Source organism: Rathayibacter sp. VKM Ac-2927 (genome assembly GCF_022815525.1).
GTDB lineage: Bacteria > Actinomycetota > Actinomycetes > Actinomycetales > Microbacteriaceae > Rathayibacter > Rathayibacter festucae.
The window spans coordinates 623,801-739,143 of the sequence record NZ_JALGRT010000002.1; the positions used below are offsets into that span (position 1 = coordinate 623,801).

Sequence of the window (115,343 nt, forward strand, 5' to 3'; positions counted from 1 at the left end):
GTCAACGTGCTCACCGGCGTGCGCCTCACCCGCGCGTACCTGCCCGCGATGACGGAGGCGGGCTGGGGCCGCGTCCTCTACATCGGCAGCGACTCCGCCGTCGTCACGCCGGCCGAGATGATCCACTACGGCGTCTCGAAGACCGCGCTGCTCGGCGTCTCCCGCGGCTTCGCGAAGGCCGCCGCCGGCACCGGCGTCACCGTCAACAGCGTGCTCGCCGGGCCGACCCACACCGGCGGCGTCGAGGACTTCGTCTACGAGCTCGTCGACCACTCCCTCCCCTGGGAGGAGGCGCAGCGCGAGTTCATGCGGCTGCACCGCCCGCAGTCGCTGCTCCAGCGCCTGATCGAGCCGGAGGAGATCGCCAACATGGTCGTCTACCTGGCGTCGCCGCTCGCCTCGGCGACCACGGGCGCCGCGGTGCGGGTGGACGGCGGGTACATCGACGCGATCGTGCCGTGAGCGGTCGCGGTGCAGGAGGCGCGGGCCGGGGCAGTCCATGGGTCCTGCCGGTACGCGACGGCGGGGCGGGGCCGTCGACGCGGGCGGCGCTCTGCCATCTCCACGGTGCTTGAATGAGTCGATGACCTCCCGCGCCGACCACCTCGCCGACTTCGCCGAGTTCCTCACCGCCTCGCCGTCCTCCTTCCACGCCGCGGCGGAGACCGCGCGGCGACTGGCGGCGGCGGGGTTCGAGTCCGTCGACGAGACCGCCGCGTGGCCCTCGGAGCCCGGGCGCTACTTCGCCCTCCGCGACGGGGCGGTCATCGCCTGGCACGTCCCGGCCGGGGCCACCGCGGTGACGCCGTTCCGCATCCTCGGCGCGCACACCGACTCCCCCGGCTTCAAGCTGAAGCCGCGACCGACGGTCGAGTCGAAGGGCTGGCTGCAGGCCGGCGTCGAGGTCTACGGCGGACCGCTGCTCAACTCCTGGCTCGACCGCGAGCTCGAGCTGGCCGGCCGGATCGTCACCCGCGACGGCGCCGAGGTGCTCGTGCGCACCGGTCCGTTCCTGCGGATCCCGCAGCTCGCGATCCACCTCGACCGCGAGGCGAACGACGGCCTGAAGCTCGACCGGCAGAAGCACACCGTCCCCGTCTACGGCCTGGGCGACGCGGACGGGAACGACCTGCTCGGGATCCTCGCCGCGAAGGCCGGGCTCGACGGCGCCGCCGACATCGCCGGCTACGACCTCATCACCGCGGACACCCAGCCGCCCGCGCGCTTCGGCCTCGACGACGCGCTCTTCGCGGCCGGGCGGATGGACGACCTCAGCTCGGTGCACGCGGGACTCGTCGCGCTGCTCGCGGCGAGCGGCACGGATGCGGACTCGGACTCGAACACGGAGCCGGGGCACATCAGCATGCTCGCCGCCTTCGACCACGAGGAGCTCGGCTCGGCCAGCCGCTCCGGAGCGAGCGGGCCCTTCCTCGAGGACGTGCTCACCCGCGTCGGCGCCGCGCTCGGCGCGGGTGTCGACGAGCGCGCCCGCGCGATGGCGCGGTCCTGGTGCCTCTCCGCCGACGCCGGCCACTCCGTGCACCCGAACTACCCGGAGAAGCACGACCCGGTGAACCAGCCGGTCGCCGGCAAGGGCCCGCTTCTCAAGATCAACGCCTCGCAGCGCTACGCGACCGACGCCCGCGGCGCGGCGCTCTGGGCCGGAGTGTGCGCACGGGCGGGGGTGGAGTTCCAGGAGTTCGTCTCGAACAACACGGTCCCCTGCGGCTCCACGATCGGGCCGCTCACCGCTACCCGGCTCGGGATCTCGACGGTCGACGTCGGGGTGCCGCTGCTGTCGATGCACTCCGCGCGCGAACTCGCCCACGTCGACGACCTCGTCGCCCTGACCCGCGCGATCGAGGCGTTCTTCACCGCCGCCGACTGACGCCGGCGGGCCTGCAGGCCGCCGTCTCGACGGGGGCGGATCTCGATACGCGCGCTGCGCGCGCTACTCGATCAGCATGAAAGGGGCGCGCTGCGCGCTCTGCTCGCTCAGCACGGAGGGGCGCTGCTCGACCTGCATGGCGGGGCACTGCGCGCACTGCCCGATCAGCACGGCGGGGCGCTGCGCGCACTGCCCGATCACAAGGTGCCTCTGCAGCACCATGCTGGTCGAGCAGCCCCGCAGGGGCGTCTCGAGACCCACCCTCTCCGGCAGTGCCGGTCCGGAGACGCGGTCCTCCGACGTGGGCGGAACGGCCCCTCCCGGATCGCAACCCCCTTGCCGCGCCACCCGAGCACGCGGTGCCCTGGGGCATGCGCGAAGTGAAGCTCGTCCGTCTCGTCAGCCGTCTCGAGAACGTGGCCGCCCTCGATCCGCTCGTCGACCGGGTCAAGAAGGTGGTCGACGCGGTCATCCGGCCGCAGCCCGTGCGGGACGTGCTGCACGGCGTCCCGATCGGGCACCCGGTGCATCCGCTGCTCGTGCTCGTGCCGACCGGCGCGTGGGTGTCGGCGGCGGTCCTCGATCTGCTGCCCGGCAACGAGCGCGCGGCGCGCACCCTCATCGGCCTGGGGATCGTCAGCGTGCTGCCCACCGCCGCCGCCGGCTACACCGACTGGTCCGAGCTGCACGAGCAGCAGAAGCGCGTCGGGCTCGTCCACGCGGCCGCCAACGTCGCCGGGACCGTCCTCTACACCGCGTCCTTCGTCCAGCGCGTGCGCGGGCGGCGCGCCAGCGGGAAGGTGCTCAGCGCGCTCGGCCTCGCCGTCGTCTCCGGCGGCGGCTACCTCGGCGGCCACCTCAGCTACCGCCAGGCGGCCGGTGCGAACCACACCGAGGACGTGCCGCACCGCTTCCCGACCGGCTGGCAGCCCCTGGGCCCGCTCGCCGAGCTGCCGCAGAACTCCCCCGTGAAGAAGACCGTCGCCGAGACCCCGCTGCTCGCCGTCCGCCACGGCGACCGCGTCGACGTCCTCTCGAACGTCTGCAGCCACCTCTCCGGCCCCCTCGACGAGGGCGAGCTCCGCGGCACCGGCGCCGACGCCTGCATCACCTGCCCCTGGCACGCGAGCGCCTTCTCGCTCGAGACCGGCGAGGTCGTCCGCGGCCCCGCCACCTCACCCCAGCCTCGTTTCGAGACGCGCGTCACCGACGGCCTGGTGGAGGTTCTGCTGCCGCACGCGGGGTGAGCGGGACCACCGCCGCGCGCCTCAGTCCACTCGCGGCCAGTCGCTCGTCAGCGACGCCTCGATCGCCCGGTGCCGGAACCCGTACAGCTTCCCTCGGTCGATGATCCCGCGGACGGTGTCGAGACGCTGCGCCGTCGTCCCCACCTCCGACGGCTTCGACAGACCGAGCGCGCGGGCGATCCGGGTCAGCGACCGATCGCGGGCCGGCAGAACCGCCATCGCTTCGAGGAAGGCGCGCTCTCGCGCGGGCAGCCGGCCGAGGATCCGCTCGACATGCGCGGCCGCCTCCCGCTGCACGCCTCGCCAGCCCGCAAGCACCTGCCGGCGCGTGATCGTGGCGTCGGTGCCCGCGTACCAAGCGCTCTCCCCGGCCAGCTGGAACAGGAACGGCTCACCCCGGCAGAGGTCGACGATCGCCGCGACGGCGTCGGCCTCCATCCGGATGCGGCCCGTCCCACCCGCGCCGTCCGCGACCTCCCAGCCGGGCAGCACGAAGTCCTGCAGCGCCGCGACGATGTCGTCGTCGTCGATGGCCGTCAGCACGGTCGTCTTGAAGCGGCGAGCGAAGATGGCGCCCTTCTGGCCGCCGGCGCGGTCCTCGAAGTCGGGCAAGCCGGTGAGGTAGACCGCGATGGGCAGGAAGCGGGTCACCTGTACGCCGCCCGGCAGCGCGACCGTCTCCTCGTGGGTGATGGCATCGCCGAGCGCGATCAGCAGCTGCGAGAGGCCGCTCTCGTCGGCGATGTTCTGCACCTCGTCGAGGTGCACGAGCACGACGACGTCCTGCGCGATCGCGGCCCGGCCCACCTCGACGAGCAGCTCGGTCAGCGCGGTGTGCGCCTCCGGGCCGTCCTGTCCGCGGAGGGTGAGCGAGAGCCCGGATGCAGCGACCGCCTGCACGCGCTCGAGGAGGGCCGCGATCCGCTTCTCCCGGGCGGTCGGCAGACCGGCGGCCTCGGCGAGAGCGAGCAGGGCGGCGGCCACGAGCTTCAGCGGGTCGGCGCCCGACGGGATGCGCAGCTGCGGAGTCACCCAGTCGCCGTCCGCTGCGGCGTCGCGGGCGATCCGCCGCACCAGGGCGGACTTGCCGAGTCCGGGCTCGCCGAGGATCGTGCGGCCGCGCTCAGGGAGGCCTCGCGCGAGGCGGGGACGGAGCACGTCACGCCAATCGCTCAGCTGCGTCGTCCGCCCCGCCCAGATCTCGGGCACCGCGTCGGAGCCGGGACTGAACGGGTTGTCGAGAGAGTTGCGCATGTTGATAATGTTATCAACTCGACCATCGGCGATAATGTTATCGCTGCGGTGATCGCCCGTTCACCCGCTCCGCCGCTCCTCCGCCAGCACCGCGAGCTGCTCGCGGCAGCGCGCCAGCAGCGCGTCCTTCTGCTGCTGCGGCTCCGGCGGGAACAGCTCGCCGGGGCGGGACCAGTCGGCCGTGGCCAGGATCGCGGCCTCCTCGTCGATCCACTCGGAGAAGGCCGTCGTCAGGCGGTCGGCCTCGGCGCGGCGCCCGAGCGCCAGGAGCGCGCGGATCGCGGAGACCGTCTGCTCGTCGTAGTGCGGCGCCGTCACGGCGTCGCCGGTCAGCCCGGCCGCCGCCTCCCAGTCGTCGGCGGCGCCCGCGTCGTCGCCGAGTCGCGCCCGCGCGGTACCGCGGCGGAGCAGCAGCCCGGCGGGGACGGCCGACGGCGGGCGCTCCTCGCCGAGGCAGGCGGGCGGCGCGAGGGCGGCGCAGAGGAAGGTCAGCGCATCGGCGGGCGACGACGCGTCGGCGAGCGCGATCATCGTCGCGTCCCAGACCTCGAGCACGCGCCCCTCGGGCACCCGGCTCCCCGGGCCCTCCCCCTGCCCGAGCACCCGGCCCAGCAGCAGGCCCTGAGCGCGACCCGCTCGGCCGTCCGCGACCAGCAGCGCCGCGTACTCGAGGGTCAGATCGTCGCGCTCGAGGACGAGCGCCTCGTTCTCCTCGAGGAGGGCGAGCCGCTCCTCGTGCCCGAGGAGCACCCGGAGCCGGTCGTACTCGACGAGGAGCCCTGCGTCGCCGGGGGCGAGGTGCCGAGCGCGCTCGAGGTAGGCGAGCCCCGCCTCGGCGTCGCCGTAGGCGGTGCAGGAGGCCGCCCCCAGCGCGCGCAGCGCGGCCACCCGCACCCACGCCCTCGGGTCGTGCGCGGCGGCGGACCACGTAGCAGCGAAGGCGTCCTCGACGCGGCCCACCGCGGAGTACCAGCCGCCGAGGAGGAAGCGGGCGGTGGTGTCCTCGGCGTCGGCCGCCTCCAGCGCCTCGACGTCCTCGAGGCGGACCGGGCGGCAGCCCTCGAGCGGCGCCTGCTGCGCGATCCGCCGGGCGGACCGTGCCTGGTCGGGCCGACCCTGCCGCTCGTGCAGCAGTGCGGCGTGATAGTGTACCAGCGGCACCACCCCGGTCCGCTCGCCGGGGGTGCGCCGCGCGGCATCGGCCGCGAGCGCGAGGGCGAGCAGTCGCAGTGCGTCGTCCGGCAGCCCCGCGTCGCGGTACTCCAGCGCGACGTCCAGTAGCGCGTCGGCGTCGGCGTCGAGCGGCCGGCCGGCGAGGTCGCGCGCCCAGTGGTCGAGCGGATCGCGCGCGAGCACGCTCTCGAGCAGCGCCCTCGACTGCTGCGCCCGCCGGCCGCGCCGGAGCACGACGGCGAGCAGGACCGCCGCCCGCGCGTGCTGCCCGTCGACCGCGCGCACCTCGCGCAGCACCGCCTCGGCCTCCTCGAGGCGGTCCGTCGCCAGGAGGAGCCGCCCGAGCGCGACACCGGACGGGACGCGCCAGGCCGGTGTCCTCCGCGCCGTGCTCAGAGCCTCGAGCGCCTCCTCCGGCCGTCCCTGCCGGGCGAGGAGCTCGCCCAGCCGGTGGTGCGCCTCGCCGTCGGCCGGCACCACGCCCCGTGAGGTCAGCCGCTCGATCGCGGAGCGGAGGTGGCCCTCCGCCTCGTCGAAGCGGCCCGCGGCGGCGAGCGACCGCGCCAGCGCGACGCGGCAGCGGGCGTCGCCGGGGTCCCGCCAGACCGCCTCCTCCCAGTAGTGCTCGGGCGCACCTCCGGAGCGCGGGCGCTCCTCGAGGTGCAGACCGAGGAGGAACAGCTCGTCGTTGGACGCGACGTCCTCCGGAGCGGGCGGAGGGGGCGGAGGCGCAGCGCCTCCCCTGGACGTTCCACTGGTACTGTCGGCGGAAATGGCAGCGTTGTCATCGAGCACGCCGCCCAGTCAAGATCAGATCCGGTGCCGAGATGGAGGACGGAACCCGTGGAACTTCTGGACGGAACGCTGATGAGGTGCGCACGGACGCCGACGATCCTCGGGGCGGGCTTCCCGGGCGAGACGATGCACGTCCTGCCGCGTCCCCGCGTCCGGGAGGCGCTGACGCAGCCGGGGACGTCGCACCTCCTGGTCACCGACTGCGGCCACTTCCCCGAGGCGCGCGGGCACGGACGAGTGCGCACCAGCCCGATCGCGGACGCCGTCGTCCTGGTCTGCACCCGGGGTTCCGGCTGGTGCACGACGGCGGCGGGCACCTTCGCCGTGACCGCGGGGCAGATCGTCCTGCTGCCGCCCGGCGAGCCGCACGGCTACGGGGCCGACGCCGCCGACCCGTGGACGCTGTGGTGGCTGCACCTCGCCGGCAGCGACCTGCCCGAGTTCCTGCAGGCCGCGCGCGCCACGGTCGACGCTCCGGTGCGCACCCTGTCCGACGTCTACGCCGCGGTCGCGCTGATCTCGGCGGCGATCACGCACCTGGGCTGCGACTCGACGACGAACAGCCTGCTCGCCGCATCGGGCGCCGCCTGGCACCTGCTGGCGATCCTCGCCTCGGACCGCCCGCCCGGCGACGCGCGCAGCACCGCCCTCGACCGGGCCGCGCAGTTCCTCCACGACCACCCCGCCGAGCGGATCGAGGTGGCGGAGCTCGCCTCGATGGCGTGCCTGAGCCCGTCGCACTTCGCGGCCCTCTTCCGGCGCCGCTTCGGGATGCCGGTGCTGCAGTACCGGACCGAGCTGCGGATGGCGCGGGCCCGCGAGCTGCTCGACATGACGGAGCGGCCGATCGCCGAGGTGGCCGCCGCCGCCGGCTACGAGGACTCCTTCTACTTCGCCCGGCAGTTCAAGCGGATCCACGGCCTGACTCCGCACGCGTACCGGACGCGGAACTGAGCGGAGCGGAACCGAGCGGCGCGGAACCGAGCGGCGCGGAACCGAGCGGCGCGGAGGACAGCGGCGCGGGCCCGGTCTCCCCGGTCTCCCCGGACGCCAGGACGAGGCCGTTCAGCCGCCGCTGCAGCTCGACGTTCGACCAGCCCGGGTGCTGCGGTGCGGAGTTGGAGCCGACGAGCGTTCCCCAGTAGCCGAGGTCGATGCAGCGCTGGACGGCGTAGCCGGCGAGGACCCGGCCGGCCGGCCCGTCCTCGAACTCCGCCTCCAGCGGCGTGTAGCCGATCCAGCCCTCGCCGACCACGGCGGGGATTCCGCGGCGGCGGGCCCAGGTCGCCACCGCGCGCAGCCGGACGTCGATCGCCTCCCGCATCGCGACCTCGTAGCGGCCGTAGTGCGAGTAGAGCCAGGAGTCCCACGCGACCGGATCGACCCGGTCGTAGGCGTAGAACATGCTCGGGCTGATGCCGGTCGCCGCGAGCCGCCACGGTTCGACGGTGTGCGCCAGGGCGTCGAACTCGGGCGCCCCCTCGCGCAGGAGCGATCTCAGCTCGGCGCTCGGGAACACCGGCGGCTCGGCCCGCACTCCCGCCCACTCCTCCAGCGCCGCGAGGACCCCGTAGACGTAGAAGTGCACGTGCGCGACCTGCGCGTTCTCCGGCACGGAGTCGAGGTCGAGGTACGGCGGGATCCCGTAGCAGACGGTCGACAGGACATCCGGATGATCCGCCTGCAGGATCTCCAGCGCGGCGGTCAGGTACGGCTTCTGCGCCCAGAAGGTGTCGAGCCCCTCCGCCGGCACCTCGCCGAGGCGGGAGAGGTCGACCTCGTTGTGCACCTCGACGTAGGCGATCCGGTCGGCCAGCCCCTCGACCTCGAGGAAGGCGATCAGCCGGGACTCGGCGCGGGCGAGAGCCTCGTGGCGCTCGGTCGGCGGGATCGCCGTCAGCAGGTCGTGCCAGGACGAGTCGCTGAGGAACGCGGGGCTCTGCTGGTACTCCCAGGAGGAGACGATGACGAACACGTCGTGCGCGGCGGCCTGGCGGAACAGCTCGACCAGGCGCGCCCGCAGGTCGACCACGGCGCCGCCGACGGCGTCATACCAGCGCGTGCCCCGGCCGACGTCACCGCCCATGTTCGAGAAGCGCAGCTGCGAGGTGTCGATCGAGTGGTCGCCGAACAGCAGGAGCGGAGCCGCGCAGATCCGGACCGTGTTGCAGCCGCGCTCCACCGCCTCGTCGAACGCGCGCCCGAGGTCGTGGAAGGGCTCGCCCGGCATCGTCCGCGTGTACCAGGAGAAGTCCCAGAGCGAGAGGGTCAGCCGCGGCGGCAGGTGTGCGGGCGGGCGGGGTGAGCGGGTCGCGCGGGACATGCCGGGTGCTCCTTCGGGCCGGAACGGTGCTCCCACGCTAGGCCTCGTGCCGCCCGATCCGCACGGGCGATCCTCCGGAGAAGACTGGAGGATTCGCTGATCACCCAGGAACGGCCACGGATGCCCTGTCTGCGCCACCTGGACGATGGGACGGTCGACCGACCGGTGCGGTGCGAACGCGCCGAGGGTCAGCCGCGCGGTGCCGCGACGGAGCCGCCCGGGCGCCACGGCCCGCCGATGCGCTCCTGCAGCAGCGGCGCGGCCGGATCGGCGAGACGGGCGAGCAGCGCTTCCACCCCGCGGCGGCCGAGGGCGTGGCCCGGCGCGACGAGCAGATCGAGCGCGGGGTCGGCGAGGTCCGCGACGTCGGGGTCGGAGGCGAGCAGCACGATCGAGAGGTCCTCCGGCACCCGCACGCCGCGGTGGCGCAGTTCGTGCGCGAAGCCGACCGCCGCGCCGCCGTTGATCACCAGGACCGCCGTGGCCGTCTCCGGGTCGAGCGAGCGGGCCAGCGCGCGCCCGCCGGCCGGCGTCTCCTCGCAGCGCAGCAGTCCGGCGGTCAGGCTGCGGGCCTCCGCCGCTCTCTCGAACGCCGCGCGCGTCCGGGCGTACGGGCCGAAGTCGGCGCCGCCCTCCGGCCCGAGCACGAGCGCGACCCGGCGGTGCCCCAGGGCGGTCAGGCGCTCGAGCGCCTCCTCGACCATGCCCTCGAAGTCGATGTCCACCCAGTCGAGCGCCGAGGGGTCGCGGGTGCGGCCGAGCAGGGCGAACGGGGTACCGGAGTCGCGCAGGACCGCCACCCGCTCGTCGTCCGACGTCACCTGCATCAGCACGACGCCGTCGAGCAGGCCGTCGGCGCGCAGATCGGCGAGCTTCTCCGCGCCGCCGACCGTGGGCCAGAGCACGATCGAGTAGCCGCTCTCGGCGGCCGCCTCGGCGGCGCCGGCGAGGAAGGTCGTCGCGGTGTTCAGCGGACGCGAGGGGACCAGCGGGTAGACGATCGCGATCATCATCGAGCGCCGGCGGGCCAGCGCGCGGGCCAGGGCGTGCGGGCGGTAGCCGAGCTCGCGCATCGCCTCCCGGACCCGCTCGGCCGTCTCCGGCGAGACCGGCTTGCTGGCGTTGACGACGAAGGAGACGGTCGCGATCGACACGCCCGCGCGGCGCGCGACGTCCTGCATGGTCGCCATCGCGCCTCCCTCCGCTCGACGCGCCCCGCCGCGGTTGACGCGGGGGCGCGGTGTCCCGCAGTCTAGGAGCACACCCCGGTAAAGCGCTTAACCGCTGCATCGGCGCACTCGACACCTCCAACGAAGAAGGACCCTCCGTGACCACACCCGCCGCTCCCCTCCGCGTCCTCGTCTGGGGCGAGAACCGCCACGAGCAGATCGAGGAGAAGGTCCGCGCGATCTACCCCGACGGCATGCACACGACGATCGCCGCCGGCATCACCGAGAACCTCGGCGAGCGCGCGACCGTCTCGACCACCACGCTCGACGAGCCCGAGCACGGCCTCACCGAGGAGGTCCTCGCCGGCACCGACGTGCTGGTCTGGTGGGGCCACATGGCGCACGACGCCGTCGCCGACGAGATCGTCGAGCGTGTGCAGCGCCACGTCCTCTCCGGCATGGGGCTCGTCGTCCTGCACTCCGGCCACTGGTCGAAGATCTTCGGGAAGCTGATGGGCACCACCTGCACGCTGCGCTGGCGCTCGGCCGAGGACCGCGAGATCGTCTGGACCGTCGACCCGACGCACCCCATCGCGCAGGGCGTGCCGCACCCCTTCACGATCCCGCAGCAGGAGATGTACGGCGAGTTCTTCGACGTCCCCGCGCCCGACGAGCTGGTCTTCCTCTCCACCTTCTCCGGCGGCGAGGTCTTCCGCTCCGGGATGACCTGGAAGCGCGGCCACGGGAGGATCTTCTTCTTCTCGCCCGGCGACCAGGACTTCCCCGTCTACCACCACGCCGACGTCCGTCGCGTGATCGCGAACGGCGTCGAGTGGGCGCACTCCGACCGCCCCGAGCGCCGCCTGCCCGTGCTGCAGCGCTACGAGTCCGGCGAGTTCTTCGCCGGCGAGGACTACCAGGGGGCGCTCGTCCGATGACCGTCCGTCTCGTCCAGGTCGGAGCGGGCGCCATGGGGCGCGCGTGGATCCGCACCGTCCGCGACCACCCCGACGCCGAGCTGGTCGGCCTCGTCGACCTCGACGTCGCGCTCGCCGAGCGGGCCGCCGAGGAGGAGGGGGTCGGGCCGATCGCGGTCGGCAGCTCCGTCGCCGAGGTCGCCGCGCGCTCCGGCGCCGATGCGGTCGTCAACGTCACCGTGCCGCGCGCGCACCTGCCGGTGAGCAGCGAGGCGCTCTTCGCCGGGCTGCCGGTGCTATCGGAGAAGCCGATCGCGCCGACGATCGCCGAGTCGCTGATCCTCGCCGCGACGAGCGAGGTCGCCGGGCAGCTGCTGATGACCAGCCAGTCGCGGCGCTACTACCCCGCGATCGCCGCGTTCCGCGAGCAGGTCGCCGGGCTCGGGGAGCTCGGAACGGCGTCGGTCCTCTTCGCGAAGGCGCCGCACTTCGGCGGCTTCCGCGAGGAGATGCCGCACGTGCTGCTGGTCGACATGGCGATCCACGCCTTCGACGCGGCGCGCTACGTCCTGGACCGCGACCCGGTCGCCGTCTACTGCGAGGAGTACAACCCGGGCTGGAGCTGGTACGCCGACGGTGCCGCGGCGAGCGCCGTCTTCGAGTTCGCTGGCGGCGTCCGCTTCAGCTACACCGGCAGCTGGTGCGCCGACGGGCTCGAGACGTCCTGGAACGGCGACTGGCGCGTCACCGGCGCGGGCGGCACCGCGCACTGGGACGGCGACGGCGCGCCCTCCTGGCAGGCACGGGAGTCGGAGGCGGTGCGGACCGCGACGCTCGAGCCCGGCCCGCAGGAGATCGCGGGCTCGCTCGCCGAGTTCGTGCGCGTGCTGGGCTCCGGCGCCGTGCCCTCCGGCGAGGTGCACGCGAACGTGCGGAGCCTCGCGATGGTCGAGGCGGCGGTGCGCTCCTCCGAGACGGGCGCGCGCGTCCGCATCGACGACGTCCTCGAGGAGGGCTACGCCGAGGCCCTCGGCCTCGCGCGCGACGAGCGCGTGCGCGCCGCCCTGGCGGGCTGGGGCTCGGCGGCGGCGGGCCTCGCGGCCCGCTGACGCGACGGAATCTCTGCATGCTGGTCGAGTAGCCCCGCAGGGGCGTATCGAGACCCACCGTCCTCAGCAGGGCGGGCCGGCAGACCCCACTTCTGACCCAGGTGGATCTCGATACGGCCGCTCCGCGGCCTCCTCGATCAGCATGCATCCGCCAACTGACCCGCGACGGGGCCAGAGCTCCGAGCAGGCCCCCGTACGCGTCCACTCGCAAGCGCCGACCCACGCGAGCGGACGCACATCGGGCCCTGCCCTCCGGCCGAACCCCGTTCCGAGTCCACCCGCTCGCTCTCGCCCATGCCGGTCGAGCAGCCGCGGCACGCGGCCCCTTTCATGCTGGTCGAGTAGCCGCGGCACGCGGCGTATCGAGACCCACCGGCCCCAGCAGGGCGGGTCTGCAGACCACTCTCCTGACGCAGGTGGATCTCGATACGGCCGCTCCGCGGCCTCCTCGATCAGCATGGGGGCGCCCGCGTCGGCAAGATCGGCACGCCCCCGCTTTCATGCTGGTCGAGTAGCCGCGGCACGCGGCGTATCGAGACCCCCATCCTCAGCAGGGCGGTTCGCAGACTTCTCCTCCCGACCCCGCCCCCGGGCGTTCGCCCGCCGGACACCTGGGCGCGCCGTCGCGTTCACCCGGGGCGGCCAGCGTGGGCGGGTTCCTTCGAAACCGCTCAGGAGATCCGTGCCCCGTCACTTCGCCCCCCGCCGCACCGCCGGCGCCGCGCTCACCCTCGTCCTCGCGAGCTGCACCGTCGGCGCCGCGCTGCCCGCCACCGCCGCCGGCGACTCCTTCTTCACGCGCATCGCCACGGTGCCCGCGTACCTCAACGCCGCCGACCCGGCGGTCGACTCCGCCGTCGCCGAGATCTCCAGCGCCTCGCCCGACGGCCGCCTCGTCTACTCCACCGACTCCGCCGGCCAGCGGATCAACGTCCTCGACATCAGCGACCCGGACGCGCCGAAGCCCCTCGGGGGCGTCGGCGTCGGCGGCGAGCCCACCTCGGTCTACGCGACAGGCGAGTACGTGCTCGCGGTCGTCGACACCTCCGACGGCGACTTCGCGAACCCCTCCGGCCACGTCAGCGTGCTGCACGTGAGCGACCTCGCCCCGGTCGCGACGATCGAGCTCGGCGGCCAGCCCGACTCCATCGACGTCACCACCGCCGGCGACCTCGCCGTCATCGCGGTCGAGAACCAGCGCGACGAGGAGTTCACGCCCGAGGGCGCCGAGGAGGGCGACCTCCCGCAGGCCCCCGCCGGCGAGCTCGTCGTGATGGACCTCACCGCCGACCCGTCCACCTGGGTCGCCGAGCACATCGCGCTCACCGGCCTCGCGGGCCTCGACACCCCGAGCGACCCGGAGCCCGAGTACGTCTCCATCAACCCGGCCGACACCGCCGTCGCCGTGACCCTGCAGGAGAACAACGCCGTCGCGATCCTCGACCTGGCCACCCGCACCGTCACCGCGTCCTACTCGGCCGGCACCGCCTCCGTCTCCGGGATCGACACCCTCGACGACGACCGCATCGCGCTGACCGACTCGATCACCGACGTCCCGCGCGAGCCCGACGCGATCGGCTGGGTCGGCGACGACCACGTCGCGATCGCGAACGAGGGCGACTGGAAGGGCGGCACCCGCGGCTGGTCGATCCTCGACGCGGCCTCCGGCGCCGTGGTCTGGGACGCCGGCAACTCCTTCGACCACCTCGCCGTCAGCCTCGGCCTCTACCCCGACAAGCGCTCCGACGCGAAGGGCTCCGAGCCGGAGGGCCTGCTCTCGGCGACCTTCGACGGCGTGCCGTACGTCTTCGTCGGCGCCGAGCGCGCCAACTTCGTCGCGGTCTACGACGTCTCCGACCCGACCGCGCCGCGTCTCGTGCAGGCGCTGCCGTCCACGCCCGGCCCGGAGGGGCTGCTCGCCCTGCCCGAGCGCGACCTGCTGGTCGTCTCGAGCGAGACCGACGACGCCGAGGCGGCGGTGCGCGCGAGCGTGCAGCTCTACGCGCTCGGCGCCTCCGCCCCCGCCTTCCCGACCATCGCGTCGGCCGACGTCGACGGCTCGCCGCTGCCGTGGGGCGCGCTCTCGGGCCTCTCGGGCGACCCGGCCTCCGCGGATCGTCTCTACGCCGTGAGCGACAGCGCGTACGCGCCGAGCACGATCCACTCGGTCGACACGTCGGTCGTCCCGGCGCTGATCGACTCGACGCTCACCGTGACGGAGGCGGGTGAGCCGGCCGCCCTCGACCTCGAGGGCATCGCCGCGCGCGAGGACGGCGGCTTCTGGGCGGTGACCGAGGGCGCGACCGGACCGGAGAACGCGCTGCTGCGCCTGGACGCCTCCGCCGCCGTGCTCGAGCGGATCGCGCTCCCCGCCGAGCTGGGCGACGCGCTCGGCTCGCAGGGCTTCGAGGGCGTCACGATCGAGGCGGGTGCGGACGGCGAGATCGTCTGGACCGCACTGCAGCGCGAGGCGTCGACCGACGCCGACGGGATGGTGCGAATCGGGCGCTACGACGTCGCGGCCGGCAGCTGGAGCTTCTTCGGCTACCCGCTGGAGACCCCGTCCGGTGCCGAGGGCGACTGGAACGGCCTCTCCGAGATCACGCTGACGCCCGCCGGGACCCTCGCGGTCATCGAGCGCGACAAGCGCAACGGACCGGACGCGGCGCTCAAGGCCGTGTACACCGTGCCGCTGCCGACGGGGCCGGGCGCCGCGATCGGCGAGGAGCTCCCCGTGCTGGAGAAGACGCTCGCCGTCGACGTCCTGCCCGCGCTCGAGGCCGGCAACGGCTGGACCCAGGAGAAGCTCGAGGGCCTGGGCATCACCGGCGCCGGCGAGGTCTTCGCAGTGACCGACAACGACGGCGTGGACGACGCCAACGGCGAGACGGTGCTCGCGTCGCTCGGCTCCGCGGCCGACGTGTTCGGAGCGGCGGTGACGCCGACCCCGGCGCCGACGACCGAGCCGACCGCGGTGCCGACGACCGAGCCGACCGGGGTGCCCACGGCTGAGCCGACTGCTGCGCCCACTGCGCAGCCCACGGCCGGACCCACGGCCGAGCCCACCATTGCGCCGACCGCGCAGCCTACGGTCGCGCCGACGCACCCCGCCGGTGCCGTGCCGCCGCGGACGGGCTCCGGCTCCGGCTCGCTCGCCTCGACCGGTGTCGAGACCGGCTGGCTCTCGGCCGCCGCGCTGTCCCTCCTCGCCGGCGGAGCCCTCGTGCTCGGCCTCGCCCGGAGGCGCCGCACCGCGCGCTGACCGGAGCAGATCTCGATACGGCCGCTGCGCGCGGCTCCCCCTGCTGGTCGAGTAGCCGCGGCACGCGGCGTATCGAGACCCGCCGTCACCAGCAGGGCAGGTCTGCAGACTCCACTCCTGGCGCTGGTGGATCTCGATACGCCCGCTCCGCGGGCTACTCGATCAGCATGACCGCCTGCGGGTCGAGCAGCCGCGGCAGTCGGCCCCCTCATGCTGGTCGAGTAGCCGCGGGACGCGGCGTATCGAGACCCGCCGTCACCAGCAGGGCGGGTCTGCAGACTCCCCTTCTGACGCGGGGTGATCTCGATCAGCAGGAGTGCGCCGGTCACCCGAGGACGAGCGTCAGGCGGTGCGCTCCCGGCCAGAGTGCGTCCTTCGGCAGGACGTCCGGTCCGCAGGCGCGAGAGCCGAGGCCGTGCTGGGCGGCGTCGACGAAGAGGTGCAGGGTGTCGGACGGCGGGAGTTCGTGCGGGTGCGCCGCGGCGCTCCGCTGCTGCGGGGTGTGGCGTGAGAGCTGGAAGCCCGGCCGGCGGCCCCGCGCGTCGGGGAGGGCCGTCACGCTGAGCGGCCCGAGCTCGAGCGAGCGCAGGTCGGAGCGGTGGCCCGACTCCTGGGGGCGGGCGTAGGCGACCTCGAGCGCATCGACGGCGGAGGAGAACCGGCCGACCCGGGCCGCCGCGCGCGAGTCGGGGTAGGACTCGGCGGGTCCGGTGCCGAACCACTCCACTGAGCCGTCGGCGAGCGAGCCGGGCAGGTCGAAGCGCAGCCCGACGCGGGGCCAGGTGCAGTCCCAGACTCCGAAGGGCTCGATGTCCGCCCGGAGCAGCAGCCCGGTGTCGACCAGGGTCCACTCCAGCCGGGTCTCCACGCCGATGCCGGTGCCGGCGGCCATGCTGCGCACCCGGCGGACGAGTCCGTGCTCGCCGAACTCGACCGAGAGGGTGCGGTGCCGGAGGCGATCCAGCCCGCGCTCCCGCCACCGATCGGCGGACGGCGGGACGTCCTCGTCTCCGCGGCCGTTCGTCAGCGCCGGGTCGGCGACCTCGTACGAGCCCTGGCCGTCGAGGCGGTCGTTCTCGGTCGGCGCGCGCCACAGCTCGAGGCGTGGGCCGGCCATCGGCAGGGCGGCCAGTGCGATCAGCGTTCCGTCCGCGGCGAAGCGCGCGCCGCCGAGAGCTGCCCCCTCCGCCGTCCTGCGGAGGCGGTCGGTCGTCGGTCGCGGGCGGGTGCTCGGGCGTCCCAAGGACGCCTGTGCGGTGGCGACGACGTGTCCCGCCGCCGACCAGGCGGTCGCCGCGCGGCGCGTCGTCCGCACGGTCAGCCATCGCTCGGCGCCGGTGAGCGGTGGCGTCGGTAGCAGCAGCGGGACGTGCGCGACTCCTCCGGCCGCGACGGGCGACACCTCGACCGCGCCGTGGGTGACGGGCCGGCCGTCGTCCTCGAGCGTCCACTCGAACTCCAGATCGGCCGTGTCGAGGGTGTGCCTTCGGTTGCGGATCTCGAGAGTCCGCAGACCGGGGTCGATCGCGAGCGCGACCTCGGCGGCGACCGCGGCGAACTCGGCGAGGGCAGGTGTCGGCGTCCCGTCGGAGAGGACGAGGCCGTCCATGATGAAGATCCCGTCGTGCAGCGCCTCGCCGAAGTCGCCGCCGTAGCCGAAGAACTCGGTGCCGTCGGCGGTCCGGGTGCGCAGGCCGTGGTCGCGCCACTCCCAGATGAAGCCGCCGTGATGGCGCGGATAGCGGTCGACGAGGGCCTCGTAGTCGGCCAGCGCCCCGGGCCCGTTGCCCATCGCGTGCCCGTACTCGCACAGGAGGAAGGGCTTCGACCGCTGCCGGGCCCCTGCCGCGGGGCCGATCTCGTGCACCGGCATGGTCTGCTCGCCGCAGACGGAGTGGATCTCCTCGAGCGTCGGATACATCCGCGAGTAGAGGTCCGTGTAAGCGCCCTCGTAGTCGCCCTCGTAGTGGACCGGCCGCGTGAGGTCGCGCTCGTGCACCCAGGCGGCCATCGCCGCGAGGTTGCGGCCCGTCCCCGCCTCGTTGCCGAGCGACCAGACGACGACGCTGGGGTGGTTCTTGTCCCGCTCGACGGTCCGCTGCACGCGATCCAGGAAGGCGTCGCGCCAGGCCGGGTCGTCGGACGGGTTGCCCGCCCAGGAGACCTCCCAGAAGCCGTGCGTCTCGAGATCGCACTCGAGGACGACCCAGAACCCCAGCTCGTCGGCGAGGTCGAGGAAGGACGGGTGCGGCGGCTGGTGCGCGGTCCGGATCGCGGTGATGCCGTGGCGCTTCATCAGCTCGAGGTCGGCGCGGGTCGCGGCGGCGTCGTGCACGCGCCCGCGGTCGGGGTGGGACTCGTGGCGGTTGACGCCGCGGAAGACGAGCGGGCGGCCGTTCGCGAGCAGGCGATCGCCCTCGATGCGGACGCTGCGGAAGCCCAGGCGCAGGGTGACGGTCTCCTCCGGGGAGGCGACGGTGGCGTCGTAGAGTCGGGGCGACTCCGCCGACCACGCCTCGACGCTCGGGACGGCGAGAGGAGCGACCTCGTCCGGGCCGTCCCAGACCTCGTGGATCCCGAGCTCCGGGACGCGGATCGTGATCGGGAAGGCGCCGGTCGGCACGACGGTCAGCTCGCCGCTGCCGCCGATCTCGTCGTAGGAGGCGGTGACGTCGACGTCGTCGAGGGCGAGGGCGGGACGGGCGAGCAGCGTCACCGAGCGGAAGATGCCGGCGAGCCACCACTGGTCCTGGTCCTCGAGGTAGCTGGCGGCCGAGAACTGGTGCACGCGCACGGCGAGGACGTTCTCGCCGGGGACGAGGTGCTCGGTGACGTCGAACTCGGTCGCGAGCCGGCTGCCGGTGAACCAGCCGATCTCCACGCCGTTCAGCCAGACAGTCGCCAGCGATTCGACGCCGTCGAAGCGCAGGAGCACCTGGGCGGCGCCGTCGAAGGCCGCCGGGAGCTCGAAGGACCGGCGGTGGTCGCCGGTCGGGTTCTCGTCGGGGACGTGCGGCGGATCGACCGGGAAGGGGTAGCGGATGTTGGTGTACACCGGCCGCCCGTGCCCCTCGAGCGCCCAGTGCGAGGGGACCCGGAGCGACCGCCAGCCGTCCGTGCTCGTCGAGGGATCGGCGAAGGGGGGCGGCGCCCAGACGCCGTCCCCGGGGTCGCCCGGCAGGAGCCGGAACGCCCAGTCGCCGTCGAGCGAGAGCGCCGGGGCGTCCGAGTGCAGCCAGGAGCGCGGGGCGAGGCGGGAGGAGGAGCCGGGGGCGGTGGTGCCGAGGTGGGGCATGGCGGTGCGGGGTCTCAGTTCTCGAGGGGGCGGCCGAGGGCGGCGTGGTCGGCGACGACGCTCACGCGAGGGTGGCGCTGCAGGGCGGAGGCGGGCAGTCGCGGATCGACCTCTCCCGTCAGGGCGGCCCGGAGGGCGCGGGCCTTCCCGGCCCCGCGGGCGAGGAGGAGGACGTGGCCGGTATCGAGGATCGTGCCGATCCCCTGGGTGACGGCGCGGCGCGGCACCCGGTCGGGGTCGCCGCCGAAGTAGCGCGCGTTGTCGCGGCGGGTCGAGTCGGCGAGCTCGACGACCCGGGTGCGGCCGTCCAGCGGCGCCCCGGGCTCGTTGAAGCCGAGGTGTCCATTGGAGCCGATGCCGGCGAGCTGCAGGCCCGCTCCCCCGAGCTCGACGAGGCGGCGCTCGTGCTCGCGCGCCGCGTCCTCGGCACCGAGCCGAGACGTCTCGGGGACGAGTACCCGGTCCGGGTCGATGCCCAGGGGCCCGGCGATCCGCTCGAGGACGTAGGAGCGGTAGCTGCGCGGATCGGTCTCGTCGAGCCCGACGTACTCGTCGAGGGCGACGAGGGTGAGGCCCTCGGTCCGCAGCCCGTCGGCCCTGGCTCGCGCGAGCTGCTCGTAGACGGGCTCGGGCGAGGATCCGGTGGCGACGCCGAGCACGCCGCGGGGGTTCTCGCGGGCGAACTCGGTGACGAGCGCGGCGGCGATCCGCCCGACGGACGCCGCGTCGCTCGCGTGCAGCAGGGTGCCTCCCGAGCGCGGGACGAGCGCCCGCTCGAGCAGCGCCGTCACTTCAGCGCCCCCTTCGCGATGTCGCCGATGAACTGCTTCGCGCCGAGGAGGAAGACGAACAGCAGCGGCACCACCGAGAGCAGCGCCCCGGCCATCACCATCCCGTAGTCCTGCCCGTGCGCGGTGTTGAGCTGGCTCATCGCGACCTGCAGGGTCAGGGTGTTGGGGTTGTTCAGCACGATCAGCGGCCAGAGGTAGTCGTTCCAGGCGGCGATGAAGGTGTAGACGCCGAGGAAGCCGAGCCCCGGCCGGATCAGCGGGAGGCAGACGGTGAGGTACTGCCGGAAGAAGCCCGCCCCGTCGATGACGGAGGCGTCGAGCAGCTCGTCGGGGACGCTCGAGAGGATGTACTGGCGCAGCCAGAAGATGCCGAACGCGTTGGCGGCCGCCGGCACGATCAGGGCCTGCAGCTGGCCGACCCAGCCGAGGTTGATCATCGTGATGAACTGCGGGATCACCGCGAGCTGCATCGGCAACATGAACGTGCCGAGCAGCACCCCGAAGAGCAGGCGGCGGAAGGGGAAGTCGAACTTCGCGAAGGTGAAGGCCGCGAGCGAGTCGAAGAACAGCACGAGCGCGGTCACCGAGATCGCGACCACGACGGTGTTCAGCAGCGAGCCGCCGAAGTCGATCGTCGTGAAGACCTTCTGGATGTTCGTGAGCAGTTGCGTCCCGGGGACGAGCACCGGCGGCGACTTGTAGATGTCGCTCGTCGAGTTGCTCGCCATCACGACCAGCCAGTAGAGGGGGAACAGCGAGACGACCGCTCCCGCCCCCAGCAGCACGTGCAGCACAACCCGCGACGGCGGGGTCGGCCGGCGTCGGCGGACGCCCGCCTCCTGGTCGCGAGCCCGGCGGGAGGGGGCGGCGTCCGCGCTGCGGACGCGACCGGGGTTCTCGGCGAGTGCGCTCATGAGCGGGATCCCTTCTCGCCGCGACCCGCGGCCCCGCGCCAGCTCAGCACGGTGATGATGACGACGAGGAGGAAGATCGCCCAGGCGATCGCCGCTCCGTAGCCGAAGCGGTTGTAGTTGAAGGCCTGCTGGTAGAAGTACAGGACCGTCGTGAGTCCGCCCTGGCCCGCTCCGCCGCTATTGGGGTTCGTGATGCTCGAGGACGAGGTCAGCACCTGGGCCTCGGTGAAGCTCTGCAGTCCGGTGATCGTCGAGACCACGACCACGAAGATGATCGTCGGCCGCAGCAGCGGCAGGGTGATCGAGAAGAAGCTCCGGATCGCTCCGGCGCCGTCGATCTTCGCGGCCTCGTAGACCTCGCTGCCGATCGACTGCATGCCGGCGAGGAAGATGATCGCGTTGTAGCCGGTCCACTGGTAGGTGATCAGGATCGCGACCGTGATCTGGATGCCGAACGGCGTCGACAGCCAGCCGACCGCCGGCAGCCCGATCCCCTGCAGCGCCGCGTTCGCGAGGCCGAAGCGGTCGCCGAAGATCGAGCCGAACAGCACCGCCATGGCGACGACCGAGGTGATGTTCGGGACGAAGTAGGCGATGCGGTACACCGTCGTGAACTTCACCGCGGAGTTGAGCATCGCCGCGACGAGGATGGCGAAGAAGAGCATCGGCACGGTCGAGAGCAGGAAGATCACGAGCGTGTTGCGGATCGACAGCCAGAAGGTGGCGTCCGAGAGCAGCCGGGTGAAGTTGTCGGCGCCGACCCACTCGGCGGTGCCGAGGCCGTTCCAGTCCTGGAACGACAGCAGCAGCGAGTACACCATCGGGTAGAGCCCGAAGGCGAGGAAGAGCAGGAAGAACGGCGAGATGGCGACGTAGTACGGCCACACCTTCTTCCCGCGGCGGCGGGGGCGCGCCGGCCGAACGGGCGCGCCCGCCGCCAGGCCTGCCTGGGTCACGCGGCGCTCTCCAGGGCGGACTTCGCCGCGGCGACGGCGTCGTTCCACGCGGCCTCGGGATCCTTGTCCTGCGACTCGATGTTGGTGAGCTCCGTGTAATAAGGAGCGGAGACCTGGTTGTCGAAGGGGCCGGTGTAGGTGGTGGGCATCGAGTCGGTGGCCTGGGCGAAGACGTCGACGGTGGTCTGGCCGCCGAAGAACTCGTCACCGCTGGTGAGGGCGGGCTGGTCGAACGCGGCGGTCGAGGAGGGGAAGGCCCCGGTCTCGGTGTACGAGATGGCCTGGTTCTCCGGGTCGAGGAGGAACTCGATCACCTCGAGGGCTCCGGCGGAGTCGGCGGTGCCGGCGGGGATGGTCAGGAACGAGCCGCCGATGTTCGCCGGGCCGCCGGGCATCGGGGCGACGCGCCACGATCCCGAGGTGCCTGCCGCGGCGCCCTTGATGTCGGCCTGGTACCAGGCCGCACCGAGCAGGGTCGGCAGCGATCCCTCCGTAATGGCGGCGGCCCAGTCGGGGCTGCCGTCCTGGAGGCCGGCCGAGAGCCCGCGCTGGTGCGCGTCGACGGCTCGGGCCCAGGCCTGCTTGACCGGCTCGCTCTCGCCGAGGAACGCGCCGTCCTCGTCGACGAACTTCGTCGGGCTCTGGAACATCGACTTGCTGAAGACGTCGCCGAGCGAGACCTCGATGAAGGCACCGTTCGCGGCCTTCAGCTTCTCGCCGAACGCGAAGTAGTCGTCCCAGGTGGCGGTCGCCGCCGCGACGTCGGCCGGCTCGGCGGGCAGGCCGGCCGCCGCGAGGATGTCGGACCGGTAGTACATCGCCGTCGGGCCGATGTCGATCGGCAGACCGAGCAGCTTGCCGTCGGGCGTCGTCGCCTCGGCGAGCTTCCAGTCCGGGAACTGCGCGAGCAGATCGGCCGAGACGAGGGGCTTCAGGTCCGTGAAGAGATCGGCCTGCTGGAGGAAGTAGGGCATGTCCTCGCCCTTGACGCCGGTGACGGCCGGCAGGCCCGAGCGTCCGGTGAAGGTGGTGACGAGCTTCTGCTTGAAGTCGCCGCCGATCACCGAGACGTCGATGCCGGCGTCGGGGAACTTCGTGGCGGCCGAGGCGGTCACGGTGTCGCTGAGTCCGCCGGGCCAGATCCAGATCGCGGTCCCGGCCGAGGCGGAGCCTCCGGTCGAGCAGCCGGCGAGGAAGGAGGGCATGGCGAGGGCGGCGGCAGAGACGAGTCCGACGCGAAGCATCGTGCGACGGGTGGGCTGGATCATTCTGGCTCTCAATCGTGGGGGGTCGGGAGGGCGGCGAGCGTGGGGGTGAAGGGGTGGGGCTTCCCCTGCGCGAGCGCGTCGCGCAGGAAGTCGTAGCGGCCAGGCGCCGCGGCGTCCTGGTGGACGGCGAGCCAGGGCAGGAGCTCGTCGAGCCGGGGTGCGGCGGAGGCTCCGCCGGGGCGGGAGACGGTGACGGCAGCGACCAGGCAGGCGAAGTCGACCCGCTCCGCGAGCGACCACGGGGCCGTCGTCGCGACGGCGAGGGCGGCGCCGAAGACGTCGCCCGCCCCGGTGGAGTCGACCGCGCGGATCCGCACGGTGGGGCGGACGACCTCCTCGCCGGTGCCGGAGTCGACGGCGATCACGCCCTCGGCGCCCATCGTCACCACGCTCAGCTCGACCCGCTCGGCCAGCGAGCACGCGGCCGCCCGTGCATCGTCGGCGCGGGTGTAGGCCATCGCCTCGAGGTCGTTGGGGAGGAAGGCGTAGCAGTCGGAGAGCTGGGCGAGGATCGCGGTGTCCCAGTCGCCGCTCTCGTCCCAGCCGACGTCGCCGAAGACGCGGGTGCCGGCAGCGGAGGCGGCGGAGAGCCAGCGCGAGCCGCCGGGCTCGAGGTGCGCCGTCGCGACCGCCGCGCGGGGCGGGCCGGCGGCGAGCAGCTCGTCGGCGGTCAGCGGAGCGGGCGTCCCGCCGGTCACCAGCGCGCGATCGCCCGCCCAGCCGAGCGACGCGGTCACGGGGACCGACCAGCCGGCGACCTCCACGGCGCCGCCGAGGTCGATGCCCTCCACGGCGAGCAGGTCGAGGCACAGGGCGCTCTGCCGGTCCGTTCCCACCGCGGCGACGACGCGGGTCGGGAATCCGAGCCGCGCTCCGACGATCGCGAAGTTCGCGATGCCGCCCGGGGTGAGGCCGAAGTCGGCGGTCCAGATCTCCCGGCCGGGAGTGGGGGCCTCGGGCAGCGCCGCGTAGACGAGGTCGAGGAACAGCTGGCCCACGGTCAGAAGACCGGTCTCAGGACGGCTGTCGATCATCCGGAATCCTCTCGATGGGGCGGATCCTGCGGCGCGGTGTGCGAGGCAGGCCGCGACAGTGCACGACGGTGTGAGGAGTTTCTAGCACGGCGTGATCGGTAAATGAAGACTTCTGCTTGGAAAAGATTTGCGATTGAGCGATTTTGAGCGCTAGGGTCGTGGCGATGAAGGACACCAGAGATCTCGCCATCCTCGACCACCTCCGCGCCGCTCGAGCCGCGTCGGTCGCCGAGCTCGCGGACGCCGCGAAGACGAGCATCGCCACGATGCGCCGCGACCTGCAGCGGCTCGACGAGGCGGGGCTGCTCCGCCGCACCCACGGCGGCGCCGTCGTGCTCGACGCCGACGCGCCGTTCGCTGACGTCGAACCCGTCAACCGCGACGCGAAAGAGCGCATCGCGGCGCACGTGGTGGCGGGAGTGGAGGACGGGCAGTCGCTCATCCTGGACATCGGCACGACCACGCTCCAGGTGGCGCGGATGCTGCACCACCGCAGGGTGACGATCATCACGCCGAGCCTGGCCGTCTACGAGACCCTGCGCGACGACCGCGAGGTGCACCTCATCCTGCTCCCGGGCGACTACGACCCGGTCTACCGCTCGGTCTCCGGCCATCTCACGACCGAGTGCCTGCGCTCGGTGCACGCCGACCACGCGCTCCTCGGAGTGAGCGGCATCGCCGACAACGGCGACCTGCGCGACACCACGATCGCCCAGGTCCCGATCAAGCGAGCGATGATGGACGCCTGCGACCGGGCGACGGTGCTGGCCGACTCCAGCAAGTTCCCCGGTCTGGGAATCGCGCGCATCGCGCCCGTCTCCTCCCTGACCGGCGTCATCACGGACGAGGTGCCGCCGGCGACGACCGCCGCCGCCCTCGCCGCCCAGGGTGTGGAGGTCACCGTCGCATGAAACTGGTCCTACTCGGTGGAGGCGGCTTCCGCGTCCCCCTCGTCTTCTCCGCCCTGGTGCGCGACCACGAACCCGGCCGGGTCACCTCGGTCGCGCTGGTCGACACCGACCGCTCGAAGCTCGAGGTCACGGCGCGGATCCTCGCCGAGCAGAGCGCGCCGCACGCGGACGCCCCGGTCGTGTCGATCCACACCGACCTCGAGGAGGCGCTGCCCGGCGCCGACTTCGTCTTCTCGGCGATCCGCGTCGGCGGGATGACCGGTCGCTGGAGCGACGAGCGCATCGGGCTCTCGCACGGCGTGATAGGCCAGGAGACGGTCGGCTACGGCGGCATCTCCTACGCGCTGCGCACGCTGCCGGTGGTGATGCGCCTGGCCGAGACGATCAAGCGGCTGGCCCCGGAGGCCTGGGTCATCAACTTCACCAACCCGGCGGGTGTGGTCACCGAGGCGATGTCGCGGGTGCTCGGCGACCGGGTCATAGGGATCTGCGACTCGCCGATCGGGCTCGCCCGGCGCGCGCTGGGCGCCCTCGGCGTGCAGTCGGCCGACGCCCGGATCGAGTACGCGGGGCTCAACCACCTCGGCTGGGTCCGCTCCCTGGTCGTCGACGGCGTCGACCGCCTCCCGGAGCTGCTCGAGCAGCCCGAGCGCCTCGAGTCGTTCGAGGAGGGCCGCCTCTTCGGGGCGGACTGGATCCGGACCCTCGGAGTGCTGCCCAACGAGTACCTGCACTACTACTCCTTCACCCGCGAGGTGCTGCACGCCGACCAGCTCGCCCCGCGCTCGCGCGGCGGCTACCTGGTGGAGCAGCAGGGGCGCTTCTACGCGGAGGCCGCGCACTCCGCGCACAGCCCGCTCGCGCTCTGGGAGGCCTGCCGCCACGACCGCGAGCAGACCTACATGGCCTCGAACCGGCAGTCGGTCGGCATGGGCGAGCGCGACGAGGACGACCTGGTGTCGGGCGGCTACGAGGACGTCGCCATCGCCCTGATGCGCGGCATCGCGCACGACCAGAGCGCCCGGCTGATCCTCAACGTGCCCAACCGCGGCGTGCTCGATCTGCTCGACGACGAGGCCGTCGTCGAGGTGCCGTGCATCGTCGACGCGACGGGCGCGCACCCCGTGCCCGGGTCGAGCATCCCCGACTTCGGCCGCGGGCTCGTGACGAGCGTCAAGTACGTCGAGCGGCAGACCATCGAGGCTGCGCTCAGCGGCTCGCGCGCGGCGGCCGTCCGGGCCCTCGCCCACCACCCGCTGATCGACTCCGTCGGCATCGCGCGGGCCCTGCTCGAGGACGCGACCGCGACTTTCGGCGAGCTCGCGTACCTGCGCTGAGCAGCCCCTCCCCCACACCCTCCCCGAAACGATCCCGAGGAATCCGTCGTGCACCAGAACCAGAAGCTCGTCGAGGAGCGCATCGCCCGCGTCCTGACCGAGCGCATCGTCCCCGCCGTCTACTCCGCGACGGCCCCCGTGTCGCTGCGCTCGTGGACCGTCCCCGACGAGCCCGTCCCCGCCGCCGAGGCTCTCGCCGCCGAGTACACGCCCTTCGCGCTCGAGCAGCCGTGGGGGCGCGCCTGGTCGACCTGGTGGTTCGAGGTCACCGGAGAGGTCCCCGGCGAGTGGGCGGGCCGGACCGTCGAGCTCGTGCTCGACCCCGGCTTCCAGGGCGACTGGCCCGGCAACCAGGCGGAGTGCCTGGTCTTCACGCCCGACGGCGTCCCCGTCAAAGGCATCCACCCGCGCAACATGTACGTGCGCATCGCCGAGGACGCAATGGGCGGCGAGCCCGTGCACTTCTTCGTCGAGGCGGCGGCGAACCCGGACATCCTGGTGAACGAGTTCGTCCCGACGGCCTTCGGCGACAAGAAGACCGCGCCGCAGACGCCGATCTACCGCTTCCGCACCGCGCAGCTCGCGGTCTTCGAGCCCGAGGTCTGGGCGCTGCGCTTCGACATCGAGGTGCTCTACCAGCTGGTGAAGGAGCTGGCCGAGACCGATCCGCGCCGGCACGAGGTCCTCCGCGCGCTCGAGCGCTCCCTCGACGTGCTGCGCCTGGACGACATCGTCGGCACCGCCGCGGCCGCGCGCGCCGAGCTCGCCGAGGTGCTCGCGAGCCCCGCGAACCCCTCCGCCCACGTGCTCAGCGGCATCGGCCACGCGCACATCGACAGCGCCTGGCTCTGGCCGATCCGCGAGACCAAGCGCAAGACCGGCCGCACCTTCTCGAACGTCCTCGAGCTCGCGAAGGACTACCCCGAGCTCCGCTTCGCCTGCTCCTCGGCCCAGCAGTACGCGTGGGTCAAGGAGCGCTACCCGAGCGTCTGGGAGGGGATCAAGGCGGCGATCGCCGACGGCACCTGGATCCCGGTCGGCTCGCAGTGGGTCGAGCCCGACGGCAACCTGCCCGGTGGCGAGGCGATGGTGCGCCAGATCACCCAGGGCATGCGCTTCTTCCACGACGAGCTCGACGTCGAGACGAAGGGCGTCTGGCTGCCGGACTCCTTCGGCTACACCGCCGCGTTCCCGCAGATCGCGCTCCTCGCCGGCCTCGAGTGGTTCCTCACGCAGAAGCTGTCCTGGAACCAGACCAACACCTTCCCGCACCACACCTTCTGGTGGGAGGGCATCGACGGCTCCCGGATCTTCACCCACTTCCCGCCGATCGACACCTACAACGCGACCCTCGAGGGCGAGGAGCTGCACCACGCGGTGCGCCAGTTCCGGGAGAAGGGCCGCGCGACCACCTCGCTCGTGCCGTTCGGCTACGGCGACGGCGGCGGCGGCCCCATCCGCGAGATGATGGAGCGCCAGCGCCGCGTCGAGTCGCTCGAGGGCTCGCCGAAGGTCGTGATCGAGCACCCCGACGAGTTCTTCGCCCGCGCGCAGGCCGAGTACCCCGACGCCCCCGTCTGGGTCGGCGAGCTCTACCTCGAGCTGCACCGCGGCACCTTCACCTCGCACGCCCGCGAGAAGCGCGGCAACCGCGTCGCCGAGCACCGCCTCCGCGAGGCCGAGCTGTGGTGGGCCGCCGCGGCCGTGCAGGCCGGGGCCGAGTACCCCTACGCGGCGCTCGACCGGCTGTGGCAGGCGACTCTCCTGCAGCAGTTCCACGACATCCTGCCCGGCTCCTCGATCGCCTGGGTGCACCAGGAGAACGAGGCGGAGTACGCCGCGAACGCCGCGGAGCTCGACGCCCTCATCACGGCGGCGGTCGCCCTCGTCGCCCCCGCCGGCGCGGTCCTGAACACGGCCGACCACGAGCGCACCGGGCTCGTCGAGTCCGCCGACGGCTCCGCTCGCGCCCTCGTCCGGGTGCCCGGCAGCGGCATCGCGCCGCTGGTCGCGGTGGAGCCCGTCCACCCCGTCGAGGGCTCGGTGACGCGCCTCTCGAACGGCCTCGTCGGCGTCGTGATCGACGAGCGCGGACTGCTCACCTCGATCCGCGACCTCGTCGCCGGCCGCGAGCTCGTCCCCGAGGGCCGCCCCGCCAACCTCCTCCAGCTGCACGAGGACCTCCCGAACGCGTGGGACGCCTGGGACATCGACGCGCACTACCGCCACAGCCGCACCGATCTCGTCGAGACCGAGTCGATCGAGCTCGTCGAGTCCGGGCCGCTCCGCGCCACGGTGCGCATCGTCCGCAGCTTCGGAGCCTCGCGCGTCGAGCAGTTCGTCTCGGTCGTCGCCGACGACCCGCGCGTGCACCTGCGCACCGAGGTCGACTGGGCCGAGGTCGAGAAGCTGCTCAAGGTGACCTTCCCGCTGGTCGTGCACGCGCAGCACCACAGCGCCGAGATCCAGTACGGGCACGTCCGCCGCCCCACACACACCAACACCTCCTGGGACGACGCGCGCTTCGAGGTCATGGCGCACCGCTGGGTCCACGTCGAGGAGCCCGGCTACGGCGTCGGCCTCACCAACGCCGGCAGCTACGGCCACGACATCACCCGCACCGTCGGCGTCACAGGCGAGGTCGAGACGGAGGTGCGCATCAGCCTGGTGCGCGCCGCCCGCTCTCCCGACCCGGAGCAGGACCTCGGCCACCACCGCTTCGACTACGCGCTGCACCCCGGTGCGAGCATCGAGGACGTCGTGGTCTCCGGCTACGAGCAGAACCTGCCGCTGCGCCTCGCGGCCGACGGCGAATCGACCGCGCAGGCCTGGTCGCTGCTCGCCCTCGACGGCGGGACCGCGCACATCGAGAGCGTCAAGCTCGCCGACGACCGCTCGGGCGACGTCGTCGTGCGCCTCTACGAGGCGGCGGGCAGCCGCTCGAGCACCACGCTGACCACGGCGTTCCGCTTCGCGGCCGTCACCGAGGTCGACCTGCTCGAGCGGCCGTTGCGCGACGACATGCCGCGCACCCGGTCCTTCGAGCAGGGCGACGCCTCCGTCACCCTGGGCCTCCGGCCGTTCCAGGTCGTGACGCTCCGCTTCGCCCGCTGATCGAGGACGGGAGCAGCGTCGTGATGCAGCGGCTCGCGCTCGACGCCGGCCAGAGCGGGGTGCGCGCGATGGTGGTGCGCGGCTCCGAGCGGCCGCGGATCGAGCTCGACCTCAGCCGTCACCGGGGAATCCGCACCGATCTCCCGGTGGCGGCGCAGCTCGCCGACGTCGTCCGCCGCGTCCATGCCGACGTCGGGGCGCTCGACGCGGTCGCCATCGGCGCGACAGGCTTCGCCGGCACGGAGGACCTCCGCGATCTGCACGCGCTGTCGCACCTGGGCGTCCGCTCGGTCTCGATCGCGCACGACTCGGTGACGTCCTACCTCGGGGCGCTCGGCGCCGAGCAGGGCGCGGTCGTCGCCGCCGGGACCGGAGTCGTCACCCTCGCGGTAGGCGAGAGCTCCGTCGCCCGAGTGGACGGCTGGGGCAACATCATGGGCGACGCCGGCAGCGGCTACTGGTTCGGGCGAGCGGCGCTGACGGCCGCGCTACGCGCCTACGACGGCCGAGGCCCGGCGACCGTCCTCCTCGACCGCGTCCGCGACGAGTTCGGCGACGTCGAGGACGCCTACCTCCAGCTCCAGGCCGATCCGGGACACATCCGGCGGACGGCCTCGTTCTCGCGCTGGGTGACCGACGCCGAAGCGGACGGCGACGCGGTGGCGGCGGAGATCTGCCGGTGCGGGGCCGCCGAGCTCGCCCTCGCGGTGGCCGCGGGCCTCGCTCGCGTGGGGGCCGACACGGACAGCGCGTCGGCGGTCTGCGCGATCGGAGGGCTGTTCCAGTCCGACGCGATCACCCGCGCCTTCGTCGGCGAGCTGCATCAGCGCCGTCCGTTCTTCCGGTCGACCGTCCCGCGCGGCGACGGGCTGACCGGCGCCGAGGAGCTGCTGGCCCTGCCCGCGGAGCACCCGCTGACCAGCCGGGTGACCACGCTCACTCTCGCCTGACGGCCGCCGCATGCAGCCCCCTCGCGCTGGTCGAACGGCCGCGGCGCAGCGTATCGAGCGGCGAAGCCGCTTCGCGTCTCAGTGATGAGGGAGAGGACGCGGCTGCGCCGCGTCATGGTGGTCGAGTAGCCCCGAAGGGGCGTATCGAGACCCGCCGTCGTCAGCAGGGCGGGTCTGCAGACTCGTTCTTCTGACGCCGCTGGATCTCGAAACGCCCGCTGCGCGGCCCCCATGCAGGTCGAGTAGCCGCGGCACACGGCGTATCGAGACCCACCGTCACCAGCAGGGCGGTCTGCGGACTCCCCTTCCGACCGAGGTGGGTCTCCTTGGAAGAGACGCCCGCAGCATGCTGGTCGAGTAGCCCCGCAGGGGCGTATCGAGACCCACCACCGCATGAACGTCGGTCTCTTCCCCGCCCCGCGGTGGCGCCGGAGGCGCCCCCTCCGCTCGATACGGCCGCTCCGCGGCCTACTCGATCAACAGGAGTCCTCCGATCGACTCGCGGTGGGCATCGAGCATCGGGCAGACCCCCGTACGCGTCCACTCGCCGTCCCCGACTCGCGCGAGTGGACGCGCAACGGGCGCTGCGCCTTCGCTGGGCCCCGTCCCGGGTCCACTCGAGGAGCGCTGCCGCTCGAGCAGCCGCGGCACGCGGCCTATCGAGCGGAAGCCGCTTCGCGTCCCGGTGATGAGGGAGAGGACGCGGTTGCGCCCCGTCCTGCCGGTCGAGTAGCCGCGGCACGCGGCGTATCGAGACCCACCGTCACCAGCGGCGCAGGCCTGCGGACTTCTCTTCGGGCGCGGGTGGATCTACGTGGAAGAGACGCCGCAAACATGCTGGTCGAGTAGCCGCGGCACGCGGCGTATCGAGCGGCGAAGCCGCTTCGCGTCTCGGTGGTGAGGGAAAGGACGCGCGGCGCCCCTTTTTCATGCTGGTCGAGTAGCCCCGCAGGGGCGTATCGAGACCCACCACCGCATGAACGTCGGTCTCTTCCCCGCCCCGCGGTGGCGCCGGAGGCGCCCCCTCCGCTCGATACGCCCGCTGCGCGGGCTACTCGATCAGCAAGGAGCAGGCGGCGCATCGAGCCCGAGGCCCTCCCCGCAGAACTGAGTACACTCGGTTCCTCAGCCCGGGAGGCCCGATGTCGACTGCACTGCCCTCGGCGGCGCCCGGGCGCCGCGAGCGGAACAAGCTCGCCAAGCTCGAGCGGATCACCGCGGCGGCGAGCGAGCTGTTCGCCGAGCACGGCGTCGACGACGTGACCACGCAGCAGATCGCCGAGCGCGCCGACATCGGCACCGGCACTCTCTTCCTCTACGCGAGGACGAAGAGCGAGCTGCTGCTGCTCGTGCAGAACGCTCACTACGCCGAGGCCCTCGAGCGCGGCCGGGCCGCCGCCGCGGACGCCGGGACGGTGCTCGACGCCGTGCTCGCGCTGGTCGCGCCGATCGTCGCCTGCAACCGCGCCCACGTCGGCAACGGCCGCGTCTACCTCCGCGAGATGGTCTTCGGCGACCCCGCGGAGCCGCACCACGCCGAAGCTCGCTCGATCGTCGGCCGGAGCGAGGAGGCGATCGCCGAGATCCTCGAGCGCGGCGGCGTGCCGAGCGCGAGCACCGTGGCCGGCGTCGTCTCCGCGGTCGTCTTCGTCACCCTCGCGGCCGGCGACGAGCCCGACGTCGCGGCGATCCTCCCCGCGATCCGCGCTCAGCTCGCAGCGATCCTGCCGACCTGACCGCAGCCCGACCTGACCGCAGCCCGACCTGACAGACAGCCCGACCCGACCGGCAGCCCGGCCCGACCGCCACCTCGGCCGCTGATCAGGGCCGCAGGAACTCCGCCGCGACGGGAGCGAACTCCTCCCAGTACTGGAAGATCCCGCCGTGCCCCGAGTCCGGGTAGAGGATCAGCTCGGACCCCGCGATGCGCCGGTGCAGATCATGGGACAGCACCGAGGGCACCATGCGGTCGTGGTCGCCGTTGGCGATCAGCGTGGGCTGGGTGATGACGGACAGGTCCGACGGCGCCGAGCGGCCGAAGCGCTGGATCGCCTTCAGCTGGGTCGTGAAGGCCTTGGTGCTGACCTTCTCGTCGCGGTCGGCGGTGCGCTCCTTCAGGCGTCCCACGAACTGCTTGGCGGCCTTCCTGCCGGCGGCGTCGCGCGGGAAGAAGAGGAACTCCTTGATGTCCGAGCGGGTGAGGACGGAGCGGACGAGGTCGAAGTACGTGACGCCCACCACCTTGTCCATGTCCTTCCCGCCGCGGGGACCGGTGCCCGTGAGCACCAGCCTGCGGACGAGCTCGGGGTGCTTCACGACGAGGTCCTGCGCGATCATCCCGCCCATCGAGAACGAGAAGACGTCGACCTTCTCGAGACCGAGGCCCCGGACGAAGAGGTACGCGTCGTCGGCGGCCTCCTCGATCGTGCCCGGCACGGTGCCTCCGGAGGCGCCGACGCCCTGCTGGTCGAACGCGATCACGTGCCGCCGCGCCGCGATCGCGTCGACGATGCGCGGGTCCCAGTTGTCGAGATTCGCGGCGAGGTGCCCGAAGAAGACGACGGGGACGCCCTCCTCCGGACCCAGCTCGCGGTAGGCGAAGGTCTTGCCCTGCGTGGTGACGCTCCTCGCGGGGGCGAGCGCGTACGAGGTGATGACGGGATCGGCGGTGCTCATGGTGTCTGCTCCTTCAGGGGCGCGTAGGCGGGAGGAGTGTCAGAGACCGAGGACGACGGTCTTGCCGCGGGCGCGGGAGGCTCCGAGGGAGGCGAGTGCGGCGGGCGTCTCGTGGAAGGGGAAGGTGGCACCGACGACCGGGCGGATCGCGCCGGCGTCGACGAGCTCGGCGATGCGGGTCAGCTGCTCGCCGCTCGACTCCATGAAGAGGAACTCGTAGTGGACACCCAGCGAGCGGGCGCGGCGGCGGACCCCGAGGCTGAGGGCGGCGATCGCGAGGCGGAGGACCGGGTTCAGCCCTCTCTTCTTCGCGAAGGCGGGGTCGGGCGGGCCGGAGATGCCCACGGCCCGGCCTCCCGGAGCCAGCACCCGCAGCGACTTCGCGAGGTTCTCGCCGCCGAGGCTGTCGAGCACGACGTCGTAGCCGGAGACCTCCTTCTCGAAGTCCCGGCTGCGGTAGTCGATCACCAGGTCCGCGCCGAGGTCGTGGAGGAAGCCGGACTGGGCCGCCGACGCGGTGGTCGCGACGAAGGCGCCGAGGAGCTTGGCCAGCTGGATCGCGACGGTGCCGACTCCACCGCAGCCGGCATGGATGAGGACCCTCGATCCGGGGCCGACCTTCCCCTTCACGACGAGCGCCTGCCAGGCGGTCAGCGCCACCAGCGGGAGCGAGGCCGCCTCGGTGAGGCCGATCGAGGACGGGGCGAGGGCCACGTCGGCCTCGTCGATCGCGATGCGCTCGGCGAAGGTCCCGATGCGGTGGTCGCGGGGGCGGGCGTAGACCGTGTCGCCGACGGCTAAGCCGCGGACCGCCGACCCGACGCGCAGGACGGTCCCGGCGACGTCGTGGCCGAGGACGAGCGGCGTCGTGTACGGGAGGATCGCCGTGAACTCGCCGAGGCGGATCTTCTCGTCCAGCTGATTCAGCCCCGCGGCCGCCACCTTCACCAGGACGTCGCGCGGACCGACGACCGGCTCGGGGACGTCGGCCTCGTGCAGAGGCTGCTTGTACCTGTCGATCACGAACGCGCGCACGGGGACTCCTGGAGACGATCGGCGGCCCGACCGGATGTGGCGAGCGCACTCATTAATGAGTGTACTCACTATTGACGAGGTCAACGCGAGCGGATCAGCCCTTCACGGCCGAGCCGGCGACCGACTGCACGAAGTAGCGCTGGAAGATCAGGAAGACGATCAGCACCGGCAGCACCAGCAGCGTGCCGAAGGCGAACGTCTGCCCCCAGTCGGGCGGGACCTGTGCCGAGAACACGCTCATCTCGAGGGGCAGCGGCCGGGCGGCCGGATCCGAGGTGACCAGCGAGGGCCAGAGGTACTGGCCCCAGGAGGAGAGGAAGGTCAGGATCGCGACGGTCGCGAAGACCGGGCGCGAGTTCGGGACGACGACGCGCACGAAGGTCCCCCAGGCGCCGAGGCCGTCGAGCCGGGCCGCCTCCTCCATGCTCTTGGGCACGTTGAGGAAGAACGTGTAGAAGAGGAACACCGAGAACGCGTTCGCGATGAACGGGATCATCTGCACGAGGAGCGTGTCGCGCTGTCCCTGGAGCAGGGACATCAGCGGGATGGCGACGGATTCGAACGGCACGATGACGAGCAGCACGATCAGCAGGAACACCTTGTCGCGGCCCACCCACTCCAGCCGGGCGAAGGCGTAGCCGGCCAGAGAGTTGACGACGAGCCCCGCCACGACGATCACGAGCGAGATCACGAACGAGTTGGCGAAGAACTGCCAGAAGTGGCCGGTCGCATCCAAGCTCAGCGCCGTGAAGACGCTGGCGTAGTTGTCGAAGGAGAGGTTCGTCGGCAGGAAGCCGGCGAAGCCGTCGAGCACCTCCGCCGACGGCTTGAGGCTGCCGATCAGGAGGTAGTAGATCGGCGCGAACATGAGTGCCGCGGCGGCGATCATCACGACGTAGTCGCGGACGGCGCGCGCCGTGCGGGCGGTACGGCGCCCCGATGCTGTGCTCAACTCTCGCTCCCTTGGCGGAGGACCCGACGCTGGATCAGGGTGATGACGACGATGATCAGGAAGAGGACCACCGAGATGGCGGACGCCCGCCCGAGGTTGCTCTCGCTGTAGATGGCCTGGGTCGCGTTGTAGAGCAGGGTCTGGGTGCCCTCCTCGTTGGCGCCGGCGGTGCGGATCAGGATGAAGACCTGGTCGTAGACGCGGAACGCCAGGATCGTCGTCAGCAGCGTGACGAAGATCAGCGTGTTGCGGATGCCCGGGACCGTGATGTGGACGAACTGCTGCCAGCCGTTCGCGCGGTCGAGCCGGGCCGCCTCGTAGCGCTCCTCCGGGATCTCCTGCAGCGCGGCGAGAAGGATCACCATCTGGAAGCCGACGCCCTGCCAGATCGAGAGCAGGATCACCGAGCCGAGGGCGGTCGCCGAGGAGCCGAGCCAGTCGTGCGCCGGGACGAGCCCGCCGGTGACGAAGGTGACGGAGGAGTTCAGCAGCCCGTCGCTGCTGCGATCGAGGATGAGCCGCCAGACGACCGCGACGAGGGCCATCGGGAAGACGACCGGCATGAAGAAGAAGGTGCGGAAGAAGCGCACGCCGGCGAGCTTGCGGTTAAGAAGCACGGCGAGCAGCAGCGCGAGGCCGGTCTGCACCGGGATCACGACGATCGCGAAGACGAGGTTGTTGACCAGCGAGCGCAGGAACGCTCCCGAGATCACCGGATCCGTGAAGAGCCGGATGTAGTTGGTGAGACCCCAGAACTTCGCGGGCCGGGACTGGTCGACCTGGACGTTGTAGAGCGAGAGCACGATCGCCGCGACGAACGGGACGGCGACGAAGGCGATCAGTCCGAGGACCGCCGGGGCGGCCATGAGGGCGCCGTCGCGGGTGTCCTTCCAGCGGAAGCGGGGTCGGGCGCGGGTGAGAGCGACGGGTAGCATCGGCGTCGATACGGGTGAGGCCACGGTCGGAGTCCTTCGGTTGTCGGCGTCGGTGCCGGACGGCAGGAGGGGGTGGGCGGGCGCCCGGCTGCGAGCGCCCGCCCGGATCGGCTACTTGTAGTCGTCGTTGTCCGCGAAGCTCTGATCGATCGCGGTGGCCGCGTCGGTCAAGGACTCCTTCGGGTCCGCGCCGCCCCAGACCGCGGCGAGGGCTCCGGAGAACTTCGCGGTGATCGTCGGGTAGCCGGCGGTGACGGGGCGGTAGACGGCGATGCAGTCGTCCGTGATCGCGTCCGCTGCGCAGGCGTTCGCCAGCTGCTGACCCCAGAGGGCCAGCCCGCCGCCGTCCTGGTAGAGGGCGTCGGCGGCGAAGGCGGTCTTCGTCGCGGGCGGGGCGCCGTTGGCGGTGGTCATCGCGCCGACGTTCTGGTCGTTCAGGAGGTAGTCCAGGAACGCTCCGGCCGCGTCGCCGTTCTTCGTGCCGGAGCCGATGCCCCAGGTCCAGGAGCCGGCGCCGGCCTTGGAGCCGTCGCCGAAGTCCGGCAGTGGCAGGGCGACGAGGTTCTCGCCGAGCGCCTCGGAGAAGGTCGGGTAGTTCCAGTGCCCGCCCCAGGCGACCGCGACCCGGCCGTCGACGAACGCGTTGCCGTCGGAGTTGGGGTCGGAGTAGTCCTTCCAGGACGCGAAGTCGGTCAGCGCCTGCACGCTGGCGTCCGAGTCCACGGCGCCGGTGGCCTTGCCGTCCTCGATCAGGTTGCCGCCCGCGGACTGGATGAGGGGCGCGAAGCCGTAGGTGCCCCACTCCCCCGACAGGCTGGCCTCGTTGAGGTCGATGGACTTGCCCGAAGGGTTCGCCGCGGCGAGTGTCTTCAGCGCGGCCGAGAACTCGTCGGCCGTCCAGGCCGTGTCGAACGAGGTCGGCACGCTGATCCCCGAGGCGTCGAGCAGGGTCTTGTTGCCGTACAGACCCATGGCGGAGTCGAACATCGCCAGCGCGTAGAGCTCGTCGTCCGAGGTGCCCTCGGCGATGGAGCCCGGGGTGGCGTTGTCGACGGTGGCCTGGTCGACGAAGTCGCTGATCGGGGTGATCTTGTCGTTGTAGACGAAGCTCGCGAGCGTCGGCCCGTCGATCTCGAGCACGTCGGGGAGCTGGTCCTTCGGCGTGCTGGTGATCGTGGTCGTGTAGGTGTCGCCGGAGATGATCCGCAGCTTCGCGGTCACCTCGTCCTGCGAGCTGTTGAAGCCGTCGACCGCGGCCTGCAGAGCCGCGTTCTCGCTGTCCTGGCCCTGGTGCGCCCAGACGTTGATCTCTCCCGTGCCGTCGCCGGCGGCGGCGTCCGTGCCGCCATCGCCTCCGGCCGAGCAGCCGGTCATCGTGGCGATCGCCGTGGCGACCGCGACGGCGACCAGGGGGCCGCGACGGATGGTGCGTGTGTTCCTCATGGTTCTCCTTGGTGCTGTGCGAGCGCATCCGTCCTCGGATGCGGGGTGCAGGCTGAGTGGTAGCGGCCGGGACGCGCCTGCGGGCCCCGGCGGGATCGGGGCCGCTAGCGAGCGGCGGCGGCGAGCTCGGCCGAGCCGAGGGCGATCGGGTCGACGATTCCGCCGAGGAAGACGCCGTTCTCGTCGGCGGTGCGGAAGGCGAGGAACTGCCAGCGACCCGCGCGATCGCGGATGACGCGGCCCGAGTAGAGCGAGTCCTTCGTCAGGGGTCGTGCGCCGGAGAGGTCGTAGCACCGGGTCGGATCGTTCACCTCGACCGCCCAGGTGCCCGCTCGCGGGTGGGCTCGGGCGTGCGCCGGGGTCATCGAGTCCTCCGTCGAGGAGAAGAGCAGCAGCCAGCGGCCGTCGACGAGCTCGACCTGCGGCACCTCCAGGTGCGCGAATCCGGCACCGGGGCGCGAGAGCGGCGGGCGCACCTCCCAGCTGACGAGGTCGGGCGAGACGGCGTGGCCGATCACTCCGCGGTCGTCGAGCGGCCCCTCCGTGGAGCGCGCCGTGACGAGCATGTGCCAGCCGTCGCCACTCGGGTCGCGGAAGACCCACGGGTCGCGCCAGGCCTCCTCCTTCCACTCGGAGGTGCCCCAGGTCTCGTACCAGCGCGGATCGGCGACGACGACCGGGCCGGGCTGCTTCTCCCAGCTGCGCAGGTCGGCGGACACGGCCACGCCGATGGTCTCGATGTTCGCGACGAGCGGCTCGGGGTGGAGGAAGCGCGAGCCGGTGTAGAACATCCGCCACAGCCCGTCGTCGCCGCGGACGACGCTTCCGGTCCAGGTGGCGGTCTCGTCGAACGCGCCGATGTCTCCCGGCGCGAACGGCGAGCCCCCGAGCACGGTCCAGGACGAGAGGTCCGAGGAGACGGCGTGGCCGATGCGGGCGGCCCGGTGACGGCGACTCTCCTCGCCGAGCGAGGTCGGTGCGTGCAGGAAGAAGGCGTGGAACTCGTCGCCGTCGTCGGCCAGCCAGAAGTCCCAGACCCACGAGCCCTCGAGGGTCACCATCGGAGCGCCTCCTCGGCGATGGTCGACCGCATGTGCATCCCTCTCCAGTGAACGAATAGCGGTGCTAAACCGCTTGACTGGTGAAGTTATGCGGTTTAGCGCGCCAAGTCAATCGCTTTAGCAGAATCGATCTACGATGGGACGACCAGGAACGGCGGAGGGGGCGCGATGGCGCGGCAGCGAGTGACGATGGCCGACGTCGCGCGGAAGGCCGGCGTCTCGACGACCGCCGTCTCCCTCGTGCTGAACGACCGGCAGGGCACGCGCCTGTCCGAGGACGCGGCGAAGCGGGTGCGGGCCGCGGCCGACGAGCTCGGCTACCGGCCGAACCTCACCGCCCGGGCGCTGAGCACGCGGAAGTCGCGGATCATTGGCTTCATCTCGGAGCAGGTCACCGTCGACCGGCTCGCGAGCGGGCTCATCCGCGGGGCGCTGCGCGAGGCGAAGCGGCAGAACCACGTGCTCTTCATCGCCGAGACCGAGGGCGAGGCGGACGCCCTCGACGAGGCCGTCGACGCCCTCACCGACCGTCAGGTCGACGGCATCATCTACGCCGCGACCCGGCCGCATGCCCTCCGCCTGCCGGCCCGCGTGGGCGGCACGCCGGTGGTGATGCTGAACGCCGTCGCCGACGACCCCGAGGGCTCCCCCGGCGGGCCGCGACCCGATGCCGTGCTGGCCGACGAGCGCGCGGGAGCGGTCGACGTCGTCGATCTGCTCCTCGACGCCGGCCACTCCGAGGGCGTCGTGATCGTCGGCCGCTCCGTCGACCAGCCCGACGACGAGTGGCTCAGCCTGGCCGTGCAGCGCCGGCTCGACGGGATCTGGGAGTCGCTCGGCGCACACGGGGTCCGCCCGATCGCCCAGCTGCCCTGCCGGCCGTGGTCGGTGAAGGCCGGCTACGAGGCGGTCCGCGACCTCCTCGCCGCAGGCGTCACGCCGCACGCCCTGATCTGCTTGAACGACCGGCTCTCCTTTGGCGCCTACCGCGCCCTGGGAGAGGCCGGCCTGCAGGTGGGGCGCGACGTCTCGGTCGTCTCGTTCGACGACGACGACATCGCGGTGTACCTGCACCCGATGCTCACCACCGCCGCCGCGCCCTTCGAGGAGATGGGCGCCCTCGCCGTCCGCCTCCTCCTCGACGACGACCGCGAGCCCGGCGAGCACCTCGTGCCGATGCCCACCCGCGTCCGCGACTCCGTGCACCTCACCCGCGCCCGCGCCGCCGAGTTGCAGCAGCAAAGCCCTGAGCCCGACTGGACGCGCTGACCGGCCCGTTTCATGCTGGTCGAGTAGCCGCGGCACGCGGCCCCCGCATGCTGGTCGAGTAGCCGCGGCACACGGCCCCCGCATGCTGGTCGAGTAGCCGCGGCACGCGGCGTATCGAGACCCGCCGTCGTCGACACGGCTGGCCTGCAGACTCCACTTCTGGTGCCGGTGGATCTCGATACGCCCGCTCCGCGGGCTACTCGATCAGCATGGAGGACCCGCCGCGCGGGCTGCTCACTCAGCAGAGAAGTGCGCACCAGCGCGGCCCCATGCTGGTCGAGTAGCCGCGGCACGCGGCGTATCGAGACCCGCCGTCGCCAGCAGGGCTGGCCTGCAGACCCCACTTCTGGTGCCGGTGGATCTCGATACGCCCGCTGCGCGGGCTACTCGATCAGCAAGGAGGACCCGCTGCGCGAGCAACTCGATCAGCAGGATGCGCGGCCCCGCTCGCCCAGGACCTCCGGCACGCGGAAACACCTCCGGCTCGTCGAATCCGTGGATTCCGACGAGCCGGAGGTCGTTCCGCGTGCCGGAGGTGCGGCCCGGGGGTCAGCTGCCGGAGGGGGCGTCCGACTCCTCGGGGGTGGCGGTGTCGCTCGGGGCGGAGGGGGTCGCGCCGGCGTCCGGAGCGTCACCGGCGGCAGGGCCGGTGCCGGGGCGTGCGGGACCGGCGGGCGCCTCACCGGCGGCCGGCGGCGCGGGCGGGGTCGGGGCGGAGCCGTCGGCCGGGGGCGTCGGGAGCTCGCAGTCGCCCGAGGGCGCGGCCGGCGGGGTCGGCGGGGTCACGGCGTCGCCGTCCGCGGGCGCGGTGGGCGGGGTCGGGAGCACTCCGTCGGCGGGCGGGGTCGCCGTCGCGCCGTCGGTGGGCGCGGCGGGAGGCGTGGGCGCCTCGCCGTCAGCGGGAGCCGCCGGCGGGGTCGGCATCGAGCCGTCGGCGGGAGCGGCCGGCGGCGTGAGCGCCTCGCCGTCGGCAGGGGCCGCGGGAGGCGTCGGGGTCTCGCCGTCAGCGGGGGCAGCGGGAGGCGTCGGCGCCTCGCCATCAGCGGGAGCCGCCGGCGGGGTCGGCATCAAGCCGTCCACGGGGGGCGTGGGCGCCTCGCCGTCAGCGGGAGCCGCGGGCGGGGTCGGCGCCTCGCCGTCGGCGGGCGCGGCCGGCGGGGTCGGCATCGACCCGTCCGCACCGGGCGCCGGGGGCTTCGGCAGTCCGGCGCCCGTGGGTCCGCAGGCGGCCGGGCCGGTCGAGGCCGGGCCGGTGAGGGTCGGCGCATCGCTGGAGTCCGGGGTCGGCGTCGCACTGGCCGTCGCGCTCGGCGTCGTCTCGATCGTGCTCGAGCTCGTCGAGCCGGAGGTGGGCGCGGAATCGGCGAAGGCGGCGGTCGATCCGATCGCGGCGAAGCCGAGGGCGCCGGCGGCGATGCAGAGGGCGATCGCACGGGTCCGGGGGCGGCGCGGGCCGAAGCCCTGGCCCTCAGTACCCGAGCCCTGGGTTCCGGGGGTGCGGCTGTCGGGGGTCTTGCTCATGGGAGTCTCCTCGGTCCGGCCCGGTGCCGTTCCCGTTCGGGAGCGGTTGCGGCCGGTTCCATTTCAGATTCCGAGCCGAATCTGAAGCGGTCCTTAAGAACAGAGGCTCCCCAGCCGAGTGGCGGTCGACGCCGATCCGCGCCCCCTACGGTCGGAGCATGCTCCCCTCCGCCCGCGTGCTCCTCGTCGAGGACGACGACGCCATCCGCTCCTCCGTCGAGGCCGCCCTGCGCGGCGAGCGCTACACCGTGCGCGCCCTGCCGACCGGCGAGGACCTCGCCCGCGAACTCGCCGACTTCGCGCCCGACCTGGTCGTGCTCGACTGGATGCTGCCCGGCCCGAGCGGCATCGTGCTCGCCGAGCGGATCCGGCGCACCAGCGATGCGGCCGTGATCATGCTGACCGCGCGTGACGCCGTCGACGACCGGCTCCGCGGCTTCGACGAGGGCGTCGACGACTACGTGGTCAAGCCGTTCGTCCTCGCCGAGCTGGTCGCCCGGGTCACCGCGGTGCTCCGCCGGCGCGGTCGCGTCCCCTCGATCATCGAGATCGGCGACCTGGTCGTCGACCCCGACGCCGGACGCGCCCGCCGCGGCGGCGAGCCCCTCGACCTCACCGCCACCGAGTTCCGGCTGCTCGCTTTCCTCGCGGGAAGCCGCGGCCGCACGCTGACCAAGACGCAGATCCTCACCCAGGTCTGGGGCTACGACCACGTCGACCCCAACCTCGTCGAGGTGCACCTCAGCTCGCTCCGCAAGAAGATGGAGGCGCACGGCGACCGCCTCATCCACACCGTCCGCGGGCTCGGCTACCGGGTGGAGGCATGAGCGTCCCGGCAGGCGCCCCCGCCGCAGGCACCGACGCCGCGCGCCCCGCCTCCGCCCCGCTGCGCACCGGCTCCCTGCGCCTGCGCACCGTGCTCGCCGTGCTCGCCCTGCTGGCGGTGCTGCTGCTGGCGCTGTCCGCGACGGTGCAGGTCGTGCTCGGCGAGCGCCTCCGCGACCAGATCGAGGAGCGCCTGGCCGACCGCGCCTCCGCGGCCGCCGCCCTCGTCGGCACGATCGCCGACGACGAGCTCGCCTCGCGGCTCTCCGCGCAGGGCGTCGCGGTGCGGATCCAGAGCCCCGACGGCGAGGAGGTGGTCGCCGGCCCGAGCCCCGAGCAGCTGCGCCAGGGACCGGGAGCGGCGGACCAGCTGGGCGAGCCGCCGAGCCCGCCCGGGAGCACCAGTGCCGCCGTGCCCACGCCCCGCGACGCCACCGTCACCGTCGCCTCGAGCAGCGTCTCCGGCGACGACGGCCTGATCACCCTGCAGTCCGTCCTCAGCGACGGCACGGTGCTGACCCTCAGTAGCGAGGCGGGCTCGGTCGGCTCGACCCTCGCGTCGCTGAACGGGATCCTGCTCGGCGCCTCGGCCGTGTTCCTCCTGCTCGCCGCCGGCGCCCTCGTCCTGGTGGTCCGCGCGACCCTGCGCCCGCTCGAGCGGATGACGACCGTCGCCCGCTCGATCGCTCACGGCGATCGCGGCCGGCGCCTGCGCCCCTCGCGGCCCGGCACCGAGCTCGGCCGCACGGCCACGGCGTTCGACGAGATGCTCGACGACCTCGAGCAGGCCGAGCAGTCGGCACTGGCCGCCGAGCGCCGGATGCGCGCCTTCGTCTCGGACGCCGCGCACGAGCTGCGCACCCCGGTCGCCGGCATCCAGGCCGCGGCCGACGCGCTGGTCCGCGCCGACGGCACCGAGGAGGAGCGCGAGCGGCTGTCGGTGCACGTGGTCCGCGAATCGCTGCGGGCCGGGCGGCTCATCCAGGACATGCTGCTGATGGCGCGGCTCGACGAGGGGCTCGCCCTCGACGCCCGGCCGCTGGACGCCGGCGCGGTGGCGGCCGCCGCGATCGAGCGGCAGCTGCTGCGCGACTCCGGCCCCGAGATCGTCCTGCACCGCGACCCCGCGGCGCCGCCCGTGCACGCCGACGCCGACCGGCTCGGCCAGATCGTCGGCAACCTGCTCGAGAACGCCGCCCGCTTCGCCCGCTCCCGGATCGACGTCACGCTCGCGCACACCGACGGCCGCGTCACGGTGACGGTCGACGACGACGGCCCCGGCGTCCCCGAGGCCGACCGCGACCGCGTCTTCGACCGGCTCGTCCGCCTCGACGACGCCCGCAATCGCGCGGACGGCGGCTCGGGCCTCGGCCTGCCCATCGCCCGCGGCCTCGCGCGCGCCCTCGGCGGCGACCTCGTCTGCCTGCCCGGCGCCGCCGGCGCGCGCTTCCGCGTGATCCTGCCAGCCGGCTGAGAAGATCCCCCTGCGGCGTGGGACCCCCCTGCTGATCGAGTAGCCCGCGCAGCGGGCGTATCGAGATCCACCACCGCCAAAAGTCGAGTCTGCAGACCCGCCCTGCTGGCCACCGAGGGTCTCGATACGCCCCTGCGGGGCTACTCGACCAGCATGAAGCGTCCGCGCGTGAGAACTCGCACAGCACATCCGGCGAATGCGCAAGTACGTGTTCAGGGGACGCCTCCCGCGCGACGATGGGCGGGATGGACACGATCGACGAGCGCAGCGCCTGGGCGCGGACCGTCGTCGAGCGCGACTTCGGCGTCCGCCTGGTCGACTTCCTGCCGATCATCGGCGGCCTCGACCACGGCGCTCAGGTCTGGTTCGCAATCGACGACGCCGGCGCCCCGTGGAGCGTCAAGGCCTCCCGCCGCGACGGCCGCTTCGGCCTCGCCCTCGCCTCCGCCCTCGGCGACGCGCGGGCGCCCGGCATCGCCGCACCCACCCGCGCCCGCGACGGCCGCCCCTGGGCCGAGGACTCCGACCTCCTCGTCTCGCTCGCCCCCTGGATCGTCGGCGACGACGCGGTCGACTCCGGCGAGGACGCGCTGCCCTGGGAGGAGTTCGGCGCGGTGCTGCGCGGGGTGCACGACTCCGCCCCGCCCGCCGGCACCGTCCCGCCGCGCCGCGGGATCCGCCGCGCCCAGCGCCCGCCCGCCGCGCTGCTCGCCGAGGTCGACGAGCACCTGGCCCCCGAGCTCCGCGACCGCCTGCACGCCCTCGCCCGCGCCGAGCGGCGCCTCAAGCGCTCCCGCACGCCGACCGCCCGCGTCCCCGTGCACGGCGACCCGCACCCCGGCAATGTCGTGATCGACGCGCACGGCAGCCCCTGGCTGATCGACTTCGACGAGGCCACCGTCGCGCCGCGCGAGGTCGACCTGCTCCTGGTCGAGCTGGGCGTGATCTTCGCCCGCCCGATCACCGACGCCCAGCGCCGCGCCTTCCGGGCCGGCTACGGCGAGACCCTGATCGACGACGAGCGGATCGCCCGCTTCGGCTGCGTCCGCGCGGTCGAGGACGTCGCGACCACCGTCCTCCGCTCGCTCGCTCCGGCTCGGACGACGGCCGAGGAGGAGGAGCGGCGAGCGCTCCTCGAGGGCCAGCTCGGCCCGCACGGCCTGGTCTCGCTCGTCGAGACCGCCCTCGACCGGCTCGGGCAGCCGGCCGCCTAGACCCACCCCGCAGCATCCCACCCCGCCGCATCGCACTCCGCAGCACCGCACTCCTCCCACCGCACCCGCACAGCACCCGCAGAAGTAAGGAACCGCCCCTCATGCGCAGACGACTCCTCCCCCTCGCCGCCCTCGCGGTCTCCACCCTCGCCCTCACCGCCTGCAGCGGCTTCGGCGGCGGCGGCGGCTCCTCGGCCGACGGCGACTCCATCACCTTCACCACCTGGGCCAGCGAGTCGGAGCAGGCGGCCTTCGAGTCGCTGATCACCGACTTCGAGGCCGCGAACGACGGCGCGAGCGTCGAGCTCAACGTCGTCCCCTACGACCAGATGTTCAGCAACATCGACGCGCAGCTCAGCTCGGGCGAGGCACCCGACGTCTTCCGCGTCGACTACGGCAACCTCGGCGTCTACTCCAGCCAGGGCCAGCTGCTCGACCTGACCGACCGCATCGACGAGTTCGACTCCTTCACCCCCGCCTTCCAGGAGGCCGTGTCGTTCGAGGGCACCCCCTACGGCGTCCCGCACCAGACCGACGTCTCGGCCCTGCTCGTCAACACCGAGCTGCTCGCCGCCGCGGGCGTCACCGACATCCCCACCACGGCCGCCGACGCCTGGACCTGGGAGGAGTTCGCCGACGTCTCGACCAAGCTGCGCGCCTCGCTCCCCGCCGAGCAGTACCCGTTCGCCGCCAACTGGCAGCTCGGCGGCACCCCGCGCTGGCTGAGCTGGCTGTTCGAGGCCGACGGCGCCCTGCTCGAGGAGGACGGCACCACGCCCGCTATCGACTCCGAGGCCGGCGCCAAGGCCCTCGACTTCACCAAGAGCTTCTTCGAGAACGACTGGGTCCCGCCGACCAGCTCGGTCAAGTCCGCCACCTACGCCGACTCCTTCTTCACCGAGCAGAGCGTCGCGATGTCCTTCGTCGGCTCCTTCCTCGTGCCGGACGTCGACAACCTCGCCGACTTCGAGTGGACCGCCACCCCGATGCCCGTCGACGCCCGCGGCGCGACCGACCTCGGCGGCAACGCCCTCGTCGCCACCGCCGAGACCGACAACCCAGACCTGGCGGCCGAGTTCCTCTCCTTCATGACCGAGGCCGAGAACATGGCCGAGTTCTGCGCCGCCACCAACGAGCTGCCGACCCGCACCGACATCGACCCCGCCTCGATCGACTTCGCGGTCCGCGCCGACGTGATGCCCGTCTTCGTCGAGCAGGCCGCCACGATCACCCCGCGCGACGTGCAGCAGCTCACCTCCCCCTTCCTCGCGCAGATCTCGGTCGCGATGCAGGACCAGCTCGAGGAGGCGTTCGTCGGCGGACGCAGCACCGAGGAGACGCTGACCGGCCTGAGCGACGCGATCGCGCAGGCCACGAGCTGATGACCGCCGTCCCCCTCCGCGGGTCGCCGCCGCGCCGGCGCCGCACCGCCCGCACCCGCGAGGCGCTCGCGGGCTTCGGCTTCGTCGGCCCGAACCTGCTGCTGATGGCGCTGTTCCTGTTCGTGCCGATCCTCTGGGCGATCCAGCTGTCGTTCCAGGAGTCGCGCGGCTTCGGCACCCCGGAGTGGGTCGGCCTCGCCAACTACGCCCGGATGGGCGCGGACCCGGTCTTCTGGCAGAGCCTGGGCAACACGCTGATCTTCACCGCGGTGACGGTCCCGCTGGAGCTGCTCGGCGGCCTCGGGCTGGCGGTGCTGCTCAACTCGGTGCTGCCGGCCCGCGGGATCTTCCGCACGATCATCGTGCTGCCGCTGGTCATCTCCGGAGTCGCCTCCGGCATCATCGCGGTCACGATCTTCAGCGAGTCCTCCGGCATCGTCAACAAGGTGCTGTCCTCGCTCGGGGCCTCGCCGGTCTCCTGGCAGTCCGACGGCACCGCGGCGATGATCTCGGTGATGCTCACCGCGGTCTGGCTGCGGGTCGGCTTCAACATGGTGATCTACATCGCCGGTCTGCAGGGCGTCTCGCCCGAGCTCTACGAGGCGGCGCGGATCGACGGGGCCACCCGCTGGCAGCAGTTCCGCTCGCTGACGGTGCCGCTGGTCGGCCCGTCGACGTTCTTCCTGCTGATCATGAACGTGATCGCCTCGTTCCAGGTCTTCGACATCGTCTTCGTGATGACCGGCGGCGGGCCCGGCTTCTCCACCTCCGTGCTCGGCACCTACGCCTACCGCAACGGCTTCCAGGTGCGCGAGCAGGGCTACGGCGCCGCGCTCGGCGTCGTCATCCTGCTCGTCTCCCTCGCCTTCACCTACCTGCAGTGGCGCACGAGCCGCACCCGCGACCTCGTCGAATAGGAGCCTCCTGTGACGTCCTCCACCCTCACCACGCCCGCCGCCGTCGCGGCCGCGAGCGTCCGCGACGCGCCGAAGCGCCGCCGCTCCACCCGCGACGGCTCCCGCACCGGACTCGTCGTCCGCATCGTCGTCGCGGTGATCGCCTCGGCGATCGTCTTCTTCCCCCTCTACTGGATGCTCGTCATCGCGTTCTCGCCGCGCGGCGAGGTCTTCTCGCCCGGCCCGCCGCAGTTCTGGCCGAGCGAGATCTCGCTGGAGAACTTCGCGACCGTCTTCGCCCGCTTCCCGGTCGGCGAGTGGTTCGTGAACTCCGTCGTGATCGGCGCGTTCGTCACCGCGTTCACCGTGGTGCTCAACCTGCTGGCGGGCTGGGGCTTCGCGCGGCTGCGCTTCCCGGGCCGCAACCTGCTGTTCCTGCTGGCGCTCGCGACGATGATGATCCCGGTGCAGGCGATCATGGTCGCCCAGTTCAAGCTCGTCACCGGGCTGCAGATCTACGGCACCTACTGGTCGGTGATCCTGCCCGGAGCGGCGGCGGCCTTCGGCATCTTCCTCGCCCGGCAGTTCTTCCTCTCCATCCCGGAGGAGCTGATCGAGGCCGCGCGGATCGACGGGGCCGGCCACCTGCGCGTGTTCCTGCAGATCGTCCTGCCGCTGAGCAAGCCGTTGATCGCGGTGCTCATCCTGCTGACGCTGCTGGGCAGCTGGAACGACTTCGCCTGGCCGCTGATCGCACTGAAGGACAACGAGCTGTTCACCCTGCCGATCGGCCTGCTCTACCTCAAGGGCCAGTCGACGCCGGACTACTCCGCGAGCATGGCGCTCGCGCTGATCTCGGTGCTGCCGATGGTGCTGCTGTTCCTCGCCTTCCAGCGCTACTTCGTCCAGGGCTTCGCCCGCAGCGGCATCCGCTGAGCGGGGGCGGGTCACCGGCCAACGAAGTGGTCGCCCACCCATGCTGATCCAGCAAGGTGGTCGCCCACCCATGCTGATCGAGTAGCCCGCGCAGCGGGCGTATCGAGATCCCCCACCCCCAGAAGCCGAGTCCGCAGATCCACCCGGCCGGCACCGGCGGACCGTCGCCGGCCCCTCGGCCCGCCGCCTAGTCTGAGAGCGACCGCCGCACGAACGAGGAGACCTGGGTGAACGTCCGCGAGCTGCTCGGCCACCCGGAGCTGCAGCTCACCCTGGTCGGCGGCGACGACGTGCAGCTGGCTCGCGCGATCTCGGGCACCTACACGATCGACCTGCCGGATCCAGGCCGCTTCCTCTCCCCCGGCGACGTGGTGCTGACCAGCGCGCTCTGGACCTCGGGCCGGGAGAGCGTCGAGCGCTTCGTCGGCGGCGTCGCCGATCGCGGTGTCGTAGCGATCGTCGTCGGACTGATCGCGGTCGGCTCGCTGCCGCCCGGCATGCTCGAGGTCTGCCGCCGACACGGCGTCGCCCTGCTGACCGTCGCGCCGGACGTGTCGTTCAAGACCATCGCGCAGACGGTCGCCGGAGTGATCGCGCAGGCCGACCTGCCCACGCTCGGCCGCGAGGCCCGGTTCGCGCGCCGCCTGCTCGCCGATCCCGCCTCGGGCGAGGGCGTGCAGGTGGCGTTGCGCGCGTTCTTCGAGGAGTTCGCGCACGGCAGCTGGGCCGTCGACCGGGCCGGCACCCTGGTCGCCTCCGCCGGCGGACTGCCCACGGCCGCCGACTACGGCGCCGCCTGGGAGGCCTCGCTGTCCTCCCCCGACAGCCGCTGGGAAGTCACCGAGCACGGCCGCTCGCTCTCCCGCCGCGCCCTCTTCTCCGCCGCCGGCGAGCGGCTCGGCGTTCTCGTCGTCACCGGCGATCAGCGTGGCTGGTCGGACGAGACCGCGGACGGCGTCGAGCTGCTCGCCGGTGCGGTCGCGGGCCGACTCGACCTGGCTCGCCAGCGCGAGCGCGCGTCGGCCGCGCCGCTGCTCGACCTGCTCCGGGCGCTCCTGCACGACGAGCTGCCCGAGTCCGAGACCGCGGTCCGGCTGCGGCTGCTCGGCTCCCGCCTGGGCGCGCCGCTCCGGGTGGTCGTCGCGCGAACCGACGATCCGTCGCTGCCCCCGGAGGCGCTGCTGGAGCCGCTGCGCGCGGCCGCCGAGCGCGAGCACGCACTGGCACTGGGCGCGGTGCTCGACGGCGCCGCCGTGCTGCTGCTCGGCGATCCCGCGGACGGGACGGCGACCCCCGGCCCCGCGCTGCGCTCCGCCGTGGAGGCGGCGCCGTGGCTCCTGCACGAGCGCCGGATCGCGATCGGCGTGGGCGACCCCTCCCGTGCCGTGTCGCAGCTGGGCGTCTCACTGCTCGCCGCTCGCGAGCGCGCGCGCAGCGCGACCTCGGACGAGCCCGTCTCGATCGTCGAGCACACGGTCCCCGTCTCCAGCGACGCCCTGCTCGAGCTGGTCGCGCCGCGCACCCGCGCGGCCTTCGCGCTCGCCGTGCTCGGGCCGCTGGTCCGCTACGACGACGAGCACCGCAGCGACATGGTCGAGACCCTCCGCGTCTTCCTCGAGAGCGGCGGCTCCTGGCGCCAGGCCGCCGACCGCCTGCACCTGCACGCCAGCACCCTCCGCTACCGGATGCAGCGGATCGAGGCGCTGACCGGCCGCGACCTCTCCGCGATGGCCGACCGCGTCGACCTGCACCTGGCGCTCCGCTTCCTCTGACGCGCCGAGCGCCGCCGGACGACAGGACCCGCGCCAATCGACCGTCCCGCGTCAGCGTGCGCCGTGGGCGCCAGACCGCCTTTCGCGTGCCAGATGTTCGACGGTCGATGGAGCTGGATGCGAGCATTCGTCGTCCCCGCCGTCCATCCATCCCAGAGGAGCCCCCGTGCATCGTCGTCCCGACTCCCTCCGCCCGCGCCGCTGCGCCGGCACCCCGTTCACCGTCGCCGCCTCCCTCGCCCTGACCGTCGGCCTCCTCGGCTCCGCCACGGCCGCCCACGCCGCCGAGGCGCCTCCGGCCTCCCCGACCCCCACCGCCAGCGCGACCGTCAACGCCGCCGCCTTGACGGCCACCGCCCGCGGCGAGCTCGTCCTCAAGCCCGGCGAGAAGCCGGCCTCCGGCACCCCGCTCAGGTGGACCATCACGGTCACCAACACCGGCGCCGTCCCCCTCGACGATGTCACCACCGACCTCAGCGAAGGAGTGATCACCCTCAAGCCCGGCGAGAAGCACGACTTCATCGAGCAGGACCTCCTCACCAGGAGCATACTCAGCGACGGCTACGCCCTCATGACCACCCACGCCACCGCACTCACCCCCACCGGCACCGAGATCACCACTCTCGTCACGGCCCGCTTCGACCTCCCCACACCCACACCCGCGCCGACTCCGACCACGCCGGCACCCACTCCGACGACGCCGGCACCCACTCCGACCACGCCGGCACCGGCCCCGACACCCGCGCGGGGCGCCTCCCTGAGCGCGACCGCGCGCGGCGAGCTCGTTCTCAAGCCCGGCGAGACGCCGACGGTCGGCACCCCGGTGAGGTGGACCGTCACCCTCACCAACACCGGCGACGTCCCCCTCGACGAAGTCGGCGATAATCTCGTTCAACCCGGCCTCCATCTGGAACCCGGCCAGGCCCGCGAGGTGACCTGGTCGACCACCCTTGATGAGTGGGAACTCTCGGACGGCTTCGCCCACATCGCGAAGTTCGTCGCCGGACTAGCACCTGACGGCACCGTGGCCCGCACACGCGTCGACGGCCGAATCGCCCTCCCTAGCCCGATACCGACCCCCGCACCGACTCCGCCCACTCCGTCACCGACCCCGACGACACCCGCACCCACCCCGACGACACCTGCACCTTCACCGGCGCCGACCCCGGCCGAGGACCCGACGCTGAGGGCGACGGCGGACGGTGAAGTCGTCCTCAAGCGGGGCGAGACCCCGAAGGTCGGCACCCCGGTGCGGTGGACCATCACGGTCACCAACACCAGTGACGTCCGCGTCCAGGACATCACCGCCGACGACACCGGCGACCTCATCGACCTCGACCCCGGCCAGACCGGAGACCTGAAACTGACGACCACGCTCAGCCAGGAGGACCTCACGAACGGCTACACCCTCCTCGACGCCCTCATCACCGGCAAGACACCCGCCGGCACCGAAGCCATCACCCTCCTCGAGAGCAAGCTCACCTTCGCCGCCCCGATGCCGCCGACGCCGACCCCCACGCCGACGCCTCCCACCCCCACTCCCACTCCCACGCCCACGCCTCCGGCACCCACCCCGACCCCGCCCGCACCCACCCCGACCCCGACCACACCTGCGCCCACCCCGGTCGTCCCGACGCCCACCCCCTCTCCCAGCACATCGGCCGCCGTCGTGCCCGTGACCCCGGGCTCGACCGGCTCGACCGCGAAGGTCTCGTCCGCAACGGACACGGCCCAGCGCCGCCTCGCCTCGACCGGGTACGACGCGGCGAGCGCACTGCCCGCCGCCGGGATCCTCACCGCCCTCGGCGCGCTCGGCGTGCTCCTCGGCCGTCGCCGCCGACGCCACAGCACGGCCGACTGACCGATCGCCGGCGGAGTCGATGCCCCTCGACACCGCCGGTGATCCACGACGGCCCGGGCCCGCCCTCCCGGCGAGCTCGGGCCGTTCCACGTTCCCGAGTGATCGCTCCCTCCGTGACGGTCGACCGCGTCGACCTGCACCTGGCGCTGGCTTCCAGCAGCCGGACGCCCTGGCCGAGGAACACGACCTGCGCCAGACGGTCGCCCCGCGTCAGCCTGCGCTCCGGACGCCAGATGTTCTCTCGTCTGCCAGATGTTCGACGACCGATGCGGCGCGATGCGAGCATTCGTCGTCCCGCCTTCCACCCCACCTCTGAGGAGCCTCCGTGCAACGACGTCCCGACTCCCTCCGCCCGCGCCGCTGCGCCGGCACCCCGCTCACCGTCGCCGCCTCCCTCGCCCTGACCGTCGGACTCCTCGGCACCGCCTCGGCCGCCCACGCCGCCGTGGTGCCGACAGCCTCCCCGACGCCCACCGCGAGCGTGACCGCGAAGGGCGCCGCTTTCAGCGCGACCGCGCGCGGCGAGCTCGTCCTCAAGCCCGGCGAGAAGCCGGCGGTCGGCACCCAGGTGAAGTGGACCATCACGGTCACCAACACCGGCGACGTCCCCCTCGACGACGTCGCCCGAACGATCGTCGGACCCGGCCGCCATCTGGAACCCGGCGAGGCCCTCGAGCTGACCTCGTCGACCACCCTCAACCAGAAGCAACTCGCTGAAGGCTCCGCCGTCTTCGACGAGTTCACCGGCGCGAGGACACCTGACGGCGTCTCGGTCTACGCGCGCGTCCGCGGCCGACTCGCCCTCCCCAGCCCGACTCCGGCTCCGATCACGCCGGTACCGACTCCGACCACGCCGGCACCCACTCCGACGACACCGGCGCCCACCCCGACACCGGAGCAGCACCCCTCACTGAAAGCGACCGCCCGCGGCGAGCTCGTCCTCAAGCCCGGCGAGAAGCCGAAGGTCGGCACCGAGGTGAAGTGGACCATCACGGTCACCGACACCGGCGACGTCGCCCTCTACGACGTCTCCGTCGGGGAGACGGGCGACGAGGTCGATCTCGCGCCTGGCCAGACCAGGGAACTGACGCTGAGCACGACCCTCGGACAGAAGGACCTCGACGCCCGCGCCGCCGTGCTCACGACGTTCGCGGGCGGCGACACCGAGTACGGCGAGTTCATCAGCGTCGACGTGACCGGCAGACTCGCCCTGCCGACCCCGACCCCACCGACCCCGACCCCACCGACTCCGACGCCCACTCCCACCCCGCCAGCGCCCATCCCGACTCCGATCCCGACACCTCCGGCGCCCACCCCAGCCCCCCAAGGCGCGCTGGAGGTGTCGGCCCGCGGCGAGCTCGTCCTCGAGCCCGGCGAGAAGCCCGCGGTCGGCACCGAGGTCGAATGGACCATCACGGTCACCAACACCCGCGCCGACACCATCTACGACATCACCAGCAGGACCGCCGAGGACTTCTTCGACCTGCAGCCCGGCGAGACCAACGAGCTGACCTCCACGACCGAACTCACCCAGGCCGACCTCACCAACGGCTACACCGTGCTCGACGACATCGTCGCCGGATTCACCCTCACCGAGGACGAGGTCAGCGCACCCGTCACCGCCCGGCTCACCCTCTCGACGCCCACCCCGACGCCCACGCCCACCCCGCCGGCGCCCACCCCAGCACAGGAGCCCTCACCGGCCACTCCGGCGATCGTCGCTCCCCCAGCCTCCGCCACGACGGGCTCCATCACGAAGAGCTCGAACGCCGCCGAGGCGTCGAAGAACCGCCTCGCGGAGACCGGGTCCGACGCGGCCGGCGCGCTCTCCTCCGCTGGGATCCTCACCGCCCTCGGCGCGCTCGGCGTGCTCGTCGGGCGTCTTCGCCGGCGCAACCGCTCGGCCCACTGACCGCTCGCTGTCGGAGTCGACGCCGCCGACGAGCCACGACGGCCCGAATCCGCCCACCTGGTCGGGTTCGGGTCGTTCTCACTCGCCGGGTGATCGCTCCCTGCGGAACACCGAACGATCGATCCCGCGACCGGCCCGTTCTCGTCGCCGACCTGCCCGTTTCGACACAACGCCCGCCACTACTGGGCATCAGTACCGTCACTCTCGTCGGGCGCCTGATTGCCTACTTCACGCCATAAAGGTGGCAACCCCTCATCGCCGATGTGATCGTTTCCGAGCTCCGCTCAATATTCGTATCACCAATGCCAAGGAGTTCCCATGACCCCCGCTGCCCCGACGCCCAGGGACCCCGCCGGTCCCTCGGAGCACCGCTCAGCATCGCCGCCTCGCTCACCTTGAGCGCCTGCCTGCTCGGCTCCACTGCCCTCATCGCCCACGCCGACGAGGCCGCCGTGCCCGTCGTCTCCGAGACCCCCGCTCAGGCCGTCGTCGTCGACCCCACCGCGCAGGCCGTCGCCTCGGCGCCCGCCGCACTCGAGGCCGCGCCCGCTCCGGCCGCGCAGACGTCCGCCCCGACGGTCGCCCCGGAGCCCGTCTCCCCGGCGCCCGTCTCCCCGGCAGCCTCAGCGGCACCCGCTGCGACGGCGTCCGGCGAAGCGACGGTGCACGCCACAGCCGCTCCCGCCACCCCGGTGCCGACCGCGCCCGCGGCCGAGGCGCCGATCGTACCGGCCCCTGCGCTCCAGGATGCGCCGGCCGACGCGCCCGCAGCGGCGACCGAGACGCCGGTCTCGGCGCCTCAGCAGCAGCCCACTCCGGCCGCATCGGCATCGATGTCGGACGGCGTGACCGCGACGGTGAAGGGCGTCCTCGATCTGAAGCCCGGCGAGAAGCCGACGGTCGGGACCACCGTGAAGTGGACCATCACCCTTCACAACATCACGTCCCACCCCGTCGACGTCCTCAAAGCGTTCTCGCACCTCGAGCCCGGCGAGAGCGGCGACGTCGAGGACAACCTCGCACCGACCACGCTCACCCAGACCGACCTCGACGCCGGCCGCGTCACCTACGCCAGCCGCTACGACGTCGTCTCCAGCAACGGCCGCCAGATCATCCGCGCACGGGGCGCACTCGAGCTGGCCAGCACGACCACCCCGACCGCCACGACCACCCCGACCAACCCGGCCACGCCGACCGCCCCCACCACGCCGACCGCCCCGGCCTCGCAGGCGCCGGACGCGACCGCGCACGCAGCGCAGTCGTCCTCGATCCGAGGCGAACTGCTCCTCGAGCCCGACGAGAAGGTGACCGCGGACACCCGCGTGAAGTGGACGGTCACGATCACCAACACCGGCGAAGTCCCCCTCCACGACGTCGACAACGGCCACACCGGAGAACGCGTCGACCTCGCCGTCGGCCAGTCCAAAGACCTCACCGCCACCCTCCCCCTCGGCCAGAGCGCACTCGCCAACGGCACCGCCACCCTCACCGCCCGCACCTCCGGCATCAGCGACACGGGCGTCCTCGTCCACAGCCGAGCCACCGGCACCCTCACCCTCCCCACCACCACCACCACACCCACCATCCCGGCCACGCCGACCGTCCCCACCACGCCGACCGCGCCGACCGCGCAGGCACCGGACGCGACCGCGCACGCAGCGCAGACGTCCTCTGATCGAACGGCACACTGACCGATCGCCGATGGACTCGACACCCCTCGGCATCACCGGCGGTCCACGACGGCCCGAGCCCGCCCTCCGGCGGGCTCGGGCCGTTTCATCGTTCCCGAGTGATCGCTGCGGGTGCGCCGCGGAGCGTGCGCAGCCGGCCGCCGTCGACCCCGTCGACCCGGATTCCGCCATGGTGCCGCATCAGCGCCATCTCTCTCATCGGGCGCCTGAATGCCTTATCTGCGCCACCGATGTGCGCACCGGATCGAACAGTGTGAACATTTGCGAGCTTCACTCGACATTTGATGACCACCGCCTAGGAGTTCCCATGACCCCGCGCCGACCCGACGCCCCCTCTACCCGCCGATCCCCCGGCTCGCCCTTCACCATCGCCGCCGCCGTCACGCTGAGCGCCTGCCTGCTCGGTTCCGGCGCTCTCGTCGCGCACGCCGATGAAGGAGCCGCCCCCGCCGCTGCGGAGACGACCGCGACCGCCGCCGTGCCCGCGTCCGCCGCAGAGGCCTCCGCTCCCACGTCTGCTACGGCGGGGTCCACCCCGTCCCTCTCGACCGCCCCCCAAGACGTCGCACCCGCGCCGATCGCGCCGGCCGTTGCGCCGGCTCCCGCCCCTGCGGCTTCCACCCCGGTGAGCGCCCCGGAGGCCCCCGCCCGGACCACGCCCGACACCGCGACGACGCCCATCGCGGCCGCCTCCACTGTCGAGGTACCGACCGTCGTTGTCGAGACGCCCGTCGCCCCCGCCCCCGTGACCCGGGAAGCGCCGGCCTTCGAGCCCGCCGCCGCGACGGAGACGCCGGTCTCGACTCCGCAGCAGCAGCCCACTCCCCCCGCCGCCGCCACGACGGACGGCGTGACTGCGACCGCGCAGGGAGCACTCGTCCTCGCGCCCGGCGAGAAGCCCAAGGTCGGCACGCCCGTGAACTGGACCATCACCCTCCACAACAACACCCCCGACGCCGTCTTCGTCCTCAAGACCCTCGTCCGCCTCGAGCCCGGAGAGAGCGCCCAAGTCGACGACAACCTCCCGCCCGCAACACTCACCCAGGCCGACCTCGACGCCGGCGTCGTCACCTACCGGAGCCGCTACGACATCGGCGCGAACGGCAGTGAGCGCATCCTCCGAGTGCACGGCGAGCTGACCCTCCCGAAGGCCGCACCGACCCCTCCGCCGTCACAGCCCACCACTCCGACCACGACGCCCACGACGCCCACCACCCCCACGGTCACGACGGACGGTGTGACCGCGACCGCGCAGGGAGCACTCGTCCTCGCGCCCGGCGAGAAGCCCAAGGTCGGCACGCCCGTGAACTGGACCATCATCCTCCACAACGACACCCCCGACGCCGTCTTCGTCCTCAAGACCCTCGTCCGCCTCGAGCCCGGAGAGAGCGCCCAAGTCGACGACAACCTCCCGCCCGCAACACTCACCCAGGCCGACCTCGACGCCGGCGTCGTCACCTACCGGAGCCGCTACGACATCGGCGCGAACGGCAGTGAGCGCATCCTCCGAGTGCACGGCGAGCTGACCCTCCCGAAGGCCGCACCGACCGCCCCCCACTCCGATCGCGTGACCGCGTCGGTCCGCGCCGTTCCCGACCTGAAGCCCGGCGAGCAGGTGAAGGTCGGCACGGTCGTGAAGTGGATCGTGACCTTCCACCACTCCACCCCCGACACCGCCAGTATCGGCGGAACCACCCTCGTGCTGACCTCCGGCCGCAGCGGCTACGTCGAGGACACCACGAAGCCGAGCACGGTCACCCAGGCCGACCTGGACGCGGGCGTCGTGACCTACCGGAGCGAGTTCAACGTCAGCACACCGGAGGGGTCGTACACGATCCCCGCGACGGGCGAGCTGACCCTCCCGAAGCCGGCGCCCGAACTGCCGATCGGCACGACGACCGATCCGGCGACCGGCACCACCCCAGGCACGGAGACGGGCACCATCACCGACGGCACGACTACCGGCACGGCGACGACCGCGGGAACCACTGCGCCCGTCGGATCCGGTGCTGCCACCACTGACGAGAGCGTCGCCGCCGGCACGGACTCTCCGGAGCACGCCGCTGTCGGCGCCGCCGCTCGCACCGGCGCGGGGGTCGCCTCTCCCTCGGCACCGACCATCGCTGACAAAGCCTCCGGCAGCACGAGCGCGAAGAGCTCGGCCACGAAGAGCGCCTCCGCCGCGCACCTCGCCCAGACCGGCGTGGACACGGCGGCCGCACTGCCCGCCGCCGGGATCCTCGGCCTGCTCGGCGCGCTCGGCCTGCTCCTCGGCGCCCGTCGCCGCCGCAACCGCACCGCCGACTGACACAGCACCGTCCCCTTGAAGCGCCGGTGGCGTCGACCCGACTCGACGCCACCGGCGCTTCGCCGTGTCATCCCCTGCCACGGATGCGCACGCGCGACGTCGATCCACGCTCCGCGCGCACTCGTCCTCGAGCGCTTCACTGCCCCCGAGGGACAGCGGCCTCGACTCGAATCGGAGCCACCGACCCTCGGTCGTCGCGCACTGCCACCGACGTCAGTGACTGCCGAAAGCCCGCTTCCGCGCCAGGAATGCGCAGCTCTGGAAACACCCGTGTGATTATTCCCGAACCGTCTCGACCCCTTGCCGATCCCTGCCCAGGAGCCCCATGACCCCCTCACGTCCCGACCTACGACGACCGCGCCGATCGCCCGCCACTCCCCTCAGCATCGCCGCGTCCGTCGCGTTGAGCGCGTGCCTGCTCGGATCCAGCTCCCTCGTCGCGCACGCCGAAGGACACCCCGACGTCGCGACCGCGACGCCGGAGCAGGACGCCGCTGCAGCGGTCGCCCTGTCGACGCCCACGCCCTCTCCCGCACCGGACGATGCCGCGCCGCCGGCCGGCCCCGCCGCCCCGGACGCCGCCCCGGCGACCGCACCCGCCGCGCCGAGCAGCGCACCCGCCGCGCAGGACGCCGCCCCCTCCCCCGCTCCCCCGGCGCCGACCCCCGCGACCGCCCCGCCTATGGCCGATCCCGCCCCGGCACCGGCCACGACCGACGTCACGGCGACGCCGACCGACGCGGCCGCACCGGAGACGCCGGTCCCCTCTCTCGCACCGGCCGCACCCGACGCGATGCCGACACCGGCGGCCGAGGCGCCGGCCGCCGCGTCGGAGACGCCGGTCGCCGCCGCCCAGCAGCAGCCCGCTCCACCGCCGACCGTGCCCATGACCGGGGACTCCCTCGTGAGCGCGACGGTGAGGGGGACGTTCGAGGTGAAGCCGGGCGAGAAGCCGGTGGTCGGCACGAAGGTGAAGTGGACCGTCACCTTCCGCAACAACGGAACGACCGCCGCCGCCGTCTACGGGACCGAGTTCTCCGTCCCGGCGGGGCAGAGCCGCGACGGTCGGGACGACGCGAAAGAGCAGACGGTCACTCAGGCCGACCTCGATGCCGGGGTTATGAGGTACGCGAACAGCTGGGGCGTCGTCACGCCCGCGGGCGTGCACTGGATCCCCGTGCGAGGCGAGCTGCCCATCCCGGCGGAGAACCCCGCCCTCGAGGTCGTCTACACCCCGAGGTTCGAGCTGGCACCCGGCCAGCCGGTCGTCGTCGGCACCGTGGTGGACCCGACCGTCACGGTGACCAACCGCGGGGAGGTGACCCTGCACGACATCACCTTCACCGGCACCCCGCCGTTCAGCCTCGCACCGGGTCAGCGCGCCGTCCTCTCCTCAAAGGGCACGGTCGACGAGCTGGACGTGTTCGCGGGCGAGTACCACCGCGACGGCGGCTACGTCTACGCGCGCACCCCGAGGGGCGCCGTCTACAAGACCATCGCCTCCGTGCGGCTCCCGTTCCCGAAGCCGGACGCCCCCGCCGCGACAAGCACCGCCACACCGGCCCCTGCGCCGAGTGCCGGGACGGGAGGGTCCCCAGCGGGCGGCACGACCGACGAGTCCTGGAGGTTCCGCGGCGAGTTCGTGCTGCAGCCCGGCGAGCAGGTGAAGGCCGGCACGAAGGTCCGCTGGACCTCGACGTTGACCAACACCGGCCCCGACGACCTCCGCGACCTCGTCGCCGTGCGGGTGGGGGCCGCCCCCGGCAGCCCCGGCAGCACCAGCGAGAAGCTGGCCGTCCTCGCCAGGGGCCGGACCGCGCAGCTGCACCTCGAGTCCACCGTCACGGAGGACGACCTGGTGAGCGGCATCACCCACATCGTCGTCGACGCGACCGCCGTGACGGGCGGACGGACGAACACGGTGCGCAGCGGTGCGACGCTCGCGATTCCCGTCGAGCACCCGCTCCTCGACGTGACCACCACGACGAGGCCGAGGCTCGGGCCGGGAGCACCCCTCGTCGCCGGCACCGTCCTCGACACCACCTTCACGATCGTCAACCGCGGGGACGTCACGCTCACCGACGTCCGGTTGAACAGCTTGGCCCCGTTCACCCTCGCACCGGGCGAGAGCGCTGACCGGGTCCTCTCGGGCCCGCTCACAGCGCGGGACGTGGAAGCCGGCGAATACCGTCTCACGGCCAAGGTGACCGTTCGCACCCCCCGCGGTGTCCAGTACAAATCCAACGACATAGTCGTCGCGCTGCCGATCCCCACGAGCAGCTCCCCCGGCGCCGCGCCGGCTCCCGCACCCACCGGCGCCCCGTCGACCCCCGCACCCACCGGGACCGCGCCCACCGGCACGCCCTCGGCCCCCGCGCCCACCGGCACGCCGTCGGCCCCCGGGACCGCGCCCACCGGCACACCGTCCACTCCGGCACCGACCGCCACGCCGCCGATCCCCGCACCCACCGGCACCCCGTCGACCCACACACCCGGCACGCCGTCGGCACCCGCACCGACCGGCACGCCCGCCCCCGGTCCCAGCACTACCCCGCAGATCCCCGCTCCGGCACCCGCCGGCGTGACCGGGACCGTGAGCGGATCGCTCGATCTCAAGCCGGGTGAGAAGCCGGTCGTCGGCACCCGGATCAACTGGGTCGTCACGTTCCGGAATCAGAGCTCCGCCCCGGTCTCCTTCTACAACACCCCCGTCGTCCTCGGCCCCGGCGAGAGCCGCGACGCCCGGGACACCACGAAGACGTGGGCAGTGACCCAGGCCGATCTCGACGCCGGCCGAGTGTCGTACGCGACCTCCTGGGGAGTGAAGACCGCGAGCGGTGACGGCTTCGTCACCGTGCGAGGCGAGCTTCCCCTGCCCAAGGACGCCCCTATCGCCGCGGAGCATCCTCTCCTGGAGGTGACGCACGCTTCCGCCCTCGACATCGCACCGGGCACACCCGTCACCGCCGGCACCGTCGTCCGGGCGACCATCACGGTGACCAATCGCGGCGATGTCGCCCTCCGCGACATCCGCCTCGGCAGCACTCCGCCGTTCACCCTCGCACCCGGCGAGCAGCACACGGAGCCCTTCACGGACTCGATCACCGAGCAGGATCTGCTCAACGGCCGGTACCTCCGCGAGGACGGCGTCCTCGTCGCGCTCACACCCAGCGGCGCCCAGTACCGTCTGGACTTCACCCCCGCCACCTTCCCGATCCCGAAGGCCGCCACCACCGGCACGACGCCCGCCCCCTCGCCCGCGCCGACCGTCGCGCCGGCACCGACCGCGACGCCCACACCGACCGCGACGCCTGCGGCCACCGGGACGCCCGCCACGGGGACCGCGACTCCCTCGCCCACCGGCACCGGCACCGGCACTGGCACCGGCACTGGCACTGGCACTGGCACTGGCAGTACCCCCGCCCCGGGCACGGACACACCGACCACGGGCACGCCCTCGACCGGCGCCGGCGGGTCGGGTACCACTGGCTCCGGCACCTCAGACCCGAGCAAGCCCGGGACCGGAACCACCGGGTCCGGTACCACCGGATCCGGCACGGGCACCACTGGCTCCGGCGCCACAGGCTCCGAAACCGGCCCGACCGGCACCGGCACCACCGGTTCAGGCACCGCAGGCACGGGTACCGCAGGCACGGGCACCGCAGGCACGGGCACCGCAGGCACGGGCACCGCGGGCACGGGTACCCCCGGCATCACCGGCACGACCACCACCGACCCGGGCACCGACGGCGCCGGTACCGGCACGACGGTCACCGGGACCCGCCCGACGATCACCGCCTCCACCGAGACGGGCAGCGGGGGTACCACCGGCTCGTACGCTAACGGCGTCGGCACGACGGTGGCGGGCACCGGCCCGACCGGCGCACGCAGCACAGCGACGGGTACGACCGCCTCGGGCACGACCGGCACGACCACGGGCGGCACGACCGGCTCCGGAGTCACGGGCACGCGGGCGGCGAGGGACGCGTCCGCTCCCCGCCTCGCCGAGACAGGCGTCGATCCGGCGCCCGCGCTGGCCGCCGGGGGTGTCCTCGCGCTGCTCGGCGCGCTCGGCACCCTTCTCGGCGCCCGACGCCGACGGCGCAACCGCACGGCCGACTGACCGGCCCGCCGACCGCGGGAACGACGGAGGGCGCGGGGCATCACGCCCCGCGCCCTCCGTCGTCCGTCCGTCAGCTCGCGGCGACCGCGATCTCGTTCGGCGTGACCTCCAGCTCGGCGCTGGACAGCACCTTCCCGGTGGTCAGATCGAGCGCGTGGACGCTCTTCGCGGCCGGGTCGGTGACGTAGGCGATGTCACCGGCGACCGTGATGGCAGGGTGCGGGTCCTGCCACTCGACGGGGCTCTCCCAGGCGTCGACGACGGGGTACGAGTCGGTGATCTCCCCGGTCTCCGGCTCGATCACGTGGACCGCTCCGTCCGAGCCGATCAGGTAGGCGAGGTCGCCCGGGCCGCGCGCGACGCCGCGGAAGGTGTACTCGACACCCTCGGGCAGGTCGACGACGTCGAGGGTCTTCGCCTCGGTGTCGATCAGCGCGAGGCGGTGCAGGAGGTAGCCCTCGGCGTCCTGGTCGTCCTTGTAGTCGCCGACGACGATCGGGCTGGTCTCGCTGACCCAGGCGTTGCCCATCCGGCCGTAGGGCTGGTCGGGCGCCTCGAGCTTGGTGATCTCGCCGCCGTCGTAGACGAGGGCGCCGTTCTCGCAGCCGAAGACCACGACCTCGTTCTCGGCCGTGCCCTCGCCGTGCACACCCGGGCACTGGTCGTTCGTGGCGACCACCGCGCCGGCGGCGTCGCGCACCTCGATGCCGGTGCGGCCGTCGGCGTTCCCGACGGTGGTGAGGAAGGTGCCGTCCTCGAGGACGATCGACACCCCGTGGTGCGCCTCGACGCCCGGGATGGTCTCGACCTCGGGCACGCCCTCGGCGTCGGCCAGGTCCGCGGTCTCGACGACCGTCGTGTCGCTGGTGCCGTCCGCGTAGAGGATCGTCTTGCCGCCGTGGCGGACGACGTGGCCGGGGGTGTCGGCGGCGAAGACGACGTCGGTGAGCTCGGGCTCGCCCGTGGTGCCGGCGGCGGTGTCGAGGAGCTGGAAGCCCTCGCTCATGGTGACCATGACGTGCCGGCCGTCGCCGGCGGGGTTCAGGCGTGTGAACTCCTCGGAGTCCAGGTCGGCCACGGTCTCGAGGGTCTCGCCGTCGAGGACGAGGACACCGCCCTCGTAGGCGACGGCGACGCGGGTGCCGGCGGCGGCCGAGGTTGCGGTGGCGGTCGGATCGGCCGCGGGGGCGCTGCTCGAGGAGCAGGCCGCGAGGGTCGCGATCGTGCCGAGGGCGAGGAGGCCGAGGCCCGCTCGGCGGAGAGGTGCTCGCCGGAGCGGCGCTCGGCGGAAGGGGCTGGTGCGCATGGGGATGTGGTTCTCCTGGTGCTGGTCGTGGGCGCTCACGGTGAGAGCCCGGTGGCGATGCGCTGCGTGTTCACGCGCATCATGCTGAGGTAGTCGGGGGCGCCGCCCTCGGGCCCCGTGAGGGACTCCGTGAACAGCTCGACCACCTCGACGCGGATGTCGGCCTCGCTCGCGAGCGCCTGGACCAGGCGGTCGGGAGACGAGGACTCCGCGAAGATCGTGGGGACGCCGGTCTCCTCGACCGCGTCGACGAGGTCGGCGAGGTCGGAGGCGGACGGCGCCGCGAGGGTGGTGCCGCCGGGGATCACCGCGCCGACGACGTCGAAGTCGAAGCGGTCGGCGAGGTAGCCGAAGACGTGGTGGTTCGTGACGAGGGCGCGGCGCTCCTCCGGGATCGCGGCGAAGGCGGCCGTCATCTCGGCGTCGAGCGCCTCGAGCTCGGCGCGGTACTCGGCGGCACTGCGATCCAGGGCCGCGGGGTCCGCTCCGTCGAGTTCGGCGAGCGCCGGCGCGAGCGCGTCGACGACGGCGATCATCCGGGCCGGGTCGGTCCAGAAGTGCGAGTCGGGGCTGCCCTCGGCGTCGCCTTCGCGATAGTCGAGCACGTCGATCGCGTCGCCGGCGACGAAGGCCGGCACGTCCTCCGCGGCGGCCGCGTCGAGGTGCTGCTGCAGCCCCTCCTCCAGACCCAGGCCGTTGGAGACGACCAGGTCGGCCGAGCGCAGCCGCGCCGCCTCCTGCGCGGAGATCTCGAAGGAGTGCGGGTCGGCGTTCGGCTTCATCAGCGTCACGACCTCGGCCTCCTCGCCGACGAGGCGCTCGACGACGTCGCCGAGGATGTTGGTCGAGACGATCACCACCGGGCGGTCGTCGGCGCCGGCCGAGCAGCCGGTGAGCGCGAGCAGTGCGACGGTGGCCGCGGCGAACGGCGTGCGGCGTCGGAGGTGGCGGGGGCGTCCCATGGTCAGCGCCCCGTCTCGGCGGTGAACGCCGGCTCGGTCGCCGTCTCGAAGCTGCGCGCGAGGCGGGCGTCGTCGGCGTAGTCGATCTCGTGCAGGCGCCGCTCGGCGGGCGCGCTGAGGTAGGCGCGCTGCTGGTCGGCGACGAGGGTCGGGGTGAGTCCCGCGGCGAGCGACTCGGCCGCGAGGGGCTCGGTCTGGGCGAGCACCGCGCCGTCCGCACCGTCGAGCACGAGCACCCGGCCGTCCTGCGCGAGCGCCAGCACGTGCTCGTCCTCGTCGTCGACGGCGGTCACGTGCGCGAGAGGCGCGGGAGCGGGGAGCAGCGACCAGGAGCGGGCGCGGGTGTCGAGCAGCCAGATCCCGTCGCCGCCGGCGAGCCCGGCGACGGTCGGCCGGCCCTCGCGGTTCGCGAAGCTCGTCGCGGCGGGCGCGGTCACGTCGGCGGGGTAGGGGATCCGCTCGACGACGAGCTCCTCGCCGTCGACGGTGGCGAGCAGCGCGCCGTCCGCGCAGCCGATCACCGCGCCGACGCGGGTGGTGATCGTCCCCGCGGGCTGCGGGCACGCCTCGACGAGGCCGGTGCGCTCGCCGTCGGACGTGTGCCCGACGACCGACGCCGACTCCCCGGCACCCTCGGTGACGAGCGCGAACGAGCCGACCGGGACGACCATCCCGGGCCCCGGCTCGCCGTCCAGGCGGAACGACTCGCGGAGCTCGCCCTTCGACAGCGCCTCGGTGTCGAGGAGCACGGCCTCGCCCGACTCGGGGAAGAACAGCCCGGTGCCGCCGGACGTCGACAGGTTCGTGGTGGCGACGACCGCCTCCCCCTCGCCCGCGACGGTGCCGAGCAGTCTCGGCTCCGCGCGGTAGTAGTGGAAGTGGTCGACGTGGTCCCAGGTCCAGACGCCGCTGTCGACGATCTCGATGCCGACGGCGGTCTGCGCGAAGAGGTAGCGGCCGTCGGTCGTCAGCGCGGACGGCGCGCCGACCGTGCCGAGCTCGGCGACGCTCTCGTCGAGGAGATCGAGGTGCGAGACGGCGCCGGCCGGGTCGATCCAGGTGAGGCCGAGGGCGGGCTCGGCGAGCTCCGCGGCTCCCGAGACGGCGCCGTGGCCCTCGCCGGTCGCGTCGTCCACCGGCGGTGCGGCGGGATCGGCGGAGCAGGCCGCGAGGGCGAGGGCGCCCAGGAGGAGCGCCGGGGCGGTGCGGAGGGAGCGGGTGGAGCGGGAGAGCACGGGGTCCTTTCGGAGGGGGACGAGGGTCAGGCGGGGACGGCGGCGGAGACCCGGCGCGGACGGCGCGAGGCGGTGGCCGCCCGCAGCGCCCAGGACAGTCCGGAGACGGCGAGGGCGGTGGCGGCGACGGAGGCGCCGGCGGCGGTCGCCGCGTACCAGGAGACGAGCAGCCCGACGAGCACGGAGAGCACGCCGAGCACGGCGGCGAGCGCCATCCGAGTCGGGATCCGCGTCGTCCAGTGGCCCGCGGCGACTGCGGGCGCGAGGAGCAGCCCGACGACCAGGAGCGAGCCGACGGCCTGGTACGAGGCGACGACCGCGAGGGTCACCAGCCCGACCAGCGCGGCCTGCGCCGAGCGCGGCCCGAGCCCGAGGACGGAGGCGATCCGGTGATCGAGCGCGAGCGCCACCAGCGACCGGTGGAACACCACCGCCACCGCGAGCCCGACTCCGGCAGCGACGGCCAGCAGCACGAGATCGACCGGGGCGATGGCGAGGATGTCGCCGAACAGGATCGAGGTCGCGTCGGTCGCGAAGCTGCCGGAGTGGCTGATGATGATCACGCCGAGCGCGAGCATCGAGACGAAGAGCATGCCGATGCTCGTGTCGTAGGACAGGCGGCCCCGACGCTGCAGCGCGGCGATGCCGAGGCTCATCGCGACGGCGCTCGCCGCCCCGCCGACCAGCACGGGCGCGCCGAGCACGGTCGCCAGCGCGACGCCGGGGAGCATCCCGTGGGCGAGCGCCTCCCCGAGGAACGCCATCCCGCGGATGACCACCCAGGTCCCGACGACTCCGCACAGGACGGCGACGAGTGCGCCGCCGAGGAGGGCGCGCTGGAGGAAGTCGAGCGCGAACGGCTCGAGGATCCCGGAGAGGAGGGCAGGCATGGTGCCCGACCGTAACGGATAATGAGAACGATTATCAAACTGCTACGCTCGGGGCCGTGTCCAGCAGCCAGCAGCCCTCCGCCCGCGTCGGCCTCCGCGGGGTCGGCGTCGACTTCGGCGAGCGGACCGCGCTGGACGGCGTCGACCTCGACGTGCCGGAGGGCACGCTGACCGTCGTCGCGGGGCCGAACGGCGCGGGCAAGTCGACGCTGCTCGAGGTGATCGCCGGCACCCGGCGGCCCTCCCGGGGAGTGCGCACGGTCTCGTCCGCGATCGCCTTCGTCCCGCAGCGCACCGCCGTCTCGGACCGCCTCCCCATCACCGTCCGCGACGTCGTGACGGTCGGCGTCTGGGGGCGCACCGGCCGCTGGCGCCGGGTCGGACCGGACCTGCGCGCGGTGGTCACCGCGGCGATGGACCGCCTCGAGATCTCCGCGCTCGCGGCCGAGCCGTTCGCCGTGCTGTCCGGCGGGCAGCGGCAGCGGACGCTGCTCGCGCAGGGACTGGCGCGCGGCGCCGACCTGCTCCTCCTGGACGAACCCACGACCGGACTCGATGCGGCGAGCGCCGAGCGCATCCGGGAGATCCTGCGCGCCGAGGCGGAGCGCGGCGTCGCGGTCGTCTGCGTCTCGCACGACCCGGCGGTGATAGCGCTCGCCGACCGCGTCGTGCAGCTGGCCGACGGTCGCCTGCGGGGCGAGGCCTTCCTCGCCCGATGAGGCGGCTTCGGGGACGGCGGGTCTCGATACGCCCCTCCGGGGCTACTCGACCACCATGGAGGACGCCGCACCGGGGCTGCTCGGCCGGCAGGCCGCGCGATGCATGCACGTCTGCTTGGATGAGCAGATGACCTGGAGGTGCCGATGACCGAGGATCTCGAGCCCGCCGCCGAGCTCTTCAAGGTGCTCTCCTCCTCCTCGCGGCTGCGCCTGCTCCGCGCTCTGGCGAGCGAACGGTCGACCGTCGGGCACCTCGCGGAGACCACCGGGCTCTCGCAGCCCCTGGTCTCGCAGCACCTGCGCACCCTCCGCGCGGCCGGCCTGGTCGCCGTCGAGCGGATCGGGCGCGAGGCGCACTACTCCGTCGCCGACACCCACGTCAGCCACATCGTCGACGACGCGGTCCGGCACGCCCTCGAGGGTTGACCGCGGTCGGCACACCCGAGGGCGGCCAGCGCATCAGCCCTGGCGCGCCTTGAACCGCGGGTTGAGCTTGTTGATGACGAAGACCCGGCCGCGGCGGCGCACCACCTGCGACCCCGGCATCGACTTCATGGACTTCAGCGAGTTGCGGACCTTCACGACTGCTCCTTCTAGTTGATAACGATTATCGTTTAGAGTAGCTCGTCATGGAGACTCCGAGCCAACTCCCCCGACCACCCGTCCTCGCCGTCACACTGGTGAGCGCGACCGACGCGGACGACAGCGCCCGGATCGCGCGGCAGCTCTCCGGCGGCACCACGGCCATCGAGAGCTTCGCCGTCGACCTCCCGGACTCGGACAGCGCGGAGTTCGCGGCGGAGCTGGCCGCCGAGCTGGCCCGCCAGGCGGACGACGGCGAGAGCAGCATCACCGTGATCTCGCTCGATCCGGTCGCCGACCCGATGGAGGTCGCCCTCGTCCTCGAGCACCTCTGCGTCCGGCGGCACCCCGGCGACACCCGGATCGGCGTCCTCGACGTCGTCGCCGTCACCTCGGTCGACGAGGTGACCCGGGTGCTGCTCGGCGAGGCCGCGGAGCAGGGGTGGGAGCAGGAGCCGCCGCAATGGGACCGCGCCGAGCGGCTCGCGGCGCGCCTCGAGTTCGCCGGCCTCATCATCCTGACCGACGGCGACGGCGCGGGAGCCTCGCCCGCCGTCGACCTGCTGCGGGTGCTCTCGCCCGGGGCGGAGATCCTCACCGAGCGCGACCTCGACCGCTACCGGCAGCGCCGCGCCGTCCTCGTCCCGCAGCGCGCGCACCGCCTCGCCTCGGACCTCGGCTGGCAGCGGGCCCTCCGCGGCGTCCCGAGCGACGCGGGATCGGTGACCGCGTTCGTCTTCCGCGATCCCCTGCCGTTCCACCCCGGCCGCCTGAATGCAGCGGTCGCCGCGGACTTCGTCGCGCACCGCGTCGGCCGGATCCTCCGCTCGCGCGGCCTGGTCCGCCTCGCCAGCCGCGCCGATCGGGTCGCGAGCTGGTCCATTGCCGGCGACGTCCTGAGCCTCGACCCCACGGCGATCCGCAGCTGGAGCACCGACGCACCCGTCGGCCAGGAGCTCGTCTTCCTCGGCCGCGACCTCGACGTCGACGAGCTCACCCGCGTCCTGCACGGCTGCCTGCTCACGCCGCGCGAGCTCCTCGCCGGCCCGGACCTCTGGCGCACCCTCGCCGACCCGTTCCCCCGCTGGGAGGACGAGCACCAGCACTGAGCGGACGGAGCGCGCGCCAGGCGCGAATGGACGCGCAACGGGCTCCGCTACCGCCGCAGACCCCGGTCCGCGTCCGCTCGAAGGGCTGCGAGCGCGCGACCGGACCCGAACGAGGCACCACGACCGGGTCAGGCCCCGCCCCGGGTCCACTCGGGCGGCTCCGCAGGCGGGTCAGCCCGCGTACGCGTCGATCCGCGCGAGCAGCTCCGCCTTCGACACCTCGGACGCCCAGGACCCCTGTACCGAGTTGCGCGCCAGCTGCACCAGCTCGTCGCGGGTGAAGCCCGCGTCGGCGAGCGCCGCGTAGTTGTCGGCGATGTAGCCGCCGAAGTAGGCCGGGTCGTCGGAGTTGACCGTCACCCGCACGCCGCGCTCGAGCAGCGCGCGCATCTCGGGCGCCTTCGAGTCGCTCGAGACGAAGGAGTTCGAGAGCGGGCAGCAGGTCAGCGCGAGGCCGCGGTCGACCAGGACGTCGATCAGCTCGGGCGCCTCGACGATGTTCGTGCCGTGGTCGATCCGGTCCACGCCGATCTCCTCGAGCACCTGGCGCAGGTGCTCGACGCCGTTGGGCTGGTCGACGTCGCAGTGCATCGTCAGCTTCAGCCCGGCCTCGCGGGCCCGCGCGAACACCTCGCGGAACTTCGCCGGCGGGTTGCCGCGCTCGTCCGAGTCCAGGCCCACGCCGATCAGCCGGTCGGCGAACGGCAGCGCGCGCTCGAGTGTCTCCGCCGCGCTCTCGGCCGACAGGTCGCGGAGGAAGCAGAGGATCAGCGCGGCGTCCACGCCCAGCTGCGCGGCGTCCTGCGCGGCGCGGTGGTAGCCGCCGATCACCGCCTCGAACGGCACTCCGCGCGAGGTGTGCGCCTGCGGATCGAAGAACGCCTCGACGCGGACCACCCCGTCCGCCGCGGCCCGGCGGAAGTAGGCGGTCGCGAGGTCGTAGAAGTCCTGCTCCTCGCGCAGCACGTCCATCGCCGGGTAGTAGACGGCGAGGAACGAGGCGAGCGAGTCGAAGTCGTAGGCGAGCGCCTCGGGCACGGGCAGGCCGTTGCGCTCGGCCAGCTGCGCGCGCAGCTCGGGCTCGAGCGCCCCCTCCAGGTGCACGTGCAGCTCGACCTTGGGCAGACCGAGGAGGAAGGAGTCGGAGGTCACGGGAGCCTTTCGTCGGTGCCGGCGGTGGTGCGGGCGGTGGAGAGCGGAGAGCAGGATCAGGGACGCGCCGCGATGAAGTCCAGCGCCACGAGCGGTCCCGGCAGCACCGCGCCGATGACGGTGCGGGCCGGCGGATCGACGGCGAACCGCGCTCCGTAGACCTCGGAGGCGGCGGCGAAGTCGCGCTCGAAGTCGCTGAGGATCATCGTGACGCGCACCACGTCGCCGAGGCCCAGGCCGAACTCCGTGGCGAGCAGCCGCTCGATGTTGTCGAGGGCCGCGGCGGTCTGCGCGGTGATCCCCTCCGGGACCGTGCCCTCCGGCACCGAGCCGTCACCGGGCGCGAACGGCCCGATCGCCGAGCCGTAGACGACGCCGTGCGCCTCGACGGCGTGGCTGTACGCGCCGCGGGGGGCGCCGAGTGCCTCCGCGGTCACGAAGCGGCGGGTCGCGGTGGCGGTCATCGCGGCAGCTCCCCCGAGACGACGCGGCCGCGCGAGACGACGGCGACGATGCTCTCGGCGCGCAGGTCGTCGATGCTCTCCCACGGGCGGCCGCGCAGCACGACGAAGTCCGCGCCGAAACCGGGCGCGAGCCGGCCGACCTTCGCGCCGAGTCCGACGACGGCCGCGGCGTCCGAGGTCGCGGAGATCAGCGCGCGCTCGGAGCTCCAGCCGAACGACTCGCGCATCCGCCGCACCTCGTCGAGCTGCTCGCCCCAGTCCACGTAGACGCCGTTCGCGTCGGTGCCGAGCACGAAGCGGACGCCCGCCTCGCCCGCGGCGAGGAAGCCCGCGTCGCGCACGGCGACCACGTCCTGCGCCTTGAGCGACGCCTCCGGCGACGACGGCGCCCGGCCGGCCGCGATCACGTCGTTGATGAAGAGGGTCGGCGCGACGGGCAGGTTCCGCTCGACGAGCGTGGCCCAGTGCTGCGGCCCGATCGCGGTGCCGTGCTCGATCGAGTCGACGCCGAGCGCGAGCGCCCGGTCCAGGCCGACCTCCGAGTGGGTGTGCGCCGCGACAGGCATCCCGAGCGCGTGCGCCTCGTCGATGGTGGCGGCGATCTCCTCGTCGGTCTGGTTCCGCCAGCCGACCTTGTCGCCCATCGAGAGCACGCCACCGCTGGTGTAGATCTTGATGCCGTCCGCGCCGGCCCGCGCCCAGGTGCGCACCAGGCGGCGGCATTCGTCGGGGCTGTCGGCGACGCGGTCGCGGTGCGGGTAGTGCGGCGGCACGAAGAGGTCGCCGTGGCCGGCGGTCATGCCGACCGCGCCGTGCGTGACGATCCGCGGGCCCTCCGCGATGCCCTGCTCGAACATCCGCGCCACGGTCATCTGCAGCTCGTCCGCGCCGAGGTCGCGCAGGGTGGTCACGCCCGCCCGCGCGGCCTTCCGCGCGTTGTTCGCGATGTGGAAGACGCGCTCCTCGCGCGGGGTGACCAGCGGCCAGGAGGCGAAGTCGGCCGTGCCCGCGCCGGAGTAGGCGCCGAGGTGCACGTGGGTGTCGACGAGGCCGGGGATGATCGAGAGTTCGTCCGATCCGCGTTCACCGCTCGGGCCGTCGGCCGGCTCGACGGAGGCGATCGCGTCGCCGCTCCAGGCCAGGGTCGCCGTGCCGAGGGCGCGGGTGCCGTCCCAGACGGCGCCGGTGATGCTCGTGGTGGTGCTCATGTCCGTCCTCAGTTCTGTCCGCCGAAGCGGACGGCTGCCAGTCTCTCGCCGATCGCGACGACCGCGTAGGCGACGACTCCCAGTGCAGTGATCACCGCGAGCGACGCCCACAGCTCGTCGTAGCGGAACCCGGCGGAGGCGCGCTGCACCGCACCGCCGAGCCCCTGCCCCGTCGCCAGCCACTCGGCCAGCATCGCGCCGCTCAGCGCGGAGGGCACCGCGACCTTGGCGGCCGCGAAGATCGCCGGCACCGCGGTCGGCAGCGCCACCTTGAGCAGCACGTCCAGCGGCGAGCCGCCGTAGACCGAGACCAGCTCGAAGGACTCGCGCGAGAGCGAGCGGAGGCCGAAGCCGACCGTGACCAGCGCGGGGAAGAACACCGCGATCGCGCCGACGGTGGCGACGGCGCCGATCCCGTTGCCGATCGCCAGGGTCACCAGCGGCGTCACCACGATCAGCGGCATCGACTTCAGCAGCATCGCGATCGGCATCACCGTCGCCTCGAGCGAGCGGATCAGCACGAACAGCACCGCGATCGCGAGGGCGACCAGCAGGCCCGCGACGTAGCCGACAAGTGCGTCGACGGCCGTCACGCCGAGGTTGCCGAAGACGATCGCGCGGTTCTCCGCGGCGTCGGCCTCGACGAAGAGGTACTCGGCGACGTCGGTCGGCGTCTTGCCGAGCAGCGGCGAGATGTCGGTGATCGCGAGGAAGGCGTACCAGAACGCGAGCGCGAGGACCGCGGCGACGGCGAGCGGCACGAGCTCGCCGCGGACGATGCGCAGCACCATCCGGCCGGTGAGGTCGCTCGGCCGGCGGGCGGCGCGCGACGAGGAGGACGGGGTGCGGGTGGCGGTGCTCATACGACGCCCCCCGTGCTGCGGGCGACCTCGACGCGGGCGCGGCGGCGGTTCGCGCGCGGGCGACCGACGACCAGCGGCATCAGCCAGCGGCCGAGCGCGGCGATCAGCGCGTAGCCGATGATCGTGACCAGTCCGCTGGTGACGGCGAAGGCCCAGGCCCGCTCGACGTCCATCTGCCGCTGCGCGACCGCGAGGGCGACGCCGAGGCCGGTGGTCACTCCGCCGAGGTACTCGCCGAGCACGGCGCCGAGGATGGCCGCCGGCACGCCGACCTGCAGCGCGGTGATCGTCGCGGGCACGGCCGCGATGGCCTGCACCTTGACGATCTTCGCCCAGCGTCCGCCGCGGTAGGCGGAGACGAGGTCGAGCGCGGTGCGCGGGGCCGAGCGGACGCCGAGCAGCGCGCCGATCAGCGTGGTGAAGAAGACGAGCAGCGCCGCGAGGAAGATCGAGGTGGTGCGGCCGCCGAAGATCACCAGGATGACCGGGCCGACCGCGGTCAGCGGCAGGCAGTGGCTGATCACGCCGATCTGCTCGATCACGCGGTGGGTCCACGGGAGCAGCAGCGCGACGGCGGCCAGCGCCAGGGCCGCGAGATTGCCCCAGAGGTAGCCCTGGCCGGCGGCGAGCACCGTGTCGCCGACGTTGCGGAGGTAGAAGAGCGGCCCGTCGCGGACGAACGCGGCGATGATCGCGCCGGGGCTCGGCACGGCGCGGCTCTCGCGGTAGACGGTGTCGGCGAGGATCCACCAGACCGCCACGAAGACGGCGAGCCCGGCGAAGACGCGCCAGTTGGTGCGGATCCAGGGCGTCACGCCTCGTCCTCCATCGCGACGCCGTGCTGCGAGAAGAGGATGTCGGTGATGCGGTCCTCGATCGCGTGGAACTCGGGGCTGCGCAGCATCTCGACCGTGCGCGGGCGCGGCAGGTCGATGTCGATCACCTCGACGATCCGGCCGGGCCGCGGCGACATCACGGCGACCGTGTCCGAGAGCAGGATCGCCTCGGCGATGCCGTGGGTGACCATCAGCGTGGTCGCGGGACGCGCGGTCCAGATCCGCTGCAGCTCCAGGTTGAGCCGCTGCCGGGTCATGTCGTCCAGGGCGCCGAACGGCTCGTCGAGCAGCAGCAGATCGGGCTGGACGACCAGCGCGCGGGCGATCGAGGCGCGCTGGCGCATGCCGCCGGAGAGCTGCGAGGGGTAGGCGTCCTCGAACCCGGTCAGCCCGACGAGGTCGAGCAGGTCCGGGATGCTGTCGCGCTTCGCCGCCTGCCGGGTCAGCTCCAGCGGCAGCCGGACGTTCGAGCGCACCGAGCGCCAGGGCAGCAGCGCCGAGTCCTGGAAGGCGATGCCGAGCTCGGCCGAGCGCTTCGTGCCGAGCACGGGCGTGCCGTGGATCGAGACGGAGCCGGTGGTCGGCTTCTCCAGCCCGGCCAGCATCCGCAGGATCGTCGACTTGCCGCAGCCGGAGGGGCCGAGCAGCGAGAGGAAGGAGCCGCGCGGAGTGACGAGGTCGACCTCGGCGAGGGCCTGCACCGAGCGGCTGCCCAGGTCGAAGCGCTTGCTCAGGCCCGACAGGCGGATGCCCTCGTCCTGGATGGTGGTCGCTTGCTCGGTCAACTGCTCGTCCTCTCCGCGCGGTCCGTGGTGGTCGTGGCCGGGACCGTCTCAGGGCCCGGCCGGGTCGAGGCTCAGCCCTCGAGCAGCTCCGGGTGCTCCTCGTAGACCTCGTCGATCAGCGTGGTGTCGAAGAGCTCGTCGGCGTCGAGCTCGATGCCGGTGAGGGCGAGCGAGGCGACCGACTCGTCCTGCAGCTGCGGCGTGATGGTGAGCAGGCCGTTCGCGTCGGTGTCGGGGGTGCTGATCAGCTCGGTCTGGGTGACCATGACCTGCGCCTGCTCCTCGACCTTGTAGTTCTGGTCGGCGGCGTAGTCGGCGACGACGGTCGCGGCGGTCGCGTCCGGGTCGGCGACGGCGTCCTGCCAGCCGCGGGCGACCGCGTAGAGCAGCGCCTTGACCTTCTCGCGGTCGTCGTCGATGCTCTCCTGCGCCACGACGATGGTCTCGCCGACCATCGGCAGGCCGGTGTCCGCGAGCAGGAACTGCTGCGCCGAGAAGCCGCGCTGGTTGAGCGTGTTCGCGCCGGCGGTCGCGTAGCCGATGTAGCCGTCGACCTGGCCGGTGGTGAGCAGCGTGGAGTCGGTGAGCGGCACGCGGGTGACGTCGTCCTCGTCGATCTCGTTCGCGGCGAGGAAGGCGCGCCAGACCAGGTCGTTGCTGTCGCTGACGCCGATGGTCTTGCCGACCATGTCCTCGGGGGTCTCGATCGGGGCGTCGGTCAGCGAGACGATCGCGAAGGGGTTCTTCTGGTAGGTCGCGCCGACGATCTTCATCTCGGCGCCCTCGGAGACCGCGGGGCCGGTGATCAGCGGCGAGGAGACGCCGGCGAAGGCGGAGCCGCTCGCGATGGCGGTCTCGGCGCCGGTCGCGCCGGTGCCGCCGGGGGTGAGGGTGACGGAGTCGAAGCCCGCGTCGGCGAAGTAGCCGTTCGCGTCGGCGAGGTACTCGCCAGCGAACTCGACGTGGGGGACCCAGGAGAGCTGCATCGTGGCCTCGCCGAACGAGCCGGCGTCACCGGACTCGGCGGCGTCGGAGCCGTTGGAGCAGGCGGCGAGCGTGGTGCCGGCCACGACGGCGACGGCGAGGACGCCGAGCACGGAGCGGAGGCGGGACCGGGACGGGGCGGTGCGGGGCATGCGGGCTCCAAGGGGCGTCGAGGGCTGGGGGGGGGTGGGGCGGACCCGATGGGGCGGACCCGGGGGAAGGCACGCGCCGAGGGGGCGGCGCTGACCCAGTCGACCGCAGCCGGGCACTCCACCGCGTCGTCGCACGGAGGATTTCCGCGCCGCGACGGCCCCGACTCCCCGATGCACGGACAAACCGTGTTGCAGTCAGGTTTCCAGCCTCGCATCCCGGCCGCCCCCTCCACGCATCGCGGAGTCTTCGACGCCGTTCACCGGCTAATCCTCCACTTCCCGCGGAGGGTCCTTGAGAGGAGAGCCGCCCTCTCTCTCATGCTGATCGAGTAGCCCGCGAAGCGGGCGTATCGAGATGCCCCAGCTCCAGACGAGCAGCCTGCAGACCACCCCGCTGACGACGCCGGGTCTCGATACGCCCCTCCGGGGCTCCTCGACCAGCAGGGGGTGCGCACAACATCAGCTGACAGCAGGGTCCCTCCCCTGACAGCGGAGGCCACCCCTTCTCAGCTGATGTTCTGCAGCGCCCGAGCGCTCCCCACCGTTCGAGCGCCTCTCTGCTGACCGAGTAGCCCGCACAGGGCGTATCACCCTCGCTGAGACCAGCGTCCGCCGACCAGCCCTGCTGGCCACGGCGGGTCTCGATACGCCCCTGCGGGGCTACTCGACCAGCATGCAAGGGCAGCCCGGCCATGCTGATCGAGCAGCCTGCACGACGGGCAGCCCCTTCATGCTGATCGAGTAGCCCGCGGAGCGGGCGTATCGAGATCCGCCGGCGCCGGACGTGGATTCGTCAGCCGGCGGCGACGCGGCGCAGCGCCGCCAGCACGGTGCGGACCGCGGTGCGCGCCAGCGCGTCCGGGCGAGCCAGGACGTCGACGTGGCGGACGAGGCCGGTGCCCTCGAGGGGGCGGAGGACCATGCCGTCGACGGCGAGCGGCGCCGCCGTGATCCGGGGCAGGATCGCGATCGCGGCGCCGGAGCGGACGACCTGCGCGGCGACGGAGAACTCATTGATCCGGTGCGCGACCCGCGGCGCGCGGCCGATCAGCGCGCCGAGGTGCTCGAGCACGCCCGTGAGGGGGAAGCCCTCGTGCGTCGAGACCCACTGCTCGTCGGCGAGCTGCTCGGGCCGGATGCTCGACTGCGCGGCGAGCGGATGCGCGGCCGGCAGCGCGATGTCGAGCGGCTCGACGAGGAGCGGGGTGACGACCAGCCGGGCCCGCGGCCACTCCGGATCCTGCGGCAGCCGGTGCGCGACGACGAGGTCGTGGTCGGCGGTGAGCCCGGCGAAGCGGCTCTGCGCGACGTCCGCATCGGCGAGCGCCACCCGCGGGCCGTCGGCGAGCGCCGCGAGCAGCGGGCCGAAGAAGGCGAGCCCCGCGCTGTGGAACGCCGACACCCGCACCGCACGATCGTCGTGCCGGAGGAACGAGCCGATCGTGTCCTCCGCCTCGGCGAGCGCCGCCTCCACCCGCGTCCCCGCGACCGCGAGCGCCTCGCCGGCCTCGGTGAGCACGAGCCGCCGCCCCTCCTTCACCGTCAGCGGCACCGGGACGCCCGCCTGCAGCGCGGCGAGCTGCTGCGAGACCGCGGAGGGGCTCACCCCGAGCGCGGCGGCGACGGCGGCCACGCTCCCCCGATCGCCGAGTTCGCGCAGCAGGCGGAGGCGGGCGGGATCCATGGGCGCGAGCCTAACCGGGAAGTAACCGCTTCATCGTCGGTGAAGGAGCAGCCGCTCGCTCTTCCGCCTCCGCCCTGCGACGCTGTCCCCGTGCCCCTCCGCTCCCGCCCCGACCTCGCCGTCGACCTGCTGCTGCTCGCCGTCGCCGCCGTCTGGGGCGCGAGCTTCGTCGCCGCGAAGGACGTCGCCGCCGACATCGGCGTCCCGTCGACCGTCGCGCTGCGCTTCCTCACCGCCGCCGCCGCGCTCGCCCTGCTCTGCCTCGCCCGCCGGGAGCACCTCCCCCGCGGTCGCGGGCTGGCCGTCGCCGCCCTCCTCGGCGCCTCGCAGGCCGCGATCATCGGGCTCGAGACCTGGGGCGTCCACCTCACCTCGGCCACGAACGCGGGCCTGCTGATCAGCCTCGCCCTGGTGCTGACCCCCGCGCTGGAGGGCCTCGCCTCGCGCTCCTGGCTGCCGCGCTCCTTCTTCGTCACCGCCGTCGCGGCCGTGGTCGGAGTCGCCCTGCTCGTCTCGGACGGCGGTCTGCGCACCCCGACCTGGGGCGACGCGCTCGTGCTCGCGGCGGCCGTGGTGCGCGCCGTGCACGTCACGGCCAGCGCCCGGCTCGTCCGCGGGCGCACGGAGGGCTCGCTCGGCGTGGTCCTCGTGCAGCTGGTCGTCTGCGCCACCGTCTTCTCGCTCCTCGCCGGGCCGGACCTGCCCGCCGCCGCCCGCGCGCTCGACGCCGGCGGCTGGGCCGGCGTCCTCTTCCTCGGGCTGCTCTGCTCGGTCTTCGCCTTCGTCGTCCAGCTCTGGGCGGTCCGGCGGACCTCAGCGGCGCGCGCCAGCATCCTGATGGGCACCGAGCCGGTCTGGGCGCTGCTCGTCGGCGTCGTCGTCGCGGGCGAGGCGATCGGCCCGCTCGGGGCGGTCGGCGCCGCGCTGATCGTCGCCGCGGGCTACGCGGGCCAGGCGATCGAGCGCCGGCACCGGCTCGGCGCCAGCACCCCTGCAGACCGGTCGGCCGGGCCGGTCAGTGCGCCACGAGCTCCTGCAGCCCCGTGACCCGGAGCAGATCGAGCCGCGTCTGATCGGTCGAGCCGGGCGTCGCCGTGTAGATCACGATCCGCAGATCGCCGCCCGGCACGGCGAGCACATCGCAGTCGATGGTGATCGGCCCGACCGGCGTCGAGGTGACGGTCTTCCGGCTGGAGCGGTGCTCGGCGACCCGGGCCACGGCCCAGCGGCGCTCGAAGTCGGGCGACGTCGCCCGCAGCCGCGCCACCAGGTGCGCGAGCGCCGCGTCGTCGGGGTAGCGGCCCACCGCCGCGCGCAGATCCGCCGCCAGATCGTTGGCGAAGTCCTCGGCGTGCTGGTCGTCGAACTCGGTGCCCTCGTGCCCCTGGGTGAAGTAGCGCCAGACCAGGTTGCGGTCCAGGCCCGTGTGCCGCGAGGGGTCGCCGTTCAGCGCCGCCCAGAGCGGGTTCCACAGCAGGATGTCGTGCGCCGCACTGAAGACGGCCAGCGGCACGTCGCCGCAGCGGTCGACGATCCGCTGCACGCCCGGAGTGATGTGCTGCGGCACCTGCGTCGCGGTCGGCGGCGCGACCCCCGCGACCCGGTAGAGGTGGTCGCGCTCCGCCTCCGTCACCCGCAGCGCGCAGGCCAGCGCGCCGAGCAGCTGCGCCGACGGGTGCACGGCCCGGCCCTGCTCCAGCCGCACGATGTAGTCGACGCTCACGCCGGCCAGCGCGGCGAGCTCCTCGCGGCGCAGGCCCGCGGTCCGGCGGCTCGGTCCGGCGGGCAGGCCCACCTCGGCGGGCGTCACGCGCTCGCGCCAGGAGCGGAGGACGTCCGCGAATTCGCTCATGCCCACCATGATCCCCCGCGGGGGCGAGGCGGTCCTGGTACTGCTGATCCTCCCGTCGACCGGGGCCTGGGCGGAGGAGGCGCCGGGGCGGAGCATGGAGCCATGACAACGACACTGATCACCGGGGCCAACAAGAGCCTCGGCCTCGAGACCGCCCGCCGCCTGATCGAGGCCGGCCACACCGTGTACGCCGGCATGCGCGACCCGGCGAACGGCGACGCCGCCCGGGCGCTCGGCGCCCAGGTCGTCCAGCTCGACGTGACCGACCAGGCGAGCGTCGACGCGGCCCTCGCCTCGCTGCCCGCCCTCGACGTCCTGGTCAACAACGCCGGGATCCTCGGCACCTCCTTCGGCGTCGACGACCTCTCGGCGGAGGCGATGGCGAGCGTCCTCGAGACGAACGTCGTCGGCATCGTCCGCGTGACCCAGGCCGCGCTGCCGCTGCTGCGCCGCTCGGCCGCGCCCGTGATCGTCAACGTCTCCTCCGGAGTCGGCTGGCCGCGCGCCCTGGTCACTCCGGGCCGCGACGAGTTCGGCGTGCCCGCGATCCCCTACGCCGCCTCGAAGGCCGCGGTGATCACCCTGACCGTGCAGTACGCGAAGAACCTGCCCGAGTTCCGGATCAACGCGAGCGACCCCGGCTACACCGCGACCGACTTCAACGGCCACGGCGGGCACCAGACCGTCACCGAGGGCACCGACGCGACCGTCGCGCTCGCCCTGCTCGGCCCGGACGGCCCGACCGGCGAGTTCCACGACCGCCACGGTCGCATCGAGTACTGAGCGCCACTGCACGCTCGCTGGACGCTCGCCACCGAGGGCTCGCCGCGGATTCGTTGCACCTGGCAACAAACCGGCGGCGAGCCCGGCAGAATGGGGACATGACGCAACGGAGCAACTGGGCGGGCACCTACGAGTACCGCGCCGCCGACATCCTCGAGCCGGAGTCGATCGACGAGGTGCAGAACCTCGTCCGCGAGAACGAGCGGGTCCGCGCGCTCGGCACCCGCCACTCCTTCAACGCCCTCCCCGACACCGCGGGGGCACTGCTGCACCTCGGCCGCATCGCCCCCGACCCGGTGATCGACGCCGATGCGAGCACCGTCACCGTCGGCGGCGCCACCCGCTACGGCATCGTCGCCTCGCACCTGCACAGCAACGGCTACGCCCTGCACAACATGGGCTCGCTCCCGCACATCTCGGTGGCCGGCGCCATCTCGACCGGCACTCACGGCTCGGGCGACCGCAACGCCAACCTCTCCTCCGCCGTCTCGGCGCTCGAGCTGGTCACGGCCGACGGCTCACTGCGCACGATCCGGCGCGGCGAGCCCGGCTTCGAGGGCGTCGTCGTCGGCCTCGGCGCCTTCGGCGTCGTCACCCGGGTGACCCTCGACATCCAGCCGACCTTCGACGTCCGCCAGGACGCCTTCGTCGACCTGCCCTGGGACCGCGTGCTCGACGACTTCGACGCGATCACCTCCTCCGCCTACAGCGTGAGCCTGATGACGCACTGGTCGAGCCCCACCGTCGAGCAGCTCTGGCTGAAGACCAAGGTCGAGCAGGGCTCGGTCGCCGACGTCGACGCGACGCACCTCGGTGCGGTCGCCGCCTCCGCCTCGCTGTTCGCCGTCTCGGAGGGCGTCGACTCGAACCTCAACCCGTTCGGCGGCTCCGTCGGCCCGTGGTCGGAGCGCCTGCCGCACTTCCGCCTCGACCGCGAGCCCAGCGCCGGCGACGAGATCCAGAGCGAGTACATGGTGCCGCGCGAGAACATCCGCGAGGCCCTCGTCGCCCTGCGCGCGATCGGCGAGCGGATCGACGAGGTCCTGCTGATCACCGAGCTGCGCACCATGGCCGGCGACGACCAGTGGCTCTCCCCCGCCTCCGGTCGCGACAGCGTCGGCATCCACTTCACCTTCAAGAAGGACCGCGCCGGCGTCGACGCCGTGCTGCCCGCGGTCGAGGGCGCGCTGCTCCCGCTCGGCGCTCGCCCGCACTGGGGCAAGCACTTCCTCGCGACCGCCGCCGACATCGCCCCGCTCTACCCGCACCTCGACGAGTGGCGCACCCTCCGCTCCGCCTGGGACCCCACCGACCGCTTCGCCAGCGCCTTCGTCCAGGACCGCCTCCTCGGCTGACCCTCTTGCTTCCTCCCGCGAGATGCCACTTGGGTACGCGACACGCCGTGAAAGGCGTGCACAAGTGGCATCTCACGGAGGGGGACGGCGGGGGTAGCGTCGAAGGGACGAGAGGGAGGCAGCATGCCCGCGAAAGAGGAGATCCCGTCGACGATCGAGCGGTCGGACGAGCACGCGCAGAAGCTGTGGTCGGCCGCGCACGACTCGGCCGTCGACAGCTACGGCGAGGGTGAGCGCGCGCACCGCACCGCGTTCGCCGCGCTGAAGCACGAGTACGAGAAGGTCGGCGACCACTGGGAGCGCAAGGCCGAGAGCGGCCCCTCCGACGACCGCGCCGCCCAGCGCGGCCCCGACGGCGACGGCGACACGGCCGGCGGAGTCGACGCGAACGCCACCAAGGCGCACCTGCTCGACCTCGCGAAGCGCCTCGACGTCTCCGGCCGCTCGCGCATGACCAAGGCCGAGCTCGTCGACGCCCTGCAGCGCGCGAACGCGAAGCAGACCCGCCGCGCCCGCGACTGACCCGCGCACCGCACCGGCGACCCTCCGCCACTCTCCGAAAGTTGTCGTACTCGGCGCTCGAGTACGACGACTTCTGAGGAATCGGAGGACGTCGTCGTCCTCGGCGCCTAGTGCGACGACGTTCGAGGACCGGCGGGCCGGCCGCTAGGAGATGCCGAGCTCGTGGCTGAGGACGAGCGCCGCGGCGCCCTGCAGGACGAGCTCGCCCGGGTCGGTGTGGGACTCCATCCGCAGCTCGCGGGTGACGGCCGGCAGGGTGCGTCGGGCGATGGTCGCGCGCGCCTCCTCGAGCAGGGCCCCCTCGACGAAGCGCTCCGGACCGGCGAGGACGACCGCGTCGATCCCGAGCACGGCGACGATCGGCGCCAGCGCGATCCCGAGCGACCGGCCGGCCCGGCGCAGCAGCCGCTCCTGCTCCGGAGCCGAGGCCGCCGCGAGCCGCGGGCCGAGGTGCGCGACGGACACCGCGGACTCGAGGCAGCCCCGCCGCCCGCACGAGCACTGCTCACCGTCCTCGTCGATGACGACGTGGCCGATCTCGCCGCCGGTGAACTGATCGCCCTCGACGAGGGAGCCGCCGATGATCAGTCCGGCCCCGACGCCGTCGCCGAGCAGCACGAGCAGCAGGTTCGCTCCCCCGCCGCGGTGGAAGGTGTGCACGGCCAGGGCGGCCGTGTTGGCGTCGTTCGCGACGTGCACGGGCAGGCCGAACCGCTCGGCGAAGACGCGCCGCAGATCGAGGCCCCGCCAGCCGAGGTTGGGGGCCTCGCGCACGACTCCGCCGTGGTCGACGACCCCCGGTGAGCCGATCCCGATCCCGAGGACCGGCGCCTGGGACGAGGCGATCAGCTCGGCCGCGAGGCCGAGGGCGAGCTCGACCGCGTCCGCCCCGGACGCGCCGTCGCGGGCGAGCCGGCGGTGCTCCCGGATCTCGCCGCGCAGGCTGACGAGGGCTCCGGTGCACTCGGCCTCCGCCGAGAGGTCGAGGCCGACGATGCTCCGCGCCCCGTGGTCGAAGGCGATCACCAGTGCGGGCTTGCCCACCCGGGCGTCGACGCGGGGACCGAGGTCGAGCAGCAGCCCCTCCGAGTGCAGCTCGCCGATCAGATCGGAGATCGTGACCGCGGTGAGCCCGCTGATCCGGGCGAGATCCGCCCTGCTCATCTCACCGTCGTGGAAGAGGCGCTGGAGGACGAGCGAGCGGTTGTGCCTGCGGTTGTGCGACGGCAGTGCCTTCTCGGTGACGCGCAGCTGGCCCATGGTCCTTCATCTCAGCCCGTGACCGGCTCAGCCCTTGACGGCGCCGGCCGACATCCCGGACACGAGATTACGCTGGATGATCAGGAAGAACACGACCACCGGGAGCGAGAAGAGCACGGCCCCGGCCATCTGCCCGCCGTAGTCCGTCCCCACCTGCCCGCCCGACGCGGTGCTGAAGGACGCGAGCCAGACCGGGAGCGTGTAGCGGGCCTGATCCTTCAGGAACGTGTAGGCGACGATGTAGTCGTTCCAGCCGGCGATGAAGGCGAAGACGCTGCTCGAGACGATCCCGGGCATCACCAGCGGGAAGAGGACGCGGGTGAGCAGCTGCCAGGTCGAGGCGCCGTCCAGGCGCGCCGCCTCGTCGAGCTCGACGGGGAGGGCGAGGAAGAACCCGCGCATCACCCAGATCGAGAACGGCAGCACGCCCGCCACGTAGGCGAGGGCGAGACCCGTGGAGGTCCCGATCAGGTCGACCGCGTTCAGGAGCAGGAACTGCGGCAGGAGCAGCGCCGTCGCCGGGAGCATCTGCACGACGAGGAGCAGGACCAGGATCGCCCGCCGGCCCCGGAAGCGGAACCGCGCCAGCGCCGCCGCCGCGAACAGCCCGAGCACCATCGCGAAGGCGACCGCCGCGCCCACCACCACGACCGAGTTCTGCAGATAGCGCAGGAAGTCGCCCTGGGTGAGCGCCCGGACGAAGTTGTCCAGGGTCGGCGACTCGGGGAGGAAGTGCGGGGTGGAGCTGAGCATCTCGGACTGCGGTTTGAAGGCCGTGTTGACCATCCAGTAGACGGGGAAGAGCCAGAGCAGGCAGAACAGCACCGCGATCGCCGAGCTGATCCACGGGTAGCGCCGCAGCCGGCGCCGGATGGAGGTCGAGGTCGAGGTCACGGTCAGAGCTCCTCTCCGGAGCGGACGAGGGTGCGAATGTAGACGGCGCTCAGGGCGAGCAGGATCAGCGTCGACGCCACGGCGATGGCGGAGCCGGTGCCGATCCGGGCGCCGCCCGAGAACGCCGTCGTGAAGGTGAAGACACCGAGCGTGGACGTGGCGCCGTCGGGCCCGCCGGCCGAGACGAGCCAGATCTGGTTGAAGACGTTGAAGTCCCAGATCACCGAGAGCATCGTCACGAGCAGCAGGGTCGGCCGGAGTGCAGGGAGCACGACGACCCGGTAGACCGCGAGCTCGGAGGCGCCGTCCAGCCGCGCGGCCTCCTTGCGCTCGATCGGCACCTGCGTCTCGGCGGCGTGCAGGGTGAGGGCGAGGAAGGGCACCGCCTGCCAGACGACGAGGAGCCAGATGCAGACCCAGGCGAGCCGCGGGTCGGCGGCCCAGTTCGTGCTGGTCAGATCGCCGACCAGCCCCGTCCGGGTGAGCAGCCAGTTGACGACGCCGTACTGCGGCTGGAACAGCCAGCGCCAGATCAGCGAGGAGGCGACGTTCGGCATCGCCCACGCGAGGATCAGCACCACGGTCGTGAGGAGGCGCAGGGCCGCCGGCAGCCGGGTCAGCAGATGCGACATCCCCGCGCCGATCAGCACGCTGCCCGCGACGAGAGCGCTCGTGAAGACGAGGGTGCGCACCAGCGCGAGCCAGAACTCCGGGTCGCCGAGGATGTCGGCGTACTGCGCGAGCCCGACCACGTCGTAGGCACCGGTGAACAGGCTGCGCTGGTCGTAGTCGGTGAAGGAGGTGAGGACGAGCAAGACGATCGGAGCGATCGTCACGCCCGCGAGCACCAGCCCGGCCGGGGAGAGCAGCAGCAGCGGGGCGAGCGAGGAGCGGCGCCGGGCGCGGCGGGCCGCCGCCGCCGGTCGGGGCGGGGCGGTGGCGGGGGCGGCGGCCGGGGCGGTGGACATCGCGCGATCGCCCAGTCGGCCTAGTGGCCGTTGAGCGTGTCGTCGGCGGCGGCGTCGAACTCCTCCGACGCCTCCTGCACGCTCTTCGCGCCCGAGGCGATCGAGGAGAACAGCGACTCGATCTCCCGGTTGCTCTCGATCGCGGCCCACTTCGGGTTGGCCGGCACGGACTCCGAGGTCAGCGCGGCGGTGAAGAACGCGCGCTCGATCTCGCTCAGGTCGGACTGCGCCGCCTCGATCCCCTCCCGGCTGTTCGGGATCCAGCCGTCCACGCCGTGGACGAAGTCGCGCTGCACCTCGGGGCTCGTGGCGACGGCGATCCACTGCCGGGCGAGGTCGGCGTTCCGCGACTTGGCGGCGACCGCCCAGTTCGAGCCGCCGAGCACCACCGGCTGCGTGCCGCCGTCGACGCCCGGCATCGGGAAGGTCCCGAGCTCGTCCTCCGACAGCTCCGGGTTCGCCTTCAGGACGCCGGCGACGCCGGTGGTCAGGATCGCGGAGGTCTTGCCGTCGGCGAAGATCTGGTTCTGGTCGGGGTCGAGGGTGTTCAGCGTCGCCGAGGAGGCGCTGGAGTAGGCGTTCTGGAACTCCTTGAACGCCTCGAGACCGGACCGCGAGGCCCTCGAGCTGAGCGCGGACCACCAGGTGTCGCCGTCCTGCATCGCGATCCGGCCGCCCGCGTCCCAGACGAACTGCAGCCCCGCGTACCAGTACTGCCCCGGGAGGTAGAAGGCCGAGAAGTCGGGGGTGCCGGTGTGCGCGGCCTTCACCTTGTCGAGCGCGGCGGTGAGCTCCTGGTAGCTGGTGGGGAGGGTCATCACGCCCGCCTCGGCCCAGAGCTTCTTGCTGTAGACGACGGCCCGCGCGCCCGCGAAGCCGGGGACGGCGAAGAGGTGCCCGTCGAACGTCGCCGGGTCGACGAGGCCGTCGAGCCAGGTCTGCCCCTGCGCGAGCTCGTCCCGGTGCTCGGTCAGGTCGAGCAGCCCGCCGTTCGCGGCGTAGCCGGCGACCTGGGTGTTGCCGATGTCGAGGACGTCCGGCGGGGAGTCGGTCGCGAGCGCCGTCGAGACCTTGGTGGCGATCCCCTCCCAGGTCTGCACCTGCACGTCGACCTCCGCGCCGGTGGCCTTCGTGAAGCGCTCCTCGACGGCGGCGAGGGTCTCGGGCGAGTAGTCGCCGTCCATGCTCCAGACGGTGAGTGTCCGGCCCTCCTCGCGCGTCCCGTCCGGCCCGCCGTCGCTGGTCGTGCAGGAGGTGAGCAGGAGCACGCCCGCGACGCTCAGGGCGCCGAGGGCGACCGCCCGGCGCCGCACTGATGCGTACTTCCCGACCACGTTCTTCCAGGCCACAGCTCTCTCCTCCGTATGGGTGCCGCGGCGCGATCCGGGATCCTGCGCCAGTTGCGACGGAGTTAGTAAAGAACCCTTGCGAACCCCTGTCAACGAGGCTTCACTGACAGGCGCGAAGAGTCGCATCCCCCGCGCAGAACGGAGCCCGCCGTGCCGTCCCTCCTCCCCCGACCCCGCTCGCTGCGCCCGGAGACCGGCGAGTTCGTGCTCTCCGCGAGCACCCGGATCGCCTGCCCGGAGGCCCTCGAAGGCGCCGCGCAGCTGCTCCGCGCCACGGTCGGCCGGGCGACCGGACTCGCGCTCGAGCGTGGCGACGAGGCGACGGCCGGCATCCGGCTCGCGCTCGATCCGGCGCTCCCGCCCGAGGGCTACCGCGTCCGCGTCGACGCCCGCTCGGTCGCCCTCACCGCGGCCGGCCCGGCGGGCGCGCTGCACGCCGTGCAGACGCTGCTCCAGCTGCTGCCGCCGGCGATCCACCGGTCCGCTCCCCTGCCCGGGGTCGGCTGGGCGGTGCCGGCCGTGACGATCGAGGACGAGCCGCGCTTCGGATGGCGCGGGATGCTGCTCGACGTCGCCCGGCACTTCCTGCCGGTCCGCGAGGTGCTCCGCGTCATCGACCTGCTCGCCCTGCACCGCCTGACCGTGCTGCACCTGCACCTCACCGACGATCAGGGCTGGCGCCTGGAGATCCCGCGCTACCCCCGGCTCACCGAGGCGGGCGCCTGGCGGCGGCGGTCGCAGGTGGGCGCAGGCCCGACCGCGGGGCAGGACGACCGGCCGCACGGCGGGTACTACCGTCGGGACGACATCCGCGAGATCGTCGCCTACGCCGCGGCGCGGGGCGTCACCGTCGTCCCCGAGATCGAGCTGCCCGGCCACGCGCAGGCCGCCCTGGCCGCCTACCCGGAGCTGGGGGTGCGGGGCCTGCCGCTCGAGACCTGGACGGAGTGGGGCGTCAGCACGAACGTCTTCAACGTCGAGGAGAGCACGATCGAGTTCCTCGAGCACGTCCTCGACGAGGTGATCGAGCTGTTCCCCTCCGCGTACGTCCACATCGGCGGCGACGAGTGCCCGAAGGACCAGTGGGCGGCCGACGCCCGCACGCAGGAGCGGATGCGCGAGCTGGGCGTCCCGGACGAGAACGCGCTGCAGAGCTGGTTCGTCGGGCGCATCGGCGCGCACCTCACCCGGCGCGGGCGCTGCCTGCTCGGCTGGGACGAGATCCTCGAGGGCGGCCTCGCATCCGGCGCGACGGTGCTGTCCTGGCGGGGACGGGTGGGGGCGGTGGCGGCGGCCCGGGCCGGCCACGACGTGATCGCCTGCCCCGAGGACACCGCCTACCTCGACCACCGGCAGTCCGAGGCGGCGTCGGAGCCGATCCCGGTGTCCACCGTCACGACGGTCGCCGACGTCCTCGCCTTCGATCCGGTCCCGCCGGAGCTGACCGGTGAGCAGGCCCGGCACGTCCTCGGCGGTCAGGCGAACCTCTGGACCGAGCACGCCGACTCCCCGCGCACTCTCGACTACCTCGCCTTCCCGCGGCTCTGCGCGCTGGCGGAGGCGCTCTGGTCGGGCGGGCACCGCGACACGGAGGACTTCGACGCCCGTCTGGCGCACCACCTCGCCCGGCTCGACGCCTTCGGGGTCGAGTACCGCCGCGCCGACGGTCCGCTGCCGTGGCAGACGCGGCCCGGCGTCCCGGGCCGCCCGATGACGCACGAGGAGGCCGCCGAGCAGGTGGCGCTGCTCACCGCGGACATCGCCGGCGTCGCGAGCGGATCCCACCTCAGCACTGGACCGCCACCCGCTTCCTGAGAAATCAACGAGCAGACGCAGATCCATCGCGCACCTAGCGTCGAGGGCGACCCTCCCCGACCCGACCCCGGAGCGCCATGACCCCCCTCGCCCCCGCCGCCCACACCGCCCCTACCTGCGGCACCGCCCCCGCACCCGTTCGCGCCACCACGGAGGCGTCCGCATGAGGGTCACCGACACCAGCGACCTGTGGTGGCGCGCCGCCGTCTACTACAACCTCGACGTCAAGACCTTCATGGACTGGGACGACGACGGCGTCGGCGACCTCGAGGGCCTCGCGCACCGGATCGACTACCTCGCCGAGCTCGGCGTCGGCTGCCTCTGGCTCGCGCCGTTCTACTCCTCGCCCGGCAAGGACAACGGCTACGACATCAGCGACTTCTACGGCGTCGACGAGCGCTACGGCCACCACGGCGACGTCGTCGAGGTGATCCGCACCGCGCACGACCGCGGGATGCGCGTCATCGTCGACCTCGTCGTCAACCACACCAGCGACCAGCACCCGTGGTTCCAGGCGGCGCGCTCCTCCCCCGACAGCCCCTACCGCGACTACTACGTCTGGCGCGACGAGCCGCCGGCCGACCAGCCGGCCAACGTCTTCCCGGACGTCGAGGACGGCGTCTGGTTCCTCGACGAGGAGGCCGGGCAGTACTACCTGCACAACTTCTACCGGCACCAGCCGGACCTCGACACCGACAACCCGGCGGTGCGCGACGAGATCGCGAAGCTGGTCGGCTTCTGGCTGCAGCTCGGGGTCGACGGCTTCCGCGTCGACGCGGTGCCCTACCTGATCGAGCCGGGCGCCCGCGACGAGCACGAGTGGCTGCGCCTGCTGCGCCGCTTCATCAGCCGCCGCTCGGGCGAGGCGATGCTGCTCGGCGAGGTGAACACCACCCGCGACGAGCAGCTCGCCTTCTTCGGCGGCGAGGACGCCGACGAGCTGTCGATGCAGTTCGACTTCATCGGCAATCAGCGCCTCTACCTGGCGCTCGCACGGGAGGACGCGACGCCGCTCGTCGAGGCGATCGCGAGCCGCCCGCCGATCTCGGTCGGCAGCCAGTGGGCGAACTTCGTCCGCAACCACGACGAGCTGACCCTCTCGCAGCTCACCGACGACGAGCGCGACGAGGTCTTCGCCGCGTTCGCGCCGGAGGAGTCGCAGCGGATCCACGGCCGCGGCATCGTGCGCCGCCTCCCGCCGATGCTCGACGGCGACCCGCGCCGCATCCGGATGGTCTACAGCCTCCTGTTCTCGCTGCCGGGCTCGCCCGTCCTCTACTACGGCGAGGAGATCGGGATGGGCGAGAACGCCGACATCCCCGGCCGCAGCGGCGTCCGCACGCCGATGCAGTGGACCTCCGCCGCGAACGGCGGCTTCTCGCGCGCCGAGCCCGGCGACCTGATCGCGGCCCCGCCCGTCGGCGGCTTCGGCCCGGAGCACGTCAACGCCGCCGCGCAGCTCCGCGACCCCGGATCGCTGCTCGCGCACATCAAGGGCCTCGCCTGGCTCTATCGCCGCTCCCCCGAGATCGGCTGGGGCGAGTACACCCACCTCCCGGCCGACCAGTCCTGCGTCTTCGCGCACCGGATGTCCGCGTCGACCGGGACGACCGTCGCCGTGCACAGCTTCGCCTCGAGCCCGCGCACCGTGACGATCACGCTCCCCGACTCGAAGCCGGGGTCGCGCCTGGTCGACTCCCTCGGCGGCGAGTCGCAGCCGATCGGCGACGACGGCACGGTCACCGTCGGCATCGACGGCTACGGCGCCCGCTGGTTCCGCGTGGTGACGGCGGAGTCGCGCCGCCTGGTCTGATCCGGAAGCGCGACCGGTCCGATCCGGGAGCGCCGACAGGTCCGATCCGGGAGCAGCGGCAGGAGAGGTCAAGCCCCTTCTGAGCGCCGAAGGGCCCTGCCTACCGTCGAAGGGCGGGCGACGAGGTCCGCACCGACTGCTCCCGGAAAGGTACGACCGCATGTTCTTCCACCGTCAAGAGCTCCAGTTCACGTCCTCCCCCTCCAAGCCCGACGCCGTCTTCGCCCGCCGGTTCCAGGAGGTGCTCGGCGGACAGTACGGCGAGATCACCGTCGCCATGCAGTACGGCTTCCAGGCCTGGAACGCCCACGAGCCCGGCAAGTACCGCGACCTGCTCTACGGCATCGGCGCGGAGGAGTTCGGCCACGTCGAGATGATCGCGATCATGATCGCCCAGCTGCTCGAGAAGGCGCCCGTCGAGCAGTCCGAGGACGCCATCAAGAAGGACCCGGTTCTCGGCGCGGTCATCGGCGGCACCGACATCCAGGCCGCGATCGTCGCCGGCGCGGGCGTCCGCCCCGTCGACAGCAACGGCAACCCGTGGCAGGGCTCGTACATCACGGCGAGCGGCAACCTGCTGGCCGACTTCACCGCCAACGCGAACGCCGAGATGCAGGGCCGCCTGCAGGTCGCGCGGCTGTACCACATGACCGACGACCACGGCGTGCGGGACCTGCTCTCGTTCCTCCTGGCCCGCGACACGATGCACCAGAACCAGTGGATCGCCGCCGCCGCCGAGCTGCGCGCGGAGGGCGCGGAGGACCTGCCGGTGCCCTCGAACTTCCCGCTCTCGAAGGAGGAGCGCTCGGTGTCGTACGAGTACATCAACTTCTCGGACGGCGCCGCGGCCGCCGAGGGCAGCTGGGCGTCCGGACCCACGCCCGACGGCAAGGGCGAGTTCAGCTACCGCACGGCGAGCCCCGACGACGGCGTGCCGATGCCGCCGCCCACCCAGCCGGACGAGCGCTTCTACGGCACCTCGCCGAAGCCGAACATCGTCGAGAAGGCGGTCGGCGCCGTCAAGGACGCGGTGACCGGCAAGTAGCGCGCGCGGCCGCCGACGCCGGGAGGCGAAACGATTCGCGTCGTTTCGCCTCCCGGCGCTGTCGCAATGACCGGGGATGCACCTAGGCTGGCTGCGAATCGTTTCGCCTCACGACCCCGAGGAGTGGCATGGACGCCGCCGACACCGCCGCCAGCATCACCGCTGCCCCGCCGGCGCACCGCATCCTCGCGAGCGGCCGCCGCATCCCCGCGATCGGCGCCGGCACCTTCGGCTCCGACCGCTACGACGCCGAGACGGTCGGCCTCGCCGTCGAGCACTCGCTCCGCGCCGGCTTCCGCCTGCTCGACTGCGCCACCGTGTACGGCAACGAGCCGCGCGTCGGCCGGGCGATCGCCGACTCCGGAGTGCCCCGCGACGATCTCTTCGTGATGTCGAAGATCTGGAACGACGCGCACGAGCCCGAGGCCGCCGTCGCCTCGGTCGAGCGCTCGCTCGAGGACCTCGGCCTGGACGTGCTCGACGCCGTCTTCGTGCACTGGCCCTTCCCCAACCACCACCCGCCGCACGCCGAGACCGACGCCCGCGACCCGGAGGCGCGCCCCTACGAGCACGCCGCGTTCCTGCGCACCTGGGCGGCGCTCGAGTCGCTCGTCGACCGCGGTCTGGTCCGGCACCTCGGTACCTCGAACGTCACGATCGCGAAGCTCGAGCGGATCCTCGCCGACGTCCGCATCGCGCCCGCGCTGAACGAGATGGAGCTGCACCCCTGCTTCCAGCAGCCGGAGCTGTTCCGCTACTGCCTCGATCACGGCATCCAGCCGATCGGCTACTCGCCGCTGGGCTCGCCGTCCCGCCCCGAGCGCGACCGCGTCGACGGCGACCTCGTCGACATCGAGCACCCCGCCGTGCAGGCCATCGCCCGCGAGCGCGGCGTGCACCCGGTCTTCGTCTGCCTCGCCTGGGCCGTCAACCGCGGCCAGATCCCGATCCCGTTCGCGGTGAAGCCCGAGCAGATCGAGGCCAATCTCGCCGCCGCGTCGCTCGCCCTCACCGCCGCCGAGCAGGAGTCGCTGCGCGGCGCCGAGCGCAACAACCGGCTGATCAAGGGTCAGGTCTTCCTCTGGCCTGGCAGCGCGGACTGGCTCGACCTCTGGGACGCCGACGGCACGATCCCCGGCTGGGACGGCTACGGCTCCCCTGCGCTCTGAGATGGCGACGTACAAGGACCTGCAGCGGCTGACCGGGCTGTCGCTCTCGACGATCTCGAAGCACTACAACGGCCTGCCGGTGCGCCCCGAGAACGCCGCCGCGATCGAGGCGGCGGCCGAGCGGCTCGACTTCCGCGTCAACGGCTTCGCGCGCGGCCTGCGCTCGCGGCGCTCCCGCACGGTGGGCGTGCTGCTGCCGGCGCTCGACAACGAGTTCCACCTGTCGATCATCGCCGGACTCGAGCGGGCCCTGCGCGGCGACGGCATCGGCGTGCTGATCGGCGTCAGCCTGCCCGAGCCGGGCGCCGCCGTCGGGCTGCTGCTCGAGAAGATGGTGGACGGGATCGTCGCCGTCCCGACCCGGGGAGACGTCGACGCGCTTCGCAGCGCCTCCGAGCAGGGCACTCCCGTGGTGACGGTGGACTGGGTCGACGACGAGCTCGAGACCGATCGCGTGGTTCTCGACAACCGCGCGGCCGGCGCCTCCGCCGCCCGGCACCTCGCCGACCACGGCCACCGCGCGATCGCGGTGCTCGGCGGCGATCCGGACGTGTCGACCACCCGGGAGCGCACCGCGGGCGTCCTCGACGAGCTCGCCTCCCGCGGCCTCGGGCCGGCCGAGGTCGAGCTCGGCCCGCTGAGCGTCGAGAGCGGCATCGCCTCGATGGAGCGGATCCTCGCCCGCCGCGACCGGCCGACCGCCGTCTTCGCGAGCAACCGCGAGCTGACCGTCGGCGCGCTGACCGCGCTCGGCGACTCCGGCCTGCGCCTGCCCGCCGACCTCTCGATCGTCGGCTTCGACACCGTCGAGCTCGCGAGGGTCGTGCGACCGCGGCTGACCATCGTCGAGCAGCCGACCGACGCCATCGCCGCCGAGGCCGCCGCGCTGATCGAGCGCCGGCTCGACGGCAGCCCCGAGCCGTTCGAGACGCGCACCCTTCCGGGCCGGCTGATCGCCGGTGCCTCCGTCGCCCACGTCCACCACTGACATCCACCCCCTCACCGAGGAGCACCATGCTGACCACGACCCTCCTGCACCCCGAGATCCTGCACGCGCTCGCCCGCGCCGGCCACGGCTCCCGGATCCTGATCGCCGACGGCAACTACCCGGTCGGCACCACGCTCGGGAAGAACTCCGCGCTCGTGCACCTCAACCTGCGCCCGGACACGCTCACCGTCGACGAGATCCTCGAGGCGCTGCTGACCGCGATCGTCGTCGAGGAGGCGACCGTGATGACTCCCGCGCCCGGCCTCGACGTGCCCGCGCAGGACGCCTTCCGCGCCACCCTCGACGGCGTCCCCTTCGCCTCGGTCGAGCGCCACGCCTTCTACGCCGAGGCCCGCACCGACGACGTCGCCCTCACCATCGCCAGCGGCGACCGCCGCATCTACGCGAACCTCATCCTGACGATCGGCGTCCGCCCCGCCGACGCCTGACCGCGCCGCCTTCCGCCACCCACCCTCCAGAAGTTGCGGTAGTCGGGCGCGACTACCGCGACTTCTGAGGAGTGACGGCGGGTGCGGACGCGGCCCGCCGCCTGAGAGGGCGCGAGGCGTTCTCCGAGCGGACGTCCGTACTCTGAGCACCGTGGATCTGGACACCCTCCTCAACATCGGCCTCGTCGTGCTGTTCGTGCTCATCGGCGGGGTGTTCGCGGGCACCGAGATGGCGATCGTCAGCCTCCGCGAGAGCCAGGTGCGCGCGATCGAGGCGGGCAGCGAGCGCGGCCGGCGCATCGCCGAGCTGGTGCGGAACCCGAACACCTTCCTCTCGGCCGTGCAGATCGGCGTGACGCTCGCCGGCTTCTTCTCCTCCGCGTACGGCGCCTCGACGATCGCGCCGGACCTCGTGCCGCCGCTCGAGTCGCTCGGGCTGTCGAACGGCGCAGCCTCGACCGTCGCGCTGATCCTGATGACCCTCGTCATCGCCTACCTCTCGCTCGTGCTCGGCGAGCTGGTGCCCAAGCGCCTCGCCATGCAGAAGTCGGTCGCCTTCACCAAGGTGCTCGCCCCGCCGCTCAACACCCTCGCCCGCCTGATGCGCCCGATCATCTGGCTGCTGTCGGTCTCCACCGATGCGGTGGTCCGCCTCCTCGGCGCCGACCCGCGCGAGAAGGGCGAGAGCGTCTCGGCGGACGAGGTGCGCGACATGATCTCGAGCAACACCGAGATCGCCGAGGACAGCCGACAGCTGCTCGCCGACGTCTTCCGCGCCGACGACCGGCGGGTCGCCGAGGTGATGCGCCCGCGGCCGGACGTCGACTTCCTCCGCGGCGATCTGCCCGTCGCCGAGGGCTACGCGGAGGTGCTCGGCCGGCCGCACTCGCGCTACCCGGTGGTCGGCGAGAACCGCGACGACGTCCTGGGCTTCGTGCACGTGCGCGACCTGATGGCCGCGTTCCCGGAGGCGGGCCGCGACGGCACCGCGAGCAGCGTCGCCGACATCACCCGCCCGATCCTGGCGGTCCCCGGCACGACGAAGGTGCTCGCGGCCCTGCGCACCATGCGGCAGGACGGCCACCAGATCGCGGTCGTCATCGACGAGTACGGCGGGACCGACGGCATCATCACCCTCGAGGACCTGCTGGAGGAGCTCGTCGGCGAGATCTACGACGAGTACGACGGCGCGCGCCAGGACGTCGACGCGAAGGCCGCCGAGCAGCTGCAGGACCTCGACGGCGGCATGATCCTCGAGGACCTGGAGGAGCTGCTCGGCATCGAACTGCCCGAGGGGCCCTACGAGACGGTCGGCGGCTACGTGCTCGACCGCATCGGCCGAGTCGCCGTCGTGGGCGACACCCTCGTCGTCGGCGACCACGTGCTCCGGGTCGCCGAGACCGACCGCTACCGGATCTCGCGGGTCACCCTGACGCCGCAGCCCGCGTCGGAGCCGGCCGCGCCGGTCGACGCCGACTGACCACGGGTCCGAAGGTCCGGCCCCGATCCGTCGCCGCCCCGCCCCGCCCCGAAGCGACCCCAGGCCCCGTCAGGGCAGCGGGGCCTCGACCCAGCGCGGCGCCGGCAGCCCGGTCGCGCCCGGCCGCGCGAGCCACAGCCCGCCCGCGAGCGGGTACCGCGCCCGCTCGTCCGCCGACAGGTCTCGCGAGGCCGACGACACGACGGCGACGTCGAGCGCCTCCCCCGCGAAGGCGATGCTGGAGGAGTGCGGCGCGTCGATCGCGATGCCCTCGCCCTCCAGACGGCGACCCTCGGAGTCGTAGACGCGCACGCCGCTCCCGCCCCAGACCGAGCACCACAGCCGGCCCTCGGAGTCGACGGTCATGCCGTCGAGGAAGACGCCCTCCTCCGGCTCGAGGAAGGTCTCGCGCGGGCCGTTCACCCCGTCGAGGTACGGCCGCCGGTAGACGACGCCGGACTCGGTGTCGACCGAGTACATCACCGAGCCGTCGGGCGACCAGCCGAGACCGTTCGAGAGCCGCAGGTCGTGGTCGAGGACGGTGACCGCTCCGTCGTGCTCGAGTCGCAGCAGCACGTCGTCGCCGACCGACTCGCCCAGCGTCAGCGAGCCGACGACCAGCCGGCCCTGCGGGTCGATGGAGCCGTCGTTGAAGCGGTGCCCCTCGGGCAGCAGCTCGGAGCCGCGGGTCAGCGAGCCGTCGACCTCCAGGATCGCCAGGCGGCGGGTGAGTGCGACGAGCACCCGGCCGTCGCCGAGGGGCAGCGCGCAGCCGACCTGCTCGCCGACGTCCGTGCGGGTGATCGCCCCGAGCCCGTCCGCGGTGAGCGGCGCCGACAGCACCGCGCCCGCCTCGATGTCCACCCAGGTCAGCCGGCCGGTCTCCCCGTCCCAGACGGGCCCCTCGCTCAGGACGTAGGCGGGCGTTCCGGCGGGTGTCGCATCGATCATCCCCCCACGCTACCCACCCCCTCGGCGCCCCGCCCGTCCCCCTCCGCGAGATGCCACTTGTGCACGCGACACGCCGTGAAAGGCGTGCACAAGTGGCATCTCGCGGAGGGGAGGCAGGCATGCACCCCGGGGATACACCCGGCAGGCGCGCCGTGGCAAGGGGTGCATAGCCCGGCGATGCTCGGGTCTATCGTCGTCTCGCCGCGTCCGGGACCGCGCGCATCAGCAGCGCAGCCGGGGCGACAGGAAGGCGCGAGCCATGTCCACCGACACCGAAGAGCGCGGCCCCGTCCGGAGCCTCGTCCCCGCCCGCATCGACCGGCTGCCGTGGACGCGGTTCCACTGGTCGATCGTCGTCGGCCTCGGCTTCTCCTGGGTGCTGGACGGCCTCGAGATCCAGATCGTCGCGAGCGCCGGCTTCGCGAAGGAGTTCGACCTCTCGGCCGCGCAGGTCGGCGTGCTCGGCACGGTCTACCTGGTCGGCCAGATCGTCGGCGCGCTGATCTTCGGGCGGCTGAGCGACCGGCTCGGCCGGCGCAAGCTCTTCATCCTGACGCTGGTGATCTACCTGGTCGCGAGCGGCCTCGCGGGCCTCGCGCCGAACTACCTCTTCCTCGCCGTCTTCCGCTTCTTCGCGGGGATGGGCATCGGCGGCGAGTACGCGGCGATCAACTCCGCCATCGACGAGCTGATCCCGTCGAAGTACCGCGGCCGCGTCGACATCGCGATCAACGGCACCTACTGGGGCGGCGCGGCGCTCGGCTCCGCGGCGAACCTCTTCTTCCTCAACGACCAGCTCTTCGCCGAGAACGTCGGCTGGCGCCTCGGCTTCTTCCTCGGGCCGATCCTCGGACTCGCGATCATCTACCTCCGCCGGCACATCCCCGAGAGTCCGCGCTGGCTGATGACCCACGGCCGCGAGGAGGAGGCGGAGCGCACCGTCGACGAGATCGAGCGCCGCGTCGAGTCGGAGGGCGGAAAGCTCGAGCCGGTCGACGACTCGCAGGCGATCACCGTGAAGGCGACCGAGAGCATCCCGTTCCGCACCATCGCGCGGGTGCTGATCAAGCAGTACCCGAAGCGGACCCTGGTCGGCGCGACCATGATGATCACCCAGTCGTTCCTCTACAACGCGATCTTCTTCACCTACGCGCTCGTGCTGGAGAACTTCTACGGGGTGGAGCAGAACGCCGTCTCGTACTTCTTCTTCCCGTTCGCGATCGGCAACCTCGTCGGTCCGCTGGTGCTCGGCCACCTCTTCGACGTCTGGGGCCGGCGGAAGATGATCTTCCTCACCTACGGCGTCTCCGGGGCGGTGCTCGCGCTCTCGGCGCTGCTGTTCAGCATGGACGTGCTGACCGCGACGACCCAGACGATCCTCTGGTGCGTCTCGTTCTTCTTCGCCTCCGCCGGCGCCTCGAGCGCCTACCTCACGGTCAGCGAGATCTTCCCGCTGGAGCTGCGCAGCCAGGCGATCTCGTACTTCTTCACCCTCGGCCAGATCGCCGGCGCCATCGCGCCCACCCTCTACGGCGTGCTGATCGGCGACGGCAGCGACCGCGGCCCGCTCACCGTCGGCTACTTCGTCGGCGCAGCGGTGATGATCGTCGGCGGCGTCGTCGCCCTGATCTTCGGCGTCGACGCCGAGCGCCGCAGCCTCGAGAGCATCACCGAGCCCCTCTCCACGGTCCGCGACTGACCCGCCCCTCCCGCGAGATGCCACTTGTGCACGCTTCTCACGGCGTGTCGCGTGCACAACTGGCATCTCGCGGCGGGGAGAGACGGGCGCGGGTCAGCCGACGTGGACGCCCGGGCGGCGCTCGCGGCGGGGCTCGGCGCGGCGGAGGACCTCGCGGGTGACGGGGGCGACCTCGCCGGTGCCGGTGATCAGGAAGCGGAACATGTTGGAGAGCGGGCCGCCCTCGGTCCATTCGAAGTAGACGTCCGGGACGACGCCGGTCAGGGCGCGGATCTCGAGCAGCACCGTCGCGATGGTGTTCGGGATGTTGCCGCTGGTCACCGTGAGCACGCGGAAGCCGTGGCAGACGCGCCCCTGAACCACGAGGTCCTCCTCGAAGTCGGACGAGTCGGTGGTGTGCACCTCGAGGAAGAGGACCGGGCCGCGCATCGGCAGGTTGCTGTCGCGCTGCTCCTCGGCCAGCTTGTCGCGGTACTCGCGCTCGGAGCCGTCGTCGGGCTCGTTCGCGAGGACGCGGATCACGCCGTAGTCGTCGGCGTCGGTGCTGAGGAAGTCGAGCGCCTGCGCGTCGAAGGTCACCGAGGTCGCCCGCAGCTGGAACGAGCGCTGCACCCGCGAGATCAGCGACACCACGAGGATCCCGAGGATGAACAGGCTCGCGATCCGCACGCCGTCCGGCCGCTCGACCACGTTCACGACCGTCGTGTAGACGAAGACGAGCGCGATCACCGCGAAGCCGACAGCGCGCTTGCGCTGCTTCTTGCGCTTGGCCGAGAGGAACACGGCGACGGAGGCGGAGGTGATCAGCACCAGCACGCCGGTCGCGTAGGCGCCGCCCTGGGCGTCGACGTCGGCCCGGAAGAGGATCGTGATCAGGAACGCGACGGCCGTGAAGACCAGCACCAGCGGGCGCACCGCCGCGGCCCACTGCGGCGCCATCCCGTAGCGCGGGAGGTAGCGCGGCACGATGTTGAGCAGCCCGGCCATCGCCGAGGCGCCGGCGAACCAGAGGATGCAGATCGTGCTGACGTCGTAGGCGGTGCCGAACGCGTCGCCGAGGTACTCGTGCGCGAGGTAGGCGAGGGCGCGGCCGTTGGCCTGCCCGCCCGGCTGGAACTCGGCCTGCGGGATCAGCAGCGTCGTCACGAAGCTCGAGGTGATCAGGAACGCCGACATCGTCACCGCGGCGGTGATCAGCAGCCGCTTCGCCCCGCGGATCCGGCCGACCGGGGCCGCGTCGGTGTCGCTCGCGTCGCCGCGGATCTGCGGCATCACGGCCACGCCGGTCTCGAAGCCGGACAGCCCGAGCGCCAGCTTCGGGAACACGATCAGCGCGATGCCGACCATGATCAGCGGATTCCCGTGCTGCGTCGTCAGCGCCGACCACCAGTTCCCGATCACCACCGGGTTCTCGGCGACGTGCGCGATCGCGACGACGATGACGACCGCGTTCAGCGCGAGGAACACCGCGACCAGCACGACCGCGATCGAGATCGCCTCCTTGAAGCCGCGGAGGAAGACGATCCCGAGCAGCGCGACCAGCCCCAGCGTCAGCGGCACCTCCGCGCCGTGGAACCAGGCCGGCGCGAACGGGTTCTCGACCGCGTGCGCGGTGGCGTCGGCCGCCGACAGGGTGATCGTGATCATGAAGTCCGTCGCCGCGAAGCCGAGCAGCACCAGCACGAAGAGCTTGCCGCCCCACCAGGGCAGCAGCCGCTCCAGCATCGCGATCGAGCCCTCGCCGCGGAAGCTCTCGCGGGCGACGCGGCGGTAGACCGGCAGCGCGCCGAACAGGGTGAGCAGCACCAGGACGATGGTCGCCAGCGGCGAGACCAGGCCGGCCGCGAGCGCGGCGATCGCGGGCTGGTAGCCGAGCGTGGAGAAGTAGTCGACGCCGGTCAGGCACATCACGCGCCACCAGGAGTGCGTCTTCTCGGTGGTGGAGTGCGGCCCGGGGTGCGCGCCGGAGTCGCTCCGCAGCCCCTCGAGCAGCCACGCCTTCACTCCGCCGCGGCGCCCTGAAGAGGTCGCTGAGGAGAGGGGCGAGGGTTCGAGGGCGTCGGCGTCGCCGCGGACGAGAGAGGAGGTCACTGGACGTGTCTACTCGGCGGAGGCGGCTCCGGAGCCGAGAACGCCCGGATCCATACGGTTCCCTAACGGGCAGTTCGCGGGCGGGCGGCCCGACGGAAGCGGGTCACCGCCGCGACGTGTGCACGAAGAAGGCTGGATGGCCGGATCGGCCCGAGAACGAGGCGATCGCGGCCATCCAGCCTGAGTTGTGCACGGGGGCGGAGGCTTACTCCTCGACGACGATCGTCGTGATGACCGGGTTGCGGCGGTGACGGCGGGTCAGCCAGCGGCCGAGGGTGCGGGTGATCAGCTTCTCGATCGCGTCGCGGTCGGTCGGCTGGCCGGCGGCCTGGAGCACCGCGTCGTCGATCGCCTTGCTGGCGTTCTCCTTCCAGCTCGGCTCCTCGACGAAGCCGCGGGTGAAGAACTCGACCGGCTCACCCAGCGTGCCGCGGTCCAGGTCGACGATGGCGAGCACCGTGATGGTGCCCTCCTCGGCGAGGACGCGGCGGTCGATCATCGCGTCCTCGGTCGCGACGCCGATCGTGGTGCCGTCGACGAAGACGAGGTCGGCCGGGATGCGGCCGCTCATCCGCGAGCGCCCCTTGACGAGGTCGATCGAGACGCCGTCCTCGACGACGAAGACGTTCTTCTCGTCGATGCCGGTGCGCGTCGCGATCGCGGCGTTCGCCGTGAGGTGGCGCCACTCGCCGTGCACGGGCAGGACCGCGGTCGGGCGGAGGATGTTGTAGCAGTAGGCGAGCTCGCCGGCGCTGGCGTGGCCCGAGACGTGCACCTTGGCGTTGCCCTTGTGCACGACCGTCGCGCCCCAGCGGGTGAAGGCGTTGATGATCCGGTAGATCGCGTTCTCGTTGCCGGGGATCAGCGAGCTGGCGAGCAGCACGGTGTCGCCGGGGCCGATGTCGATGATGTGGTCCTTGTTGGCCATGCGCGAGAGCGCCGCCATCGGCTCGCCCTGCGAGCCGGTGCAGATCATCACGATCTGGGTCGCGGGCAGCTTCTCGAGCACCTTCATGTCGACGACGAGGCCGGCCGGGATCTTGAGGTAGCCGAGCTCGGCGGCGATGCCCATGTTGCGGACCATCGAGCGGCCGACGAAGGCGACCTTGCGGCCGTGCTTCTGCGCGGCGTCGAGAACCTGCTGGATGCGGTGCACGTGGCTGGCGAAGCTCGAGACGACGATGCGGCGCGGGGCGGTGCGGAAGACCTGGTCGATCGCGGGGGCGAGGTCGCCCTCGGAGATCGCGAAGCCGGGGACGTCGGCGTTGGTGGAGTCGACCAGGAAGAGGTCGACGCCCTCGTCGCCGAGGCGCGCGAAGCCGGGGAGGTCGGTGGTGCGCCCGTCGAGCGGGAACTGGTCCATCTTGAAGTCGCCCGTGTGCAGCACGAGGCCGGCCTCGGTGCGGATGGCGACCGCGAGGCCGTCGGGGATGGAGTGGTTGACCGCGAGGAACTCGAGGTCGAAGACGCCGGCGTCGATCCGGTCGCCCTCCTTCACCGGGCGGGTGCGCGGGGTGATGCGGTGCTCGGTGAGCTTCGCGGTGATCAGCGCGAGGGTGAAGGTCGACGCGATGATCGGGATGTCGCCGCGCTCCTTGAGGAGGTACGGCACGCCGCCGATGTGGTCCTCGTGGCCGTGGGTGAGCACGATCGCCTCGATGTCCTTCAGGCGCGAGCGGATCGCGGCGAAGTCGGGCAGGATCACGTCGATGCCGGGCTGGTTCTCCTCGGGGAAGAGCACGCCGCAGTCGACGATGAGCAGCTTCCCCTTGTGCTCGAAGACGGTCATGTTGCGACCGATCTCGCCCAGGCCGCCGAGCGGGGTGATGCGCATGCCGCCCTTCTCCAGCGGCTTGGGGGCGGGGAGCTCGAGGTGGTGGCGCGCGGGCTTGGCGGTTCTGGCGTTTCGCATGGGTGCTTTCCGGTGGGGGACGTGGCGTCGTGCTGGTGCGCGCGGCCCCCGCTTCGTGCGGAGCGCCTCGGCGCAGGTGGTCTGTGTGGTCGCAGCCGCCGGGTGGTTCCGGTGCTCTGCACGGCCTCGTCCGCGGTCACCCGGGTCGTGCTCCGCGCCGCATCGTGCGGCACCGGGAGCGGTGCGGGTGGGGGCGCGGGTCGCGGTGAGGAGGTGGATCCGGAGTGTGCGGATCGCTGCAGAGACCGCGGCGGCCGCGTCCAGCATGACAGCATCCGCCGCGAGTTGCCCGCACGGCGCCGATTCCGCCCCGCACCCGCGCACGACGAAACCCCCTCGCCGTCGCCGGTCGAAGGGGCTGGCCGCCTCCGCGAGATGCCACTTGTGCGCGCGACACGCCGTGGAAGGCGTGCACAAGTGGCATCTCGCGGAGGGGGAGACGGGGGGGGCGCGTCAGCGCAGGGAGTCGAGCACGGCCTCCAGCTCGTCGACGGCGGAGTCGATCTCGGCGGCGGTGACGACGAGGGGCGGGGCGAGGCGGATCGTCGAGCCGTGGGTGTCCTTGGCGAGGACGCCGCGAGCCATCAGGGCCTCGCAGACGGCGCGGCCGGAGGCGAGGGCGGGGTCGATGTCGATGCCGGCCCAGAGTCCGGCGCCGCGGACGGCGACCACGCCGCGCCCGATCAGCGCGGTGAGGCGGGCGTGCAGCTGGGCGCCGCGCTCGCGGGCCAGCGCCTGGTACTCCCCGGTGGCGAGCAGCTCGACGACCGCGAGGCCGACGGCGGCGGCGAGCGGGTTGCCGCCGAAGGTCGAGCCGTGCTGGCCGGGCTGGAGCACGCCGAGCACGTCGGCGTTCGCGACGACGGCCGACACCGGCACGATGCCGCCGCCGAGCGCCTTGCCCAGCAGGTAGACGTCCGGGACGACGTCGACGAGGTCGCAGGCGAAGGTCGCGCCGGTGCGGCCGAGGCCGGACTGGATCTCGTCGGCGATGAAGAGGACGTTGTGCCGCGCGGTGATCTCGCGGACGGCGGGGAGGTAGTCGGCCGGCGGGACGACGATGCCCGCCTCGCCCTGGATCGGCTCGATCAGCACGGCGACGGTGTCCTCGTCGATCGCGGCCTCGAGGGCCGCCGCGTCGCCGAACGGCACCGTCCGGAAGCCGGGCGTGAACGGGGCGAAGCCGTCGCGCGCCTCCGCGTCGTCGCTGAACGAGATGATCGTCGTGGTGCGGCCGTGGAAGTTGCCGGCCGCGACGATGATGTTCGCGCGGCCGGGCGCGACGCCCTTCACCCGGTAGCCCCAGGCGCGGGCGACCTTGATGCCGGACTCGACGGCCTCCGCGCCCGTGTTCATCGGGAGGACCATGTCCTTGCCGGCGAGCGCGGCGAGCGCCGTCACGAACGGGCCGAGCTTGTCGTTGTGGAAGGCGCGGCTCGTGAGGGTGACCCGGGAGAGCTGCGCGCGCGCGGCGTCCAGCAGCACCGGGTGCGAGTGGCCGAAGTTGACGGCGGAGTACGCGGCGAGGCAGTCGAGGTAGCGGCGCCCCTCCACGTCGGTGATCCACGCGCCCTCGCCGGTCGCGGCGACGACGGGCAGCGGGTGGTAGTTGTGCGCGGCGTGCGCCTCCTCCGCGGCGATCAGCTCGGCGGAACGGTCGGTCTCGGTGATGCTCATGTCGTGCCTCCTGAGGACGATCGACTCCTCAGAAGTTGTCGTACTCGAGTGCCGAGTACGACGACTTCTGCGGAGTGGGTGAGGGAGAAGGGGAGCGGCTCAGCGCCGCAGCTCGAGGGTGCAGCACTTCACGCCGCCGCCGCCGAGCAGCAGCTCGGACAGGTCGACGCCGATCGGGTTGTAGCCGCGCTCGCGCAGCTGGCGCTCGAAGCCGGCCGCGCGCGAGGCGATGACGACGTTGAGGCCGTCGGAGAAGGAGTTGAGCCCGAGCACGGACGCGTCCTCCTCCGAGACGAGGATCGCGTCGGGGTAGAGCTCGCGCAGGACGCGGTTGCCCTCCTCGCTGAACGCGCTCGGCAGGTAGGCGATGTTCGTGTCGTCGAGCACGGCGATCGCGGTGTCGAGGTGGTAGAACGACGGGTTCACCAGCTCGAGGGTGACGACCTCGCGGCCGAAGATCCGGGCGACCTCGGCGTGCGAGTCGGAGGCGGAGCGGAAGCCGGTGCCGGCGAGGATCCGCTCGCCGACGAGGAGGAAGTCGCCCTCGCCCTCGTTGACCTCCTCGGGCACGCGCACGTCGAAGCCGGCGCCGCGGAACCAGTCCATGTAGGCAGGACCCTCGGGCTGGCGCTCGGGGTAGGTGAAGGAGGCGCCGTAGGCGATGCCGTCGATCACGAACCCGCCGTTCGCGGCGTAGACCATGTCGGGCAGGCCGGCCTCGGGCTCGATCAGCTGCACATCGAAGCCGAGCTCGACGTAGGTGTCGTACAGCGTCTGCCACTGGCGCACGGCGAGGGCGGTGTCGGTGGGGACCTGCGGGTCCATCCACGGGTTGATCCGGTAGACGACGGTGAAGTGCTCGGGGCGGCACATCAGGATCGCCTTGGCGACGGGGGTGCGGGTCGGGGCGGTGGCGAGCACGGCGGTATCGGTCATTCGAGTCCTCCTGCGAAAGGATGCGGATGAGCGGACCGGGTCCAGTGGCTCCGTCCCCGCGGGGCGGGTGGAGCACGCTCGCAGCCAGTCTCGCACGCGCGGATCCTGCGATTTCCGCCAGGAGACGCACGGAATCGCTCACTATCGCGGTCTCGCGCGCAGGATCGCAGCGACGGGGGTCGGGACGCTCCGGAGGGGTGGATCGACGATCCGTGGCAGCGGAGGCGGCACCGCGGTAGAACGGGAGTCCCGACGAGAGGCGCTTCCGTGATCGATCGCGACGGCCTGGCGACGTTCCTCCGACTCCGCCGCGAGGCGCTGCAGCCCGAGGACGTGGGCCTCACCCGCGGCCCGCGCCGCCGCACCGCGGGCCTGCGGCGGGAGGAGGCCGCCGCCCTCTGCCACATGTCGACCGACTACTACGCCCGGCTCGAGCGCGGCACCGGTCCGCAGCCGTCGGAGCAGATGATCGCCGCGATCGCGCAGGGACTGCACCTCTCGCTCGGCGAGCGCGACCACGTGTTCCGGCTCGCCGGCCACCGCCCGCCGGCGCGGGGCAGTGCCGGCGAGCACATCGGGCCGGGTCTGCTGCGCATCCTGGACCGGCTGCAGGACACCCCCGCCGAGATCATCACCGAGCTCGGCGAGACGCTCCGGCAGACCCCGCTCGGCGCAGCACTGCTGGGCGACGCGTCGCTCCGCACCGGGCTCGAGCGCAGCCTCGGCTACCGCTGGTTCACCGACCCCGCGGCACGCGAGGCGTATCCGGAGGAGGACCGGGCGCAGCTCTCGCGCGTGTTCGTCGCGGGGCTGCGCGAGGTCGCGACCCTGCGCGGGCCCGGCTCGAGGGCGGCCGAGCTCGTCGACGTCGTCGCGGAGCGGAGCGAGGAGTTCCGGGCACTGTGGGCCGAGCACCAGGTCGGGCTGCGACCGCCGGCGACCAAGCGCTTCCTGCATCCGTCGGTCGGGCTGCTCGAGCTGGAGTGCCAGACGCTGCTGGATCCGGAGCAGTCGCACCGGCTCCTCGTCTACACGGCGGTACCGGGGAGCGAGAGCGCGGGGAAGCTGGAGCTGCTCGCGGTGGTGGGCGCGCCGGTCTGAGCGGCGGGCGGCGGGCCGGTGGCGGCGGGCGGCGGGCCGGTGGCGGCGGGCGGCGGGCCGGTGGCGGCGGGCGTGGGACCGCAGCCGTGCGTCGCAGCCGTGGACCGCGCATCGGTGGATCGGCGGGCCCTGCCTCCGCTCGCCGGATCGGCCGAGCATGGGATCACACCCACCAGCGACCGCCCACCGGCACCGAGGAGCCCCCATGACCCGCAGCATCCCGATCCCCGATCTGTCCGGACGGCTCGCCGTCGTCACCGGCGCGAGCGACGGCATCGGCCGCGTGATCGCCACCCGGCTCGCCGCGGCCGGCGCCGAGCTGGTCCTGCCCGTGCGCTCGGCCGCCAAGGGCGAGGCCGCCGCGGAGGGGATCCGCCGGGCGATCCCCGGCGCCGCGGTGAGCACGCACCCGCTCGACCTCTCCTCCCTCCGCTCGGTCTCCGCGCTCGCCGAGGGTCTGCTGGCCGAGGGCCGGCCGATCGACCTGCTCGTGAACAACGCCGGAGTGATGCAGCCGCCCCAGCGGCAGCTCACCGAGGACGGCTTCGAGCTGCAGTTCGGCACGAACCACCTCGGGCACTTCGCGCTGACGCTCGGCCTTCTGCCGCTGCTCGCGCACGCCCGCGTCGTGCACCAGACGAGCATCGCGGCGCGCAGCGGATCGATCGCCTGGGACGACCTCGACGGCGCCCGCGACGACGACGCGATGCGGGCCTACGTCCAGTCGAAGATCGCGGTCGGCCTCTTCGCCCTCGAGCTCGACAGGCGGAGTGCCGCGGCCGGCCGGGGGCCGACGAGCACCCTCGCGCACCCCGGGATCTCGCCGACGAACCTCCTGGCGGCGCAGCCCGGCCTCGGTCGCGCGCAGCAGGTGCGGGGCCGCGGCCTGATCGTGCTGCTCGCGCGGCTGGGCATCGCCGGGACCGTCGAGAGCGCGGCGCAGCCCGCCCTGCTCGCGGCGACCGCGCCCGACGGCGGCGGCTTCTACGGCCCGACCCGCCTGATCGGCGGACCCGCCGCCCGCCGCGAGCCCTGGGCGCCGCTGCGCAGCGCCGACGACGCCCGCCGCCTCTGGGACGTCTCGGAGCAGCTGACGGGCGTCCGCTCCCCGGCGTGAGCGCGCATGGATCTCCTCAGAAGAGACCCCCCAGACATGCTGGTCGAGTAGCCCCGCAGGGGCGTATCGAGACCCACCGTCCTCAGCAGGGCGGGTCTGCAGACCCGGCTTCTGACGGTGGTGGCTCTCGATACGCCCGCTGCGCGAGCTACCTCGATCAGCAAAGAGGCGGCCCACCGCGACGGCGGGGTCGCTCACCGCCACGGGGCCGCCGATCCGCGACGGGCCCCCGGATGGGGGTCTGCGGGGCGGCGCCGCGAGAGTTCTCGAGGCACCCTGGCAGCTAGCATTCAGGCACGTGTCCGCCCGCGGTCCGCCGCGGATCCTCTCGAAAGATCTGCCGTGACTCCTCGCCGCACTCGGCCCCTCGCCCCGCTCACCGCACTCGGAGTCTCCGCCGTGCTGCTCACCGGCCTCGCCGCCGGTCCGGCGCAGGCGCAGGAGGACGCCCCGCTCGGCACCGTCACGCAGACCGCGGACGCGGTCGTCGAGCGCGCGCTGTCGAACGCGAAGACCCAGCGCGAGGACGTCGCCGCCGACCCGGCCGCCGAGATCGTCCTCTCCGGCACCATCGCGCTGAAGGACATCGACGAGGCGCACCCCGCCCCGGCCGGAGCCGCCTACCGCCTCCGCGTCGAGAACGGCGCGGGCACCGAGATCCGCACGATCGCCACCGAGGCCGCCTTCTCGCTCACCCTCCCCGGCGGCGAGGCCTACTACCTCCTCGCCTCGGTCGACGGCGACGACAGCTGGTACCCGACCTGGTTCGGCGACACCCCGATCGCCGTCGAGGCGGACGGCATCGGCGAGTCGCGGACCGACGTCGCGATCAGCCTCCCCCGGGCGACCACGGTCTCCGGCTCCGTCACCGCGGCCGCCGTCGCCGGCGTCTCCGCGACGTCCTTCGTCGTGCAGCCGTACTGGTACGAGCGCGAGGACAACGCGTACTACCCGTTCACCGAGGTCGCCACCTCCGGCAACCCGGGCCGACCCGACGCCTGGACCACCGCGCCGAACGCGCTGCCCGCCGGCGAGTGGATCTTCCGCCTCGCGGAGCCCGGCTACCCGGTCTACGACGACGAGTACTACCGGGAGCTCCCGCGCCTCGACGAGCGCGCGATCACCACCGTCCCCGCCGCGGGCCGCACCGGCGTCGACTTCACGCCGACCGCCTACGCGTCGAACACCGGCACCCGGATCGAGGGCACCGACCGCTACGGGACCGCCGTCGCGGTGACCAGGAAGTACTTCGGCGACGACATCCCCGTCCTCTACATCGCGAGCGGCGCGAACTGGCCGGACGCGCTCAGCGCCGGGCCGGCGGCCTCCGTGCAGGACGGCGCCCTGCTCCTCACCGACCCGGACCAGCTGTTCCCGGTCGTCTCGGCCGAGATCCAGCGGCTCTCTCCGCAGCGGATCGTCGTCGTCGGCAGCTCGCTCTCCGTGAGCGACGCGGTCTACGAGCAGATCGCCGCGCTCGGCTCGCCCACCGAGCGGATCTCGGGCTCGGACCGGTACGAGACCTCGCGGAAGATCGTCGCCGACGCCTTCCCCGCGGGCTCCTACGACACCGTGTTCCTGCCGACGGGAGGCGCCTTCCCCGACGCGCTCTCGGTCGCGCCGATCGCCGGCCGCCTCGACCAGCCGGTGCTGCTCGTCGACGGCGCGAAGCCCGCACTCGACGCGCCGACCCGGGAGGCCCTCGCTCGTCTCGACGCGGCCGACGGCCTGCTGCTCGGCGGCACGGACCGGATCTCGACCGGTGTCGAGGCCGACCTCCGCGGCTCCGGACTCACGGGCGGCGTGAACCGCCTCGCGGGGATCGACCGGCACGACACCAGCCGCAAGCTGAACGCCGCCTACGCACCGTCCCCGCTTGTCGACACGGCGTTCCTCGCCTCCGCCATCGGCTTCGCCGACGCTCTCGCGGTCGGCCCGGCCGCCGCGTCGATCGGCGCACCGCTCTACCTGAGCCAGCCCGACTGCGTGTACACCGCGACGCGCAGGAGCCTGCAGGATCAGGACCTCGACCAGATCACGCTCCTCGGCGGCACCGGCACGCTCTCCGCGGACGTCGCTCGCCTCACCGCCTGCTGACCCCGCCCCGCGCGTCACCGCTAGATTCGAACCATCGTGTCCGCCGCGGCCCGCCGCGCTCACCGGAAAGCCTCACCGTGACTCCTCGACACCGCCGTCCGTCCGCGCTCGCCCTCTCCTCCCTCGCGATCGGCGCCCTCGCCGTGACGGGCCTCGTCGCGGGGCCGGCCTCTCCGGCACTCGCGGCCGACGGTGCGATCAGCGGCACGATCACGACGCCCGCGGTCGCGGGCACGCACCGCTACGTGGTGCAGGCCTGGGACCTCGACGACGATCCGCAGGACGCCGAGCTCGCCGCCTCGACGGCGATCGAGCTCGGCGCCGGCGCGAAGGGCGGCTACACGCTCTCCGGCCTCGACGACGGCTCCTACGTCGTCCGCGTGGTCGAGAAGCCGGCGGACGGCGGCGTCCCGGCCGTCGCCGACCGGTTCTGGCTGGACACCGACTGGGTCGGCGACTCGACGCAGGTCACCGTCGCGGGCGGCACCGTCGACGCGGTCGACCTCGCTCCCACCGCCTGGTCCTTCTCCTCCGCTCGCCTCTCGGGCAGCGACCGCTACGGCACCTCCGTCGCCAGCACCCAGTCCGTCGATCCGGGCGTGCCCGTGCTCTACATCGCGAGCGGAGCAGGCTGGGCCGACGCGCTCAGCGCCGCACCCGCCGCCGCGGTCCAGGGCGGCGCGCTGCTCCTGACCGACCCGGACCAGCTCTTCCCGGTCACGAGCGCCGAGATCACGCGGCTCGCCCCGAAGAAGGTCGTCGTCGTCGGCAGCGAGCTGACCGTCTCGGCCGCCGTCTACTCGCAGATCGACGCCGTCGCCGGCACCGTCGTGCGGATCGGCGGCACCGACCGCTACGACACCTCGCGGAGGATCGTCGCCGACGCCTTCCCGGCCGGCTCGGCCGAGGACGTCTTCCTCGCCACCGGGGGCAACTTCCCCGACGCCCTCTCCGTCGGGCCGGTCGCCGGCCGCCTGGGCGAGCCCGTGCTCCTCGTCGACGGCGCGAATGCCGCCCTCGACGCCGCCACCCGCGCGGCGGTCTCGCGCCTGGACCCGACGACCGCGGTCGTGCTCGGCCAGGAGCCGTCGATCTCCGCGGGCATCCAGACCGAGCTCACCTCGGCCGGACTCGTCGACCGGACCACGCGGATCGGCGGCGAGAGCCGCTACGCGACCAGCCGCCTGATCAACGAGGCGTACGCGCCCGCCGAGCTCACCGACACCACCTACCTCGCCTCGGGCGAGGGCTTCGCCGACGCGCTCTCCGGAGCCGCGATCGCCGCCGCGGCCGGCTCGCCGATCTCGCTGAGCCGGCCCGAGTGCGTTCCGGCCGCCACGGTCGACTCGCTGAAGCGCCTGCACCTCGACTACGCGGTCGTCCTCGGCAGCGAGCTCACGCTCTCGGCCGCGGTCGGACGCGTCGCAGCCTGCTGACCCGGTGACCACCGGAACCCGCGCCCTCCTCCTCGGCATCGAGACCGGCGGCACCAAGGTCGTCGCCGCGGTCGCCGCGCAGGAGGACCCCGAGCGGATCCTCGCGAAGACGACCCTGCCGACCCGCGGCCCCGCGGAGACCCTCGGCGACCTGGCCGCGTTCACCCGCGACCACGGAGTCGAGGGCTCCGTCGCGGCGATCGGCGTCGCCTCGTTCGGCCCGCTCGACATCGACCCCGTCTCCCCCGGCTACGGCCGGCTCACCTCCACACCCAAGCTCGGCTGGGAGGGCACCGACGTGCTGTCCCCGCTCGAGGCCGCGGCGCCCGGCGCCCGCACCGCGCTCGTGACCGACGTCAACGGCGCCGCCCTCGGCGAGGCGCGCTGGGGCGCGGGGCAGGGCGAGCCGGACTTCGTCTACCTCACCGTCGGCACGGGAGTCGGTGGCGGCATCATCGCCGGCGGCCGCCTGCTCGCCGGCAGCGGCTGGCCCGAGGTGGCGCACGTGCTGCCGCGCCGGCACCCGGAGGACCGCTTCGAGGGCACCTGCCCGTTCCACGGCGACTGCCTCGAGGGGCTCGTCGCCGGTCCGGCGATCTCGGCGCGCTGGGGCGTGGACGGCTCGAGCCTCGGACCGGAGGACGCGGCCGCGAACCTGCGCTTCAGCTCCTACTACCTCGCCCAGCTCGTGACGACGCTCGCGTACGTCGCGGGCGTCCGCCTCGCGATCGTCGGGGGCGGCGTCGCCAAGACGCCCGGCCTGCTCGCCGCCACCGAGGCGGAGGTGGAGCGCCTGATGGGCGCCCCCGGTGCGAACGGCACCGGCGCCGCCCACCTCCGCCTGGTCCCCCCGGCCCTCGGCGACGAGGCCGGCGTCCGCGGCGCCCTCTCCCTGGCGCAGTCCCTGCTCTGACGCGCGCCCTCTGCCTCCTTCGCGAGATGCCACTTATGAGCGCGACACGCCGACGCGGGCGCTCACAAGTGGCATCTCGCGGGTAGTGAGGAGGGGCTACAGGGCGTCGAGGTCGCGGAGGGCCGCCAGGGCGCGGTCGAGGCGGGCGGGCTCGGGCTCGTCCCACCACTTCGGGCCGCGCTCGCCGAGGCCGTGCTTGGCCAGGCCGGTCCGCGTGCGGGCGGCGCCGACCGCGTCCTCGTCTCCGGCCTTCTTCGCCGTGCGCACGCCGGAGCGGCCGCGGCCGAGGTGCGACTTCAGCGCCGCGACGACGTCCTCGGGGAGGCTCGGGTCGGTCCGGCGCCAGCGGCGGCCGTTGACGACCAGCCAGCGTCCGTCAGCGGTGGGGCCGTCGGCGAGAGGCTCTTCGGCGGTGGGTCCGTCGGCGACGGGCTCACCGCCGGTGGGCTCTTCGGTGCTCACGACGCGGCGTGCGCCAGAGCCGAGTAGGCCCGCTCGGGGCCGGTCGTCCCGGTGAGCGCCGCGGACAGCTCGTCCAGCCGCTCCCGCGCCGCGCCGTCCAGCGCGAGCATCCGCCGCGCGGCGTCCGCCAGCTCATCGACGGTCGCACCGTTCGGATCGAGCACCTCCGCGACCCCCGCGTCCTCCAGCGCCGCGGCCCCCGCGAACTGGTCCGTCGAGAACGGCAGCACGATCAGCGGCACCCCGGCCGTCATCGACTCCGTCACGCTGTTGTTGCCGCCGTGCGTGACCGCCAGCGCGGCCCGGCCGAGCAGCGTCACCTGCGGCAGGAAGCCGCGCACCAGCCAGCCCGAGGGCACGTCGCCCAGGGCCGACGCCTCGGTCGCGCCCGAGGCCAGCGCGACGCGCACCGGCCGCCCGTCGACGGAGACGCCGGCCAGCGCCGCCACCACCCGCGCGAGCACGTCGTCGCGCACCGAGAGGAAGCTGCCGAAGCTCACGTAGACGACCGGGTCGTCCGAGGCGGCCAGCCACTCCTCCACCTCCGAGTCGCGCGGCTCGCCGCGGACGGCCGAGCCGAGGAAGGCGTGCGGTGGGAGCTGCGCGGTGCGCGCCGCGTCGTGCAGCTCGCCGGGGTAGTTCAGCAGCAGCACGTCGCCGCTCTCGGCGAAGGCGTCGAGGCTGAGCGGCGCGGCCGGGTCGAGCGCGGTCAGCGCGGCGTTCCACTCCGCCGTGAAGGAGTCTCGGACCCGCTCGCAGAGCGCCCGCAGCCGAGCCAGATCCTCGGCCGGCGGCTCGAAGGCGTCGGGCCAGACCGGCGGGAAGCCGTAGACCTCGCCCGGCACCGTCAGTGCGCTCGGGTGCCCGAGCACCACGTCGCCGTAGGGCACGCCGAGTGCCCGCAGCGCGACCCGCGCGGTGAAGGCGAGGTGGTCGACGACGATCGCGTCGGGCCGGACCTCGTCGAGGATCTCGCGCAGCCGCGCGGCGACTCCCGCCGGGTCCCAGAGCAGGTCGGTCAGCCGCTCGCCGGCCTGGTACTCCAGCGTCGGCACCATCCCGCGGCGGGTCGCGTCGAAGAAGCCGCGGAGCGAGTCGCCCTCGTCGGGCGCCTGCTCCTCCGCCCGGATGGTGCCCGGGTTGGAGCCGCGGCCGAGCCGGAGCGGGACGTGCTCGAAGCCGAAGCCGTCGACGATCGAGCGCGTCGCATCGCCGGTCGCGACCACGACGCGCTCGCCGGCCGCGCGCCAGGCAGTGCCGAGGGTCGCCAGCGGCAGCAGGTGCGAGGCGTAGTCGGGGCTGACGATCAGCAGAGTCACGAGGCGCCCAGCACGAGGTCCGAGCCGAGCGGGCGCTCCTGCTCCGCGGTCGCCCGCGCGTAGACGGCGGAGAGCGCGTGCGCCATCGCCTCGATCGTGTAGCGCTCGCGCACCATCGCGCGGCCGCGCTCGGCGGAGTACTCGGCGAGCGGACCGGCGGCGAGGTCGAGCGCGAAGCAGGCGGCCACGGCGAGCGTCTCCTGATCGGAGGTGTCGACGAGGAAGCCGGTCACGCCCTCCTCCACGTAGGTCGCCGGGCCGCCCGTGGCCGGAGCGACCACCGGCAGCCCCGCGGCGAGCGCCTCGAGCAGCGCGATGCCGAACTCCTCCTTGACGCTCGCGCAGACGTAGGCGCCGCCGGCCGCGGCGAGCCCGGGGCGGCCGTGACGCACGGCGCCCAGCCAGCGCGCGACGGTGCCGTTGGGGCGGTGCCCGGCGAGCAGCAGACCTCCCGCTGAGCCGGGCCGGGCGGCGACGGCGCGGATCCGGTCGAGCTGCTCCGTCTCGTCGGGGGTCGGCGCGTCGAGGTCGCCGCCGACGAGGAGGAGGTTCGCGCGGTCGCGCAGCGGCGAGCCAGCCCAGGCCTCGGCCAGCGTCGCCATCCCCTTCACCCGGTGCAGGCGGCCGACACTGAGCAGCAGCGGCAGCCCGCGGCGCGCGGCCGGCAGCTCGGCGAGGAGCGCGTCGAGGGCGGAGAGGTCGTCGCCGGCGTCGAGGGCGACCGGCTCGCCGGCGGCGGCATCGCGCGCCGCCTCCTCGCCGCGCTCGACCAGCCGGACGTCGATCCCCTCGGGGACGATCGTGTGCCGCTCGGGGTGAGCGGTGATGTCGATGCCGAGCATGTCGCGCATCGTCTCGGCGAGCTCGGCGCGCGGGAAGAGGACGGTGTGCGCGGCGTCGGCGGCGAGCCGCTGCACCAGGCGCACGCGGAACCAGAAGTGCTCGACAGCGTCGCGGTCGCCGAAGTCGGCGCGCGAGAGGGTGCCCGCCTCGTCGAGCCCGGCGATCAGGGCGTGCGGGTCGGGTGCGACGGTGAAGACGACGGGGATCTCCAGCTCGCGCGCGACGGCGGCCGCGGCGAGCGAGCCGACGTCGGCCATCCGCAGGTGCACGACGTCGACGCGGCCGGCCGCGCGGAGGTAGCGGCGGATCCCGCGCTCGGCGGCGATGCGCCGCGGCCAGGCGAGCGGCATCGGCACGGCGGCGCCCACGAACGGCACCGGAGCGAAGCCGTGGCCCGCGGCGGGCAGCTCGGCCAGCGCGCGCTCCGCCTCGGCCCAGGTGCCGCGGGAGAGGGTGAGGACGCGCTCGATGCAGTCCTCCTCCGTCAGCGCGTCGCCGAGGCGGACGAGGAGGGTGGCGATGCCGCCGTTGTCGCCCGCGCCGACGCGGGTGAGCGTCCCGTCGATGTCGGCGTGCACGAAGAGCTGCGCGACGGTGGGGCCGGCGTCGGCGACGGGAGCGATGGCGCGGTCGGCGAGGGCGACGCGCGCGACGGGACCGAGCGGCTCCGGCATCTCGCCGAGGCGGGCGAGCATCAGCGCGGCGTCGTCGGAGGGCCGCTCGCCGAGCGCGTCGGCGGCCGCGGCGCGCGCCTCGAACACCTCGCCCTCGTCGGCGGCGGTGTGCAGGAGGGTCCGCTCGGCGATCGCGCCGGGGACCAGGCCGATCGTCTCGACGTAGCGCGCGCGGACGTCGCGGTCGCGCTCGCCGATCAGCGCGCCCTCGAGCGCGAGCGCGACGAGGTCGGGGGTGGAGGACGCCCAGAGCAGCAGGGTGCGCTGCGCGAGCATGCCGGCGAAGCCGCCGTCGCGCACCATGCGCAGCAGCGGGCCGACCGCGGCCGGCCGGGGCAAGCGGCCGCCGAACGCCCAGGCGGCGTGCTCGCGGAGGAAGGCGCGCTCGTCGGCGAGCAGCCGCAGCAGCGCGAGGTCGGCCTCCTCGTCGAAGACCTGCGCGAGCGAGTGCACCGCGGCGATGGCGGTGAGCTGGTCGGCGGGGTCGAGGGCCGCGCGGGTGAGCAGGCGGACCGCGCGTCCGCCCCCGTCGCTCACGGCGGCGATCGTCAGGGCGTCGGCCGCCCGGATCGCCTCGAGGAGGGTGGGCGCTGCGCGCACGGCGTCGAGAACGGTCTGCGTGGCCACGGGATCACCTGGTCTGGTCGGAGCGGAGAGGGCGCGCCTCGGAGACGGCCCCCACGAGCATGCCGCTCCCGACGCTGGGAAATCACTACTTGCGCCGGAACTCCCCCCGCGCTAGCTCCTCCTGTCAAGGGGGTACCACCCGCGACTTCGCTTTCCGCGAGATGCCACTTGTGCACGCGACACGCCGACAAAGGCGCGCACAAGTGGCATCTCGCGGCGGGGGATCAGGGCGCGAGCCAGTCCAGGAGTCGCGGGAGGGGCCAGGTGGTCACGATGCGGTCGGGCGGGACGCCGAGGCGCTCGGCGCGCTCGGCGCCGTAGTCGAGGAGGCCGAGCTGGCCGGGGGCGTGCGCGTCGCTGTCGATCGAGAAGAGGCAGCCGGCCTCGAGGGCCAGGGCGATCAGCTCGTCCGGCGGGTCCTCCCGCTCGGGGCGGGAGTTGATCTCGACCGCGGTCCCGTGCTCGGCGCAGGCCCGGAAGACGGCGCCGGCGTCGAACGTCGACGGCGGGCGGGTGCCGCGCTCCCCCGTGACGAGCCGCCCGGTGACGTGCCCGAGCACCCGGGTCCGCGGATGCGCGGCCGCCGCGACCAGGCGCACCGTCATCTCCCGGCTCGGCATCCGCAGCTTCGAGTGCGCGCTCGCGACCACGACGTCGAGCCGCGCGAGCATCTCCTCCGACTGGTCGAGCGCGCCGTCCTCCAGCACGTCGACCTCGATCCCGCTGAGCAGCCGCAGCGATCCGGTGTCGAGACCGGCCAGGTGCTCGAGCTGGTCGGCGAGCCGCTCGGCGCTCAGCCCGTGCGCGACCCGCAGCCGCGGCGAGTGATCGGTCAGCGCGAGGTACTCGTGCCCGAGCGCCCGGGCCGCGTCCGCCATCGCCGCGATCGGCGTCGCTCCGTCCGACCACTCGCTGTGGCTGTGCAGGTCGCCGCGGAGGAGGCTCCGCAGCGCGCTCTCGGGCAGGGACGCGGTGCCGCGCAGCTCGGCGAGGTAGTCCGGCACCCGCCCCTCGAGCGCCTGGCGGATGACGGTGAAGGTCGTGTCGCCGATCCCCGGCGCCGCGCGGACCAGCGCGAGATCGGCCCGCTCGCCCTCGGCCATGCCCTCGAGCACGGCGAGCGCCTTCCGGAACGCCTTCGCGCGATACTTCGACGCCCGCTCCTGCTCGAGCAGGGCGGCGATCTCCTGCAGTGCCGCGAGCGGATCCATGCTCCCGGTCTAGCAGACGCTCGCGCTCCCCTGGGTGATCGCCGAACATCCTTGCCCGCGGCGCAACACGCGATATATCGTGACTTCCATCGACTCGCGCTATATCGCGAGTCGTCCCGGCATCACCAGCAGCAGGATCGCCCCACGAGGGCACAGGAGGAGGAGCACCATGTCGCTCGAGAAATGGCTCGTGCAGGCGGGCGAGACGAAGGTCATCGACCTCGACGTCGTCCGCTCGATCAAGATCGCCCTGGTCGGCGGTCAGATCGACGTCATCGGGCACGACGAGCCCACCGCCCGCGTCGAGGTGCACAGCGTCTCCGGCCGCCCGCTCAAGGTCTCGATGGACGGCGACCGCCTCGAGGTCGACCACATCCAGCTCCGCTGGGACACCGTCGTCGACGTCGCCAAGGGCCTCGGTCGCAAGGGCGACCGCGCCGACATCAGCCTGCTCGTCCCCCGCGGCGTCGCGCTCAAGTTCGACACCGTCTCGGCCGACGGCCTCGTCTCGGGTCTGCACTCGGACGCCCGCGTCTCCACCGTCGGCGGCGACATCGTCATCGACGGCCTGCGCGGCGACATCGAGGCGAACACCGTCCACGGCGAGCTCT

Annotated in this window: 91 protein-coding genes (2 of these 91 running past the window's edge); 46 read left to right on the top strand and 45 right to left on the bottom strand. The window is 73.1% G+C overall.

Annotated features, from left to right (window positions below):
• Together MT353_RS08105 and MT353_RS08110 are read left to right on the top strand one after the other, a co-directional pair.
• Positions 1 to 462, top strand: the 3' portion of a protein-coding gene (locus tag MT353_RS08105) for an SDR family NAD(P)-dependent oxidoreductase (protein WP_243624232.1). It extends 333 nt beyond the left edge of the window; only the last 462 of its 795 coding nucleotides appear in the window; the start codon falls outside the window, past its left edge; its stop codon occupies positions 460 to 462.
• 121 nt (positions 463 to 583) lie between these two features.
• On the top strand, positions 584 to 1,888 hold the full coding sequence (locus MT353_RS08110; RefSeq protein ID WP_243624072.1) for a M18 family aminopeptidase: 1,305 nt from the start codon (positions 584 to 586) through the stop codon (positions 1,886 to 1,888).
• Between the two features lie 63 nt (positions 1,889 to 1,951).
• Here the strand turns inward: MT353_RS08110 and MT353_RS08115 are convergent, their stop codons facing one another.
• On the bottom strand, positions 1,952 to 2,110 hold the full coding sequence (locus MT353_RS08115; RefSeq protein ID WP_243600632.1) for a hypothetical protein: 159 nt from the start codon (positions 2,108 to 2,110) through the stop codon (positions 1,952 to 1,954).
• A gap of 149 nt (positions 2,111 to 2,259) precedes the next feature.
• Between MT353_RS08115 and MT353_RS08120 the strand changes: the two genes are divergently transcribed.
• Positions 2,260 to 3,135 carry a Rieske 2Fe-2S domain-containing protein gene (locus MT353_RS08120; protein ID WP_243624073.1) on the top strand — a complete coding sequence of 292 codons (876 nt, stop codon included), beginning with the start codon at positions 2,260 to 2,262 and terminating at the stop codon, positions 3,133 to 3,135.
• 21 nt (positions 3,136 to 3,156) lie between these two features.
• Here the strand turns inward: MT353_RS08120 and MT353_RS08125 are convergent, their stop codons facing one another.
• Together MT353_RS08125 and MT353_RS08130 are read right to left on the bottom strand one after the other, a co-directional pair.
• Positions 3,157 to 4,389: an ATP-binding protein gene (locus MT353_RS08125; RefSeq protein WP_243624074.1), complete on the bottom strand. Its 1,233-nt coding sequence runs from the start codon at positions 4,387 to 4,389 to the stop codon at positions 3,157 to 3,159.
• Between the two features lie 60 nt (positions 4,390 to 4,449).
• Positions 4,450 to 6,357: a tetratricopeptide repeat protein gene (locus MT353_RS08130; RefSeq protein WP_243624075.1), complete on the bottom strand. Its 1,908-nt coding sequence runs from the start codon at positions 6,355 to 6,357 to the stop codon at positions 4,450 to 4,452.
• Between the two features lie 72 nt (positions 6,358 to 6,429).
• Here MT353_RS08130 and MT353_RS08135 point away from each other — a divergent pair, with 72 nt between their 5' ends.
• Positions 6,430 to 7,311, top strand: coding sequence for an AraC family transcriptional regulator (locus MT353_RS08135; protein WP_243624076.1), 882 nt, complete (start codon positions 6,430 to 6,432; stop codon positions 7,309 to 7,311).
• On the opposite strand, the gene MT353_RS08140 is transcribed toward MT353_RS08135, so the two are convergent.
• Both MT353_RS08140 and MT353_RS08145 read right to left on the bottom strand, forming a co-directional pair.
• Positions 7,262 to 8,680: a cellulase-like family protein gene (locus MT353_RS08140; RefSeq protein ID WP_243624077.1), complete on the bottom strand. Its 1,419-nt coding sequence runs from the start codon at positions 8,678 to 8,680 to the stop codon at positions 7,262 to 7,264. The two genes, MT353_RS08135 and MT353_RS08140, sit on opposite strands and share 50 nt — an antisense overlap.
• A gap of 188 nt (positions 8,681 to 8,868) precedes the next feature.
• On the bottom strand, positions 8,869 to 9,870 hold the full coding sequence (locus MT353_RS08145; protein WP_243624078.1) for a LacI family DNA-binding transcriptional regulator: 1,002 nt from the start codon (positions 9,868 to 9,870) through the stop codon (positions 8,869 to 8,871).
• Positions 9,871 to 10,007: 137 nt separating this feature from the next.
• Here MT353_RS08145 and MT353_RS08150 point away from each other — a divergent pair, with 137 nt between their 5' ends.
• The 3 genes from MT353_RS08150 to MT353_RS08160 all read left to right on the top strand — a co-directional run bounded on the left by MT353_RS08150 (position 10,008) and on the right by MT353_RS08160 (position 15,137).
• Entirely contained in the window at positions 10,008 to 10,787 is a 780-nt protein-coding gene (locus MT353_RS08150) for a ThuA domain-containing protein (RefSeq protein ID WP_243600639.1), read from the top strand.
• Positions 10,784 to 11,875 carry a Gfo/Idh/MocA family protein gene (locus MT353_RS08155; RefSeq protein WP_243600640.1) on the top strand — a complete coding sequence of 364 codons (1,092 nt, stop codon included), beginning with the start codon at positions 10,784 to 10,786 and terminating at the stop codon, positions 11,873 to 11,875. The genes MT353_RS08150 and MT353_RS08155 overlap by 4 nt, the downstream gene beginning before the upstream one ends.
• Positions 11,876 to 12,557: 682 nt before the next feature.
• The gene (locus MT353_RS08160; RefSeq protein ID WP_243624079.1) at positions 12,558 to 15,137 is read left to right on the top strand and encodes an esterase-like activity of phytase family protein; all 2,580 of its coding nucleotides are present in this window, start codon (positions 12,558 to 12,560) and stop codon (positions 15,135 to 15,137) included.
• A 325-nt stretch (positions 15,138 to 15,462) separates the two neighbouring features.
• On the opposite strand, the gene MT353_RS08165 is transcribed toward MT353_RS08160, so the two are convergent.
• The 6 genes from MT353_RS08165 to MT353_RS08190 are packed head-to-tail and all read right to left on the bottom strand — an operon-like array spanning position 15,463 to position 23,395.
• A complete protein-coding gene (locus tag MT353_RS08165) occupies positions 15,463 to 18,432 on the bottom strand; it encodes a glycoside hydrolase family 2 TIM barrel-domain containing protein (RefSeq protein WP_243624081.1) in 2,970 nt (989 codons plus the stop codon).
• Between the two features lie 14 nt (positions 18,433 to 18,446).
• Positions 18,447 to 19,223, bottom strand: a complete 777-nt coding sequence (locus tag MT353_RS08170) for a glucosamine-6-phosphate deaminase (protein WP_243624082.1) — start codon at positions 19,221 to 19,223, stop codon at positions 18,447 to 18,449.
• Positions 19,220 to 20,137 carry a carbohydrate ABC transporter permease gene (locus MT353_RS08175; protein WP_243624083.1) on the bottom strand — a complete coding sequence of 306 codons (918 nt, stop codon included), beginning with the start codon at positions 20,135 to 20,137 and terminating at the stop codon, positions 19,220 to 19,222. Before MT353_RS08175 ends, MT353_RS08170 begins: the two co-directional genes overlap by 4 nt.
• Entirely contained in the window at positions 20,134 to 21,093 is a 960-nt protein-coding gene (locus MT353_RS08180) for a carbohydrate ABC transporter permease (RefSeq protein ID WP_123706420.1), read from the bottom strand. Before MT353_RS08180 ends, MT353_RS08175 begins: the two co-directional genes overlap by 4 nt.
• Positions 21,090 to 22,361 (bottom strand): ABC transporter substrate-binding protein, encoded by a 1,272-nt coding sequence (locus MT353_RS08185; RefSeq protein WP_243624085.1) that lies wholly within the window; start codon positions 22,359 to 22,361, stop codon positions 21,090 to 21,092. The genes MT353_RS08180 and MT353_RS08185 overlap by 4 nt, the downstream gene beginning before the upstream one ends.
• A gap of 8 nt (positions 22,362 to 22,369) precedes the next feature.
• Entirely contained in the window at positions 22,370 to 23,395 is a 1,026-nt protein-coding gene (locus MT353_RS08190; RefSeq protein ID WP_243624086.1) for a carbohydrate kinase family protein, read from the bottom strand.
• Positions 23,396 to 23,559: 164 nt separating this feature from the next.
• On the opposite strand from MT353_RS08190, the gene MT353_RS08195 reads away from it, so the two are divergent.
• From MT353_RS08195 to MT353_RS08215, 5 genes are all read left to right on the top strand, one after another.
• The gene (locus MT353_RS08195) at positions 23,560 to 24,306 is read left to right on the top strand and encodes a DeoR/GlpR family DNA-binding transcription regulator (RefSeq protein WP_123706522.1); all 747 of its coding nucleotides are present in this window, start codon (positions 23,560 to 23,562) and stop codon (positions 24,304 to 24,306) included.
• Positions 24,303 to 25,643, top strand: a complete 1,341-nt coding sequence (locus MT353_RS08200; RefSeq protein ID WP_243624088.1) for a 6-phospho-beta-glucosidase — start codon at positions 24,303 to 24,305, stop codon at positions 25,641 to 25,643. Before MT353_RS08195 ends, MT353_RS08200 begins: the two co-directional genes overlap by 4 nt.
• Before the next feature lie 48 nt (positions 25,644 to 25,691).
• On the top strand, positions 25,692 to 28,757 hold the full coding sequence (locus MT353_RS08205) for a glycoside hydrolase family 38 C-terminal domain-containing protein (RefSeq protein WP_243624090.1): 3,066 nt from the start codon (positions 25,692 to 25,694) through the stop codon (positions 28,755 to 28,757).
• 23 nt (positions 28,758 to 28,780) lie between these two features.
• Positions 28,781 to 29,707 carry a BadF/BadG/BcrA/BcrD ATPase family protein gene (locus tag MT353_RS08210; RefSeq protein ID WP_243624233.1) on the top strand — a complete coding sequence of 309 codons (927 nt, stop codon included), beginning with the start codon at positions 28,781 to 28,783 and terminating at the stop codon, positions 29,705 to 29,707.
• Positions 29,708 to 30,849: 1,142 nt separating this feature from the next.
• Positions 30,850 to 31,443 (top strand): TetR/AcrR family transcriptional regulator, encoded by a 594-nt coding sequence (locus MT353_RS08215; RefSeq protein WP_127887664.1) that lies wholly within the window; start codon positions 30,850 to 30,852, stop codon positions 31,441 to 31,443.
• A gap of 85 nt (positions 31,444 to 31,528) precedes the next feature.
• On the opposite strand, the gene MT353_RS08220 is transcribed toward MT353_RS08215, so the two are convergent.
• The 6 genes from MT353_RS08220 to MT353_RS08245 all read right to left on the bottom strand — a co-directional run bounded on the left by MT353_RS08220 (position 31,529) and on the right by MT353_RS08245 (position 37,809).
• Positions 31,529 to 32,383 (bottom strand): alpha/beta fold hydrolase, encoded by an 855-nt coding sequence (locus MT353_RS08220; protein WP_127887665.1) that lies wholly within the window; start codon positions 32,381 to 32,383, stop codon positions 31,529 to 31,531.
• 39 nt (positions 32,384 to 32,422) lie between these two features.
• Entirely contained in the window at positions 32,423 to 33,418 is a 996-nt protein-coding gene (locus MT353_RS08225; protein ID WP_243624091.1) for an NADP-dependent oxidoreductase, read from the bottom strand.
• A 94-nt stretch (positions 33,419 to 33,512) separates the two neighbouring features.
• The gene (locus MT353_RS08230) at positions 33,513 to 34,370 is read right to left on the bottom strand and encodes a carbohydrate ABC transporter permease (RefSeq protein ID WP_243624093.1); all 858 of its coding nucleotides are present in this window, start codon (positions 34,368 to 34,370) and stop codon (positions 33,513 to 33,515) included.
• The gene (locus tag MT353_RS08235) at positions 34,367 to 35,329 is read right to left on the bottom strand and encodes a carbohydrate ABC transporter permease (RefSeq protein WP_243624094.1); all 963 of its coding nucleotides are present in this window, start codon (positions 35,327 to 35,329) and stop codon (positions 34,367 to 34,369) included. Before MT353_RS08235 ends, MT353_RS08230 begins: the two co-directional genes overlap by 4 nt.
• An 87-nt stretch (positions 35,330 to 35,416) precedes the next feature.
• Positions 35,417 to 36,748, bottom strand: coding sequence for an extracellular solute-binding protein (locus tag MT353_RS08240; protein ID WP_243624096.1), 1,332 nt, complete (start codon positions 36,746 to 36,748; stop codon positions 35,417 to 35,419).
• Between the two features lie 104 nt (positions 36,749 to 36,852).
• The gene (locus MT353_RS08245; protein ID WP_243624097.1) at positions 36,853 to 37,809 is read right to left on the bottom strand and encodes a glycosyl hydrolase family 32; all 957 of its coding nucleotides are present in this window, start codon (positions 37,807 to 37,809) and stop codon (positions 36,853 to 36,855) included.
• A 168-nt stretch (positions 37,810 to 37,977) separates the two neighbouring features.
• Here MT353_RS08245 and MT353_RS08250 point away from each other — a divergent pair, with 168 nt between their 5' ends.
• Entirely contained in the window at positions 37,978 to 39,078 is a 1,101-nt protein-coding gene (locus MT353_RS08250; protein ID WP_243624099.1) for a LacI family DNA-binding transcriptional regulator, read from the top strand.
• 549 nt (positions 39,079 to 39,627) lie between these two features.
• Here the strand turns inward: MT353_RS08250 and MT353_RS08255 are convergent.
• Positions 39,628 to 40,599, bottom strand: a complete 972-nt coding sequence (locus MT353_RS08255) for a hypothetical protein (protein ID WP_243624101.1) — start codon at positions 40,597 to 40,599, stop codon at positions 39,628 to 39,630.
• 158 nt (positions 40,600 to 40,757) lie between these two features.
• On the opposite strand from MT353_RS08255, the gene MT353_RS08260 reads away from it, so the two are divergent.
• The 12 genes from MT353_RS08260 to MT353_RS08315 all read left to right on the top strand — a co-directional run bounded on the left by MT353_RS08260 (position 40,758) and on the right by MT353_RS08315 (position 60,993).
• Positions 40,758 to 41,426, top strand: a complete 669-nt coding sequence (locus tag MT353_RS08260) for a response regulator transcription factor (protein ID WP_123446969.1) — start codon at positions 40,758 to 40,760, stop codon at positions 41,424 to 41,426.
• The gene (locus MT353_RS08265; RefSeq protein WP_243624103.1) at positions 41,423 to 42,898 is read left to right on the top strand and encodes a HAMP domain-containing sensor histidine kinase; all 1,476 of its coding nucleotides are present in this window, start codon (positions 41,423 to 41,425) and stop codon (positions 42,896 to 42,898) included. The genes MT353_RS08260 and MT353_RS08265 overlap by 4 nt, the downstream gene beginning before the upstream one ends.
• Before the next feature lie 245 nt (positions 42,899 to 43,143).
• Positions 43,144 to 44,112, top strand: coding sequence for an aminoglycoside phosphotransferase family protein (locus MT353_RS08270; protein ID WP_243624104.1), 969 nt, complete (start codon positions 43,144 to 43,146; stop codon positions 44,110 to 44,112).
• 101 nt (positions 44,113 to 44,213) lie between these two features.
• The gene (locus tag MT353_RS08275; RefSeq protein ID WP_243624105.1) at positions 44,214 to 45,494 is read left to right on the top strand and encodes a sugar ABC transporter substrate-binding protein; all 1,281 of its coding nucleotides are present in this window, start codon (positions 44,214 to 44,216) and stop codon (positions 45,492 to 45,494) included.
• On the top strand, positions 45,494 to 46,411 hold the full coding sequence (locus MT353_RS08280; RefSeq protein WP_243624107.1) for a carbohydrate ABC transporter permease: 918 nt from the start codon (positions 45,494 to 45,496) through the stop codon (positions 46,409 to 46,411). The genes MT353_RS08275 and MT353_RS08280 overlap by 1 nt, the downstream gene beginning before the upstream one ends.
• A gap of 9 nt (positions 46,412 to 46,420) precedes the next feature.
• Positions 46,421 to 47,326, top strand: a complete 906-nt coding sequence (locus tag MT353_RS08285) for a carbohydrate ABC transporter permease (protein WP_243624109.1) — start codon at positions 46,421 to 46,423, stop codon at positions 47,324 to 47,326.
• A 227-nt stretch (positions 47,327 to 47,553) separates the two neighbouring features.
• Positions 47,554 to 49,098, top strand: coding sequence for a PucR family transcriptional regulator (locus MT353_RS08290; protein ID WP_243624110.1), 1,545 nt, complete (start codon positions 47,554 to 47,556; stop codon positions 49,096 to 49,098).
• 166 nt (positions 49,099 to 49,264) lie between these two features.
• Positions 49,265 to 50,959, top strand: a complete 1,695-nt coding sequence (locus MT353_RS21920) for an LPXTG cell wall anchor domain-containing protein (protein ID WP_243624111.1) — start codon at positions 49,265 to 49,267, stop codon at positions 50,957 to 50,959.
• A gap of 325 nt (positions 50,960 to 51,284) precedes the next feature.
• Positions 51,285 to 52,871 (top strand): hypothetical protein, encoded by a 1,587-nt coding sequence (locus MT353_RS08300; RefSeq protein WP_243624113.1) that lies wholly within the window; start codon positions 51,285 to 51,287, stop codon positions 52,869 to 52,871.
• A 395-nt stretch (positions 52,872 to 53,266) separates the two neighbouring features.
• Positions 53,267 to 54,562 (top strand): hypothetical protein, encoded by a 1,296-nt coding sequence (locus MT353_RS08305; protein ID WP_243624114.1) that lies wholly within the window; start codon positions 53,267 to 53,269, stop codon positions 54,560 to 54,562.
• Positions 54,563 to 54,869: 307 nt separating this feature from the next.
• The gene (locus tag MT353_RS08310; RefSeq protein WP_243624115.1) at positions 54,870 to 56,870 is read left to right on the top strand and encodes an LPXTG cell wall anchor domain-containing protein; all 2,001 of its coding nucleotides are present in this window, start codon (positions 54,870 to 54,872) and stop codon (positions 56,868 to 56,870) included.
• Positions 56,871 to 57,195: 325 nt separating this feature from the next.
• A complete protein-coding gene (locus MT353_RS08315) occupies positions 57,196 to 60,993 on the top strand; it encodes a hypothetical protein (protein ID WP_243624116.1) in 3,798 nt (1,265 codons plus the stop codon).
• Positions 60,994 to 61,063: 70 nt separating this feature from the next.
• Here the strand turns inward: MT353_RS08315 and aztD are convergent, their stop codons facing one another.
• From aztD to aztB, 4 genes are read right to left on the bottom strand one after another with little or no spacing between them, the layout of a single operon-like run.
• The gene (aztD, locus tag MT353_RS08320; protein ID WP_279400641.1) at positions 61,064 to 62,299 is read right to left on the bottom strand and encodes a zinc metallochaperone AztD; all 1,236 of its coding nucleotides are present in this window, start codon (positions 62,297 to 62,299) and stop codon (positions 61,064 to 61,066) included.
• A gap of 35 nt (positions 62,300 to 62,334) precedes the next feature.
• Positions 62,335 to 63,261, bottom strand: a complete 927-nt coding sequence (aztC, locus tag MT353_RS08325; RefSeq protein ID WP_243624119.1) for a zinc ABC transporter substrate-binding protein AztC — start codon at positions 63,259 to 63,261, stop codon at positions 62,335 to 62,337.
• A 2-nt stretch (positions 63,262 to 63,263) separates the two neighbouring features.
• A complete protein-coding gene (locus MT353_RS08330) occupies positions 63,264 to 64,496 on the bottom strand; it encodes an ABC transporter (RefSeq protein ID WP_243624120.1) in 1,233 nt (410 codons plus the stop codon).
• A 26-nt stretch (positions 64,497 to 64,522) separates the two neighbouring features.
• The gene (gene aztB, locus MT353_RS08335; RefSeq protein WP_243624122.1) at positions 64,523 to 65,386 is read right to left on the bottom strand and encodes a zinc ABC transporter permease AztB; all 864 of its coding nucleotides are present in this window, start codon (positions 65,384 to 65,386) and stop codon (positions 64,523 to 64,525) included.
• A 56-nt stretch (positions 65,387 to 65,442) separates the two neighbouring features.
• Here aztB and aztA point away from each other — a divergent pair, with 56 nt between their 5' ends.
• Both aztA and MT353_RS08345 read left to right on the top strand, forming a co-directional pair.
• Positions 65,443 to 66,105, top strand: a complete 663-nt coding sequence (gene aztA, locus MT353_RS08340; RefSeq protein WP_243624124.1) for a zinc ABC transporter ATP-binding protein AztA — start codon at positions 65,443 to 65,445, stop codon at positions 66,103 to 66,105.
• Between the two features lie 144 nt (positions 66,106 to 66,249).
• A complete protein-coding gene (locus MT353_RS08345; protein ID WP_123446984.1) occupies positions 66,250 to 66,531 on the top strand; it encodes a helix-turn-helix transcriptional regulator in 282 nt (93 codons plus the stop codon).
• 33 nt (positions 66,532 to 66,564) lie between these two features.
• Here the strand turns inward: MT353_RS08345 and ykgO are convergent, their stop codons facing one another.
• Entirely contained in the window at positions 66,565 to 66,687 is a 123-nt protein-coding gene (ykgO, locus tag MT353_RS08350) for a type B 50S ribosomal protein L36 (protein ID WP_123446985.1), read from the bottom strand.
• A gap of 47 nt (positions 66,688 to 66,734) precedes the next feature.
• On the opposite strand from ykgO, the gene MT353_RS08355 reads away from it, so the two are divergent.
• On the top strand, positions 66,735 to 67,796 hold the full coding sequence (locus MT353_RS08355; RefSeq protein ID WP_243624125.1) for a GTP-binding protein: 1,062 nt from the start codon (positions 66,735 to 66,737) through the stop codon (positions 67,794 to 67,796).
• Positions 67,797 to 67,967: 171 nt separating this feature from the next.
• On the opposite strand, the gene add is transcribed toward MT353_RS08355, so the two are convergent.
• The 8 genes from add to MT353_RS08395 form a co-directional block, all read right to left on the bottom strand.
• Positions 67,968 to 68,948, bottom strand: coding sequence for an adenosine deaminase (gene add, locus MT353_RS08360; RefSeq protein ID WP_243624126.1), 981 nt, complete (start codon positions 68,946 to 68,948; stop codon positions 67,968 to 67,970).
• Between the two features lie 56 nt (positions 68,949 to 69,004).
• Positions 69,005 to 69,412 (bottom strand): RidA family protein, encoded by a 408-nt coding sequence (locus tag MT353_RS08365; RefSeq protein ID WP_132436743.1) that lies wholly within the window; start codon positions 69,410 to 69,412, stop codon positions 69,005 to 69,007.
• Positions 69,409 to 70,620, bottom strand: coding sequence for an amidohydrolase family protein (locus tag MT353_RS08370; protein WP_243624127.1), 1,212 nt, complete (start codon positions 70,618 to 70,620; stop codon positions 69,409 to 69,411). The genes MT353_RS08365 and MT353_RS08370 overlap by 4 nt, the downstream gene beginning before the upstream one ends.
• 8 nt (positions 70,621 to 70,628) lie before the next feature.
• Entirely contained in the window at positions 70,629 to 71,483 is an 855-nt protein-coding gene (locus tag MT353_RS08375) for an ABC transporter permease (RefSeq protein WP_127887688.1), read from the bottom strand.
• Positions 71,480 to 72,298 (bottom strand): ABC transporter permease, encoded by an 819-nt coding sequence (locus tag MT353_RS08380; protein ID WP_243600661.1) that lies wholly within the window; start codon positions 72,296 to 72,298, stop codon positions 71,480 to 71,482. Before MT353_RS08380 ends, MT353_RS08375 begins: the two co-directional genes overlap by 4 nt.
• Positions 72,295 to 73,104, bottom strand: a complete 810-nt coding sequence (locus MT353_RS08385) for an ABC transporter ATP-binding protein (RefSeq protein ID WP_123446992.1) — start codon at positions 73,102 to 73,104, stop codon at positions 72,295 to 72,297. Before MT353_RS08385 ends, MT353_RS08380 begins: the two co-directional genes overlap by 4 nt.
• 71 nt (positions 73,105 to 73,175) lie before the next feature.
• Positions 73,176 to 74,240 (bottom strand): ABC transporter substrate-binding protein, encoded by a 1,065-nt coding sequence (locus MT353_RS08390; RefSeq protein WP_243624128.1) that lies wholly within the window; start codon positions 74,238 to 74,240, stop codon positions 73,176 to 73,178.
• A 793-nt stretch (positions 74,241 to 75,033) separates the two neighbouring features.
• Entirely contained in the window at positions 75,034 to 75,924 is an 891-nt protein-coding gene (locus MT353_RS08395) for a LysR family transcriptional regulator (RefSeq protein ID WP_243624130.1), read from the bottom strand.
• A 90-nt stretch (positions 75,925 to 76,014) separates the two neighbouring features.
• On the opposite strand from MT353_RS08395, the gene MT353_RS08400 reads away from it, so the two are divergent.
• Complete coding sequence (locus MT353_RS08400; protein WP_243624131.1) at positions 76,015 to 76,971, top strand: DMT family transporter; 957 nt, start codon at positions 76,015 to 76,017, stop codon at positions 76,969 to 76,971.
• Here the strand turns inward: MT353_RS08400 and MT353_RS08405 are convergent.
• Entirely contained in the window at positions 76,940 to 77,776 is an 837-nt protein-coding gene (locus tag MT353_RS08405; RefSeq protein ID WP_123706385.1) for a helix-turn-helix transcriptional regulator, read from the bottom strand. The two genes, MT353_RS08400 and MT353_RS08405, sit on opposite strands and share 32 nt — an antisense overlap.
• 102 nt (positions 77,777 to 77,878) lie before the next feature.
• Here MT353_RS08405 and MT353_RS08410 point away from each other — a divergent pair, with 102 nt between their 5' ends.
• The 3 genes from MT353_RS08410 to MT353_RS08420 all read left to right on the top strand — a co-directional run bounded on the left by MT353_RS08410 (position 77,879) and on the right by MT353_RS08420 (position 80,436).
• Positions 77,879 to 78,559: an SDR family NAD(P)-dependent oxidoreductase gene (locus tag MT353_RS08410; RefSeq protein ID WP_243624132.1), complete on the top strand. Its 681-nt coding sequence runs from the start codon at positions 77,879 to 77,881 to the stop codon at positions 78,557 to 78,559.
• Positions 78,560 to 78,657: 98 nt separating this feature from the next.
• Positions 78,658 to 79,914 carry a D-arabinono-1,4-lactone oxidase gene (locus MT353_RS08415; protein WP_243624133.1) on the top strand — a complete coding sequence of 419 codons (1,257 nt, stop codon included), beginning with the start codon at positions 78,658 to 78,660 and terminating at the stop codon, positions 79,912 to 79,914.
• A gap of 123 nt (positions 79,915 to 80,037) precedes the next feature.
• Positions 80,038 to 80,436: a ChaB family protein gene (locus MT353_RS08420; protein ID WP_123706382.1), complete on the top strand. Its 399-nt coding sequence runs from the start codon at positions 80,038 to 80,040 to the stop codon at positions 80,434 to 80,436.
• Between the two features lie 144 nt (positions 80,437 to 80,580).
• On the opposite strand, the gene MT353_RS08425 is transcribed toward MT353_RS08420, so the two are convergent.
• Genes MT353_RS08425 through MT353_RS08440 form a run of 4 tightly spaced genes read right to left on the bottom strand, consistent with a single transcriptional unit; the run spans position 80,581 to position 84,907 of the window.
• Complete coding sequence (locus MT353_RS08425; protein WP_243624134.1) at positions 80,581 to 81,696, bottom strand: ROK family transcriptional regulator; 1,116 nt, start codon at positions 81,694 to 81,696, stop codon at positions 80,581 to 80,583.
• A gap of 27 nt (positions 81,697 to 81,723) precedes the next feature.
• On the bottom strand, positions 81,724 to 82,590 hold the full coding sequence (locus MT353_RS08430) for a carbohydrate ABC transporter permease (RefSeq protein ID WP_243624135.1): 867 nt from the start codon (positions 82,588 to 82,590) through the stop codon (positions 81,724 to 81,726).
• 2 nt (positions 82,591 to 82,592) lie between these two features.
• Positions 82,593 to 83,558, bottom strand: coding sequence for a carbohydrate ABC transporter permease (locus MT353_RS08435; RefSeq protein WP_243624136.1), 966 nt, complete (start codon positions 83,556 to 83,558; stop codon positions 82,593 to 82,595).
• Between the two features lie 20 nt (positions 83,559 to 83,578).
• Positions 83,579 to 84,907, bottom strand: a complete 1,329-nt coding sequence (locus MT353_RS08440; RefSeq protein WP_243624137.1) for an extracellular solute-binding protein — start codon at positions 84,905 to 84,907, stop codon at positions 83,579 to 83,581.
• 150 nt (positions 84,908 to 85,057) lie between these two features.
• On the opposite strand from MT353_RS08440, the gene MT353_RS08445 reads away from it, so the two are divergent.
• The 7 genes from MT353_RS08445 to MT353_RS08475 all read left to right on the top strand — a co-directional run bounded on the left by MT353_RS08445 (position 85,058) and on the right by MT353_RS08475 (position 93,666).
• A complete protein-coding gene (locus tag MT353_RS08445) occupies positions 85,058 to 86,722 on the top strand; it encodes a beta-N-acetylhexosaminidase (protein WP_243624138.1) in 1,665 nt (554 codons plus the stop codon).
• 163 nt (positions 86,723 to 86,885) lie between these two features.
• A complete protein-coding gene (locus MT353_RS08450; RefSeq protein WP_243624140.1) occupies positions 86,886 to 88,535 on the top strand; it encodes an alpha-amylase family protein in 1,650 nt (549 codons plus the stop codon).
• Between the two features lie 160 nt (positions 88,536 to 88,695).
• Positions 88,696 to 89,580, top strand: coding sequence for a manganese catalase family protein (locus tag MT353_RS08455; RefSeq protein WP_123736530.1), 885 nt, complete (start codon positions 88,696 to 88,698; stop codon positions 89,578 to 89,580).
• Positions 89,581 to 89,708: 128 nt separating this feature from the next.
• Entirely contained in the window at positions 89,709 to 90,749 is a 1,041-nt protein-coding gene (locus MT353_RS08460; protein ID WP_243624141.1) for an aldo/keto reductase, read from the top strand.
• Position 90,750: 1 nt separating this feature from the next.
• Positions 90,751 to 91,737, top strand: coding sequence for a LacI family DNA-binding transcriptional regulator (locus MT353_RS08465; protein ID WP_123448108.1), 987 nt, complete (start codon positions 90,751 to 90,753; stop codon positions 91,735 to 91,737).
• Between the two features lie 26 nt (positions 91,738 to 91,763).
• Positions 91,764 to 92,186, top strand: a complete 423-nt coding sequence (locus tag MT353_RS08470; protein ID WP_243600672.1) for an RbsD/FucU family protein — start codon at positions 91,764 to 91,766, stop codon at positions 92,184 to 92,186.
• A 151-nt stretch (positions 92,187 to 92,337) separates the two neighbouring features.
• Positions 92,338 to 93,666 carry a hemolysin family protein gene (locus tag MT353_RS08475; protein WP_127887704.1) on the top strand — a complete coding sequence of 443 codons (1,329 nt, stop codon included), beginning with the start codon at positions 92,338 to 92,340 and terminating at the stop codon, positions 93,664 to 93,666.
• A 69-nt stretch (positions 93,667 to 93,735) separates the two neighbouring features.
• On the opposite strand, the gene MT353_RS08480 is transcribed toward MT353_RS08475, so the two are convergent.
• A complete protein-coding gene (locus MT353_RS08480; RefSeq protein ID WP_123448105.1) occupies positions 93,736 to 94,617 on the bottom strand; it encodes an SMP-30/gluconolactonase/LRE family protein in 882 nt (293 codons plus the stop codon).
• Positions 94,618 to 94,876: 259 nt separating this feature from the next.
• Between MT353_RS08480 and MT353_RS08485 the strand changes: the two genes are divergently transcribed.
• A complete protein-coding gene (locus MT353_RS08485) occupies positions 94,877 to 96,316 on the top strand; it encodes an MFS transporter (RefSeq protein WP_243624142.1) in 1,440 nt (479 codons plus the stop codon).
• Between the two features lie 93 nt (positions 96,317 to 96,409).
• Here the strand turns inward: MT353_RS08485 and MT353_RS08490 are convergent, their stop codons facing one another.
• The 4 genes from MT353_RS08490 to ddaH form a co-directional block, all read right to left on the bottom strand.
• Positions 96,410 to 98,224, bottom strand: coding sequence for an amino acid transporter (locus MT353_RS08490; protein ID WP_243600768.1), 1,815 nt, complete (start codon positions 98,222 to 98,224; stop codon positions 96,410 to 96,412).
• A gap of 388 nt (positions 98,225 to 98,612) precedes the next feature.
• The gene (locus tag MT353_RS08495; protein ID WP_207901707.1) at positions 98,613 to 100,241 is read right to left on the bottom strand and encodes a ribonuclease J; all 1,629 of its coding nucleotides are present in this window, start codon (positions 100,239 to 100,241) and stop codon (positions 98,613 to 98,615) included.
• Between the two features lie 531 nt (positions 100,242 to 100,772).
• Positions 100,773 to 101,996 carry an ornithine--oxo-acid transaminase gene (gene rocD / locus MT353_RS08500; RefSeq protein WP_123732521.1) on the bottom strand — a complete coding sequence of 408 codons (1,224 nt, stop codon included), beginning with the start codon at positions 101,994 to 101,996 and terminating at the stop codon, positions 100,773 to 100,775.
• 99 nt (positions 101,997 to 102,095) lie between these two features.
• The gene (gene ddaH, locus MT353_RS08505; protein ID WP_243600675.1) at positions 102,096 to 102,932 is read right to left on the bottom strand and encodes a dimethylargininase; all 837 of its coding nucleotides are present in this window, start codon (positions 102,930 to 102,932) and stop codon (positions 102,096 to 102,098) included.
• 267 nt (positions 102,933 to 103,199) lie between these two features.
• On the opposite strand from ddaH, the gene MT353_RS08510 reads away from it, so the two are divergent.
• The 5 genes from MT353_RS08510 to MT353_RS08530 all read left to right on the top strand — a co-directional run bounded on the left by MT353_RS08510 (position 103,200) and on the right by MT353_RS08530 (position 109,596).
• Positions 103,200 to 104,033, top strand: a complete 834-nt coding sequence (locus MT353_RS08510; protein WP_243616159.1) for a helix-turn-helix transcriptional regulator — start codon at positions 103,200 to 103,202, stop codon at positions 104,031 to 104,033.
• 205 nt (positions 104,034 to 104,238) lie between these two features.
• Entirely contained in the window at positions 104,239 to 105,150 is a 912-nt protein-coding gene (locus MT353_RS08515) for an SDR family oxidoreductase (protein ID WP_243624143.1), read from the top strand.
• Positions 105,151 to 105,492: 342 nt separating this feature from the next.
• Positions 105,493 to 107,247 (top strand): cell wall-binding repeat-containing protein, encoded by a 1,755-nt coding sequence (locus MT353_RS21925; protein ID WP_243624144.1) that lies wholly within the window; start codon positions 105,493 to 105,495, stop codon positions 107,245 to 107,247.
• 77 nt (positions 107,248 to 107,324) lie between these two features.
• Positions 107,325 to 108,683: a cell wall-binding repeat-containing protein gene (locus MT353_RS08525; protein WP_243616162.1), complete on the top strand. Its 1,359-nt coding sequence runs from the start codon at positions 107,325 to 107,327 to the stop codon at positions 108,681 to 108,683.
• A gap of 4 nt (positions 108,684 to 108,687) precedes the next feature.
• A complete protein-coding gene (locus tag MT353_RS08530) occupies positions 108,688 to 109,596 on the top strand; it encodes an ROK family protein (RefSeq protein ID WP_243600680.1) in 909 nt (302 codons plus the stop codon).
• A gap of 96 nt (positions 109,597 to 109,692) precedes the next feature.
• Here the strand turns inward: MT353_RS08530 and MT353_RS08535 are convergent, their stop codons facing one another.
• The 4 genes from MT353_RS08535 to MT353_RS08550 form a co-directional block, all read right to left on the bottom strand.
• Complete coding sequence (locus tag MT353_RS08535; protein WP_243600769.1) at positions 109,693 to 109,962, bottom strand: biopolymer transporter Tol; 270 nt, start codon at positions 109,960 to 109,962, stop codon at positions 109,693 to 109,695.
• Positions 109,963 to 110,054: 92 nt separating this feature from the next.
• Positions 110,055 to 111,377, bottom strand: a complete 1,323-nt coding sequence (locus MT353_RS08540; protein WP_243600681.1) for a glycosyltransferase — start codon at positions 111,375 to 111,377, stop codon at positions 110,055 to 110,057.
• A complete protein-coding gene (locus tag MT353_RS08545; protein ID WP_243624145.1) occupies positions 111,374 to 113,521 on the bottom strand; it encodes a glycosyltransferase in 2,148 nt (715 codons plus the stop codon). Before MT353_RS08545 ends, MT353_RS08540 begins: the two co-directional genes overlap by 4 nt.
• 224 nt (positions 113,522 to 113,745) lie before the next feature.
• The gene (locus MT353_RS08550) at positions 113,746 to 114,732 is read right to left on the bottom strand and encodes a PHP domain-containing protein (RefSeq protein WP_243624146.1); all 987 of its coding nucleotides are present in this window, start codon (positions 114,730 to 114,732) and stop codon (positions 113,746 to 113,748) included.
• 169 nt (positions 114,733 to 114,901) lie between these two features.
• Here MT353_RS08550 and MT353_RS08555 point away from each other — a divergent pair, with 169 nt between their 5' ends.
• Positions 114,902 to 115,343 carry the 5' portion of a hypothetical protein gene (locus MT353_RS08555; RefSeq protein WP_123736549.1) on the top strand. 410 nt of this gene lie beyond the right edge of the window, so only the first 442 of its 852 coding nucleotides appear in the window; its start codon is at positions 114,902 to 114,904; its stop codon lies off the right edge, out of view.

Bases quoted from the DNA above. Each gene is read 5' to 3' on its own strand.
- MT353_RS08120 (WP_243624073.1), top strand. From the start codon at position 2,260: ATGCGCGAAGTGAAGCTCGTCCGTCTCGTCAGCCGTCTCGAGAACGTG.
- rocD (WP_123732521.1), bottom strand. From the start codon at position 101,996: ATGAGCATCACCGAGACCGACCGTTCCGCCGAGCTGATCGCCGCGGAG.
- MT353_RS08195 (WP_123706522.1), top strand. From the start codon at position 23,560: ATGAAGGACACCAGAGATCTCGCCATCCTCGACCACCTCCGCGCCGCT.
- MT353_RS08480 (WP_123448105.1), bottom strand. From the start codon at position 94,617: ATGATCGATGCGACACCCGCCGGAACGCCCGCCTACGTCCTGAGCGAG.
- MT353_RS08365 (WP_132436743.1), bottom strand. From the start codon at position 69,412: ATGACCGCCACCGCGACCCGCCGCTTCGTGACCGCGGAGGCACTCGGC.
- MT353_RS08250 (WP_243624099.1), top strand. From the start codon at position 37,978: ATGGCGCGGCAGCGAGTGACGATGGCCGACGTCGCGCGGAAGGCCGGC.
- MT353_RS08190 (WP_243624086.1), bottom strand. From the start codon at position 23,395: ATGATCGACAGCCGTCCTGAGACCGGTCTTCTGACCGTGGGCCAGCTG.
- MT353_RS08275 (WP_243624105.1), top strand. From the start codon at position 44,214: ATGCGCAGACGACTCCTCCCCCTCGCCGCCCTCGCGGTCTCCACCCTC.
- MT353_RS08240 (WP_243624096.1), bottom strand. From the start codon at position 36,748: ATGAGGAACACACGCACCATCCGTCGCGGCCCCCTGGTCGCCGTCGCG.
- MT353_RS08345 (WP_123446984.1), top strand. From the start codon at position 66,250: ATGACCGAGGATCTCGAGCCCGCCGCCGAGCTCTTCAAGGTGCTCTCC.
- aztC (WP_243624119.1), bottom strand. From the start codon at position 63,261: ATGGGACGCCCCCGCCACCTCCGACGCCGCACGCCGTTCGCCGCGGCC.
- MT353_RS08515 (WP_243624143.1), top strand. From the start codon at position 104,239: ATGACCCGCAGCATCCCGATCCCCGATCTGTCCGGACGGCTCGCCGTC.
- MT353_RS08450 (WP_243624140.1), top strand. From the start codon at position 86,886: ATGAGGGTCACCGACACCAGCGACCTGTGGTGGCGCGCCGCCGTCTAC.
- MT353_RS08490 (WP_243600768.1), bottom strand. From the start codon at position 98,224: ATGTGCCTGACCGGCGTCGACTACTTCTCCACGCTCGGCTACCAGCCC.
- MT353_RS08145 (WP_243624078.1), bottom strand. From the start codon at position 9,870: ATGGCGACCATGCAGGACGTCGCGCGCCGCGCGGGCGTGTCGATCGCG.
- MT353_RS08140 (WP_243624077.1), bottom strand. From the start codon at position 8,680: ATGTCCCGCGCGACCCGCTCACCCCGCCCGCCCGCACACCTGCCGCCG.
- MT353_RS08110 (WP_243624072.1), top strand. From the start codon at position 584: ATGACCTCCCGCGCCGACCACCTCGCCGACTTCGCCGAGTTCCTCACC.
- MT353_RS08115 (WP_243600632.1), bottom strand. From the start codon at position 2,110: ATGGTGCTGCAGAGGCACCTTGTGATCGGGCAGTGCGCGCAGCGCCCC.
- aztD (WP_279400641.1), bottom strand. From the start codon at position 62,299: ATGCGCACCAGCCCCTTCCGCCGAGCGCCGCTCCGGCGAGCACCTCTC.
- MT353_RS08245 (WP_243624097.1), bottom strand. From the start codon at position 37,809: ATGGTGACCCTCGAGGGCTCGTGGGTCTGGGACTTCTGGCTGGCCGAC.
- MT353_RS08215 (WP_127887664.1), top strand. From the start codon at position 30,850: ATGTCGACTGCACTGCCCTCGGCGGCGCCCGGGCGCCGCGAGCGGAAC.
- MT353_RS08200 (WP_243624088.1), top strand. From the start codon at position 24,303: ATGAAACTGGTCCTACTCGGTGGAGGCGGCTTCCGCGTCCCCCTCGTC.
- MT353_RS08465 (WP_123448108.1), top strand. From the start codon at position 90,751: ATGGCGACGTACAAGGACCTGCAGCGGCTGACCGGGCTGTCGCTCTCG.
- MT353_RS08310 (WP_243624115.1), top strand. From the start codon at position 54,870: ATGACCCCGCGCCGACCCGACGCCCCCTCTACCCGCCGATCCCCCGGC.
- MT353_RS08355 (WP_243624125.1), top strand. From the start codon at position 66,735: ATGGAGACTCCGAGCCAACTCCCCCGACCACCCGTCCTCGCCGTCACA.
- MT353_RS08175 (WP_243624083.1), bottom strand. From the start codon at position 20,137: ATGAGCGCACTCGCCGAGAACCCCGGTCGCGTCCGCAGCGCGGACGCC.
- MT353_RS08270 (WP_243624104.1), top strand. From the start codon at position 43,144: ATGGACACGATCGACGAGCGCAGCGCCTGGGCGCGGACCGTCGTCGAG.
- MT353_RS08455 (WP_123736530.1), top strand. From the start codon at position 88,696: ATGTTCTTCCACCGTCAAGAGCTCCAGTTCACGTCCTCCCCCTCCAAG.
- MT353_RS08415 (WP_243624133.1), top strand. From the start codon at position 78,658: ATGACGCAACGGAGCAACTGGGCGGGCACCTACGAGTACCGCGCCGCC.
- MT353_RS08460 (WP_243624141.1), top strand. From the start codon at position 89,709: ATGGACGCCGCCGACACCGCCGCCAGCATCACCGCTGCCCCGCCGGCG.
- MT353_RS08265 (WP_243624103.1), top strand. From the start codon at position 41,423: ATGAGCGTCCCGGCAGGCGCCCCCGCCGCAGGCACCGACGCCGCGCGC.
- MT353_RS08410 (WP_243624132.1), top strand. From the start codon at position 77,879: ATGACAACGACACTGATCACCGGGGCCAACAAGAGCCTCGGCCTCGAG.
- MT353_RS08425 (WP_243624134.1), bottom strand. From the start codon at position 81,696: ATGGGCCAGCTGCGCGTCACCGAGAAGGCACTGCCGTCGCACAACCGC.
- MT353_RS08260 (WP_123446969.1), top strand. From the start codon at position 40,758: ATGCTCCCCTCCGCCCGCGTGCTCCTCGTCGAGGACGACGACGCCATC.
- aztB (WP_243624122.1), bottom strand. From the start codon at position 65,386: ATGCCTGCCCTCCTCTCCGGGATCCTCGAGCCGTTCGCGCTCGACTTC.
- MT353_RS08165 (WP_243624081.1), bottom strand. From the start codon at position 18,432: ATGCCCCACCTCGGCACCACCGCCCCCGGCTCCTCCTCCCGCCTCGCC.
- ddaH (WP_243600675.1), bottom strand. From the start codon at position 102,932: ATGACCGATACCGCCGTGCTCGCCACCGCCCCGACCCGCACCCCCGTC.
- MT353_RS08435 (WP_243624136.1), bottom strand. From the start codon at position 83,558: ATGTCCACCGCCCCGGCCGCCGCCCCCGCCACCGCCCCGCCCCGACCG.
- MT353_RS08125 (WP_243624074.1), bottom strand. From the start codon at position 4,389: ATGCGCAACTCTCTCGACAACCCGTTCAGTCCCGGCTCCGACGCGGTG.
- MT353_RS08135 (WP_243624076.1), top strand. From the start codon at position 6,430: ATGAGGTGCGCACGGACGCCGACGATCCTCGGGGCGGGCTTCCCGGGC.
- MT353_RS08280 (WP_243624107.1), top strand. From the start codon at position 45,494: ATGACCGCCGTCCCCCTCCGCGGGTCGCCGCCGCGCCGGCGCCGCACC.
- MT353_RS08485 (WP_243624142.1), top strand. From the start codon at position 94,877: ATGTCCACCGACACCGAAGAGCGCGGCCCCGTCCGGAGCCTCGTCCCC.
- MT353_RS08370 (WP_243624127.1), bottom strand. From the start codon at position 70,620: ATGAGCACCACCACGAGCATCACCGGCGCCGTCTGGGACGGCACCCGC.
- MT353_RS08255 (WP_243624101.1), bottom strand. From the start codon at position 40,599: ATGAGCAAGACCCCCGACAGCCGCACCCCCGGAACCCAGGGCTCGGGT.
- MT353_RS08375 (WP_127887688.1), bottom strand. From the start codon at position 71,483: ATGAGCACCGCCACCCGCACCCCGTCCTCCTCGTCGCGCGCCGCCCGC.
- MT353_RS08420 (WP_123706382.1), top strand. From the start codon at position 80,038: ATGCCCGCGAAAGAGGAGATCCCGTCGACGATCGAGCGGTCGGACGAG.
- MT353_RS08155 (WP_243600640.1), top strand. From the start codon at position 10,784: ATGACCGTCCGTCTCGTCCAGGTCGGAGCGGGCGCCATGGGGCGCGCG.
- MT353_RS08220 (WP_127887665.1), bottom strand. From the start codon at position 32,383: ATGAGCACCGCCGATCCCGTCATCACCTCGTACGCGCTCGCCCCCGCG.
- MT353_RS08550 (WP_243624146.1), bottom strand. From the start codon at position 114,732: ATGGATCCGCTCGCGGCACTGCAGGAGATCGCCGCCCTGCTCGAGCAG.
- MT353_RS08210 (WP_243624233.1), top strand. From the start codon at position 28,781: ATGCAGCGGCTCGCGCTCGACGCCGGCCAGAGCGGGGTGCGCGCGATG.
- MT353_RS08315 (WP_243624116.1), top strand. From the start codon at position 57,196: ATGACCCCCTCACGTCCCGACCTACGACGACCGCGCCGATCGCCCGCC.
- MT353_RS08395 (WP_243624130.1), bottom strand. From the start codon at position 75,924: ATGGATCCCGCCCGCCTCCGCCTGCTGCGCGAACTCGGCGATCGGGGG.
- MT353_RS08390 (WP_243624128.1), bottom strand. From the start codon at position 74,240: ATGCCCCGCACCGCCCCGTCCCGGTCCCGCCTCCGCTCCGTGCTCGGC.
- MT353_RS08405 (WP_123706385.1), bottom strand. From the start codon at position 77,776: ATGAGCGAATTCGCGGACGTCCTCCGCTCCTGGCGCGAGCGCGTGACG.
- MT353_RS08495 (WP_207901707.1), bottom strand. From the start codon at position 100,241: ATGCGCATCACCCCGCTCGGCGGCCTGGGCGAGATCGGTCGCAACATG.
- MT353_RS08470 (WP_243600672.1), top strand. From the start codon at position 91,764: ATGCTGACCACGACCCTCCTGCACCCCGAGATCCTGCACGCGCTCGCC.
- MT353_RS08185 (WP_243624085.1), bottom strand. From the start codon at position 22,361: ATGATCCAGCCCACCCGTCGCACGATGCTTCGCGTCGGACTCGTCTCT.